Below are 110591 nucleotides of genomic sequence, written 5' to 3' on the forward strand. Positions count from 1 at the left end.
GGGCAGGCTCCACGGGCTCATGGCCGGCGCGGTGTTCGCCGGGAGGGTGGGGCTGAGGGGCGCCTGCCTGGCGAGAGCCGGCGACCTGCTCCTCCTCTCGAGGTGCCGCGGCGGCCGGGTGGAGGCGGAGATCTACTACCACGACGCGCCCGGGCTACGGCAGCTGGACTCCAGGCTCTGGAGCCTGGTGGGCGCCCGGAGGGCCTCGCTGGAGGCTGTCCACGGCGACCTAGTGTTCCCCGTGGAGGCGCACGTGGTGGAGGCCCCGGCCACCAGCCGGGTGGAGAGGTGGGTCAGGCTCCTGCTCCTCATCCCCCCGGCCGCGCCCCCACCGGCGCAGCCGCTCGCAAGCTACCCGGTCGAGGCCCTAGGCGTCGAGCCCTGCGCCGACGGGAGGCTCTTCTGCAGGGGCGGGGAGGGGGAGGCGGTGGCCGCTGACCTAGTGGTTTCAGGGGAGAGGCTCTCCTCCTGGCTCGAGGAGCTGGGGGCGGCACTAGCACCCGTGGCTGCGAGGAGCAGGCCGCTCGGCCTCAGCCTCTACGCCCACGCCCCCGTGCAGAGGGGGCGCTGAGGCCCGGGGCTGGACGCTGGGCTTAATTCAGCCGATCCCAGTACCCCCGGGTTGGAGGAGCAGAGGACCCCTTGTCAGGCCGACGGCCCGCCGGGTGCAGCAGCCTACCCGGGGCGGCTGCGCTGAAGGACGGGAGCAGCGTCGAGATCACCGAGCCCGAGCCCAGGGAGGCGCGCAGGCTCCTCCTAGGCCTCTTCACCAGACTGGGGCCCGAGACTGTGCTGCTCCGCTTCCTCCGCCCGATCAAGTGCTGGGACACAGTGGTGAGGGAGATCCTGGAGAACGCCCGCCTAATCCTACTGGGGCTCCAGGGGGGCGAGGCGGCGGCGAGCGCCGAGGCCTACGACACCGGTATACACGGGGTGGCTGAGCTGGGGATAGTGGTCAGGGACGATCTCCAGGGCAGGGGCCTGGGCACGACGATGACCGCGCTTGTGGCACTCTGCCTCCTGGAGAACGGCTACAAGGCCCTCGAGGCCTACTTCGATCCAGGCAACATACCCATGAGGAGGATAATGGTGGACAAGCTGGGCGGCCGCGTGATCGGCTACGGCCGCGACATGGTCTTCACGCGGCTTGACCTGGAGCCGAACCGGGAGAGGATACTCTCCGTACTCCGGCAGCGCTACAGGCCGGCCCGCGGGAGCCTGGGCTAGAGCCCGTGCTAGAGCTCGTATACGTAGACGCTCCTGGACCTCACCTCCAGCCTGGCCGCGTGGAGCGAGCCCCTGTCCCCCTCCGCGGGGTAGTCGAGGCTTAGGAGGGGCGCGTGGAGCCCCCGGAGCGTGTCGAGGAGCCTCTGCACCGCCCTGGGGAGGAGGTAGGCGTAGACGGCATCCACCCTCCGGGGCCTAAACACCGACAGGTCGCCCACCACGGTGTCCGCCAGGAGGCCCCGGAGCCTCCTGGCAGCATCCGCCGCGAGGTACTCGTCCAGCTCGAGGCACACCGTGTAGAACCCCATCTCAGCCGCCTTGGACGCCACCCCGCCGGCGCCGCAGCCCGGCTCGTAGTAGATGGGCTGCCGCTCCAGGCCCCGGGCCCGGAGCCTCCCCACAGCCATGGCGTGCAGGATGCGGAGAAGAGGCTCCACCATGTACTCCTGAGTTGGCACGTAGGGGGAGAGGCTTCCCCCCACGGCCTCAAGGGACTGGAACGCGTTGTAGAGTATCTCGATGGTCTTGCCCAGCTCCCTCTCATCGAGCCTAGGCTCCCGGCCGCCCAAAACCATGCCCCAGCCTCGGGCTGAGCGCCTCTAGCCGCTAACATGCACGCCGGCGAGCCTGCCCAGCGCGTCGCCGAACGCGTAGCTCCCTAGCGCGGTTGCCAGCAGCAGGCCGGCGCTCTCGACAAACTCGCGGAGGAACGGCTTATCCTCAACCACCGCGCTGTAGTAGGTGAAGCCGCCGCTCAGCAGCATAGCCATCGCCAGCGAGGCCGCGAACGCCAGGGCCATGCTGGCTGTCAGGAAGTAGGGGAGCGCCAGGAGCACCACCGAGAATATGTAGGATAGCCCTGTCACGAGAGCGCTGGCCGAGGGCCTCTCCTCCCCGCCGTGCTTCGCCTGCAGGTACGCCGCCCCCGCCATGGAGAGGGCCGCCGAGAACCCTACCACGAGGCCCGCAATGCCCGCCATCAGCGTGCTAGCGGTCGCGCCCAGGAAGCCGGCGTGCACGCCGGTGATCTCCACAATAGCATCGGCGAGGCCCAGGGCTATATAGCCCATATACTTCACCCTCAGGTCCTCTATGCCGCTCAACAGGGTCTTCTCATGCTCCTCTTCCTCCCTTATAATCTGCTCCAGAATCTCCCTAGCCTCGCCCCTCAACCGGTTCGCAAAACGGCGGTAATGCTCTATCGTAGACTTCTCGCCGCGCTCGAGCAGCCTAATCATGAACGAGGGGCCGAGAATCCTGTAGACCAGAGTGATCCACCCCAGCGAGGCCCGAGAAGGCTTGCACCCGTGGCCCAGAATACTGCTCCAGAACATGTAGTGTCTCCTCTCCTGCTCCGCCAGCCTCAGCAGCTGCTGCCTCCTCTCCAGGTCCCTCTCGGCAAGCCACCTGTAGATATGGTGGACCGTTATCTCCTCCCGGCAGAACCTCTCGGCAAGCCTACGGGCCTCCTCGTCCAGCACCCCTGTGGCGCCCACATCCATCCCCGGAGTATTACCTAGTTAGAATTAGAAACGGCATCCAATTAAAAATATGTCTGAACTCCCTGGCAAGCCGTAAGAATGAATACGGCCACGCCCGCGCGAAGCCCCCCAGGGGCCCGGCCATAGCGGCCGGGCAACACCCGGACTCATGTCGAACCCGGAAGTTAAGCCGGCCGCGCTGGGGGATGCTGTGGGGTCCGCGAGGCCCCGCAGCGCCCCCAAGCCGGGACCCCTCTCCTCGCTTCACTCCACATCCCCTCCCGGGTCCGAAAGGGGGCTCGGGCCCGGCTCCCGCCGATAAACAGTTTGTTGAACCGGCGGCAAGATCGCTGCCCAGCACGCAGGCCCCGTGGCGCGGCCCTGCCCCAGGTTTCTAGGGGGCTTGCAGAACCCCCTCCGGGGAGGGGGTTGAGGGGCCGGGTTGCGCGTCCCCCTATGGGTCGAGATGAGCGGCCGCCGCGTCCTAGTCGTCGGGGGCGGCGGCGTCGGGACCAGGAGGGCTCTCTGGTTCCGCAGGGCGGGCGCCATAGTGAGGGTAGTGGGGCTCCAGTTTAGCGGCGAGCTCGAGGACCGCGCCAGGAGCGACCCGGGCCTGGAGCTTATTAGGATGGATGCATCCGATGCCGAGGGGCTTCGCGGCCACGTGGAGTGGGCCGACATAGTCGTGGTGGCCACCGACAACCCCCGCGTGAACGAGACTGTGTGGAGGCTGGCCAGGAGCCTAAGGCGCTGGGTGAACGACGCTACCGACGCGGCGAGGACGGAGATCGTGGTGCCCTATACCCTGGACCTCTACGGAGGAGGGCTCCGCGTCGCGGTCACAACTGAGGGCCGCACCGGGGTGGCGGCGCGGCACGCCAGGGACAGGATAAGGGACTGCCTGGAGAGCGACGCGCGGCTCCAAGCCCTCTACGAGGCGATGTGGAGGGTCAAGCCGGTGCTTAAAACACTCATCCCGCGGGCCAAGGACCGCGTCCCGATCTACTACCGGGTGGAGGAGGACCCTGGCTTCAGGAGGGCCGTGGAGAGGGGCGACGTGGAGGCGGCGCTGCGCGAGGCATCCAGGGTGATAGCGGAGGAGGCGGAGAGACTGGGGATACGCGTGGATGCGGACACCGTGTATGCTATGCTGGAGAGGGTGGAGAAGCCCATAGAGCCGCTAGAGGGCTGACGGCCCGCCCAAGCAGCCTGCTCCGGGGCCCTTGGAGCCCCGATACCCCTCCAGCAGAGCGGGGGCCTGCCCCTAGCCGCTGCCGCACTTCATTTTCTCCACTACAACGTAGTGCCGGCCGCCCCTGGGATCCTCCCGGAAGTAGACCACGACCTCCGGCTTTACGCGGGAGCAGAGGTACTTCTTCATAGAGGGGTCCGCCAGCCACTGGGCACGGCGGCCGAGGGCCTCCAGGGCGCCCGCGATCGCCGCGAGAAGGGCTGCCCTGAGCGTCAGGGAGCCTGCCATCCTCTCCGCGCGCTCGCCCTCAGAGAGGAGCAGCATACACTGGTCCCAATCGCACTCGACGCTCCTGAATACCTGGAAGGGGTGGAGGAGGTTCCCGCCCTCCGGCTCGAGGAACACGCTGAGCCAGTGTTCGATCCTTACCCCGGTGGGCTCGAGGCCCAGGCTCTTCACGAACTCCTGGAAGCCGTGCCTGCTGCTGTTCTGCAGCATCCGCCCAACTAGTGCCACGCCCTGCCTCTCGCCGACCATGTTACCTATTACTCCGGGGAGGTCTTCTAGCACAAGCCTTTCAAGCATTGCCAGGAGGCTGCGTATTACGGCGTCCTTCACGCGCCGGTCCTCCGGGCTCGGCAGCCATCCGGCGGCCCGCTCCTCCACCTGGCCCAACGCTCCCTCCCCAGCCACCCACCAGTCACCAACGCGGTGCTCAGGATCAAGGCTAGGTTGAGGGAAGAGTGGAGGGTGGATGACTGGGTGTCTAGATCCTGGGGGAAGGTGGGAGAGTAATGGGATGAATTATAGTATTCTGTCGGATCCTAGTATCCGATGTTGTAGACGGGCTAGCTGCAGGGGTTCTTCTCGACTATGAGCCTGCAGGCCGGCGGCTCCACGGGCTCCATGTAGACTAGGAGGTCTGGAGGGTTCTCCCAGCAGGCGTGCCTCCGGGCTGAAGGCGTCGCGAGCCAGCGTACACGGTAGCCGAGGGCCTCGAGCACCCCGGCCACAGTGCCCACGATCACCGCCATTGTGCTGGGATGCTTCCTAGCCTCCTCGGCGTAGGGGCAGCCCCTGGCCTCCAGGATGCAGCGGTCCCTGCTGCAGCTGAGGCTTGTGAACACCTGGTAGGGGTGGCGCTGCTCCCGGCCCCCAGGCCTCACGAATATCTCGAGTATTCTGTCGGCGTCTATGCTGCCCGGCTTCACGCCCAGCTCCTTCATGAAGGCTGTGAAGCCCTCGCGAGCGCCGCGCTCGAGCAGCCTGGCTACAAGAAGGAATCCCTGCTCTCCTAGCAGGTTCTCCGCCTCCGCCGGGAGACTCTCAACCAGGATCCTGTTGCACATGACTGAGAGGCCGCGGGCCACGGCCTCAACGTTCTCTAGAAGATGCGCCAAGACCCCCACCAAGTATTTCCCTCAATTACCGGGTACTGTAGTTTAAATGTGTTCCCATTCTTTTTAACCTGTGTTTGCTCGGATGCTGCGCCGTCATGGGGCCGCGCTAGCTTGATAGAATAGCTGGCAGACGCCGAGGGTACGCTGAGCCGGGGGGCCAGGGGGTAGTGGTGGAGGGTGAGGGCCTTGGAGAGCGCTGGCGGGGCGCTGGAGGGGCTTGCCAAGCGTGTATGGGAGGCTGTGGAGGCCGAGAGGAGGGGGAAGCCGAAGCTGGCGGTGCCGGCCAAGGGCCTCCGGATACTAGTCGAGACGGTTAAGGCGGCGGAGGAGTTCAAGCCAAGCCAGCATGCCAAGCGTATCGTGTTCCGGAGGCACGGGATACTCGGGACCGGGCTGGACAGGCTGCTCACATCACTATTCTATGATACCATGAAGAGGATTGGGCTCTTGGACCGTGTGGCCGCCGAGCTGACCGGGGTGGAGTCGCCGCTCATCCTCGACCCGTGGCTCCGTGCAGCGCTCCGCGTCGCCGCCGACATAGTGCTCTTCCACCAGCCCGATAAGGCTACGCTGAACAGGCTCAAGTGGAGCGTGGCGGACTTCCTCTCCGCCAAGACCCACCCGTACGTAGGCATGTACTACTGGAGGCTTGTCGACCGCCTCGCCGAGTACCGGCCGCGGCCGCGCAGCGTCGAGGAGGCGCTGGAGTGGCTCTACCTCCTCCCAGCCTGGTTCATAAGGAGGATGAGGCAGCTGCTGGGCCCCGGGGAGGCCGAGGAGCTGTTCAAGGCGTTGAACGAGAAGCCGTTGATAAGCGTCAGGGTCAACACTCTGAAGGCCACCGTGGAGGAGGTTGTGGAGGAGCTTAGGAGGGAGGGCAAGGACCCCATTGTAAGCGAGCGCGTACCCGTCGTGGTGAAGTTCAAGGGGCCCTACGACTTCGACCGCAGCAGGCTCTACAGGGAGGGGAAGATAGTGATCCAGGAGGAGGCTAGCGCGGCAGCCTCGCTCATCCTAGACCCTAAGCCCGGGATGACTGTGGTCGACCTGGCCGCGGCACCCGGGGGCAAGACGAGCCACATGGCCGAGCTTATGAGGAACCGGGGCAGGATATACGCTTTCGATATAGACGAGAAGAGAATTGAGCGCATGAGGATGATCCTGCGCCGCATGGGCATAACGATAGTGAAGATATTCAGGATGGATGCCCGCAAGGCGCCCCGGGTGCTGGGCGGGGAGGTAGCCGACCGGGTCCTCCTAGACGCGCCCTGTACAAGCACCGGCACCATTGCTAAGAACCCGGAGCTCCGGTGGAGGATCCGGGAGGAAGGGCTAGGGGAGATAGTGAAGCTTCAGAGGGAGATGCTGGAGGCAGCGGCCAGGCTGGTGAAGCCGGGCGGCCGGCTCCTCTACACCACCTGCAGCCTCCTACCCGAGGAGAACGAGGAGAACATAAGATGGTTCCTCGAGAGGCACCAGGAGTTCAGGCTCGTGCCGCTCCAGGGGCCCTACGACCCCTCCCCGCTGCTGCCAGGCACCATGAGGGCGTGGCCCCACCGGCACGGGACCATAGGCTTCTTCTACGCCCTGCTCGAGAGGATTAGGAGCCGCTAGGCCCTAGGGCCCGCTGGTTTACGGGCTAAGACTATTCTCACTAGGGCGCTGTCCTAAGCCTGCCACCCGGTGCCTCGGGGGCAGTATAGTTTTTGATTGTTGTTGGAAAGTTTATATTGGTTGATGTTTAAATGTTATACATGAAAACCCTGGGGGGTGATGGGGGCAGTGCTCCAAGCCCCTCAGGGCATAAGATCTTGGATGGGAGCCCCGTGCCGTTGGGCTCGACAGCCACCCATGACCCCATAACTCTAAGGAAAGAGTTATGGGCGAGGTGGAACTCCCTAGATGCGAACATAAACCCATATAAAATTGGGATGAACATCTAGGGAGAAACGGTGGAGAAGGGCGCGTGGAGCGGGACGGCACTCAGCCTCGGGGCCGCCCTGATGGCGGCCGCCGGGTTCATGCTGGGCCTGAGCGGCTCGAGCCGGGCGGCTGGGCTCGCCGCCGGCATCGCTAGAGCGCTGATGGCGGGGCTGGGGTTCACCTCCTTAGCTGGGAGGGGTGAGCTGCCCGGCCTCGGCGCCTTCGCCGCCGGGCTGGCCGGGTTCCTGGGGGCGGCCGCCGGGCTGCTCGTGCTAGCAAGCGCCGTCACGGGCTCGGACCAGCCCCTGGGCCCCGCCGCCATGCTGCTCGTAGCCGCCTGGCTGTTGGGCTCGGCGGGGCTCCTTGTCCACGGCTACGGGGTGCTCGGCTCCCGGCGGGTCGTCGGCGGCCTCTACCTGGCCGCCGGCCTGCTGCTGCTGGCTACACCACTGCTCCACAGCCCGGCCCCCGGGCTGGCTTTGCTGGCCACGGCGGGTGCGGCGGCCTCTAGGCGCCGCGGCGGGGCGACGGGGGGCACGGGAGGCGACGGCTCCGAGGGGCGGAGGGGCTCCGGCCCCTCCTAGCTCCTCTCGGGCCGTGTCCTCCCAGCCGCTGGGCGGCGGGGCAGCTTAATGGCCTCGCCGAAGTACACTGCAATGTCCGGCTTATAAGGCGTCATAGAGCAGCTCCCTCATGGAATACGATGGCTCTATTAGCCGGTACACCTTGTACCCCCACAGCCTCCGCCACACTGCTGGCACGCAGAGTATCACCCCCTCCAGGATGGGTGTCTACGCGCTATGGGGGTGTAGGGGCAGTTGCCCCCAACCATGTACATCCTCTCGCTGCAGCTTATCAACTCGATACTGGAAGGAGTACTAGAGCCCGTGGCCAGGCGCTGGACGGATATTCGAAGCGACCCTCGAGCCCCAGGGCTCCCTAGGTCGATGCCGTGCTCCCACGCGAGCTCTCCGAAAACTCTCAACTCTCACGGGCTCTCCGGCGAGAACCCCTGGCTACCAGTTGACTGCGCAGTGCGGCCCAGCAATGTCCCCCGCCATTGAAACCGTGTCTTCCATTACTGGTTTCCAGGGCATCACTAGGTTACGCGGGAGCGCTCACCGCTCGGGGAGGGGGCCTCCACGATGGACGCCCTTTCCTGCCTGATTTATCGTGGGAATCCAAGAGCATAAATTTCTTAATAAGTTGACTTAATAGTTAACTGTGTAAGGTATGATATGTAGTATCTGCTGCCGGCGCCGCCGGGGCACCCAGCCATGCCCCTGCGCCGGCGCGCGGCCCTCACGCGCTTTTACTCCGGGCCAGGAGGGGTGCCGGCCCGGGAAGGGGCGCGGGAGGCTGGATCCCCTCTTGCTGCTTGCAGCCGTGGTTCCGCGTGGCAGGGTTGACGTTCTCCTGGAGGCCCTCCGGGGGCTTAGAGGGGGCGGGTTCCTCGTGATGGCCTACCGCGAGCGCGGCGGCCCCCGCGAGTGGAGGCTGAGGGTGTACGAGGGGGCCGGGGTCCGCGAGGCTCTCGACGCCGCCTCCTGGCTGGCCGGGGGCTCCCTTGGGGTCTACGCCCTCTGCGGGGGAGTCCACACGCTGATGGCGGGGTTCACGAAGGCTGGCTTCTACGCTAGGACGCTGGCCTGCAGCCTCCGGAGGCTCGGCCGGCAGCGGTGGTCACGGGGTCTCCCCCGGCCCCGGCTAGGAGCGTCCCGGAGGCGGTGCTCTACGCCTACGCTGCCCGCCTGGCCCGCGACGGAGCGGGCGCGGAGAGGCTGGCGGCTAAGATCGCTGAGAGGGCCGGCGGCGGGGCCGGGATGATTGTCTCGCTGGTGAGCAGAGGCCAGAGGGTGGCGCCGGCAGCGGTGGTGGCGGCGGGCGGGGGGCGGAGGCTCTGCAGCCTCTACCGGAGCGGCGCCGCCGTGGCCGCCGTGGCCGGCGCCGAGGGGCCGGGCTGGAGCTGCCGGGAGGGACTGGTGGCCGTCCTCTACCCCTCGGGCGGGGTGGCGCGGCTCGAGGCCAGGGGGATCGACCGTGTCCTCTACGGGTGAGCGCCTGGGGCCGGCGGGTGTTACTAGGCCAGGGGCTTCTAGGCTCCTCGGGCTCGGGTGAAGCATACGAGCCCGGGGTCGTGGCCGTGGATGCTAGCCGTGAGAGGCTGGCCGCTATACTCGAGGCCATCGTGTCCAGGGACGTGGTCTCGCCGGGGGACGTGGTGGTTAGGACCGGGCTGCCCCGCTACCTGGTGCTAGCGGCCTTCCAGTGCCTGGAGGCCCTCGGGGTCGTGGAGCCCGTGTTCGCCAAGGGTAGCTATAAGGCCTACACCGCCACCGTGTACGCGAGGAGGCTCCTCGAGGCACTTCGCTCGGGGGCTGAGAGGCCCCTGCTGGCAGCCGTCTCCACCCCGGCGGCGGGCGCTGTCTCCAGGCAGGAGGCCGAGGCCACCGCCTAGCCGTCCTAGAGGGGCCCCTTCCCTCCGGCCGTAGCCCCGCGCGCCTCCCGCGGCGCCGGGCCCCGCCAGCCATGGTTCTCGCCGCCTCCACCATGTAGAGGAAGCCCACCACCTCGAGCCTGCCCAGCGTCATGAGCGCCATGAGCACTGCCTTGGCGAGCCAGGGCGTGGAGGCCGAGGTCACTCCAACGCTTAGCCCTGTTGTGGCGAGCGCGCTGGCGGCCTCGAAGGCCGCGTCCGCTAGGCTGCAGCGGGGGAGTATGACCAACAGGGCAAGCGTGCCCGCCGCATGGGCCGCGGCGAAGAGCGTGGCCACGCTAACTATACTCCGGAGCTCGTCGTCGGTTATTATACTGCCTCCAACCCTGCGCACTGTTATCCTGTCCGCCCCATGGACGGTCTCCCTCACCGTCCAGGCTATGTTCTTGAAGAGCACTAGCAGCCTGTACTGCTTTATCCCGCCCGCCGTGGAGAACGCCGCGCCGCCCACCAGCATCAGTACTGTGAGGAAGGCTTTCCAGGCGATCGGGGCCTTGGATAGATCGCTTATCCCGAAGCCCGTGGTTGAGACCGCGGAGGCCACGTCGAAGGCTGCCTCGCGGAGCGGGGCGTAGGGGTGCCATCCCAGCCGCCCGAGTATCAGCGCCCCCAGCAGGGTTGAGGCGAAGGCTATCACTATGAGGGATGCGGTTTCCTCGCTGAGCCTCCTGGGCACCCCCCTGATGATCGCGTAGAGGTCGGCGAAGTTAGCGGCGCCCAGGAGCATCACCACCATCGTGGCCAGCTCCACGGCCACAGAGTGGTAGTGGGCTATGCTGTCGCTGTAGGGGCTGAAGCCGCCGGTCGCGATGCCTGTCATCGAGTGGTAGAGGGCGTCCGCGGGGCGCATGCCGGCGAGGTGGAGTAGTATCGCGCCGAGGAGCGTTAGGAACGCGTAGAGGCCCATGAGGGCTCTTATGCTCCTGGCTATACTGGGCTCGAGGCGCTCGAAGCGGCCCTCCGCAAACCCGACCAGGTGGGGCGGGAGCCCGCCGAGCCTGGCGAACACGAGGAACATGACCACTATGCCGAAGCCGCCGAGCCACTGCGTCACAGCCCGCCACCAGAGGATGCTCGGGGGCAGCTGCTCCATGGAGGGCACGTAGACGCCGAAGTCCTTGTCCACTCCCCCGGTGAAGATTGTGAGCCCGGTGGTGGTGTAGCCGCTTATCGACTCGAACCACGCGTCCACCAGGGGGACGCCCAGCGCGTAGGCGACGGGTATAGCTGATAGAAGGGGGGTTACGACCCAGCTGTAGCCGACGAGCACCAGGGCCTCCTCCTTGGAGAGGCTGCGGGAGGGCTTGAGGGCCAGCAGCCAGGCCGCGGCCACGGCAAGGTAGAGCACCGCCCACAGGCCGAGCACGGCAGAGTACTCGGTGTCGCCCTCGAGGAGGCCCGCCATGGAGGAGAGGAGGTGGGTGAGGCCAGCCATCGCCGCTGGGAGGATACTGTAGCGGAGGAGGGGGGACACTCTTACCCCGGGCTCCCTGCCCGCCTCCAGCCTCCCAACGGCCTGGCGCTTCACGGCTGCTACCCCACCGCCAGGCCCTGGGGACCCGGGATGCCAGGGTTATACCGGCTCCTGCACCCACTCGCCAGCCCTGCCGCCGTCGAGCAGCGCGTAGACCCTAGCCGGGGCGCCGCTTCCCCCGCTGAGGCGGAGAGGGGCCACTATCAGCGTCACCTTCTCGCCGTCGAGCCAGCGGGGTATCTCGAGGTTCTCGACTATCACGGCCCCGCTGGAGAGGAGGACCCGGTGCACCGGGTAAGGCGGCCCGTCGGGGCTCGGCGCGTCAACCCCCAGGCCCCCGAGGCCTAGGCGGGCCATCCACTCGGCGGCCTCCACTGACACGCTCCTGCAGCCGCGGCCTATGCGGAGGAGCAGGTACCAGCCGCGCCGGGGCAGGGGCAGGCGGCGGAGCCGGAGCCCCGCTATAATCTCGCGGCTCGAGACGGCCCCGCAGGCGTTGGAGAGGTCCATCGCCAGCGCCGGGGCTATGAGCCTGGAGGCCTCAACGCTGTCCACCGGGGCGCCGCCCTCCACCATGTGGGCCGGGGCGTCCACGTGGGTCCCGCTGTGCTCGCCCAGGCAGACCCTACGGTTGTAGAAGCCGTCCCTGGGTATCACAGCCACGGTCTCCACCATCACCGGAGGGTCGCCCGGGTAGACCGGGGTGCCGGGCCCCAGGGGCCTTGTTAGGTCCACCACACGGAGCGGCAAGCCCGTTTTCACCGCACAGCCTGCCCAGAGAGGCCCGGTGAGCGGGCGCTGGCCCCGCAGGCTGGTGCTAAGAGGCTTACCCCGGAGAGCCTCGACGGGCTGGTGCTGGTCTCCAATCCCGCGGTGGCGGGCAGCGGAGGCTACGTCCTCTACACCGTTGCCAGGGTCAGCCTGGAGACGGACAGCTACGAGTCCAGCATAGAGGCTGTGAAGCTGAGCGACGGCGAGAGGCTGGTGCTCCAGAGCGGGCCCCGCGACTCCTGCCCGGTGCCCGCGCCGGCCGGCAGCCGCTACGTCTTCACAAGGAGGGCTGAGGCCAGGAGGGGCCAGAAGCAGAGGCTCCCAGGCCTAGAGCTGAGGACTGCCAGCATCGAGGCCCCGGGCGCCAGCAGGCTCCTCGCCAGGGTGGATGGGCTGGTCTCCCTCTCCTGGAGCCCCAGCGGCGACCTAGCCGCTGCCGCCATCCCGGTGGGGAGGCCGGACGAGGACGTGAAGGAGGTCGAGACGCTCCCCGTCTGGTTCAACGGGAAGGGCTTCGTGTACAGGACGCGTGTGGAGCCATTCATACTCGACGCGGACTCCGGGGCTATGGAGAGGATGGAGCTGGGGCTGGACTGGCTGCAGGTCTCCGACGTGGCCTGGAGCCCGGACGGGAGGAGGATAGCGATCAGCGTTGCAACGGACATGCTCAAGCCATACCTCCTGGACGTCTACATATACGACGTGGAGAAGGGGGATGCTAGGAGGATAGCGAGCGGCCTCATGGGCTACGGCGAGCTCGCCTGGAGCCCCGACGGGAGGATGCTGGCCTATCTGGGCCACCGGGGTGAGAGGGGGTTCGCGAGCCACCAGAAGGTCTGGCTCCTCGACCCCGAGACGGGGAGGATGGAGTGCCTCACCTGCAGCCTCGACCGCAACGCCGCCAACACGGTTAACAGCGATGTCAGGTTCCAGAGCTGCTTAAAGCACCTCCAGTGGACCAGCCGCGGGATACTCTTCCAGGTGAGCGACGCGGGCAGGGTGCTCCTCTACCGCGTCCAGCCCGGGATGAGGCCGGAGCCCGTGCTCGACCCCGGGGAGGCAGTGGTCGACGAGTTCCACGCCGCCGGAGACGGCTCGGTCATAGCCTACACCCTTATGACGCCGGTGGAGCCCAAGGAGCTCTACGTGCTGCAGGGCGGCGGGCCGCGGAGGCTTACACGCTACGCCGAGGCCTGGAGGAGGCGCTACCGGCTCGCGAGGCCTACGGGCTTCAGCTTCCGCGCCAGCGACGGCGCGGTGGTGGAGGGCTGGGTGCTCCGGCCCCCCGAGGGCGTGGAGGCGAGGGGCTGGGTGCTCTACATCCACGGCGGCCCGAAAACCATGTGGGGCTACGGCTTCATGCACGAGTTCCATGTGCTTGCCTCAAACGGCTACACCGTCGTCTACATCAACCCCCGCGGGAGCGACGGCTACAGCGAGGAGTTCGCCGACATACGCTGCGGCTACGGCGAGCGGGACTACATGGACCTCATGGAGGCCGCCAGGTACGCTGTGGAGAGGCTGGGACTCCCCAGGGACAAGGCGGCGGTGATGGGAGGGAGCTACGGGGGCTTTATGACCAACTGGATAATAGGCCACACAGACTTCTTCAAGGCGGCGGTGACCATGAGGAGCATATCAAACTGGATAAGCATGTATGGCACCACCGACATAGGCTGGTTCTTCGTAGAGGACCAGCTCTGCTGCACCCCCTGGAGGAGCCCGGAGACCTGCTGGGAGAAGAGCCCCCTCAGATACGCTGACAGGGCCAGGACCCCGACGCTGATAATCCACTCGAGCGAGGACTACCGCTGCTGGCTCGACCAGGCCCTCCAGCTCTACACCGCGCTGAAGGTCCACGGCGTGGAGACGAAGCTCGCCATATTCCCCGGCGAGAACCACGACCTATCCCGCAGCGGAAAGCCTAGGCATAGGGTGAAGAGACTGCAGCTGATACTAGACTGGCTGGACCGCCACCTCGCGGGAGAGAAGCCGGGAGGAGCCGGGGCCGGCGGGGGCTAGCCCCCGCCCTCCCGGTAGTCCCCCAGCACCGCGCCTGTGTCAGCGTCCACCAGGAGTATCCTCTGGAGCCCCTGAGCCCGGAGGGCCTCCCTCGCAGCCTCCACTATCTTCGCCCAGGCGACGCTGCTTATGAACCGGCAAGTGCTGCAGCCCGGGTCGCTCTTCTTGTAGCCCAGCACGACCATTACGCTGTAGCCGTCGTAGCTGACGCGTATCCTCTCGACAAGGCCTCCAGACACTATGTCGACGTCGTAGCCTGGTATCATCACGCTCTGGAGCGCCTCCTCGGCGGCCCTAATCCTCTCGGCTAGCACGCCGGGCGCCCCGCCGGCGGCACCCCCGGCCCCGCTGGAGCCGGGGCGGCGGACCACCAGGCCGCGGAGGAGGCTCGAGAATAAACCCACTCTAGGCCCACCCTCGCCCCGGCCCATGGGGCCGGGGGTTAAGAGGGTTGCTCTGCCCCGCGGGGCTGCGGGTACGGGCTAGGGGCTAGATGTCTATGACGAACTGGACCCTCCAGCAGCCGTTCTCCTTAACTATCTCCATCATGGCGTAGGTCATGGCCTTCACTATGGTTCTGTGGAGGTGCTTATCGGGGTTGAACTTCTCCCCCCAGGCACGGGCCCTCAGCTGGTACTCCGCCTCATCTCCCTCGCCGACACGCTTTATCTCCTCAACCTTGAACCTGGAGAACACCAGGCCCTCGCTGTCGGTGTAGAAGAGCAGGTCCTCTATCCACCGGTAGAGCAGCTGGTATAGGTCCATGCCGCTCGTCTCCACCCGTCTCTCCACCCGGGGCTCGACCTTGCTGGTGTCCGTCACCACCTCGTAGACGCCCAGCGCCGCCTGCTCGAAGGCCTCCTCGAGGCTCCGGCCCCGCGCCACTATCAGCACGTCGGCGGTGTGGGGCGCGTGGGCGAAGCCGGGGCACGGGAGCTCGGCGAGCACCTTCCGCAGTTCCTTCTCGATATCCTCGTAGGGGCCTTCGCCCGCCGCCATACTCTCCCCAGGGGTGCCGAGGAGACAACAGCACTGAGGGTCTTAGATGGTTACCCGGGCTGGCCCCTGAGGAGAGGGACTCCGGAGGGCCTGGCCGCGGAAAACTGTGGAAGAGGGGGCAGGGCCTAGCCCTTAGTCACGGCTATGGGGCGTAGCCTGGCCACTATCTTGGCTATGCCTACCTTCTCGGCCACGAAGGCCACGCGGTCCACGTCCTTGTAGGCCTCGGGCATCTCCTCAACAACGGTGGCGCGGTTGCTGGCGCGTATAAGTATGCCCCTCTGCTCCAGCTCCTGGACGACCTGGTGGTAGCTCTTCGTCCTCTTCGCGGCTGCGCGGCTCATCCAGCGGCCGGCGCCGTGGGGTGCTGTGTACCAGGCCTTGACGCCCGTGGGCACGCCGGCTAGGATGTAGCTGGCGGTGCCCATGCTGCCGGGTATTAGGACGGGCTGGCCCACGCTCTGGTAGTCCTTAGGTATCTCGGGGTGGCCGGGTGGGAACGCCCTGGTGGCGCCCTTGCGGTGGATTATCATCTTCATCCTCTTCCCGTCCACCTCGTACTCCTCGAACTTGGCTATGTTATGCGCGACGTCGTAGACTATCCTCATGCCGAGCTGGTCGGGGTCGCGGTGGAACACGTTGCGGAAGCTCTCGCGGGTCCAGTAGGTGATGAGCTGCCGGTTGGTCCACGCGAAGTTGGCGGCGGCGGCCATAGCGCGTATGTAGTCCTGGGCCTCGCGGCTGCTGTAGGGTACGCTGGCCAGCTCGCGGTCCGGCGGCCTTATGCCATACTTCCTCATAGCCCGCTCCATTATCATGAGGTAGTCGCTGGCCACCTGGTGGCCCAGGCCCCTGCTGCCGGTGTGTATCATGACCACTACCTGGCCCTCATGCGTTATACCCATGGCCTTGGCCTTCTCCGGGTCGTATATCCTGTCCACCACCTGTACCTCTAGGAAGTGGTTGCCGCTGCCGAGGGTACCCAGCTGCTCGGCGCCACGTCTCTTAGCGCGCTCGCTCACCTTGCTGGAGTCCGCCAGGCCCCAGCTCCCCCTCTCCTCTATGTGCTCCGGGTCCTCTGCCCAGGCGTAGCCCCTCTTGACCGCCCACTGGACGCCCTCGTCCAGCACCTTGTTCAGCTCCTGCACGCTCACCTTGATCTTGCCGGTGCTGCCGAGCCCGCTGGGCACATTGCGGAACAGCTCGTCTATCAGCTCGCGCAGCTTGGGCTTGACCTCCTTGATGTCGAGGTCTGTCCTTATTACGCGCACGCCGCAGTTTATGTCGTAGCCGACGCCGCCGGGGCTTATCACGCCGTCCTCGTCTATCGACATAGCCGCGACGCCGCCTATCGGGAACCCGTAGCCCTGGTGGCCGTCGGGCATCACGATGCTGTACTTCTGTATCCCGTGGAGGCAGGCCACGTTAGCGGCCTGGACCAGGGTCAGGTCGCCCTTCATCTTCTCCAGGAGGAACTCGTCGGCGAAGATGAGCGCGGGAACCCTCATGCAGGGCTTGGCGCCCTTAGGTATCATCCACTCGTAGTCCCCGACCCTCTTGAGGGGCATCCTAGCGCTCATGCCTGTTTGCACCTCCTACCTGCCCGTCCTCGGCCGAGTAGACCCCAGAACCTCTTTCGGGGCTCAGCCCCGTATTATAGCGTGCGTCCCTCCCGGCAGCTCGGGGGCCCCCGGGGGGCCTCCAGAGGCCCCGGGGGGACAGAACCCCTGGAGGGGGCTGCGCGTTGCCCGGCCTGCCGAGCGGCTACGTGGATGCCGGCGAGAAGTGGTACCGGGTCCTCTCGCCCCGCCCCGTCTACGTCCTCGTGGCCGAGGCCCGTGGCAGGGTTAACCTGATGCCCGCATCCTGGGTCTCGCCCTTCAGCGAGGAGCCCCCGAGGATAGTGGCGGCGCTCGACAAGGAGGCCTATACTACCGAGCTAATACTCGAGTCCAGGCTCTTCACGGTCAACGTGGTCACCGTGGGCGAGGTGTACTTCGTCTACACGGCGGGCACAACCAGCGGGAGGAGGGTCGACAAGCTGAGGCTCCTGGGCGCCGAGGTCGTCCGCGACACTGTGACGGGGGCGCCCCGGCTGGCCAAGCCGAGGCCCATAGGGGTGGTGGAGGCCAGGGTGCACCGAGTGCTCAGCGACCTGGCGGAGGACGTGCACCTCGTGGTCGCCGACGTCGAGGCCGCCTACACCGACCCGGGGCTCTACAACCAGCGCTACGGCTGGGAGCTTGGGAAGGCGAGGATACTCCTACACAGCGCTGGCAGAGCCTTCACAACGGTCTGCGGGGTGTACACGCCGAGGAGGAGCAGGGGTAATGCCTAGGCGCAGGGGCGAGCTGGAGGAGGCTGTGGCCAGGTTCTTCCACACCCGGGCCAGGGGCTTCATAGTGGTGGCCGAGAGGGGGACGGCGACCGGGCTGAGGAGGATACCGCGGGAGCGGGTAGCCAGGGTCACGAGCAGCCACATAGTGCTTGATGACGGCACCGTTATACCGCTCCACCGCGTCGTGGCGCTCGAGGACGAGGCGGGGAGAACCATCTGGCGGCGCTACCGGCGGGCAAAGAGGGACTAGCCCCGGGCCCTCACCTCCCGGAGCGTCCTGTACACGGGGCCGCGGGGGGTGAGGATGCTCTGCTTCAGCCTCACGCTCTCCAGCACCACCTCCCCCGCCTCGACGTCAGCCATCTCCTGGAGAAGCTTAACCACCCTGTCCAGGTTCCTGGAGCCCTTCAGCCTCGCGAGGGTAACGTGCGGGACGAACTCCTCCCTCTCCGGCCTGAAGCCAAGCCTCCGAAGGCCCCGCTCTATCTCGCGGTAGAGCCTCTCCAGCTCCTCGGCACCCTCGGAGACGCCCACCCATATCACCCGGGGCCTGGCGACGCTGGGGAAGGCCCCGACGCCCCGGAGCCGGATCACCACCCGCCTGGGCGCAGCCTCCGCTATCACCTTCTCAATCTCATCGGCCATGCTCAACGGTATATTGCCGAGGAACCTGAGGGTTATATGCATATTCTGGTCCTCGACGGGCTTCATAGGGGCCCCGGTGGCGACGAAGGCGTCTCGTATCTGGACAAGCCTGGCGACAACCCCCGGCTCCTCGATATCAACCGCTATGAAGGCACGAACCCTCTCAACGCTCAAGGCCCGAGCCACGCCCCTCCCGGGGCCCCGAGAGAGCCGGGAAACCCTATAAACCCCGGGACCAGGGTATGGGGCCATCCTAACGGAGCGGCCGGGCACAGGCCCATGCGGGCCTAGACGGGAGCGGCGGTCGTCTAGCCTGGACTAGGACGCCGGCCCCCCAAGCCGGTGATCCCGGGTTCAAATCCCGGCCGCCGCACCAACCATCTTCCCCCGATCCTCCCCGCGTGCCCGCCAGGCAGTGCCTGGGGCCGTAGACGGGGCCTGTCGTCCACCGTGGTTATAATGCAGGGGCTCCCACCGCTCCCGGCTGCAGGCTTGATCTCCACGCCCAGCCTTCCGGCGGGCTCCCTGGCCTCCGGATCCACCAGGCCCGCCCAGCGTCACCAGTAGATCTCCGCTACGTCGCTCCCACTCACCCAGGGCTTGACCTCCACCAGTATGTGCCCCATCCCTGACCACCACTTCAGCCTCAACCACCGCCAGGCGGCCGTAGACTAGGCCCTCGCTGTCGAGGCCTCCACCTGGACACTCTCGCCGCGCCGGGAGCCCCTCCATGACATGCCTCATCGCCTCCCCGAATGACTCCTCGCTTATCACGCCGGGCCTATGCGCTATGGCTGCCGGCACGCTGCGCGTCTCGGCCATCTCCCTCTCGAGCCCCTCCTGCCTCTCCCCGAGCTCCAGGAAGCGCTCCTCCAGCCTCGCAAGCCTCTCCTCAAGCTTCTGCCGCATCTCGTATAGCTCTGCAAGCCTCTTCTCGAGCCTCGTTATCTTGTCCAGGATCTCCTTGTAGCCTAGCAGCCCCATTAGGGCGTAGCGGGGCTCCCTGCCCCTCGAGGGCTCTAAGGATCCTCCCTCCTCCCTACCGAGCACAGAGTCACCCGAGGCCCTCCTAGCCCGGAGGGCTGGCCGTCTCCTCATCGTAATAATCCTCTGGGCATCGCCGAGGCGGCTGGGGCGCCGTTTGGAGGGCTATGTCTCGCCTAGGGCCCGGGTGCTCGGGAGGCTTGGGCCCGGCGCGGTGGTGCTAGGCCCGAGCACTGTTGGCGAGGGGAGCCTGGTCGACGGCGGCGTGGTGATCGGGTACCCCGTCCGGCGGGGGCTCCGGGGCCTCCTCGGCAGGAGCGGCTCGGTAGGGTGGGGCGAGCTCGACGCAGCCAGCAGCGGGGCCAGGATTGGGAGGGGCTGCGTCATCCGCCGGGGCAGCGTGGTGTATGAGCGGGCCGTGCTCGGCGACGGGGTGGAGACGGGCCACAACGTGGTGGTGAGGGAGGACACCATCGTGGGCGAGGGGACGGTCATAGGGACCGGGGTGGTTGTGGATGGGAGGGCCAGGATAGGCCGGGGGGTGAGGATAGAGACAGGGGTCTACATCCCCCCGGGCACGGTTATAGGGGACAGGGTGTTCATCGGCCCCAGAGCCGTGTTCACCAACGACCGGTACCCTCCCTCGAGGAGGCTCGCCGGCGCGGTGGTTGAGGACGAGGCGGTGATCGGCGCCAACGCGACAATCCTCCCCGGGGTCCGGGTGGGCCGCCGGGCGGTGGTCGCCGCCGGGAGCGTGGTCACCAGGGACGTGCCGCCGGAGACCGTTGTGGCGGGGGTTCCGGCGAGGCCAGTGGCGTCGAGGGAGGAGTACGAGGAGAAGAGGAGGCGCTGGGAGGCCGGGGGCTAGCCACGGCCAAAAAGTATTACTATGCTCTATCATGCGGATACTGGGCGGAGGGCGGCGGACCATGTGCCTATGGGTCCCAGAGGTGACCGTTGTCAAGAGGGACGGGAGCAGGGAGCCCTTCATATACGAGAAGGTGGTTGTCTCCTGCCTCAAGGCGGGCGCGACCCTCGAGGCGGCCCGGAGGATAGCAACCAAGGTCCTAGCCAGGCTGATAGCCGAGGACCGGAAGGAGGTAGCAGCCAAGGAGCTCACACGCTGGATCCTGGGCATGCTCCGCGAGGAGAACGAGGAGTGGTACCGCAACTGGGTAGTCTTCGACCGCGCGGTGAAGAGGAGGAAGACGGAGGAGGAGCTCAAGCAGAGGGAGGAGAGAGGCTAGAGAGGGCGCCCAGGAGCCGGGCCACGCTACTGTTTTCCTCTCCCCCCGGGGGCCTGGCCCCCTGCACCCCCGATGCCCAGGGCCTCCTAGCCCCCGTCGAGCGGGACTACTCTACCCCTCCTCCGGTAGCCCTCAAGGTCCTCTGACCCTATGATGTGAAGCTCCACGGGGGCGTAGAGGGGTAGCCCCTGCCTCTCCGCCTCCTCTAGTATCCTCGCCCGGAGCTCCACTGCCTCCGTGTAGGAGGGCCTCCGGGGGAGGACCACTAGCACGTCTATGTCGCTGGCCACAGTGAGCCTGCCCTCCGCGGCGCCCCCAGCCAGGTAGAGGCGTGCCCCGGGCACGGTCTTCTCCACGGCCCTGCGGACCGCCTCGATGTAGCTTCTCCAGCCCGCCAGCAGCCTCAGCGGGGCCGGCCTAGCCCCGCGGCTCCTGGAAGACTCTCTCCTCGACACGACGGGCCAGCCCCACCACCTTCCTCGCAGCCTCTAGTATGGCTTCAGCCTGGCTGCGGGAGTACTCGAAGGGACCGTAGACTGCACGCACGCGGGCCTCCTCCAGCTCGGCTAGGATCCTCCGGCTGGAACGCACGAAGTCCTCCACCATGCCCGCCAGCTCGTCGAACCCGCTCCCGCGGAGGACGAGGGCTAGGGCGCCCAGTAGGCTCCGGATGCTGTGCCCCCTCCACTCCTCCCCGGTGAGCCTGTAGAGAAGGGCCTTGAGGTAGAGCTGGGCCGCGTACTCGGCGTTCAGCACGGCCAGGTCGTGCTCCCCCTCGGCCTGTAGCCTCTCGGCGTTCCGGAGCATCGCCTCCGCCCGCCTAGCTAGGAGCCTGGGGTACTCGCCGCTCAACCCCCTGCCCACCTCCGGGGACGCCGCTCCCCGGCCTCCCGGAGCACCTCCTCCACGGTCTCCGCTATCCAGCGGGCCTGGTCGACCGTGACCCCTGGGTGGACGGGGAGGCTTAGCACCTCCCTGGCCGCCCTCCGGGCCTCCGGGCAGCCCCTGGGGCAGTCTATGCCCAGCCTCCTGTAGAGGGGCTGGTCGGGTATCGCCCTGGGATAGTGCACCGCCGTTCCTATCCCCCTCCTCCTCAGCTCCTCTGCTAGCTCGTCCCTGCCGAGGGGGGCCTCGGGGGTGACGCGTACCACGTACTGGTGGTAGACGTGGCGGGCCCAGGGCATCTCTACCGGGGGCTCCACCCCCTCCACGCGGCTGAGTATGCCTGTCATTGTCCTGGCGTTCTCCCTCCTCCTCTCGTTCATCCACTCGAGCTTGCGGAGCTGGACCCTGCCTATAGCGGCCGCTATGCTCGTCATCCGGAGGTTGTAGCCCAGCTCCACGTGGAGGTACTTGGCCGCCTGGCCGTGGTCGCGGTGCATCCTAACCTTCTCCGCCACCCTCCTGTCATTAGTTGTCACCATGCCGCCCTCGCCGGTCGTCATGTTCTTGGTGGCATAGAAGCTGAATGCAGCCGCGTCGCCGAGGGAGCCGGTCCTCCTGCCAGCGTAGAGGGCCCCGTGGGCCTGCGCGGCGTCCTCTATGAGCACCAGGTGGTGGTCCTCGGCTATCTCTCGGAGAGGCCTCATGTCCGCCGGGTGGCCGTAGAGGTGGACTGCTATAATCGCCCTGGTCCTCGATGTGACCAGCTCCACAACCCTCTCGGGGTCCAGGTTGTAGGTAGCCGGGTCTATGTCGGCGAAGACCGGCCGGGCGCCCTGGTGCAGGATCGCGTTAGCGGTGGCCACGAAGCTGAACGGTGTGGTTATCACCTCATCCCCAGGGCCGACTCCGTACGCCCGGAGTATAAGGTCCAGCGCCGCGGTGCCGCTGGAAACGGCTACAGCATAGTCCACGCCGACGTACTCGGCGAACTCGCGCTCGAACTCCTCCACCTCCGGGCCGTGGGCCAGCACCCCGGAGCGGAGGACCCTGGCTACAGCCTCCAGCTCCTCCTCCCCGATGAAGGGCCTGGCCACCGGTATCAACACTGGAAGCCTCCGTCAAGGGTCATGGAGGCCTCCCCGAGGAGTTAAAGCCTCCGGCCCAGGGGCCCCGAGAACCCCCCGGGGGCTTGCAGAGGGGGAGTCGAGGGCCGCAAAACCAGGAGGATGGATCAGATAGGCCGCCTAGGGGCCAGGGGAGAGCGTCTCAAGCCTCCTGGCCCGCCGGCTCGCCGGGCTCCCCGGCCTCAAGCCACTCCTCCAGCTCCCGCTCCTGCCTCTCCAGCTCCTCGAGGTTCCCGGGCATCTTCCTGACCCTGAACACTCCTATCCTGTAGTCGTAGAACTCCTCGCTGCTCGGCGGCTCCACCACCGCGACCAGCTCCGCCTCCGCTCCGAGGTCCTCAAGCACGTAGCGGAAGTCGTCCACCCAGTCGTTTATCCCGCAGGTCTCGCAGAAGCTCCCCTCGAACACCACATAGGCCGTGTCGCCACGCACCTTCAACACCCTGGCCCTGGCCTCGGCGCCCCGGTACCTGTTGTACCGCCTCACAGCCAGGTCCAGGAGCCTCCGCAGCCGGTCCTCGAACCCCTTTTCCCTCGGCGCAGCCAGCACCATGGCCGAGAAGCCACCCCCGGGTGACAAGTAGTACACACTTTGAGAGCGCTGAGGACCGCCCCAGGGTTATAAGCATGCGTTCAAGCCCCCGGGGGCCAGCAGCACGATACTTATACAAGAATCATATAATACCCATGCTAGTGCTAGACTAAACAACCCGGGGACCCGGCGCTATGACCGAGCCCCAGGAGGCCAGGGCAGAGCTGGCCTCCACGGAGGAGGCGGGAGAAGGCCTCTACACAGCAAGGCTGCTCATAAGTTACAGGGGGAGACGCTACACGGTGGAAGCCAGGAGGCTCATCCGCCGCCCCGCAGCCGCGTCGGCAAGACAGCAGGGAGACTACCTACTCATAGAGCTCTACGACGACCAGGGCAAGCCAGTGGCAACATGCTGCATCCACCGGGGGCACCTGGAGAAAGGCTGCCTAGACTGCCCAAGCCTCCTAAACCCGCCACGAGAGAGCCAATAAACCCCACAGCAGGGCTAGACGCCAGAGAGACGCGGGAGCCGAGGAGAGCCCCTCCAGGCAAGGGGGCTCCCCCGGCCCCGCCCCGCCGACAGGGCCGCGTACACGGCCCAGGCGTGGGAGGACGCGGGGACCGGCAAGGCCGGCAAACCCCTCCCACCCCCTACTCGCCCCAGCCCACCGCCCGCGCAAGGCGTGGGGGGATGAGGCAAGGGCGAGGGACCAGGGGTACACGAGGAGGCGCCGTTACGGCAGCTGCGTGAGAGGCCCGTTTCTACATTGGGCTTACCTCTCGCCACGGAGACCTCCAGGTTGACTCCGTCGAGGGGCTTGGCGGCCTGTCTTCCCCCATGGCCTTCCTCGGGTGCCGCCAGGACTGCGCGGAGCTAGAGGTGTGTAGGGTAGCGGGGGAGATCCGGGCTGGGGGCCCCGGATCCCATTCACGCATAGGATCCCCGGCCTCTATTAGACCAAGCCTTCTCAGGTCATTGACGAGCAGCGGGTAAGAGGAAGCGGCTACGTACCTGGCATGCCTAGCTAATCCAGCCTCGTTCAAGGAGATCTTTAAGATCTCAACAGCTTCACTCCTTGGATAGCTCCCTGGCCGAGGCTTTAGCCGGCCTCAGCGCTGCCCTGCTCAAGACTTCCAGCAGCTCCCCGGCGTCAAGCCTCTTAAGCGGCCGCAGCAGGTACGGGTTATACCTCTGGCTCAAAACTCGTCAGCCCTTCCTGAGCAATCGTTGCTCCCAGCCCTCCAAGCCCCCGGAAGCATCAATATTAGCATCATCAATATTAGCATGAGGCCCAGGGGATTCCACCGGAAAAGCCTCATCAGGGAGGGCTAAAACCGGCGCCGCCCCGAAGAGCTGCCATGAGCCTTGGACGGCTCTCCAGCAGGCATAGATCCATAGATCGCTGTCCGGGGTGCTGTGCTGGTCTTGGATGCCCGTGTCAGGGGGGCCTTGGAGGGGTTTGCCGAGGCTGTGCGGGGATCGGGGTACCGGGGGCTCGTTGTGCTCCACTCCCGTAGCCCGGGTGGTGTTGCTGCCGAGGTTGTCGAGCTCCTGGGTGCCAGCGGCGGCTGCGTGGTTGTCGCCCCCCGCAGGCTCGTGCCGTCCTGCCCCGGTGGGTGCCGGTGCTTCTCGCCCGGCGGCTTCCGGCGGGCTCTCGGGCTTGGAGCCGGGCTGGTAGTTGTCGCCACTGATGGGCTTCTCCGCCCCAGCCTTGTAGCCGGCGTCTCGGGCATAGTCTCGGCGGGCGGGCTGCTCGTCGTCGCTGCTCCCCCGCTGGAGGAGTGGGACCCGGGGGTTGGGGGTGGAGGTTACCGCGGGTACCTCCTGTCCAGGCTGAGAGCTGCCCGTGTCCTCTTCTGGGCTGACGCCGACTCCGGAAGGGTCTACGCCCACCGCTCTCCCCGCGGCCGCGCCGGCGGCTGGGCCCGGGGCCCCGGGGGCTATCGTCCCCGGGGCCCGGTTCCCCGCGGGCTGCTGGAGCTGGCCGCCACGCCTGGCCAGGCCAGGGCGCTTGACGAGTTCTCCCTGTTCCTGGGCTCCCGGGCCCGCAGCTTCCTGGTGACGGGGGACCGTGGGAGGGGGAAGAGCTTCCTCCTGGGGCTCGCGGTGGCGCTGGCTGTGAGGCGCGGCGCGGTGGGCGAGGCTGCCGCGGTCGCGCCGGAGCCGTGGGCTCTCGAGAGCTTCTTCCGGGGCCTCGTGGAGGGCCTCGGGGCGCTCGGGGTCGGGTATCGTGTCCGCAGGCGCGGCGGGGACGTGGTGGCTGTGACGGGGCCCTGGTTCCGGGTGGCCTACTATCCACCGGGGGAGGCCCGGGCCGCGGGCATGCTCGTGGTAGATGAGGCTGCGGCGGTGGGGGCTGCGAGGCTGAGGAGGCTCTCCTGGAGGAGCGGGAGGACGCTGACGGCCACCACGGTGCACGGCTACGAGGGGAGCGGGATGGTGTTCGCCCACATGGTGGGGGAGATCCTACCCAGGCCCCTGGTGCGGGTCGAGCTTGCCGAGCCGGTCCGCTACCCGCCGGGGGACCCGCTGGAGGAGTGGGTCTACGAGACCTTCCTCCTCCGCGCCGAGCCCGGCGAGCCCCCGCCGCCCGAGAGGCTAGGCGGCGTCGCCTACGAGAGGCTCGACGCAGGGAGGCTCTCCCGCGACCCGGGGCTGCTCCGCAAGGCCTACGGGCTGCTGGCGCTAGCCCACTACCGTACCGAGCCCGACTACCTACTGGTCCTCCTCGAGCCCGGCGGCCACACGCTCCACATGCTCCGCGCCGGCGGCAGCCTGGTGGCCGTGGCCGACACCGCCACCGAGGAGCCGGGGGCCGGGGGCGGCGGGAGGCTGCTCCATAGCCTGCTCCGGCTCCACGCAGAGGGGGCCGCCGAGGCCCGGGCCGTGAGGGTTGTGAGGATAGCCGTCCACCCCAGTCTCCAGCGCCGGGGGCTCGGCTCCACGCTGCTCCGCCGTGTCGAGGAGTGGGCCCGGGGCCTGGGGGCGGACCTTGTGGGGGCTGTGTTCGCGCGCCACGACGTGCTGGGCTTCTGGCTCCGGGCGGGCTACACGCCGTTCTACGTGAGCCCCCGGTACAACAGGTTCACGGGGGAGAAGAACATCGCTGTGGCGAAGCCTCTCACGGGCCTGGGGGAGAGGCTTGTACTGGAGGCTGCTGGGGAGCTCCGGCTGAAGCTCCTCCTCTCCAGCCACAGCGTCTACAGGGACCTGGCGGCGGAGAAGATAGCGGCTATGCTGGAGAGGCTCCCCCGCGTGGAGCCCCCCGTCAGCCTGGCGAGGGGGCAGGCGAGGAGGCTCTGCCTCTACCTCCGCGGCGCACTGGAGGCCGAGCAAGCCATGGACGCGCTCTACCTGGCGGCCGTCATAGCCCTCTCCAGGCCCCGCGGGGTGGAGAGGCTGCGGGGCAGCCTCCTGGTGCTGGCGGTGGCTAGGCTGCTGCAGGGCAAGCCCCCCCGACGAGGCCGCGGAGGCGGCAGGGCTGGGCCTGGAGGAGCTGCCCGCCGCGCTCCGGGAGGCTGCGGGGCTGCTCGCCGGGGAGGCAGGGCTGGACTGCGGGGGCACCCAGCCCCGGGACGGCGGTGGAAAAGGGTGGAGGGGAGGAGGCCTCTAGGGGCCCGAGGGGCTAGTGCATGTAGTAGTAGCCCGGCAGCGCCAGGAACACCAGTATCGACACTACCAGCAGCACCGCGCCCAGCGTCGTCGTGATCCTGCCCCACTTGAGGCCTGCGATGAAGCCGCCGAAGGTGAAGGCTATAATGTCCAGCACGTACGCCACCGCCGCGTACTTCGTCGCGCCGAGCGGCAGGGCTGCAAGGGCTAGGATGAGGCCTATCACGAAGACCGTGGCTGCGAGAGCCCTCTCGCCCACCGGCCATCACCAGAAGCCGCACAATCCATACTGTTTAACCGCAGGCCCCTGAACTATTTCTCTCCTCCGCTCTGGGCCCGCTGGCCCCGAGGGGTGAGCAGTATAGGCCGGTGGAGCCTCCCGGAGGCCACCCCACGGGGCCCGTGAGGAGGCACCTCCACACCCCGGCGCGGCAGCCCCCTAGAGGGGAGGGGCTGTGGCGACTGGGCAAGGTGCCGAGGCCCCTGGTTTAATTGCCGGTTCGAGAGCCGTCTAGCCTCCCCGGGGGCCGCGCTGTGGAGCCCAGCGGCTGCAGCTACAGGCACGCGCTGGTGGGATTAGACCTATCCAGGGTATCGGATCTCCTCGTCTCCTGGCTCCCGAGCCTCCAGAGGGTGGGCACGAGAGTGCTCACCCTCGTCCACGCCATACCCCTGGAGGAGGTCGAGCACGTCGCCGCCGGCTACCCCGTGGACAGGCTGGAGGAGGAGTTGAGGCAGGAGGCCTTGGAGAGGCTTAAGGCCTACGCGGCCGAGCTGAGGAGCCGGGGCTTCGAGGTCGAAATCCTCAGGCCCGTGGCCGGTGTGCCCGCTGTGGTGCTGGCCGAGGAGGCGGCGAGGCTCGGCGCCGACTACATAGTGGTGGCCGAGCGGGGCCAGGGCTGGCTCCGCCGCATCCTCCTAGGCAGCACGAGCGAGGAGGTGGCCCAGATAGCCGACCGGAGCGTCCTGGTCTCCAAGCCCTACGTCAGGGCCGAGGGGGAGAGGAGCCTCCAGGCCCCCGGCGACCCCTGGGGCGGCCCCCTCCTCGCCGCCCTGGCCCTGGACGAGGGCGACGAGCCGGTCCTATGCAGGGCCGTGGAGGCCGCCTCGAGGACGGGGGCTAGGCTGGTCCTGCTCCACGTGCTCGAGGAGGGCGAGGACGAGGAGGAGGCCCGCAGGAGGCTCGAGGAGCTGGCCGAGAGGGCCCGCTCGCGGGGAGCGGGGGAGGTGGAGGCCATGGTAGCCAAGGGTAAGCCTTCGCGGGCGATACTAGGCGAGGCGGCCAGGCTGGACGCCAGCATCATATTCATAGGCGCCGGCGGCGAGAGGGGCAGGGAGCTGGGCACGACGGCTGAGGCCGTGCTCCGGCGCGCCAAAGTGCACGTGCTAGTCTGCAAGTAGGTAGCCCGGCGAGACCGCCACCCCCAGGCCCGCCAGCCTGGCGGCGCAGCGGCTGCAGTACCTGGGCTCCTTCGCGTCGACCTCCACTATGCTGTTGCTGAAGCTCATCACGCAGCGGGGTTGCTGCAGTGGCCGAGGCCCAGGGCGTGGCCTAGCTCGTGGAGCGCCTCCTTCAGCAGCCTCAGCCTGTAGAGGGCCTCGTCGGGCGCATGGCCGTAGAACTCGGGGCGGAGCCTGGCGGTGTAGACCACGGCCGCGCCGCCGCCGAGGACGGCCTGGCCGAAGACGAAGTTGAGCCCGGGGCTGTAGGCATCCGTCCGGGCGACGAGGAGCAGCAGGTCCGCCCCCGTGGCGCGGCGGAGCCTCACCGCCTCCTCGAGCAGGGCCTCGCTGAGGTACTGGCCCCGCCCCGGGTCGTAGGCCCCTGGGGGCAGGGGGACCTGCCTCTCGAGGACCCTGGCCGCAGCCCCCGTGTAGGCCTCGGAGAGCCTGGCGGCGAGCCACTCCAGGCTCTCCCACGGCTCCCCCGCGGCCCCTGCGACGAGTATCATGAGTCCCATGGAGGCGCCCCTCTGGCTACCTAGCCGCCCTCCAGGCGGCGTAGTGGAGGCCTATGGCTAGGAGGAAGAGCAGGAGCCCCACCACCGCTGCTGCTAGCTGGCGGCGCGTCAAGCCCGCCGCCCCAGGGCCCCTCTGGGAGGAGCCCTGGTTAAAGGGGGCCCCGGCGGCACCCGGGCCCTGGGGCAGGGTTATGGGCGTCTACCGGCTGCCGGGCTGGCTTCTCCGCGAGAAGCTCCTCGAGGGCGAGATAGACCCGGGCGAATACGTGGCGTCCGTCTACGAGAGGATTGAGAGACTTAACGGGAGGCTTAACGCATACATAACGGTGAGGCCCCGGGAGGAGGTGGAGAGGGAGGTTAGGAGCAGGCTGGAGGAGGCCAAGAGCAGGGGAGGCCTCCCCCTGGCGGGGCTCCTGGTAGCGGTCAAGGACAACATCCATGTCAGCGGGCTCCCGGTTACCTGCGGCTCCAGGATGCTCGAGAAGTACATAGCAGTCTACGACGCCACCGTGGTGGAGAGGCTGCGCGGGGCCGGGGCCGTGGTGGTGGGGAAGACCAACATGGACGAGTTCGCCATGGGCTCCACCGGGGAGACCAGCGCCTACGGCCCCGCGAGGAACCCCTGGAACCCTGACAGGGTGCCCGGGGGGAGCAGCAGTGGCACCGCCGTGGCGCTCGCAGCCGGCATGGCTACGCTGGGGCTCGGGAGCGACACCGGCGGGAGCATAAGGATGCCCGCGGCCTGGACGGGGGTTTACGGGCTGAAGCCGACCTACGGGCTGGTCTCCCGGTACGGCCTCGTCTCCTACGCCGACAGCCTCGAGCAGATAGGCCCGATGGCCAGGAACACCCGGGACCTCGCCGCGGTGCTCGAGGCGATAGCGGGGTTTGACCCGAGGGACTCCACCAGCCTCCGGACCAGGCCCCAGGGGCTGGTGGAGGCGGCTGAGAGGGGTCTACGGGAGGGCGCCCATGGGCTGCGGGTGGCGGTGCTCCAGGAGTTCATGGAGCACCCCGGTGTAGACGAGAGGGTGAAGGGCCTCGTAGAGAGGGCCGCCGGGCTGCTCCGGGATGCCGGGGCCGTGGTGGGGGAGGCCAGGCTGGGCAGGGAGGTGGCTGAGTACAGCCTCCCGGCCTACTACGTGATAGCCATGGCGGAGGCGAGCAGCAACCTGGCCCGCTACGACGGGGTCCGCTACGGGCCCCGGGAGCCGCCCAGGCCCTGGGAGGGCTGGAACACCTACTACTCGAGGATACGCGCCAGGTACCTCGGCGCCGAGGTCAAGCTACGCATAATGCTCGGCTCCTGGATGCTGAGCGCCGGCTACCGCGACCAGTACTACATACGCGCCCTCAGGCTCCGCCGGCTGGTCCGCGACCGGCTGCTCAGGCTGCTCGAGGACAACGATATCCTGCTCGCCCCCGCGGTTATAGCGCCCCCGCCCAGGCTGGGCGAGGTGGCGGACGACCCGGAGAAGATGTACGCCCTCGACCTGGCGACGGTGGTGGCAAACCTCTCCGGCGTGCCCGCTGCAGCCGCGCCGGCCGGCTGGGTGGAGGGGGTACCGCTCGGGGTACAGCTGATAGCTAAGCCTTTAGCCGAGGACAGGCTGTTGCAGGCGCTCGGGGCCCTGGAGGCCGCGAGCGGGCTCCACGACCTGGTGGCGGAGCCCGCCGGGTAGCACGAGCCCCCTGGCCCCTCTGCCCCTCCGGAGGGGAGATCTGATATAGGGGGAGCAGAGTGGGGCAGCCCGCCCCGGGGCGCCTCCCCGGGCCCCTCCCGAAGCACCCTGGTGGAGGGATCTTGGTGGCTAAGGAGCTGAATGGAGGCTCCAAGCCCAAGAGCTGGAGCCCCTCAACCCTGCTCGAGGCCCTACGCACAAGCTTCGACGACCTAGAGGCCTACGCGTACATAAACGGGGGTGACCTCGTACTCCGCTCGGAGTACGAGGTCCTCGTCATCCGTGTCCCGGGCAGCCTCGTCTACTGGGACCTCGAGGCCTACCTCTACAAGCTAGGTGCCCAGGTCTACGAGTGCAGGAGGGGCCTGGGCTTCATCCTACCCACGTCCTCGGGGCCCAGGCTGGTCTTCCACGCTAGGATGATACACCGGGAGAACGGCATGGCCTACATAGCTATAGAGCCGAGGGGCGTCGCCGCCCGGGGGGAGAGGCCCAGGCTCTGCTAGCTCCACCATCTCCTCTTTTCAAGGGAGGCGGGGCCGGCCCCGGGGCTCTAGGAGGACCCGCCCCTGCCACCCTCCCCGCGGTAGCGCTCGGCTATCCCGGCCAGTATCCTCGTCTTCTCGAGGGCGTACTCCAGGGGTATCAGGTCGAGCCAGGCGCTGGTTGTTATGAGCAGCTTCTCCGCCCCGGCAGCCTTCACGGCCCGGTCGAGCACATCCCTAGCCTTCTCGTAGCTGTCCGGGTATATGTCGCGGGCCTGCACCACTCCAGCCCCGAGGCCGTGGCCCCCGATGCCCTTTGCCTCTAGGAGCCCCAGGGCCTTGGAGGGGTTGTCTGCCATATCCAGCACTATGTAGTCTGCCCTCACGTCTAGGAGTTTCTCGTACACCTGGGGCTCCGGCACGTTGTAGGGTATAGCCAGCCTCGTGGCGGCGCCCTTGGAGGAGGCCTCCGAGAGTATCCTGGAGTCCAGCTCGGCCGCCAGGGCTGCGTCGTCCGGGCCAGCGTCCAGGTCCGCGAGGAAGGGCTCGTCCACCTGCACCACCGCGGCGCCTGCCTCGGCCGCCTTGGACGCCTCCCTCGCCAGTATCTCCGCTATAGCCTCTGCTAGCTCCTCCAGGCTCCTACCAGTATTGTTCCTGGAGAGCCTGGCGAAGGTCACGGGGCCGGGGAGGACCACCTTGAGCCCCGCGAAGCCGGGGAGGACCCTGCGGATCTGGATCACCCTGGGGGCCAACACGAGCCTCTTAGGGTCAGGCATGTCCGTGAAGACCGGGATCCTGTAGAAGAAGTTGTTGTCGAACCAGCGCAGGAGGCCATCAACCGCCACACCCCTCCACGCCTCGGCGAAGGGGCGGAGAGGGTCGTGCCAGTCCACCACCGGGTCAACGACCGTCCGGAGCCCGGCGCCCAGCTGAGCCCCAAGTATCATGACTGTGTCCTCCCAGGCCACGCGGAGAGCATCCATGAAGCCCTCCTCGGCCCTCTCCTCCAGCCTGCGCAGGGTCTTACGGAGCCTCTCGCTCCGGGGGTAGCCGCCCAGAACCTCAGCCTCCACAACCAGGGCCACGGCCACGCCACCCGAGACGCAGAAGCCCCCGGGGCCTGGAGGATTAGAAGCACTTCCCCAGAGCCACGGGAGAGGACACAGCCGGGCCCTCCAGCGCACGAAACCCACAGTGCCCCGGCTCCTGGCCGGCCCCCGGGGCCTGGGCGGGATGCTTGCCGCTATGGCTGGGGCGGTTTGCCGGTGCTGCTTCCGCCTGGTGGAGAGGCTGGGGTCTCCCCGGGGGCTGTGGCTCCTCTGTTAATCCTGGCTGCACCCTCTGTGGGCGGGGCTAGAGGGGGGTGTAGAGGAGCAGGAAGAAGATGGCTAGCAGCGCTATGCCGAAGGGTATTCCTATCCGGGCCCACTCCTTGGAGGTTATCCCAAGCCTGCCTGCGGCGACTATGTTGGGTATGTTTCCTGGTATCAGCATGCCGCCGGAGACTATTAGGCCTAGGAGCGCTGCCTTGATCTGGCTCAGGGTTAGGAAGGGCCCTATCTCCGCGGCAGTGAGGGTTGCGTTGTCCACCACCGCTGAGATCATGTTGACCCAGTAGAGGATGTAGGGGGGTATCCTGGTGAAGTACCACTTGACGAGGGGTGTGAAGCTGGTGCCCAGCAGCTCCAGCGCGGCCACGAAGATGTAGACGCGGACCGCGCGTATTATCACCGTGTAGAGGGTCTCCCCGTACACCACGCCGCCCACCATGCTCTCCCTGGCCTCCTCCCCGGCGCCCCTGGAGACCCGGAGCGCCGTGTAGGCCGCCACCGCGACCACCGCGGGGACTATGTAGGGGCCCAGGAGGCGGAGGAGGAAGTCGAAGCCCGCATGGTATGGCGGGACGGAGAGCTTGCTCACGGCTATGGTGGCCAGGGGCTCGCCCACCGGGGTCAGCGCGGCCCCCATGCCCAGGGCGAAGGCTGCCAGCACTGTGGCCTCCACCTTCCTCTCCCGGGGGAGGGGTACCGCGGCCATTATCTCTGCGAACACGACGGCAGCCACTATCACCGATATTATGCTACTGGTTAGGCCGAGCAGCGTTATCATAACGAAGAGGAATCCGCGGAGCCCCAGCCTCTGCAGCAGCCCGCCTATCCCACGGTATATGGGGTCGTGGTACCGCCAGAAGATGAGGCCGGCGATGAGCACGACCTGGGTTATCCCTATGGGCACCCCGTGGAGCATCACCGGGGTTAGGAGCGCCTTCTTAGCCAGATCCGCGAGCCCGCTCGCCGGGAGTATGCCTGCAGCGTAGATGGCTGCCACGGCTATTATACCCATTACCAGGAAGAATGGCTCCAGGTTCTCCTCAACCCTCTTGGAGACCATGGGCAGGGCTAGCACTGCCAGGAGTATCGAGACGAGGACGCCTACCACGCCCGCCACTGGCTCCTGGGGGATGTGGAGCACTACCTCCTCCACGGAAGACACCTTGACAGCCTTTCGGGTCCCCGGGCTCCTCGGCCTCAGAGTGGCTCTAACCTACGGCCAGGGCCTGGGGGTAGAAAAGCAGCTGGGGCCAGAGGGGCTCGGGGAGTGCAAGGGATCATCAGCCCCGCGGGCGGTCAGGAGGCTCAGGCGGTCCTCACTGCCGCCGCGCCCGAGGATGGCCCGCCGGGTGTTTTTGACTCCTACAGGCCGGGCCGGGGCAGCATCATTAGCGCCCCTCCGGCCCCTGGGGCAGCCCGGGGGGCTAGGGGCTGTGGCGGTGAGGGTGCGGATACTCGGCCAGGGGGAGAGGCTGGTGGAGCATCGTAGGGGCATGACCGTGGGGGATGTCTTGAGAGAGCTGGGGCTACTTAGCAACGAGTACGTGGTGGCCCGCAGGGGGAGGGTTGTGACTGAGGACGAGCACGTGGAGGACGGGGACGAGTTGATCCTGTACCCGGTGGTGTCTGGTGGCTAGGTGCAGCGTCTGCGGCAGGCGCGCGGTCTACGTTAACCGTGCGGCGGGCGTGGCCTTCTGCGAGCGCCACTTCCTAGAGTACTTTGACAGGAAGGTGCGGAGAACGATAAGGAGGTATAGGCTCTTCCGCCCCAGGGAGCACATAGTTGTAGCGGTCTCGGGCGGCAAGGACTCGATGGCACTCCTCCACTACCTCCGGGGGCTCGCCAGGAGGGTGCCGGGCTGGAGGGTTACGGCGCTCCTCGTGGACGAGGGTATAAGGGGCTACCGTGAGTACACTGTGAAGAGGCTCGTCGAGTACGCCGAGGAGCACGGGGTCGACTACCATATAGCCAGGTTCAAGGACTACATAGGATACACGCTCGACGAGATAGTGAGGAGGGGGAGGGAGAGGGGGCTCCCCTACCTGCCATGCACTTACTGCGGCGTCTTCCGCCGCTACATAATGAACAAGGCTGCCCGGGAGCTTGGGGGCACGGTGGTGGCCACGGCCCATAACCTGGACGACGTGGTGCAGACCTACTTGATGAACATTATCGGGAACGACTGGGAGAAGGTGGTTAGGCTCGGCCCGGTCTCAGGGCCGGCCAGCCACCCTAAGTTCGTCCGCAAGGTCAAGCCCTTCTACGAGGTTCTCGAGAAGGAGACAGCGCTCTACGCTGTGATCAACGGGCTCTACACGGGGTTCGAGGAGTGCCCCTACGCCAGGCTCAGCATACGCTGGAGCGTGAGGAGGATGATAAACGAGCTGGAGGAGAGGAGCCCGGGGGTCAAGTACTCGCTGCTGAGGAGCCTGGAGACGGCGATAAAGCTACTCCGCAGCCAGGGAGCCGGGGAGGCGGAGAGGCTCTACACCTGCGCCCTCTGCGGCGAGCCTTCAGCCCACCCGGTGTGCAGGGCGTGCCAGCTGAGGCTGCAGCTCGGCATAATGGAGGTTAGCAGGGAGAAGCTGGAGAGCCTGCCGCCCGAGGCCCGCAGGATGGTCGAGGAGTCGCTGCGGCTTGCGGAGAAGAGGAGGCCCGGCGGACGGGGAGACGGGGGTGGCGGGAGCGGTGGCCGGTAGCGGGGGCTGCTTCTACCGCCTCCCCCGCCTCATGGACGTGAACGTGGCCTCCCGCTATATCCGGGGGAGGAGGAAGCTGCTCATAGTCGGGAGGTGCATCGAGGCCGAGAAGCCCTGGGCCCTCGAGAGGTTCCCCGAGGAGGAGTACGTGAGGCTGAGCGTCTGCCTCGAGGACGACCACGTGAACATGGCGGGCTTCAAGCTGGCCGGCATACTCGGCCGCCTCGAGTTCGAGGAGGTGGCTGTGCTGACCACAGATGGGAGCATGCACTGCATCCAGCTCCACTTCATGGTGGAGGAGGTGTTCCGGCTCCTACGCCCCCGGGCCCGGAGGCGCCACTTCGTCGTGGAGGGCGGCCGCGTTGTAGAGGTGCCTCCGGAGGCCGTGAAGACCGCCCGCTACCTGTCGCGGGTCGCGCGGCTGCTCTCCCGGAGCCGCGGCGAGGGCTCCTAGGGGCCTCCCTGCCCCTCTCGGGGACCAGGACCACCAGGGCCCTGAGGATCTCCGGTATCTCGTGGACAAGGAGCCTGGCTATTCTCATAGCCTCCCGGTGGGCCTCGCCGAGCGTCATGTCTGGGGGCGCTTCCAGCCAGAGCTCCACCTCGCGGAAGGTGCCGTAGCTCTCGACGCGGAGCCTCCTTATACGCTGGTGCCTCGAGTAGCGGCGGAGCACCGCCTCAACCTTCGAGAATGTGGAGAGGTACTCGCTCCTAGGCACCACGCCCACCAGGTGCATTGCTGCCTCCCTGGCGGCGCCCAGGAGGCTGTAGGCGACGTAGACGCTCATAGCGGCCACAGCGGCCTTCTCGGGCAGGACTGTGCCAATCATGTTCGAGGCGACCACCGCCAGGCCGCCGGAGACCTCGAACACGGTGTCGAGACCGAGCTTCTTGGCTATCATCCTCACGGCCACCATGTCTATGCCGGCGCGGTCTAGGCTGCGCAGCGAGAGCCTCTCGAGGAGGTAGCTGGCAGCGCCGCTCGCCAGCGGGTAGGCCGCCAGGAGCAGCGGCGTGGGCCCCGAGCTATCGTGGAATAAGTTGCGGGTGGCTGCCGCGAGCGAGACCGCTAGGGACGCCAGGGCTGCCAGGAGGACGGCCAGCGACTCTATCCGGAGTATCTCGTAGCGGGCACGGTAGACGATAGTCCTTGAAGCCGCGACCTTGAAGGCCAGGGCGAGCCCGCCGAAGCTCATAGCCTCCACGAGCCATACAAAGGACTCCATAAGCACTACGCCGGAGGGCCTCCAAGTGTAGAGGGCCAGCCCTGCGGCCGAGAGCAGCAGCGAGGCCAGGGACACGGTATAGGCTGAGCGCAGCGCGGCGGTAGCAGTCAGTATCTTCCTGACAGCAATCCTCCTCGCCATCCCCACCACCCCTCCCCTATGGCCGCGGGAAGGCGAGGAGCCATGCAGGGCCCCGGAGGCGCCCCCTGGAGCTGCAGAACCGGTGGACGCTCAGTGACGACGCGGGTCGAGAGAGGCTCCCTCTTTAGCCTTGCCCTAGCACCTGCCCGGCCTGCACCCCTACAGGCCCCGAGGGGCTGCGTTGATTTATCCCGGCAGAGCCCCGAGAGCCCAGGCCCTAGGAAGGGGAGCAGGGAGGCTTCATGGAGGCGCCGTGCATCCTCGAGAACCCCCACACGCTGCCACCAGAGGAGGCTGCCAGGAGGCTCGGCGTGGACCCCTCCCGGGGCCTAAGCAGCGAGGAGGCTCGGGAGAGGCTGGAGCGCTGCGGCCCCAACGTGATCGAAGCCGGCAAGAAGAGGGGGTTTCTCGAGACATTCCTGGAGCAGTTTAAGAACATGTTCGTGGTCATGTTGCTTGTAGCCACCGCGTTCAGCTTCTACGTTGGCGAGACCGTCGACGCGCTGCTCATACTAGCCATAGTAGTGTTCATGGCAGTGATGGGCGCGGTGCAGGAGTACCGGGCGGAGAGGATCCTCGAGGCGCTGCGTAGGCTGGCCTCGCCCCGGGCTAGGGTGCTCCGCGACGGGAGAGTTGTGGCTGTGGACGCATCAGAGGTGGTGCCCGGCGACATAATAGTTGTGATGGAGGGTGACAGGGTGCCCGCCGACGCCAGGCTGCTGGAGGCTAAGAGCCTCTACGTGGACGAGTCAATGCTCACCGGGGAGAGCGTACCGGTCGCCAAGAGGGCTGACGTGACCCTGCCGGGTGACACAATAGAGCCCGAGCGCGTCAACATGCTCTACGCCGGCACCTTCATCGTGAGGGGGGCCGGGAGGGCCGTAGTCACGGCCACCGGGCGGAACACCTACATGGGCCGCATAGCCCGGATGGTGGCCGAGGCAGGGGAGGAGAGGACCCCGTTCCAGCTGGAGCTCGACAGGCTAGCGAAGAGGATAGCAGTGATGGTCACCGCCATAGCGGCGGCCGCCTTCACTGTGGGCTACCTCCTCCGCGAGGCGAGCCTCGTCAACCTGCTCCTTACCAGCATAGCCCTAGCCGTTGCCGCCGTGCCCGAGGGGCTCCCCGCCATAGTGGTCATAGCGTTCTCCATCGCAGCCTGGAACATGGCGCGGAGGAACGCTCTGGTGAGGCGCCTCGCAGCGGTGGAGGCGCTGGGGTCCGCCAGCGTGGTGGCCACGGATAAGACGGGCACGCTGACTATGAACGAGATGACGGTGAGGCAGCTACACACCCCCGACGGCGGAGTCTACACGGTGACAGGGGAGGGCTACAGCCTGGAGGGCGGCGTCTACGAGGGCGATAGGAGGGTCACAGTGGAGGACAGCCCCCTACTAAGGCTGGCGGCGCTGGTGGCAGCTCTCAACAACAACGCGGCCATAGAGGACGGGAGGGTCCACGGAGATCCTCTCGAGGCAGCGCTGCTCGTGCTGGCGCACAAGCTTGGCCTGGACCCGGGCGACGCCCGGAGAAGGTATAGGAGGCTCCGCGAGATAGGCTTCAGCAGCGAGAGGAAGCGGATGACAGTGGTGGTAGAGGGGCAGGAGGGCATACTGGTTCTCTCCAAGGGCGCGCCCGAGGTTATAATCGAGAGGTCGTCGAGCTACATGACCCGCGGGGGCTCGGTGAAGCCCCTGGGCGTGGAGGAGAGGAGGGAGCTGCTCCGCCGCGTAGAGGAGGTGGCGGCAAGGGGGTTCAGGCTGCTCGCGCTAGCCTACCGGAGGGGCGGCGCGGAAGACCTGGAGGCGGGCGAGGACGAGGTGGAGTCGAGGCTCACCCTGCTGGGCTTTGTAGCAGTCATAGACCCGCCTAGGCCCGAGGTGCCGGAGGCCGTCCGGAGGGCCCTGGAGGCCGGGATCCGGGTGGTGATGGTTACCGGCGACCACCCCTCGACGGCGAGGGCTGTGGCTGAGATGATAGGGCTCCCCAGGGGCAGGGTTGTCACTGGCCAGGAGCTGGAGAGAATGAGCGATGAGGAGCTGAGGGATATTGCAGAGGAGGTGGCCATCTTCGCGCGTGTCACGCCGGAGCACAAGGCGAGGATAGTGAAGGCCTACAAGGAGAGGGGCCACATAGTGGCTGTGACCGGGGACGGTGTGAACGACGCGCCCGCGCTGAAGCTCGCGGATATAGGGGTCGCGATGGGGAAGAGGGGTACCGAGGTGGCAAAGGAGGCGGCCGACATTATACTCCTCGACGACAACTTCGCAACCATAGTTGCGGCTGTGGAGGAGGGGAGGAGGAGCTTCGACAACGTGAAGCGTACAGTGCTCTACCTGCTCTCAGCCAACCTGGCGGAGGTTGCCACAGTCTTCTACGCTGCTGTGAGGGGGATAGGCGTGATATTCAACGCCGCCATGCTGCTCTGGCTCAACGTGGTGACAGATGGGTTCCCCGCCGCGGGCCTGGCCTTCGAGCGGGCCGAGCCAGACGCTATGAAGCGGCCGCCCCGGCGCCGGGGGCAGCCGATACTCGGGAAACCCCAGTTCACCTACCTGGCCCTGCTAGCCACCGTGGAGACGCTGCTGACGCTGGGGCTCTACCATCTCTACGCGCCACGGGGCCCCGGCTATGGCAGGGCCGCCGCCTTCCTGGGCCTCATGTACGCCGAGCTCGCCCAGAGCCTCGCGCTCCGGAGGCTCAACACCCCCATATCGCTGGGCATGCTGGCCTCCAACAAGCAGTGGCTCCTAGGCTACCTGGCCGGGGCCGTGCTCGCCGCGCTGGCTGTGACCGCGCTGGCAGGGCTCTTCCACGCCGCGGGCCTCGGCCTCGGGGATGTGGCTGCGATCTACCTGCTAGCCCACCTGGTAGTGCTGGGGTACGAGGAGTCCAGGAAGAGGCTGGGGCTCCACGTCTAGCCGCCCTTCTCCATCCTCACCCGCGCCTCCAGCAAGCCCTGGTCCGCTATGACGAAGTAGGTCCAGCCCTGGGATATAGGCACGCCCTTCGCCTTCTCTACCAGTATCTCCCCGACCGCCACCCCGGCCTTGAGTGCCTCGCTGTGGTAGCCCACGACTATGAACACGTCGACCATGTGCTCCAGCACCGCCGCTATATCGGCGTGGAGCTGGGTCGGCGTATGGAGCGTCGCAACCACGGGCACTCTGCGGCGCTTAGCCAGGGAGACACGGAGCATGTTCACGAAGTCGTAGACCACTGTCGGCTCGTAGTAGAGGAGGAAGGGGGTTCAGGCTGTCCAGCACCACGAGGCCCCGGCCTCTCATGGAGCCGGAGTCGACCAGCCTCTGGAGAGCCGCCGCGACCATGCGGGTGTCGAGGCTCGGGAGCCTCTCGCCTAGCAGGGGTATGCCCAGCTCCACGTTGCCCCCGGGCAAGGGGGGCTGCAGCCTCCAGGCTGGTTAGATGCGATCGCCCGGAAGAGATATTAGGAGGAGCACGGCGCCAGGCCCCCGGGGCTTCGTGGAGTGGTCTAAGGAGTATAGCCCCGCCTACACAGTCCTCAAGGTCCGCCTCGACCCCGGGGAGGAGCTCTGGAGCCAGCCCGGCGCAATGATGCTTATCCGGGGCAGCGTCGAGGTGGGCACCGAGAGCGGCGGCCTGGGCAGCGCGCTCCTCCGCAGGCTCGTGGGCGGGGAGAGCTTCTTCCTCAACCGGTTCCGCGCCGAGTCCCCCGCGGAGATCTGGCTGGTCCCGAACCTGCCCGGCGACATAGAGGCGCTGGAGCTGCGCGGCGACGAGTGGGTGGTGCAGGATACCAGCTACCTAGCCCACCACGGGGACCTGAAGGTCTCGGCCAGGTTCCGGGGCATCCGCGGCCTCGTCGCGGAGGGCGAGCTCTTCTGGCTCAGCGTCCGGGGCACCGGCACCCTCTGGGTGAACAGCTACGGCGCTATAGACAGGGTGGAGGTGCCGGCGGGCGAGAGGATTACGGTGGACAACTACCACTTCGTAGCCATGCCCGCCGACACGGAGTACAGGGTGAGGAAGCTGGGCGGCATGAAGACCCTATTCTTCGGCGGGGAGGGACTGGTGATAGAGGTTGAGGGGCCGGCGGTTCTCTACCTGCAGACCCGCACCCTGCCCCAGCTGGTGGCGGAGATCGCTAGGAGGCTACCTGGATCCAAGTAGAGGGGCCGAGGCCATGGGCGGGGTGTACTTCCAGAGGGAGATGGGCGAGGGCTCGACCAGGCCCGGCCGGTTCTCGCCCCGGCGGAGCCTCTCGAGAGCCCTCCGCAGGGGCTCGGCGTCGAAGCCTATGGTGGCGTGGAGCGCTGCCAGCCCCCTCCACCTGCCGAAGCGTCTTGAGATCTCATCCGCCGCGACCTGCTCCGGCACCTTGTAGGCCTCTGCCGCCAGCCGCCGGAGCCACCGGTCCATGGGGAGGGCTGAGTAGTCCCTGCACGCCAGCAGCCGGACGAGCGCGTAGGAGTAGGGGCCTATCCCATGTATCTCCCGGAGCCTCTCGAGGCTGCTGCAATCCAGCTCATGGGCCCTGCTCTGGGCTAGCCGGTGCACCGTGTGAGCCCGGTAGCCCAGCCTGGCCTCATGGAGCACCTCGAGGCTGAGGCTGCTGGGCCGAGGCGTCTCGAGGTAGACGCCGTGAGGTGTGCGGAGCCTCCTGGAGGCCAGGAGGTGGAGCCTGTAGAGCATACCCCAGCCCTGCTTGAACCCCGCGTTCTGCTGGCAGACCGCTACGAGGGATGCGTACCAGACGCTGGTGCTTCTCATCCTCATGCCCGGCATGGTTTCCACGACCCCGCCCGCCAGGGGGTCCCCGCGGGCTAGCCGCTGGTACTCGCCAAGGTCCTCGCCCATCCCCATGATCCACTGTATCCTGCTTATCTCCTCCTCCCAGCACTTCTCGCCCCTCTCCGCGTAGACCTCCAGGAGTATGCGGTCCCCCTCCTCCCTCATAACCGCCACCGAGCCGGTGCACAGCTCCACCTTCACCAGCTCGCCGTCGAACATCCAGCCGAAGCTGTAGACCCTGCCGGTGTCGCGCAGGCTGTAGCCCTCGGGCCTCTTAAGCTCCAGGGTATAAGCCTTCTCCAGGACCAGCGACGCGCTCTCCAACCCCGAGCTGCTCCCCACACGTTAACGAATACCGGTGGCAGCTGGCTTGCATAAAAACATCCAGGGACCCCCCGGGGCGGCGGGGAGTAGGGCTCTTTGGATAGGACGGCGCTCATGCTGGCCCTGGCTGGGCTGCTACCCGGATTAGAGCCACGCTACGCCTTCCCCCTCCTAGCCGTGAGGCTCGGCCTTCTCCCCGCCCTAGCTGTGGCGGCCGCCGAGACGTTGGCACTGGCCTTGGCGCTCCCCCTGGTGGCCGAGAGGGCCTGGCTACTGCTCGTTAGGTGGGGCGGGCGCCTAGGCATCGCGTCGAGGGTGACCGCGAGGATCGAGAGGGCCAGGGAGAAGGCACGGAGGCTGGTATCGAGGTACGGTGTCCCAGGCCTAGCCGTCTTCGTAGCCATACCGCTCCCCGTAACCGGCATCTACACCGGCGCCGTGGTTGCCGCGCTCCTAGGCGTGCCCAGGGCGAAGGCCGGCGTAGCGCTGGCCGCCGGGGGCATGGCGGCACTGCTGCTGGTCGCCCTCCCCGCGCTAGGGGCAGGCCACCTAGCCGGGTGAGCAGCCAGGAGGCCGGGGGCACGGAGGCCTTGGCGGGGGAGCCGCTCTCGGCCGTGAGGGTCAGGGGCGAGGGAGCCAGGGCGGTGCGCGAGAGCGGGGCGCTGATGGTCTACCGGAAGTGGGTGGAGGCGCCCCGGGGCCTCGCCCCAGGCAGCCTCGTGGTCGTAGAGGGCCCTGGAGGCGATGTGCTGGGCTGCGGCTTCTACGACACCGCGGGCCCTGTAGCGCTCCGGCTAATCGAGACCGGGGGCTGCAGCTACGGGGGCAGCGAGGAGGCAGTATACTCCCTGGTGGAGCGGGCCTACCGGGCGAGGAGGAGGCTGGGGCTCGCCGGGGACCCGGAGGCCGGGTACCGGCTGGTGCACAGCGACGGCGACATGATGCCCGGGCTGATAGTCGACGTGTATGGTGACCTCGCGGTATATCAGTCAAGCAGCATAGTCTGGGACATCCACGGGCCCCTAGTGGCCAGGGCCGTGGCCGAGGTGGCTGGCGCCCGGCACGTCTATGAGAAGAGCGCGCAGAGGACGAGGCGGGACATAGGCCTGCCGCCGAGGGAGGGGCTCCGGCTGGGCGAGAAGACGAGAGCGGTTATACGCGAGGGGGAGGCCCGCTTCATAGTCGACGCCAGGATCGGGCAGAAGACCGGGTTCTTCCTCGACCAGAGGCTCAACAGGCTGGACTTCGGTAGGCTCGCGGAGGGGAGGGTGCTTGACCTCTTCAGCTACACCGGGGGCTTCGGCATCCAGGCCCTGGTGAACGGGGCCGAGAGAGCTGTTTTCGTGGAGGAGGATGAGAGGGCGCTGAGGCTGCTCCGGGAGAACCTGGAGCTGAACCGGGTGGCCGACCGGGCTGAGGTGGTGTGGGATAACGCGTGGAGCTTCCTTCGCAGGGCGGCCGCGGAGGGCCAGAGGTACGACTCTATCTCCGTGGACCCGCCGGCCTTCATACCCCACCCCGGGGCGAAGCGCCAGGGAGTGAGGGCGTATGAGAGGCTCTACAGCCTCTCGGCCAGGCTCGCGGCCGAGGGCTCGCTGCTCGTGCTGAGCAGCTGCAGCACCCACCTAGGCCGCGGCGAGTTCATGGCGGTGGCTGCGAGGGCCCTGGCGAGGGCCGGCGCTGGGTACCGGCCTCTAGGCGGCGTCAGGGGTATGCCGCCCGACCACCCGGTGCGGCCCTCCTCGCCGCACCTGGAGTACCTGAAAACCCTCTTCGTGCTCCTGGGCTAGGCCAGCTCGTCCATATAGAGGTAGTGGCTCTCACTGGGCGTGTAGAGGCCCGGGGCCGGCTGCTCATCCTCCACGAGGGCGGCCGCCGAGAAGAGGGCTAGCGCGGCCAGCGCCGCCACCAGGGCTGCCGGGGGCACGGCTGGTCCCACAGGTATCCCACCCTATAGGGCTAGAAGAGTTTTACGCCGCGCAGCCCACGGGCACGAAGGGCTACACCCTATCTAGTATTCCCCGACGGAGAAGCCCGTGGGGCAGAAGAGTCGTGCCTATACCCCTTCCACGGGTAGCGGAGGAGGTGGGCATAGTCCTCAGTGGCGCCAGCGCCTCCATAGCGCCCATAGTCCTGCGCCGCGACCGCGAGCTGAGGGTGCTCGAGGAGGACTTGGTGCTCCTAGCCGACCCCCGGCTCGAGGGCTACTACATGCTCGGCGTTGTGCGCTGGATAACCAGGTACGAGCCCTTCCTGCGCCGCAGCGTCCACAACATGTACGTGGAGCACCCGGACGCCCTTGACACGGAGACGGTGATGCCGTTCTCCAACGCCTATGTGGAGATATACGCAGGCATATGCGATGGAGGCCCCGTCTGCAACGGGAGCCACAGGGCTGTGAACAACGTGTACGCGCCTACCCCGGGCAGCAAGGTGTTCAAGCTGACCGATGCCGAGCCCTTGACAAGCTACCTCACAGTCTCGGACCCCATAACCGTCGGGGTGCACCGCTACAGCAGGTGGCGTATCCCCCTGGACAGCGCGTGGCTCAACTACCATGTAGGCGTCTTCGGGGCGACCGGTACCGGGAAGAGCAGGCTGATCCTCCGCCTAATAAGAGAGATTGTTGGGAAGGGCTACAGACTGATAGTGTTCGACCACAGCGGGGTCGACTACACGCCCTACGCCGGCGAGCTAGGCGCCACGGTGGTGAAGTCCTCCGAGATAAGGATAGAGCCCCAGATATTTGCATCAATAATAGCAAGGCTCACGGGGGTCCAGCACCAGCAGCGTGACGCGGTGGAGATAGCGTCACTATGCTACGCTATGAAGGTCTATAGTGAGAACGGGGGAGGCGAGCGGTACCAGAGCGAGGAGTGCAGCGAGATCCTGGGCCAGGGGAGGAAGGGCCTGGCACGCTACACCAGAGGCCCCAGGGCGGACGAGGATGAGCGGAAGAGCGCCAGGGAAGAATTCCTAGAGTTGCTGAACAACGTGGTGCACCACCTCAACATGCGCGCCTCGAGCGCAGTGAAGCTCCGGCTCCTGGTCCGCCTCACCGTGCCGGAGAGGCTGTTCGAAGGCCTGCGGAGCCGGCTCCGGGAGCCCTCCGATATAGTCGACATGGCTCTCCGGGACCGCCTAGTCATAGTGGATATGAGCGACGAGCAGGACATAGAGGTTAAGAGGGGGATCGTAGCCTCAATAGCCGAGGCGGCGTGGGAGAAGATAGCCGGGGAGAGGAAGGAGGTAAACCTGGGCCTCGTCGTGGACGAGGCGCAGAACTATGCCTGCGAGTACTGCGGCGAGGCAGGCCGCTCCCTGGAGACTATAGCCAGGGAGGGGAGGAAGTGGCGCTACTTCGTCATAGTGGCTAGCCAGCGCGTGGCGAGGGACATAAGGCCCGGGGTTCGAAGCAACCTGGGCACAGTGTTCTTCTCGAAGCTCCAGTCGACGGGCGACCTGCAGGAGCTGGCGGGCTACCTAGACCTGGGCAGGGTCACCGAGGCGAGCCTGGCGATGCTGGGGCGCCGCGAGTTCTACGTGGCCGGGCTTATGAACCCGCTGAGGAGGCCCCTACTGCTCCACATCGACAGCGTGGGCGGGGAGGACTAGCCCCGGCGTCGCCGGGGCTCGTAGACGTATCTTTTCTCCGGGTTCGTGTGGCTTAGGAGTACCAGGGCCCTGGTGCCGCCCACCTCCTCCAGCATCTCCGCCAGGTGGCTTATTATCCTCCTCCTGAGCAGCTCGAGCATCCTCGACTCGAGCCTCGTGTACTCGTCCACCAGGTCTATCGGGTAGGGGAGCCCCGTGGCAGGGTTTGTCAGCGTGTTGAGCATCGAGAGCAGCTTCTTGAGCCCCAGGCCGCCGTAGTCTAGCACCTCGACGCGGACCGCCTGGAGCCCCGGGCGGGGCAGGGAGGGCTTGTAGAAGGCCACCGTTACTCTCCCGTACTCGCTGCGCAGGCCCAGCCTCTCCTCGACTATACTCCGGTATTTCCCCGGGTCTAGGCCCTTCTCGGCAGCCACTATCTCGGCGTACCGGGGGAGGATCTCCTGGAACTGGCCTGCCACTAGGTACTCGCCGCGGCTCAGGAGGAGGCTCATCAGCGCCTTGTCGTTTATGCTGAGGCGGCGGCCGAGCCGGGCGCCCAGGAGCCGGGAGTAGCTCCGCTTAACCACTCCCACCAGGGTCAGCCGGAGGCTCCTAGCTCTCTCCAGGAGCCTCGCGACCTGCTCGTCTAGCCTGACTAGCAGCCTGCTCCTGGCCACGGTCTTCTGGCTCTTGAAGAGGAGGGGGTAGGGCACCAGCTCGCCGTCGAAGAGTATGACGCGGGCGTTCATAGAGCCGTCCTCCACGTAGCCGAGCACACGGTGGGCAACCGCCTTCTCGACTAGCTTGGCGTAGAGTGGCAGGATGCGCTGAGTATCCTCGGTGTCGACAAACCGGGCCTGGGCGTATACGTCGTGGCGCCTCACGCCCCTCGCCGCGAGGCCGCCGAAGCTCACGTAGCCGGCTACCACGGCTATGAGGCGGCCGCCGACGAGTTCCACGCCGCCGTCAATGGGGAATGTTGAGTCTATAGCGACGCCCGGCTCCGGCTGGGCCTCGCCTAGCCGGCCGCGGGGCAGCGAGCCGAGCTGCCGCGAGAGCCCCTCGTCGCTCGTGTACTCCTCCCTGAAGCCCAGTATCTTGCTGGCTATCTTCTCCGCTATGTAGCGGCTGGTCTCCAGCAGCATCTGCACCGCTGGTGTAAGCTCTATCTCTTCCTCATCCTCCTCCGGCGCCGGGCCGCCCGGCAGGGGCCCCGGTGCTCCGCCGGGCCAAGCCATTGCTCCCACTCGTCCCCTCTACTAGGACTCACACCCCACGTACTACCTTGAATACCCGCCGGGGGCCCTGGCGCGGCCCGAGGGGCAGACGAGGGCATGGGGCCGGGTTGAGGCGCACGCTGCTCATAGCAGTGCTCCAGCTGGTGCACATAGCGAGCTGGGCGGCCTACTACGCCCTTACGAGGGAGCTGTACAGCGGGGAGCCCGGGTTCCTAGTGAGGCTTGCGGCCGCCGAGACGCTTCCCACTGCCGTGGGGCTGCTCGGCGGAGCGGTTGCGGAGAGGAGGGGCTACCGTACCGCCCTCGCCCTGGGGCTCCTAGAGGGCCTCTTCCTGGCATCCGCGGGGGTCTTCATCCATAGGCCCCTGCTGCTCTGGGCCAGCGCCCTACTGGCTAGCCTCTTCTGGTCCATGGCCGGCCCCCAGGTGCTGGGCTACTCCCTAACCATTACCCGCGGGAGCGGCTCCCGGCTAGGGGTTGTACTGGCGGGTGGCACGCTGGGCTGGAGCCTTGGGGGCTCGGTCGCCCCCCTGGCGGCCAGGGTTCTGGGCCCCGGCCGGGTGGTCGCGGCCGGGGGAGCGGCCGTTGTGCTCGTCTACCTGGTCCTTGCCCTGCTCTCGGGGGGCACCCGGCCTGCCCGCAGAAGCGGGGAGGATGCCTCGCGCTCAACGCTGGCAGCCATGATGCTGCTCTCCAGCCTCGTGTTCACCGGGACAGAGGTAATAGGCTCGGTATACATGGCTAAGCTGAGTGTGGAGGCCGGCAACCTGGGCTACGCCGCGGCCAACGCGGCTACAGGGCTTATGGCTGCCGCCGCGCGTCCCCTGGCAGGCAGGGTCGTCGATCGGGCTGGGAGCGGGCTGGTGCTGGCCGCGAGCCTGGCCGCCTACACCGTCTACACGCTCCTCCTCCACAGCCTCCACGGGCTCGGCTTCGTGGCCGTCTGGCTCATCCCGCTCTACCCGTTCCTGGACACCAGCCTCTACAAGCTGGCTGCAAGCCTCCTCGGAGACGCTATGGGCACCGCCGCCGTCATCTCGGGCTATAGCCTCGCAGGGGCAGTGCTCCTCGCCGCCTCCCAGAGGGGCCTGGGGGTCTGGGGCTACACGCTGCTGGCGGTCACGGCCTTCCAGCTAGCCCTTGCGCTGGCGGTCCTGCTGGCCGGGAGGGCTGGGGAGCTGAGGCTACTAGCCTCAGCCTTATTAAAGGGGGGTGGTGAGGGGAGGCCCGGGGAGCGATAGCGATGGCCAACCCGCGGGACCCTGAGGTCGCGAAGATAGTCTACCAGCGTGTGCTCAACAAACTAGTGTGCAGGAAGTGCGGCGCCCTCAACCCACCTGGCGCTAAGAAGTGCAGGCGCTGCAAGAGCAAGAACCTGAGGCCCAAGAGGCTGCTTGCGGGCATAAAGAAGGGCTAGCCGCCTGGTTTCTCCCCCTCGCCGCCTGGCTCCTCCCTGGTTCTCTCGAGCACCCTCCTCGCGCCCTCGACTACATAGAGTATTGCCTCCCTCAGCTTCCGCGCGTTATCAACATAGTCCCCGGGGAGATCATAGACTACCGTTATGAAGCCCTCGTAGTCCAGCGCATACTTGTACGTGGTGCTAGTGAAGTTCTCCTCGAGCAACACCCGGAGCCCCCTCCCTGGTGGGCTCCACGTCTAGCGGGGCCGCGACCCGGACTACGCCGGTATCCCCCTCATAGCTCACCACCACCCCTATCCTTTCGCCCTCCCTCGCAGTATACTCCAGGACCAGGCTGCCCTCAACCCTGCTATAGGAAAGGCCCAAGGCTCTAACGTAGACCTCTAGGTCCGACATGCTGCGTACCATGCTCACAACCCCGGGCTAGGTTATGGGCTCGGGCTGTAGCCCGCGGCTCCTCAGTATATTCTCCACCAGTCTCACTGCCTCGCTGAGGGTGCGCTCTAGGCTGGCCCGCACCGAGGCGCCCGCTGCCTGGGCGTGGCCGCCTCCCCCGCCGCCCAGGCTCCTCCCCAGGGGCTCCATTATGTCGCGGCCCAGCTGTATGCCGAGCTTCTCCACCACGCCTCGCTTGGCCCTACCCACTACCCTGGTCTCCGAGCCCCTCTCGGACACGATTATCACCATGTCAGCCCCGAGGTCGAGAATAGCGCGTGCGACGCTAGACTCGTAGGCGCCGACATGGGTGAAGGCCACTATGTAGTCGCCCGCCCTGACTGCATGCATCCTCTTGGCCCCCTTTATCCTGGCTATCCTCTCCGGCAGCTCCATGGGGGGCGACTGTAGGGCCTGTAGCACCCTCTCGAGGCTGGCTCCTGCCTCGAGCATCTCCGCCGACACCCTGAGCGTGCGGGCACTCGAGAGTATGAAGTGCCTGGTATCGTAGACTATCCCGGAGAGGAGCAGCTCCAGGTGCTCCCTGCCCAGCTCCACGCCGAGCACGTGGACGGCCATGAGGTATACTAGCTCGGAGGTTGCGCGGGCCGAGGGGTCGTGTATGGCCAGGGCTGCGCGCTCGACAAGCTTGTTGGAGGAATGATGGTCTATAACCACCAGCATCACGTTGAGAGCAAAGTTGGCCAGGTCCCCCAGCTGCTCCGGCGAGGCTGTATCAACCACTACGGCCATCGCCGACTCGTCAGGCGCTTCGTCCTCCACGTCGCCGGGCTCCTTGCCTAGTATGGCCTGGACCACCCGCTTGCTAGCCTGGCTAAGCCCCTCGGGGAGCACTAGCCGGGCGTCGTAGCCGTGGCGGCGGAGGATCTCGCGCACTACATAGGCTGAGGCGAAGGCGTCGGGGTCAGCGTTACGGTGGGCTGTAACCACTATAGGTGTGCCGGCGGAGCTAGCCAGCTCCAGCATCTTCCTCGTCTTCTCCTTCAGCTGCTCTAGAGCGTAGCTGCTCGTAGAGCCATCGCCCCGCCTCGTCAATAGCCTCAGCCACCACCTCGTCATAGGATAAGGGGGCTATCAGCCTACCCGTGACACGTACATCGATGTAGACCTTTAAGCTCCTCCCGTTAGGGCTGAGCTCGCCCTCAACTATGACGTCCATCTCGTCTAGCCGGCGGCGCAGCCTCCGCTCAAGAGCCTCAGCTATGACCCTCTCCACGCCGGAGAGGAGCCTCTCGAGCTCCTCGGGGCTCAGCGGCTTCTTCTCGAGCCCTACGCTGACCACACGGGCCATGACGGCCGATATCCCCTGGACCGGTGCGTGTTCACCGCTGAGGGGCCTGCCGGCATGCCTCCACGGCTCCACCCCGGGGGAGGCGCGGGCGGGGACGGGCTCTGCGGTGCTTAAAAACCCGGGGCTGTGGAGGGGCTAGCCGCCGGCGCCGCCCTGCTTGCCTAGGGTTAGGTGGGCCTGCATCTGTTTTATCTCCCCAGCGAGCTTGTCCAGCTGCTTCTTAAGCTCGCCCTCCTGCTTCTTTAGCTTCTGGAGCCTCAGCTCCAGTATCTCGAGCCTATCCTTCAGCTCCTGGATGAGCTTCTCTCTGTCCACGCGCACGAGTATACCGGCCTTCATGCGGTAGACAGGGGCGCCCTCGCCCGCTTCCTCGAGGAGCTTGAGCACCTTCTGGGTCTCAGCTATCTCGCTCTCCACCGCGACGCGCTCCTGGGCTATCCTAGTGTACTGGGCCTGGAGGCTCTGTAGCCGGGCGAGCTTGTTCTCGATCTCCGGTGGCAGCCGCTGGGCCACAGCTATCCACCTACCGCTTCAACCGCTTCAAGAGCTGCGGCGGCGAGGCTAAGATAAGCGTTTACTAGCGTCCTAGCGGAGGATAGGTCGCGCGCCTCCAGGCATATCTCGAGCACGCTGGGCCCCGCCCGCACCACCACCCTGCCCCGGCCAGGGTCCGGGGGGTTGCGGGCCTCCGTCTCCAGCGACCTAGCCAGGGCTTTGGCCAGCTTCTCCGAGAGCCCCCTCAGCCTTATGCAGCCTGACACCCGTGTCATAGTCCACGACCCCCGCTATGCGGAGTAGGGGGCCGCAGGCACGGCCCGTGCTGCAGCGGAACTCCACCTCCGCCAGGCTGCGGCTACCCTCCCTGACAACGGCTACCACGTCGAACCTGGCAAGCGCCTCCTCGTAGTCTAGCGCTACGCGGGCCAGGAATGCCCTGGAGAGCAGGTCCGCCAGGCTGTGGAGGGCCTGGCCGGCGGAGGGGGCTACGTGGACCCCGAGGCTACGGGCCCCGTAGGCCCTTTGAGCTCCTGGGGTCTCCCGGGAGAGGCGCACGCCGCGGAGCAGGATCCGCGCCATGAGCCGCAGCTCCATCTCCGGGGGCTCTAGGGGCTGGTAGACGTTAACAGTGCCCGGGTTGCCCTTCCAGACGGAGACCACTATGACCCTCTTAGCGCCTCTCGCAGCGGCCTCGTAGTAGAGGTCGCGGAGCGTGGCCTTCCCCCTGGTGAGCCTCTCAGCCCCTGGCAGCACCGACACCAGGTCCTTCACGAAGCTCCTCACACGCTGGGTAGGCCGGTGGGATGTTGTCACGAGTATGAGGCTCCTGCCGCCGGGAGGGGTACCGGTGCGCGCCACGACGCTCCCCTTAGGAGATGCCACCCGTGCTGGAGGGGCGGATGAACCCTGTAGAGCCGCTGCCCAGGAGCGGAGGCCCCGCTAAAGCCCCGGGAGGCCGGGTGCCACGGGGCGGCTAGTCCTCGCGTATAATCACCTTGGGGAAGGTCTTGCTCAGCCCCGTCCTGGGCACGTAAGCGCCGCCCGCCCAGACGGCGCCGCACTTGGTGCAGGTCCACACGCCCACGCTTATCCTCTTAACGTGCCCCCGGGTGCCGCAGAAGGGGCACACGTGGTCTGCATAGCGGCGCTCCATGACGTCCTTCCAGCGCTTCCTCAGCGTGGAGCCGTAGCGCGGGCCGAACCTCCCCGCGATGCCTACAGCACGCGTCCGCCTAGCCACTGCCCAGCCACCCACCATGCCGCTGGCAAGCCCAGGGTTATAAGACTATAGAGGAGCGCCTAGGCCGCCCCTACTCACTCCTCGTACTCTTCACCGCCCTCCCCGCTCTCCTCAGCAACCTCCTGGACCTCAACAGGCTCCTCATGCTCCCTGTGCACTGCCGGCTGCGGCCTGGCTTCCCCGCCGCCCTGCTCGCCTAGCTCCCTCTCTAGCTTGGAGCGGTAGGGGAGCACCATATCCTCCAGGGCCTTCTGGTAGACGGGGGCCTTGTTGAGAGCTATAGAGGTGGCCGTGAGCACCTCACGGTATGACAGGTCTCCCATGCCCGTCTTCTGCATGCCGGCTATCCTGCCGTCCTCGCTCACCGCCACCACGAGCCTTGTATCAGCCACCTGCTCCTCCTCATAGGTTGGGTCAACCAGCAGCTTCCCGGCGATCTTGGCAATGGTTACCGTGACCACCCTATGGTTTATGGGGACCAGGCCAGTGAACCTGCTGCGGTCCACACGGTATCCATCTTCGGTCTTCACCGCCGCCGGGAGCCTAGCGGAGAGAAGCGCGGCCATAGCGGCCAGCATTGATGCGTCGAACAGGTTACCGTCGTGGTTCAGCACATATATGTCTACGTAGAGCCTCCAGACATGCTTGCCGGGCTCCAACACGAGCTTGTCGAGAACCACCGCCTTTATCTCGCGGAGGCTCCGGTCCACAACACGAGCCAGCTCTATCGCATTCTCATCCGGCGGCCCCGGCTCGAAGGTCGGAGACGCCAGCGGCACGAACTCTGCATGGACCACCAGCACGCCCTCATTAGGCGTATCGGGGAACGGCGCCACTATATCGGTCTTAACACCGGCAAGCACCACTGTCTGCCCAAGCTTCACCAGCGCCGAGCCCTCTGCACGCTCCACGTAGCCGGGCACTATCTCTATCTTCCTTACCTCGTCCAGCTTACGGCCGTCGAGCCGGACGCCGCGGGAGAGAAGCGTCTCCATAGTGTAGCGCTTTAGCTTAGGCACCACCGGCTGCGCAGATGGGGTCACGCTCACTGCCCACCGCCCTCCTGGACCGCCTCGGCATACTTCCTACGGAGAGCCTCCTTCTGAAGCTTGTATATTGCATGGATGCCCTTACGGGCAAGCTCCATTGCCTTCACAAACTCCTCATGAGTGAGGACGCCATTGAGCTGGAGGAGCAGGACCTTATCCAGGTTGGGTGCCATGGCCACAGGCATGTCTGCCTCGGCGTAGTTGTCCTCTATCTCGTCTATATCCAGCACCAGCACCCCGTCAACCTTACCCACGGCGACACCGGCTACGAGATCACGCATAGCTATACCCGCGTCGGCGAGAGCGAGGCTGGCAGCCGTTATCGCAGCCGTCCTCGTGCCCCCGTCGGACTGGAGAACCTCCATGTAGACGTCTATAGCTGTGCGCGGGAACAGCTCCGTAATGACTACGGCCTCGAGCGCTTCGCGTATAACCTTGGAGAGCTCTACCTCCCTGCGGGTCGGCGCAGGTATCTTACGCTCCTCGGTAGAGAACGGCGCCATATGGTACCTGCAGCGGATAATAGCCCTGTCGGGAAGCGCCATGTGGCGCGGATGCGCCTCCCTCGGCCCGTAGACCGCTGCGAGCACGCGTGTGCCGCCATACTCCACCAGGGCGGAGCCGTCAGCATTGCCTAGCACGCCGACCTCCATCCTTATCGACCTCAGCTGCTCGGCCAGCCTGCCGTCATGCCGGACGGGCACCCGCTGCCCATCCCGCTCCTCCCAGCGTATGAGGACGGGTCTCTCGCCTCCACCACCAGCCATGGCCTATACACCCCTACGGGCTCTTTCACTGCGTATAAACTCCCGGACCCTCTCGGTCAGCCCGCTTGTATGGGCCTCCGCCTCAATCTTCTTTATAGAGAGAATAACTATCTCCTCCAGGTCCTTGTTAGGGCAGTTAACAAGTATACGGCCATTCTGGCCAACGACTATCTCGCAGCCAGACTCCCTCATAAGCATGTTTACCATTGAGCCCTTCCTGCCGATAACGCGGGGAATCCTGCTGGGCTTAATCTCAACAATGGAGCCCTCCACCACGCGGCCCAAGCCCTTCCCCTTAATGGTTAGGAGCGGGTCCCTGGCACGGTCAAAGGCCACAACCTTAGCCACTATATAGTCGCCGACATCGAGGTACCTCTCCAGGCTGTCCACGGCAGGGTTAAAAGGCCTATCTAGAACCTCCTGCACCGTCAAGATGCCCTTGTAGGGGGATGCTATGTCGACCTCCCAGTGGGTCAGCCCAATATCCTTGACCAGACCTATGACTATGTCGCCGGGCCTCGGTATATAGGCGCCCTCTAGCGGGATTATCCCTATCTTGTACTTCCCGTCCTCGAGCTGCTGCACAGACACCAAGCCGGCTATTGTGGCGTAGTAGGTGTTGCCCTCGCGCTCAATATATATGGAGTCTACTATCACATCATTTCCCTCAGCCAGTACGTCACCGGGCAAAACTATCGACTTGGGTTGAACATATATGCGCGCCACGCTACACCACGCTCACTACCTTGACATCAACGTTACCACGGGTGAGCTTGTTTAGCTTGTCCATAACCTCCTGCTGCAGCCCAGCCGGGATCTCCAGCTCGGCCACGAGGCTGCCGTCACTGCGCCAGTCCATATGTTTTACCTCTCCAAGCTTGGAGAGAGAGCCGGCCACACGGCCCGAGTACTCTGGAGGCACTACGATGCGCAGCAGCGCCTTGGCTATCTTGATCGGGATTATCCGGCTTATGGCGCGCACTATCTGCTGAGCCTGCTCCTCGACGCTCTTAAACGGGTCTACGCCGACCCTCGCCTGCTCCATAGCGGCTTCTATCCTAGCAGGGGGTATGGGGAGCTTCGTCTGCGGGTCAATGGCGTTGCGCGCGATGTAGTTTATGATCTGGCGGCGCTTAGCCTCTATGAGCCTCCTGCGCTGCTCCGCCGTGAGCTGCAGCTCGCCCCGCTTAACTATCTCCGCAGCTATCTTCACGACATCGTCTGTCCCGAAAACCTTGCGGAGAAGATCGGGGGAGGCTCGGAGGCCGCGGCGGAGATCGGTGTAGACGGCGTCGCTTATAACGAGCTCCTCAAGGTTTACCTGCCTACCCTGCTTATACTCGAAGGCTAGCTCAGGGTTTACGAGGACCTCAAAACGCTTGCCGCCGACTTCAAGCCTCGCGACGACTGGTTCGTGCTCGCCCTTGCTGCCCCGGCGCGTCATAGCGGCTAGGCACCGAGTTTTTCTAGGAACTTCTGGAGCTCCTCTTTAGACAGTTTTCTGAATTTCCGCGTCTTGGCCTCTACTACGCCGACCTCCAGGGTCTCGGTGGACGGCTTGCCCTCCATCACGGTTGTGACCGCCTTCATGCCGAGCAGTATCGCCTCCTCCAGGCTCATATCGTCGCGGTACTCCTTCTGGAGCACCTCCACTGCCTGGCTACCGCCCTGGCCCAGGCCGTGGGCCTTGTAGCTTATGTACTGGCCGCTCGGCTCGGCTACGTAGAGCTTGGGCCCGGCCTCGTCCACGCCGGCTATCATAAGTGTCACTCCGAAGGGGCGCACGCCGCCGTGCTGGGTGTAGACCTGCATCAGGTCGCACACCTGACGGGTCAGGTACTCGACGGGTATGGGCTCACCGTAGACGAACTTGTACTGGACGGCTAGCAGCCGGGCGTAGTCTATCAGCACGCGCCCGTCGCTCCCGAAGCCAACGAAGCCTGCGCCTATGTGCTCGTCGACCATGTACACCTTCTCCAGCTGCCCTATATCTATGAGGGGGCTTGTCTTCCTCTTCTCAGCAACTATCACCACGCCCTCCGCGGTCCTCACGCCCACCATCGTCCAGCCGCGCTTGGCAGCCTCCATAGCATATTCTACCTGGAAGAGGCGGCCGTCAGGCGAGAACATTGACGTGGAACGGTCGTATCCCATCATCGCTGGCGGCGCAGGGAAGGACATACCTGCATCGACCCTCCAGGCCCTTGGGGCAGCATGTCTACACATAAAAAGCCTTATCTGGCACGAAATAGCTGGCCGAGATACGCTTGGGCCGGTGAAGACGAGTCCGAAAACCGAGCAGCCTAGAGGCGCTGGCTGATGCGGAGTCTTCTCGCCCCAGAGGCCCCGCGCGGCGCTGTTTATACCCAGAGGGGCACGTTATCATACTCCCGGGCCTCTCGGGTGCCGCCGGGCCCCTGACTGCCCCGCAGGCCCTCTGGGGCCTCTGGGGTGAGGGGGCTCTGCGCGCCGGAACACCCATACCATGCAGCTCCTCACGCTCGGCCTAGGCCTCCAGCCGCGCGCAGGCCCTCCGGGGGCGGTGATGACCGCGTCCTTCGTGAAGAGCGCTGCGATGACCTTGAGGCCCCATTGCTGAGCATGGGCTGCGCGGGGGCCAGGGGGTATGGCTGGCAGGGGCTCCGGCGCCGCGGGCAGGGTGCTGCGTGCGCTGAGGAGGCTGGCCTCTAGGAGAGGCTGCGCTACGCTGGCGGAGCTGGCGGCGGAGACGAGGCTGGCCCCGAGCGAGGTTGAGGAGGCGCTGACGGAGCTTGAGGAGAGGAGGCTAGTAGTGGTGTCGGGGAGCCGTGTCTGCTACACGGGTGGCGGCTGGGAGGAGGCTGAGACGGGTAGGGAGCTGCGCAGGGTCCTGGAGGCACTGGCCTCCAGGAGGAGTATCATTGCCTCGGTGAGACGGGCTGTGCTTGGCCCGTTCCACGTGGTTATAGCCTCTAGGAGGGACGGTATAGTCTACGTCATCCTCCCCGTGGAGGGTAGAGAGCCGCCGGAGAGGCTGGTGGCCTGGGCGAGGAGGCTCGCGAGGCTGCTGCGCCGGGAGGCAGAGGAGGGCTGCCAGGATCTCCCCGGAATCGGGGTCGAACCGAGGCTCCTGGTGCCCGTGCTCGCCTCCGACTATGGGGCGCCGAGGATTATTGAGGGCGTGGCCTACAGGCCTGCAGCCAAGCTGCTGGAGCTGGCCGCGGAGCCGGAGACGCTCCTCTCGGACCCCATGGCCAGGTTCTACGAGTGCAGGCGCAGGGCTAGACGAGGGGAATCTCAATATATTGCCTAGTGCTCTGCTCCACCACGCTCTCAACCTTGGCGTACTCCTCTGCGAGCTTCCTGGGGCTGCCCCGGGTGGTGGCCGGGCCGCTGGCTAGGCGGCAGTACTCCCTCGTCCTGGACGCTTCCTCATAGACCCCTATCCGCCTCGTAAGATCCACTATCTCCTCCTTGTCCAGGCCGGCGAGGGGCCGGATAAGCGGGACCCGTAGGGGCCTGGCGCGGGCGAGGGCGCTGAGGTTCTTCAGCGTCTGGCTCGAGACCTGGCCCACGCTCTCCCCCGTGTAGAGGGCGTCGTACCCCAGCTCCAGGGCCATCTTCTCCGCGGCCACGTACATGGCTAGCCTGAGGACGAGCTGGGCGTAGCTACGCTCGACGAGGCCCGCTATAGCCCTGGTGACGGGGCGGAAGTCGATGGCGTAGAGCCTTGGCCGGTAGCCGTAGAGCCAGGAGCCGGCGAGCCGGTAGCCCACACGGAGCGCGTCGCCGAGCGAGGCGGGGCTGGCGAGCACATAGTGGAGCAGGTCCACCTCCGCGCCCCTCTTAGCGGCCATCCAGGCCGCCACGGGGGAGTCGAGGCCGCCGGAGAAGAGGGCGAGTACCCTCCCCTCAACACCCACGGGGAGGCCTCCGGGGCCCCTCCGCGTCTCCCGGTAGACGTAGGCTCTCCTGCCCCGGATCTCTACATGGACCTCCACTTCGGGGTTCTCCAGGTCTACGCCGGCGGAGAGCGGGTAGAGGGCGGCGCCTATCACCCTGGCAGCCTCGAGGCTTGTGAAGCCCTCAGCCCCGCTCCTCCTGGCGCGGACGGCGAACTTCTTCCCGCGCACCCAGTCCCCGGCTATCTCCCTGACACGCTCAGCCAAGTCCTCGAGCACCTTATACTCTACCACGTGAGCCACCGTAGCCCAATGGACCCCGAAGACCCTGGTAAGCGTATCCACAGCCTTCTCTAACTCTCCGTCGCTGCAGCCGGAGACGTAGAGGCGGGCGGCGTGTATCCACACCCTCCTACAGCCGACGCCGCTCCTGGAGAAGGCATCCAGTATGTTCCTTATGAGCCTCTGCTCGAACCTAGGCCTAGTCCTCTCGGACTTGAGGACTATCTCGCCTGAGACGCTGGCGAGAACAACCCTATCCTCCATGGCGCGGTCCCGGAGGCGGCCGGCTCCGACAAGGCAGGCTGTCCAGATTTAGACCATTAATAGTTAGGCCATTAATAGCCGCGGGGGCTAGCAGCTGCAGCCTGCACGCTGCTTAAGATGAACCCTCATTAAATCCATGTTGTATGCGTCTATTATTATCATGCGCCCCTTGCTGACCTCTCCCACACCGGTGATCAATTTCATAAGCTCGGTCACGGCTATTGAGCCGACGAGCGCGACCACGGGGCCCACTGCAGGTATCTTGGCCGGAGTCTTGAGGGAGGGGGGCAGGAGGCAGCGGAGGCAAGGGGTCTCGCCGGGGACAACAACTATGACCTGGCCCTGGAGCCCGTAGACCCCCGCGTGTACAAAGGGCTTACCTCTCCGGTAGGCGGCCCTATCGAGTATGAACCTTGCCTCCCAGTTGTCGAGGCCGTCTATAACGTAGTCGGCCTCGGAGACGAGTCCATCCACGTTGTCCTCGGTTATACGCTCGGATACAGCTACTATCTCGACATTGGGGTTGAAGCGTCTAAGCTTCTCGGCGGCGGCTATGGCCTTTGGCCTACCTAGGTCATCCACCGTGTAGAGCACCTGACGGTTGAGGTTGGACTCGTCCACCACATCGCCATCCACAAGGACTAGCTTCCCTACACCGAGCGCCGCCAGGTAGAGGGCCTCGAAGGAGCCCAGGCCGCCTACCCCAGCCACCAGCACGCTAGCCTTCTTCAACCTCTCCTGGCCCTCGACCCCGAATATCGGTATCTGCCGCTCGTAGCGGAGAAGCTCGGAGGGCGAAAGCGGTGAATTGCTCCTACCCTCGACGTCCACAGCGCATCTCTCCCCCAGAGCGATGCTTAGGGGCGTGCAGCTGGAGCCAGGAGCCTCACTACTGGGCACAAGTAATGGGGGTATTAAGGAGCGGCGCAGCCGGCTCACCCTACGTCGCAGCGGTCGGATCGTCGTGAGATCTTCATCCGGGTGGGCCGCTCTGTCTGGGACGGCGTCCTCATCCCGCAGCCCCTGCTGGCGGCGGGCAATCGCTAATTCTAGTTACGCCCGGTGGCCGGGGCAGGGCAAGGCTCTTGGCAGCGCTGCTGGAGCTTCTCGGGTCCGGGGAGCGGGTGGAGCTAGTGGTACAGCCGATAGCGTCTATCGAGAACCATGGGGTGCTGCCGCTGGGCTCGGACCTGCTGATAGCCAGGTGCGTGGCTGAGAGGCTGAGGCTCCCCCGGGGGGCGGCTGTAGCTCCTCCAATACCGTACTCGACGGCAATGGAGCATGAGGGGTTCCGCGTATCCCTATCGCCCGAGACATTCATACGCTACCTCGTCGAGGCTGGCTCCTCTATCCTCCAGGGCGCCCGCAGCCTCGTGTTCGCTGTGTTCCACGGAGGCGCCTTCCACGCCGCCTACCTGGCTGCCAGGGTGCTCCGGGGCCGCGGCCATGACGCCTACCTCTTCAACTTCTGGGATACAGTCTCCAGGGCCCTCGGCAGGGAGGCGTTGATCCACGCGGACTGTGTGGAAGCGAGCATCCTCCTAGCCTGTGGCCACTCCAAGGGCGTCAAGCCGGTAGAGGAGCTGGGGGAGGAGTGCCTCCGTAGCTCGCCTGGGTTCCAGCCCTGGGTGGCTAGGGACGTCCCCGGCATCTACCCGGCTGAGCCCGTCCCGGCCTCGAGGAGGCTTGGGGAGAGGCTGCTCGGAGAAGCGGTCACCCGGCTAGAAGAGCTTGTAGAATCGATACTGGGGCGCCGGAGAGCCTCTTCACCAGGGTGACCCGGAGCGAGCCGCTCCACTGGGCCTCGGGGAGCGCAGCCGCCAGGAGCCTGTCTGCGGGGGCGCCTTCCTCCACCGCCGCCGCCTCCAGGCCGAGGAGCCTAGCACAGTCCAGGGTGGCTGCCCGAAGGAGTGTCTCGGCCAGGGCCTCGGCGCTGCTTCTGCCGGGCGAGTGGGCGGCTATGTACGCGAACGCCATCTCCTCCGCAACCCTAGGGGGTACCCAGGCGGCGTTATCGGTGCCGAGCGCCACCATGGTCTCCCTGGCCAGGGCTGGGATGAGGCTTAGCGCCGGGAGCCGGCCCAGGTGGTACATGTTGGAACGGGGGCAGAAGACCAAGCCTATCCCGGCCCTGGCCAGCTCCGTCAGCTCCTCGGGGCTCAGGTAAGTGAGATGGATGGCTGCGGAGGGCCGGGTCTCGAGGACCAGCTCGTAGTCCCTGGAACGGTAGAGCTCAGGTGTCTCGGATACGTGCACGTGCACGTGGCCGCCTATGCGCCTCGCCTCGCCGGCGAGCTGTTTAAGCTCCCAGGGGGCGAGGTCGAGGGCCGTGTCCAGCCCGACGCCTCCCACCTCGCGGAGGAGCCGGCTGTAGGCCTCCAGGCTCTTCGACTCCGGCTGGGCCAGTATCCTGGCCGAGGAGCCGGGCGCGGACATTATCTTCCTGACCAGCTCTACGCCCCTCGCCCCCAGCTCGGCGTAGACGCCGGCGTACAGCGCCCCCTCCGATGCAGCGCGGGCGGCGACCGTGGAGGCCCTCTCAGCTATCTCCTCGTCGCCTAGGCTGGAAAGGAGCCGGTACTTCAGCCCCGTGGGCAGCTCCACCAGCTCGTTGAGAGGCAGCGTCTCCCCGGCCTCGGCTATAGAGGCGTCGAGTATGTGGAGATGAGCGTTGCAGAGCGCTGGGAGGACGACAACCCCCGGGAGCAGCCGTCTCGAGGGGCTGCAGCCCTTCCCCAGGCCTCTTACCACGCCCTCGTCGTCCAGGTCTATGCATGGCCTGCTCACTGGCTCGAGCTCGCCGCCGGCTAGGGCGGCCAGCACCTCCACCTGCACACTCTTACTCGATGTAGACCGTCTCCCCCTCGTACTGGGCCTCATCAAGCGCCCTAAGCCTCCTCACTAGCTTGACGGCGGCCTCCACTGAGCGGCGCGCATAGTCGTCGACGCGCTCAAGCGCCTGCATCCTGTTCATCCCGGGGCCGGAGATTCCGAGGGTGACAGGCTTCCCATACTTCTCCGCGAGGTCCATGAGCTTCCTGGCTATCTGATGCGCTATAACCTCGTCGTGCTTGGTGGCGCCGGTTATTATGGCGCCGAGGGCCACGACAGCGTCTACATCGTCCTTGCGAAGCAGCTTCTCAACCAGGAGGGGCATATCGTAGGCGCCCGGCGCCCTAGCCACATAGGTTACCGTGGCCCCGAGGAACTTGGCGTGGCTGAGCGCGCGCTGGAGCATAAGGTAGGTGACATCGTGGTTGAACTCGGACACCACTATAGCCAGCCTCACTCCCTCCCCCGCAGCCACTCTCAAGACACCTCGAGGCTAGGCGCTACGCCCGAGGATTTTAAGGAGGAGCCCAGGGGTTACCATGTTATCGGGCCTGCGTCTGGATAGCCCTGCCTCCTCCCCGTCCCGGCGCGCTCGGTGAGAACGTCGGGGCGGTAGAGGAGCAGGTAGAGGTTCTCCGCATGCTTCCGCGCCCGGTCAACGGCTATCCGGTATAGCTCCTCCTCGCTCTCGGCCTCGTCCTCGTGGACGGTTACATCTATTATATGCTTCTCGAGCTCGAGCTGGACAAGCTGCATGGCCAGGCTGTAGACCCCGTAGCTTATCTTATCGTTAAGCGTCCTGCCCACCCAGCCGAAAACCATGCCTGCATCACAGTCCTCCTTCTTCATCAGCCTCTTGATCTCTACTGGTATGTCCTTAATACCCGGCACGGTGCGGCGCACTATCCTGGCGCCCGGCATCAGGTTTAGGAGCACGTCTATAGCGTGCCTAGCCATGTCAACCCTGGCAAAGGTTGTATCTACAATACAGATCTTCACCAAGCCTCTCCACCAGGTCTATTATCTCGCTACCCTCGACCAGGGGGATCCCCTTTTCCCTGGCGAGTCTCCCTGCCTCCTCAACGCTGAGGACATCCCCCTTTGAAAGCATCTCCACCACTACGACTGAAGGCGTCATCCCAGCCAGCATTGCCAGGTGGAGGGAGAGCTCCGTATGCCCCCTTCTCTCGCGGAGCCTACGGCCCAGGAGTATGGGCACGTGGCCGGGCGCCACGAAGTTCTCCAGGAAGTAGCGGCGGGCCTCCCCCACCCTGCCATCCACAATCATCGAGAGCACCCGGTCCAGCTCCCTTATAGTGGTGGCTCGGTCGCGGTCCCGTATACCGGTCCTCGCGCGCACGCTGTTAACCCATATGGAGAAGGCTGGCTGGTCGCCGTACCCCAGGGTGCGGCTGGCCAGCGGCGCCAGCTCCGGTATACTTGCTATGATCTCGTAGCCGTAGCGCAGCCCGAGGAGCCTGCCGGCCTGGAGCGGCATGGCGTAGCAGATGAGGCCTCCCGCTAGCATCCGCATCTCGTAGATGTGGTCCACTGTAACCCTTGAGGCATGTATAACGTAGTCTACCTCGTTCTCGCGGGCCTCGTCATCGTGGACTAGCACTGGGAGGCCCCTGCGGAGAGCCTCGAGAGCCTCATCCAGGCTGCCCGCCAAGACCCTGCATGCACCCCGCGGAGAGCCTTCTAGGGCGCGTGGGCTCCCTGGAGTTAGCAGCGGCCCGGGCTCCTGAGCGCTGGCTTTTCCCCGGGCCCGATTATGTAGAGGCTGAGGTCCCTCCTACTCCTTATCACGGATAACGCGTGGGCGGCGCGGGCGAGCGCTTCCCTAGGCGACGCGGCGACGCCGACACCGAGCTTGTAGCCTCCGCCATCTATGAGCCTCTGGACAAGCTCCAGGGCTTCTTCAAGCTCCTCCGCTGGTGCAAAAACTACCAGGTTGTCGCCGCCCAGATAGCCCGGTATGTAGCCCCTGGGCAGAGCCTTCTCCACGAGCCGGGCGTGAAGCTTCGCAACCTCGGCGAACGGGGTTATGAAGCCCTTGCGGAGTCTCTCCGAGCTGACACCGTTCATGTCTATATGTATCGCTGCCACTTCCGAGCCGGGCTCCTCCGGCTCCCCGTCAAAGACTACACCCGGCTCGAGAGGGGGCATGCTCCAGCCGGGGCGGCTGGTGCTGGTAACCCTAATGGCCACGGGGACCGGGGACTCTCGGGACATGGCCTTGTATAGGCTCTCCACCGCCCTGAGGGGCACACCGTTCAGCAGCGCGATCATTATATCGTGGCTGGCCGGGATGACGTGGCCTCCATGCAGGGCTGCAGCCTCCACGGCGGCCCGGTATATGGCGGCCTGCCTCCCCTGGATGGCCCACTCTCTGTCATAGCCTAGGCTCTCGGTCCACTCCCTGTACCCTAGCAGCGCTATCACACCGACCAGCAGCGGCATTCCCGTTCACCACTCGTAGAGCTGCTCAGCCCTCGTTGTAAGCCCTCTAAGCTTCTGGGAGAGGCAGGGTTCTATGTAGGGCCCGGAGGCAGGGGGGCAGCAGGTAGACTCCACCCGGTAGGCTGCATGGACGCAGTTGCCGCAGGGGCATTTCTCCATGCATACTAGCCTCAGCCTGGGGGACTCGCTGGTTGTGGCGAAGCCCCGGGCCTCTGGATCGTCGACCACGCTCCTCCCCGCGGCGAATACGTAGGGGGTGTAGGTTACCCTAAGCTCGTCCACGAGGCCCTCCCTTAGCATGCTATAGTTGAGCACTCCCCCGCCCTCGACAAGCAGCCGGCGGACACCGTACACTGTCACAAGTATCCTCATGGCCTCCCCGAGGTCAATGACGCCGTCATCCCCGACTAGGTGGACGCGGGCCCCACGGGACTCTAGGCGCCTAATCTTCTCAGGGTCACGGGTGGCCGTGAACACTATGACCGGCGGCCCCGGCTCCCGGAGGAGGCGTAGATCCTCGTGGATCCGAAGCCGCCCGTCAACCACCACCCGGTAGTACCGGTCGCTGCGGGGCTCGAGCCTCTTCCTGAGAGAGGGGTTATCTAGCAGAACGGTGGACGCCCCCACCATCACCGCCTCGGCGGCGCCGCGGAGCAAGCGGAGCCTCGTCAAGTCGTAGCTGCAGCTCAGCATGCTGTAGCCTGTTGAGGATGCTATCCTCCCGTCGACGGTGGCTGTCGAGAATATAACCGTGTATGGCCGTGCACCCACAGCCCTCATACCTGCCTCCGCTTGTCAGCTGCAAGAGCCTGCTTAGCCCTCTTTATAGTGCCGCTAGTCCTCACGGGGATTATCACCGCGCGTCGGCCCCCAACGCGCCTCACGAGCCCGAGAGCGGCCAGCACCAGGTACTTGGTGTCATGAGATGCTCTGAGCACCCCGGCGGCTCTCTCGGGGTCGTAGTAGACTAGCTGGAGCCGCGAGAGGGCAACTGTTAGCTGGCCTGCCAGCCTCTCTACGGCCCTCTTCACCGCTTGCTCGACCTCCTCGGGCGAGGGGGGCTCATCGCCCTCGTAGACTATGTAGAAGGCTATGTAGCGGCGCCGCCTCTTCCTACGCAACCTCTCCAGGAACTCCTCGGCCTCCATGCTCTGGAGCGCGTAGCTGGCAGCCTTCAGCACCCTGTCCATCTCCCTGGATACAGCCTTCAGCCTCTCCTCAAGCATCCTATACCGGTCCTCAAGGCGCCTCCTCCAGAGGCTACACCATGCCGCGAGCCCTGCCACCAAGGCGGCGAGAGCCGCTGGAGCGGCGAGGGAGGGGTCCAAGGCCTACGCAGCCCCGCTGGCGTCGAGGCGCCTAGCCTTAGCGTTCACAACAGCGGCCGGGTATCCGGTTACCGCGAGCCTGGCCACAAGCTCTGGCAGCCCAAAGGCTGCCAGGAGAGCCTGCACCACGCGGGGGTGCCACATCTCCCACCGGGTCCTAGCACAGCTAGTGACGGTGAAGGGGGCCTCGTAGGCTGCGGCCCTCCTAGCTATGATCATGGAGCCGCGGAGCCCGCCGCGGGGGTCACCGCCATGGAGGAGGAGGTGGAGCTGGATCTCCACCGCTGCGCCTCCCTCGCGGAGGAGATGCGCCTGGCTCTTATCCATGTACCTGGCCATGCCCGGCGGCAGCACTACTAGGGCAATACGAGGATGCCTGGCCGCCAGCCGTGCCGCCTCAGCAGTCCTGGGCTTCACCGCCACAAGGTCAAAGCTCTGAGCAAGCCTCCTGACTAGGCCCACCGCCTTGCTCCAAGACTCGGCCTCTACCGTGGCGCGGGTGAGAGCCTCGATACCCTCCTCCCGGAAGATCCTGGCGTATTCCCTGGCGTGCTCAGGGTCCCCCGCCTCTACAGCGACGACCCTATACCCCATGACGCCTGCCATAGATGCCATCTCCGCCGCGTCTTTAGAGCTGCGCGGCCTTAGGCATAGGTCTATGTACTTCAAGCCTTAAGCCCCAGCTCCTCTAGGGCTTTGAGAGCCTTCTCTGGGCTCGGAGAGCCGCGGAGCGTTATCACCACGTGGACCACGTCGTCGCCGTCGTGGAGCCTCAGCTCGCCCAGGAAGGCGTCCTGCTTGCTGAACCTTAGGTAGAATTTCCCCTGCCTCTGGTCGTAGCGGTTCTCCAGCATCATTGCCAGTATTCTCCTGCTCTGCTCATCAAGCCTCCTGGCTAGGCCCCGGACAAACTCCTCCGCGTCCCTTCCCTCGATTCTCGCCACGATCCTTGTTATCGGGTTGTTGTAGTGGCCCTCCACTGTACGGGTCTCGAGCTTCACCCTGCCTCTGAGGCCTTCAGGAACAATATTGAGCACTGCCTGCTCAACTCTCTCCACATCCTCCGTGGCATGGGCATGGGCTGCTATCTCTACTCTGATAACCCTTGTAGGCATACCCATCTGCTTCTACGCCTCCAAGCGGCCAGGGCCCGTGGCTAGAGCGCTAAGCTGCCTGCCGGGATCCTCCAGGCACCAGCCCTGTAGGGGTAAAATCCCTCAGTAACCCGGGAGAGGCCGGCAGAGGGAAAGTGCGGGAGAGAGGCTAGCGCACGCAAAAACCTGCAGCAGCCCGCGTAGGAGGCTACTGGAGGTCGCCGCGGTGGTACTTCTCGCGTATCTCGTCGGGGGCAATGAGCCTGGCGCCGCGGTGGGCCTCGTGGCGCTTCTTGAGCCTGCGCTCCTTCTGCTTCTTCTTCCACTTGTACTTGTGGGTGCCGCGTAGCCCGCGTGTCTTCCGGAGCCCGCGCATCTTCTTGCCAGCACTGGTGAGGCCGCGGAAGGCGCGGCCACGGTGCTGCTTCTCACATATCCATCCCAGGTCCTTGTCCCTGCAGACGGCGGGGTGGCTACGGTCTACAAGTATGACCTCATACCACTTGTACTTGCCATCCTCCGCCACGTAGTAGCTATTGAGAACCTCCATGTTGGGATACTTCCTGGCCGCACGCTCCTCCGCGATGAGCCTCGTAGACTTGGCTGGGGCGTAACCGTAGACACCCATCCTCTTGGGGCGGCGGCCCTTATTGGGCCTAGGCCTGTTAAGCCCGCCCTTGCGGACGCGGACCCTGACCACTATGATGCCCTGCTTGGCCTTGTAGCCGAGGCTCCTTGCCCGGTCGAGCCTGGTAGGCTTCTCTATCCTTACCACGCTGGGCTGCCTGCGCCACTCCATTAGGCGGCGCCTCCATAGCTCGGCCAGCTCCGGTACCTCGTAGCGCTGCTTCCACGTCTCGCGGAGGTAGTGGTAGAGGCCGCGGGCCATCGCCTATCCCTTCCCGTCCTTAATAGCCCAGAGAGCGGCTAGGCCGTACACCCTGTTAAAAACACTACAGCCCCGCTGCCCTAGAGGGGGTGAGGACCTGCCCGCATGGCCGAGCCGGCCCGGGGGCGCCGGGGCCGGGGTGGCGAAAGGGTACGCCCCGTCCGACCCTTCCTAGCCCCTCTTGGCGGCCGCCGCCACGATCTTTATCACATCGTTATCCTGGAGCACGTAGTCCTCCCCTACACGGATCTTAGTCTTGACATTGATAGCGTAGAGGAATGTCCTCCCCAAGTCGGTGTGGATCATGTAAGCTAGCTCCCTGGCAGTGGTGCCGCGGGGGACGAGGTAGGCGTCGGGGAGTATTCTCCCACGGGAATCGCTATACTTGTTAGCATCCTCAACAGGGTACACGACAATCATGTCTAGCAGCTCCAGGAACGCCCTGTTTATAGCGTCCTGGACCCCGGTGGAGCCCCATTTGCGGAGAACCCTCTCCCGGATATACTCGAGCGCCTTGAGCTGCTTCTCCGAGAGCCTGGACTCGTCGACTATATGGAAATCGCTGTCGCCCGGAACATACTCTATGAGACCGGCGCGGGCGGCCCGGCGGAGAGCCAGCTCCGCCGCCGCGCTGGTAGGCACCACTATGTAGTCTCTCAGCTCGCTTCTCATCCTCCTTATGTTGTCCTCCGCCTCCGGTATATCAGCCTTGTTAGCCGCTATAAGCATTGGCTTAGACCTCCTCACAGCTGTTGCAAATCTGCGCAGGTCCTCCCTCGTCCAGGAGGTTAGCTTCTTCCCCTCAAGCCCGCTGGTCTTCAGGGCTTTCTCGACGTGGCTTCTCCCTATACTGAGGCCGCTCAACCTCTGAGCGAGCGCCTCTACAACGCTGACACCCGTGGTCGAGACCTTCATAGCGAAGCGGTCCCAGCCATCGAGTAGTATACCGTATATCCACTCGTCCAGCTCCCTCTCTAGCCAGCGCACCTCCTCGACGGGGTCGTAGGTGCCTGGAGGCACGGGGTTCCCTGCGGCATCGGTGGAGCCCGAAGCGTCTACCACAAGTATTATCGCGTCAGCCCTCCTTATCGCATCGAGGAACCTGTTGCCCAGGCCCTTGCCCTGGTGAGCCCCGGGGATGAGGCCTGGTATGTCTATGAGCTTTACCGGGATGAAGCGCCACCCGTTGATGCAATAGCCGGTGGCAGGCTCGCAGCGCGGCAGGCCGAGTTCTACGTGGACGCAGCGTTTCCTCACGTAGCCCACGCCTGTGCTCGGCTCTAGGGTGACGAAGGGCCTGTTGCCTATATCCACTGTGGCCAGCGTGGCGGCTGCGAAGAAGGTTGACTTGCCCACGTTTGTCTTCCCTACTATGCCCGCCTGCCTCTCCGGTGGAGGCATGGCCTCCCGCTGCACCCTCAGGGCGACGTGGCCGCTAGAGTCTAAATTGATGTTCCGGCTCCCCAGGGAGCCCTGAGAGGAGCAAACTGAGCCGGCGGCATAGATAGAGCTGCGGGGTAAATAGGGCTGGGGGTCTAGTAGTCGCCTACTATCTCCTCGTCGCTGAAGAACACTTTGTACTCGCGTTCGAAGGATTCCCTGCTATCGCTGGCATGGATCACGTTGGCTCCTATGTCGAGGGCGAAGTCCCCACGTATGGTGCCTGGCGGAGCCTTCCTGCCGTCGGTGGGCCCTATCATAAGCCTCACAACCTCAACAGCGCTGTCGCCCTCGAGTATCATAGCCACCACAGGGCCGCTTGTTATGAAGTCCACGAGCTCCTCGAAGAACGGCTTGCCCCTGTGTACCTCGTAGAGCTTCTCCGCCTCCTCCCTGGTGAGCCACTTCATCTTCAGCGCCTTTATCTTGAGGCCCTTCCTCTCGAACCTGGATATTATCTCCCCGACTAGGCCCCTCTTGACGCCGTCAGGCTTTATCATTACGAAGGTGCGCTCCACCGCCAAGGCTGGGCGCCTCCGCCAGCTGCCCTGCTCGTTCATGCAGGGTGGCGGTGGCCGCCAGGGGCTATAAGAAGGACGCTCCTAGCCCACGCAGCTCCTCCCCGGGGCCGGCCGTGACCGGCTGCATAGCTGTCCTTGGCACTGGACGCCTAGGCTCGGCTATCGCGAGAAGGCTCGCCTCCAGGGGCCACCGGCTGGTACTGTGGAACCGTACCCCCGGCAGGGCCCAGGCGCTGGCCGGGGAGATAGGGGCCCGGGTCGCGTCCTCCCCCAGGGAGGCCGCCGAGCAGTGCAGCTACGTGCACATAGTGGTCTCCGACGACGAGGCCTCGCTCCAGGTGCTAGCCGGGGAGAGGGGTGTGGCCAGCGGCCCCCTGGACGGGAGGATCGTGTATAACCACACCACCGTCACACCCGGGCACAGTCTCGCGGCGGAGAGCCTGGTCTCGAGGACCGGGGGCGTCTACGCCGAGGCGCCGGTGGCCGGCGGCCCCCGCAACGCGTTGGAGGGGAGGCTGGTTGTACTCTGCGGCTCCCGCTCCAGCGAGGCTTGCGGCGCGCCACACCTCCACGATCTCGGCGAGGTGGTGTACCTCGGGGAGCCTCCCCGGGCCTCGGCCGCCAAGCTCGCCTTCAACCTCTCCTTCCTCTCCATAGTGGCCGGGCTCGGCGAGGCCTTCGCCCTCGCAGAGGCCTACGGGGTGGGCGCGGAGGTCCTCGTCAGGGAGGTGCTCGGAAGGACCTGGCTGAAGACCATTATTGAGAGGTACGGGGAGAGACTCTGGCCCCGCGGCGAGGCCAGCTTCACCGCCAAGCTGGCCGGGAAGGATGCCAGGTACGCCTTCGAAGCTCTCTCCGCAGCAGGCCTGCCCGGCGGCGTAGCCGCGGCGGTTGCAGATCACTACGCGCTTATGGACATGATGGGCTACGGCGAGGAGGACTACCCGTCGATAGCGGGGTTCCTGGCCAGGCTGGCTAGAAGGGGGCAGGGCTAGCACGGCGCCTATACCCGGGCCCTGGGGCTGCACAGCGGTGCTAGGCCCATGGAGGCGGCAGGGCTAGCAGCGATAGCTGTGACCGTCGCCGCCTGGAGCCTGGCCCCGGTAATAGTGAGCAGGGCTGCCGCCAAGCTAGGCCACATCGACCCACTAGCCTTCAACGGGTGGCGCATGCTCATAGCAGCTGCGGCCACTATACCTCCCGCTTATATATACGAGCGTTTTCCCTTGAAGACGCCCTGGCTCGACCCCATGTTCGAGCTAGGCGTGTGGCTTGGAGGGGTAGTCGCCACAGTGCTGGGCGATAGCCTCTTCGTCTACAGCGTGAGCGGGGTAGGGGCTAGCGTAGCGATGCCCGTATCCTACCTCTTCGTCATATGGACCGGGGCTTACGACTACCTCCGGGGGGTCGCGGGGCCCCAGGTCCTGCTGGCGGCCGTGCTGGCCGTCGCAGGGGTGTGGATCGTCTCTACAAGCGAGGGCGGGAGGACGGGTGGCTCGAGGAACAGGCGGCTGGCAGCCCTTGCAGCCGCTGTGGCTACCTCGCTAGTCTGGGGCGGAAGCATGTACGCCTACCAGGTTGCCCTCTCGAGAGCTGGCTACCTCAGCGTGGCCAGCGCCCGCGCCGTGTTCACTACACTGGTCCTCCTGCCCCCCATGCTCTCCTGGCGCGGGGCCGGGAGGGTGGCGGGGGAGATCGTGCTGAGCTCTCTGCTAGGCTACGTGGTTGGCGCGCTAGCCTTCCTGGAGGCCTTGACGCTTATGCCGGCGAGCCTCGTCGCCCTAGGCATAGCTATGACGCCGGTGGCCAGCCAGGCTCTAGCAGCGCCTCTAGCCAGCGAGAGGGTGGAGAGGCGGCTGCTCCTGGGGGGAGCGCTCGTGGCCGCAGCCCTAGCGATAGCCGGCATGAAGTGACATGAACGGCGAGGAGCCCCGTCACGGGCGGGGAAAAACCCGGGATGGCTAGTGGCGGAGCCTAGTATAGCGCCTAGTCCACTTGAGCCGGCGGGGATCGCGGCCCATCCTCCAGAGCTTGAAGCACTTACTGCTGCAGAACCAGAACACAGTGCCATCATTCCTCACGTACATTAGGCCAGTGCCCGGCTCTATCTCGCGGCCACAGTATGTGCAGGTGTGGACGGCCGGCATGCCATTGAACACCTCCAGGGACCTGGGCTGGCTTGGCCCCTGCTTCTCATCTACTACCTCCTTCTCCTTCCTAGCCTCCTGGCCTCGCGCTCGGTCTCGCGGAGTATGACTATGTCGCCTAGCCTCACCGGGCCTAGCACGTTGCGGGTCAGCACGCGGCCCTTGTCACGGCCCTCGAGGACCCTCACGCGTACCTGTATTACCTCGCCGTGCACGCCGGTACGGCCTATGATCTGTATGACCTCCGCCGGGAATCCTATCTCCTCTATAATGTTGAAGTCCCTGCTCTTGTCACTGCGCTGGCTCAACCTGGGCTACCCCGCGGAGCCCCCGTGAGTGGATACCGGGCTATAAAACAAGATGCCCTCCTCCAAGGGGCCCGCGGCCTGGAGGGGCTGCGCAGTGGCGCGCGAGGCGGTGGAGGCCCTCCTCTCCAGAATCCCTCGTGCCGCCTCCAGCAGGCTGCTGGAAGGGGCTAGCCCTCACGCTATCCTAGCAGCGTTCTACGCCGCCAGGCTCTGCAGGCTGGAAGGCTGCAGTGAGGAGACAGCAGCTGCTGCAGCGCTGGCCTACAAGAAGGGGGCCGAAGAAGTGCTTAAGGCGGGTTTGCCACAGCACATAGCCCATCACGTCCGCGGGGCTGTCGAGGAGGCAGAGGAGGCTTACCTGCGCTCTCCTAGCTCGCAGTACGCAATGATCATCCTAGATGCGGACGCGCTTGCCCATATAGGCGCGTTCACTCTATTCAATATATCGACGGGATATGCAGCCTCTCTCGAAGCCCTGCTTCAGGCTGCTTTGGAGTCGCTGAGCTATGCCGTGGCGTCAGACTACATACTCTACACCCGCGCGGCCAAGAGGCTGGCCTCCAGCATGAAGCCCCACACCCTGGCCTACTTCAACTGGGTCGCCGAGGAACTCACCAGCCTCGGCATGAAGGCGAGAGTGAGAATAGAATCCACCATTGGGGGGACAGTGGCCTACCTGGATCTCGAGACCTGCCCCTGCGGCGGGGAGACGGTGAAGGATAAGGTCGTGAAGCCTCTGGCCAACTGCACAAAGTACATCATAGGGTTCAGCTGCAGCGGGTGCGGCTTCAGCGCCAGGGCCGAGACATGTATACCGGAGACCACCAGGGCCAGGTAGGGATGCGCCCTCTGCACCAGGGAGCTGCTGAGGGGCCTGGAGGAGAAAACCGCTGCAGGCTGCGGCCCGAGGGAGGGCCAGGGGGCTTAGCTGGCCTTGGCCTTCAGCTCGTTAACCGCCTTGATTATCTCGTCCACGAGGCTCTTGGCCTCACCAGGGTCTATTATGCAGGCGCTGGCGGCGGCAACCTCTATCCCAGCGGCCTCGCCCAGCCTCTTCTTGCTGGGAACGTAGATGTAGGGTATCTTCTTTTCCTCACAGAGGAGTGGGAGGTGTGCCACTATCTCCGGCGGGTCAACGTCCTCGGCTATCAGCACCAGCTTGGCTAGGCCGCGCTCGACACACTTGGTGGTCTCGTTGGTGCCCTTCTTTATCTTGCCGGTCTTCCTGGCTATCTCGAGAGCCTGGTAGGCTTTCTCGGCTAGCTCCTCGGGTACCTCGAACCTCACGTAGAAGGGCTTGCTCATGGCTCATCCTCCTCCCGTGCCGGTCGTCGCCGGCTCCGCTTCCAGGCCACCGCCTCGTCTCGGGTTTACAAAACTAGCGGGGATGCCGCAAGGGGGGCTACTCGTGGGCAAATATAGCTACTATTTTCCTTGCAGAGCCGTCCTCCGTCTCAAGCGCGTCGACGCGGGCAAAGCCCATGCGGACAAGCTGCACTACCTCCCCAGGCCTCAGCTCCGCCGCCGCTGCCTCGACGAGGCCGCGGCGCTGCACCAGGTCAAGCCCCTCGGGGACTAGCAGCTCCAGCTGGAGTGCAGCGTCTCCGGGAACCCACTGGATTATTGGAGCCTGGTGCTTCCTGGCCTCCTCGAGGCCCATGCTATGGAACCTGGCCACCACGCGGCTCTCCGATGCATCCACAACCTCGATGTTAAAGGCCTCCATCAGCCTCACTACTCTTCCCGGCTCCAGTAGACCTCGGTCGCTCCGCGACACATATATGGTCGTGGATGGACCCTTCACCAGTATCCTCCTCGATCCCAGCTTGCCGGATGGGTGGTAGGGTATCTCGAGCCAGCGCTCCTCCCAGGGTATATCATTTACAACGAGGGGCAGCGGGGGTATGGCCGCCATGATCCTGCGGGCTGCCGGGTCCACTATAGCCCGGTTGACGGCGGCTAGGTTAGCGTAGCTGATGCTCGCATCCGTGTACTTGACGCCTACGTCGAGTATAACCCTCCTTATGGCCTCGGCTGTTATGCCGCGCCTCCGGAGCCCCGCTATAGTGGCGAACCTGGGGTCGTCAAGACCGGCTCCTATACCCTGGTCGAGAAGCCTCTTAAGTGTAGACTTGCTCATTATGAAGCCTTCCAGCTTCAGCCTACCAAAGTGAATGACGTTCGGGTACTTCCAGCCCATGTAGCCGTATATGTATTTCTGCTTGATAGTGTTCTGCATATGCTCCTTGGCCCTCAGTATGTGAGTGACACCCATCATGTGGTCATCTACTGCCGCTGCCAGGTTGTAAGTGGGCCACACAACGTAGCGGTCCCCCACGAGGGGGTGAGGGTGGCGGCTAGTATCTATAATGCGGAGGGCTACCCAGTCTCTCACGCTGGGGTCTGGATGGCGTGGGTCCGTCTTAATCCTGACCACAGCCTCGCCCTCGGAGAGCCAGCCCTCCAGCATCCTGTCCCATAGCTCTAGGTTCTCCTCCGGCGCCCTCAGCCTGGGAGGATACTCCGCCAGCTTACCAGCGTCACGGTACCGGCGAAACTCCTCCGCGGGCCTATCATCGACGTAGGCGTGGCCCTTCTCAAGCAGCTGCCTGGCAACCTGGTAGTATATCGGGATGCGCAGGCTCTGTATGTATTCCTCGTCCCACCTGACGCCGAGCCACTTGAGATCCTGCTTTATGAGCTCGTAGGCCTCCGGGAGCGGTGTCTTGGTCCTTGGATCTGTATCCTCGAAGCGGAGAATCATCCTGCCCTTGTACATGACCTTGTACTCGTAGCTCAGTATTGCTGGTCTAGCGTTGCCCAAGTGTATTATGAAGTCCGGGTTAGGGGCGAAGCGTGTTACAACCTTACCCTCCTCGGCGCCGGGGAGCGGTGGCAGGCCCCTCTCCTGCTCTCTCGGCTTCGCAAGCCTCTCCTTAACCCAGCTATAGTGTTCCTCCAGCAGCCTTTTCTGCTCCTCGAGAGGCAGCTTATTTACCTCTGCAACTATCTCGCGGACTATGCCGGCTATCTCCCTAGCGTGAGCCCTCAAGTCGGGCCGTTCAGCCATAATCTTGCCCATTACCGGGCCTACTGCCGCTCTCCCCCCATGCTCTACCGCGTTGAGCAGCGCGTACGCCCTCGCCAGCTCGCGCACCTCGTCAGGATTGTACGTCAATCTCCTTCACCACCTCCTCGGGGGCTACCAGCACTATGTTCTTATCAGGCCCTGCCTCAGGGGAAGAGTAGATATAGACGACGACACCCTTCACGTGGCTGCGAATACGGCGTACCTCCAGCTTCCTAGTGGCTATGAAGCCCAGGGTGCTCTGCACACCGACCCTACTGCCCTCGCATACCTCGAGAACTACACGCATACCCTCCAAGGGTATAGGCTCCACGGGGCTGCCTGCCTCGACTAGCAGGCCTCTCCGGTACTCCCGGGGGAGCACCACTATGAAGCTCCTCCTGGACTTCTTGGCCACCAGGTCCACTATACTCTCCAGCTCCACGCCGTAGATGGCCTTGCCGAAGCACCTCTCGCCCTCCGGGCAGCCCCTGGAGCGCTGAGCTACACCGTTCCTCAGCACAAGGTAGTCGCTGGACTCGAGCCCCTCGATAAAGAGCTGGGGTATAAGGTAGGGGTACTTGTGGCAGCTATCGTCCCCCGGCACGCCGACACTACCTCGTTCTGGAGACGGCGAAGCTTGCGAGCTCCTCAAGCATCTCCCGGTACTCGTTTTGGGGGAGCACGCGGAGCGCTGATAGAGCTTGCTCGCTATAGCGGCTTGCTAGCTTCTCCGCATAGTCTATGGCGCCGCTCTCCCGTATGAGCCTGGCAGCCTCCTCCAGCTCCTTCCTCGTGGCCTCGTTGTTCCCGAGCACGGAGAAGAGCTTCTCCCTCGCCTCCCCCTCGAGGCGGGAGAGGGCATAGATTATGGGGAGGGTCTTCTTGCCCTTCCTTATATCGCTTCCAACGGGCTTACCCAGCTCTTTCTCGTCGCCTATAATGCCCAGTATATCGTCTCTTATCTGGAACGCTATGCCAAGACTCTTGCCGTAGCTCGCGAGGGAGGCGAGGATATCCTCGTTGTCTGTCGCCACAAGCCCGCCGAGGACCGCCGAGGCCTCGAAGAGGGCGCCAGTCTTCTTGTGTATCATCTTCAGGTAGTCCTCTATATCTACCTCCTCCTCTTCCTCAAACATTATGTCCATGGCCTGGCCCTCCGCTATCGTTGACGAGGCCCTGGCTAGCACCTGGACGGCTCTCGCCACTCGTTCGGCCGGGACCCCTCTGCCACGGGCGTCTATGAGCGTCTCGAAGGCCTTAGCGTAGAGGAGGTCGCCCGCAGTTATCGCTAGCGGCTCCCCCCACAGCTTGTGGACTGTGGGCACCCCGCGGCGGAACTCGTCCCGGTCCATTATATCGTCGTGGATGAGGGTAAAGTTATGCACTAGCTCTACCGAGGCTGCGAAGGGTAGAGCCTTCTCAGCCTCTTCCCCCAGAGCCTCGGCGACAGCCACCACTATTACTGGGCGTAGCCTCTTCCCGCCGGCTCGTATCAGGTGGAGTGCCGCGTTGTATAGGTCCTCCGGCTCGCCGTAGACCCGGGCGTATATGTAGCCGTCGACCAGGCTTGCTACCCTAGCTATGTAGTTTCTAAGCCTCTCGGACAGCTGGGGCAAGGCATTCGACCTCGCCTAGCATCCTCTAACCGGGGCCTCGCGGCAGCGGACTACACGGGGGAGCAGCCGCTGCCAGGCTTGTACAGTAGCCGGGTGCCATTAAGGTATAGCTGAACATCCACGCCCCGGGACTCGAGGATGCTGCGCAGCCCTGGTTTAAGGATGAGGCTCGTGCTGCGCAGCTCCTCTAGGCTGCGTGACCCGGTGAGGAACATGGCTGCGCGGATCTCGGCCACTATTCTTTCTAGGAGTGCCTTCACCCCCTGCTCGCCGCCCCGAGCGTAGGCGTTTATCACGGGGAGGGCTACGCCGGCCAGGTCGGCGCCGAGCGCTATGGCCTTGGCCGCGTCGAGCCCCGAGCGTATGCCCCCGCTAGCTATTATGCAGGCGTCGGGGGCGGCCCACCTGGCCTCCACCACTGCCTGCGCGGTGGGTATGCCGAAGCTGGAGAAGGACTCCGCCGCCTCAGCTAGGATCTCGTCACCCTTGGCCCGGGCGCGGTAGCTCTCCACCCTGACCCAGCTTGTGCCGCCTGCGCCCGAGACGTCTATTATCCTTACGCCGGCTGAGCGGAGGAGCATGGCAGCCTCCATGCCGATGCCGTGGCCCGTCTCCTTGACTATGACTGGCTTGTCCAGCTTCTCTACAAGCTCTCTTATCTTCTCCACCGCTCCCAGGTAGTCGGTATCGCCCTCCGGCTGGAAGGCCTCCTGAGCAGCGTTTAGGTGTATTGCTATAGCATCAGCGTCCAGCATCTCTATAGCCTTCCTGGCCTCTCCCACGCCATACCCCTTCACCAGCTGCGGCACACCTATGTTAGCCACTATCACCGCGGAGGGGGCGCACCTACGAGCTATGGAGAAGGTTTCCGCGAGACCCGGGTCCTCTATGGCGGCCCTCTGGCTCCCAACCCCCATGGCTAGGCCTAGCTCCTCAACCGCCCTGGCTATGGCGCAGTTGATCCGCGCAGCCGCGGCGTGGCCTCCGGTCATGCCCGTTACCATTAGCGGTGCTGAGAGCTTCTTACCCAGGAACCTTAAGCCCATGTCTATGCCGTCTAACGATGCCTCGGGTAGAGCCTTGTAGACTATCTCTACCTCCTCTAGCAGGGTGGTTACGCCGTGCTCTACAATGCTGTCTACCGTGACCCTTATATGGTCGAGCTTCCTGGGCGATGTAGCCGTCAACGACACCCCACCCGTGCACCAGCCCTTGAAGAGGCCTCGGGGCCCGCGGGGTGCTAGAGGATTATGCGTGTGCCTACACCGCGCCCAGTGAGGGCGCTGTAGATCCTGCCGGGGCGGAGCCCGTTCACCACGAGCACCTCGTGTAGCCCCGGGCAGCGGTTGGCCTTCACCGCCTTGATCTTCCTCCTAAGGCCGCCCGTTACATCCACCTTGTCCCCAGGCTCCCTCAGTGTCAGGCCCTCAAGCTCCTCCAGACGGGCCTCTTCGACAAGCCTTCCTCCAGGGTCCAGGATACCGTCTACATCAGTGACATATATCAGCTGTGGGCTGCCGAGGCGGCAGGCCATCTCCACAGCCAGCTCGTCGCCGGATACTATGCACCACCCCCCGCTGCAGGCGTATACGTCGCCGTACACGATAGGTGTTATGCCTACGGCCATGTCGCGCTCTATGCCGGCCCAGTTGCACCGGGGGACTAGGCCCTCGGGGCTGCAGAAGCTGTGAGGAGGGTAGATGAGCGGGTTAACCCCCTTGGAGGAGAGGATATCCGCTACCCCCATAGCAAGCTCAAGCATGTACATGGCTACCAGCGAGAGAGCCTCCGCCGCGGGGGCGCCGAGGTTTTGAGCATTATGGGCCGTGATGTGCCCATAACTGCCGCCGCCCAGGACTATCCCGAGGCGTGTCCCCTCGTCTAGCGCCCTTGCCACCTCCTCGGCCACGCGGTCTACCACTCGGTAGTTTAGCCTGAAGCTCTTCTTGTCGGTGAGCACGCTGCCGCCTATCTTTACAACACGAACTCCACTGGGTCGCCCACGCCGGCCCCCGGCCTGCATACCCCATATACCCTCTGAAGCGATGGAGTCCACTTGCACTCTGCCCTGGGTGTCTCTGCGCCGTAGAGGAGGTAGAATACAGCGTTATCCACGCGCTGCACCAGCCGGAAAACGTCTGTATCACCCTCCCGGAGCCTCTTAGCAGCCTCTACAACCGCTAGCCCGCTGAGCCTGGTGACAGCTGAGCCTATAGGATCCTCCAGGACCTCCTTAGCCTCCTCGCCTATATCCTCCTCCCCCACCAGCTCCAGTTCAAGCCTAGCCCCGGTTGAGAGCCCTAGCGGCTCCTCCCCTCTACGGTAAACAAGGCTCCTACCAGTCGTCAGCGCCTCCCGGAGCCCATCCAGGTAGTCGAGCAGCACCCCGGCCTCCTCGTCCACGCTGCTCGCCGACTCGAGCACCTCCCGCTGGTCTAGCTCGTAGCCGGCGGCCTCCGCCACGGCCTTGACGACCGCCAGGCTTGTAGCGGCGTAGACGGATGCAGCCGGGGGGTAGGAGAGGGGGCTCTCCACCTCCACAACTACCTTTAGCGGCTGCTCAAGCCTCGCCGAGAGGGTGTCCACAAAGGACTTGACTGCGAGCTCGTAGCGCCAGCCGAGCTGGAGCCCTCTGACAGAGGCGGAGGAAACCTCTGCCTCGTCGATGTCAACGTCTATGTAGACGAGGGGGTTGGGCGAAACCAGGATTATGTAGGGGTTCTCCCTCCCCGGCAGCGGGACGCCTGCGAAAACGAGCGCTAGCGGGAACTCGTACAAACCCTCCTGCCTCCCCCGCTCCCGGCAGCGACGCGTCCCCGGGAGGGCTAGTAAAGAGGACTAGTAAACCTGTATGGCGGCGTAGCCTACGACACTGCTCTTATCCCCGGCTACGTCGCCGCTGGTGGCGTAGCGGAGCAGCCTGGCCGTGCCGGCCCCCTTTCCACGGGCATAGTACAGCATAGCCATCACAGCGCCCGGGCCGCACATCGTTATATTATACTTCGTTATGGTCTCGTAGAGCTTCACGGGGTCGAGCTCGAGTATAGCATCTATAGCCAGCTTGTCCTTCGACGAGGCGACGTCGTGCGGCTCGTAGTGCGTGAAGTCGCTACTAGCCAGGACTACAATATCACGGCCAGTCTTCTCCACAGCCTCTAGTATCGCCCTTCCAAGGTCCTCAGAGACCCTGGGCGTCTGCTCATACACCACTATGGGCACTATGCGGAACCGGTTGCCGAAGAGGTACTGGAGGAAAGGCACCTGGACCTCGACGCTGTGCTCCTCGCGGTGCGCTAGCTCGTCGGGCGCAGCGTAGCTGCTAGCCTCTATTATGGCCCTGGCCAGCTCGGCGTCAACCTCTACCTCGCCAAGAGGAGTAACCCAGACGCCACCCGGATACACCGAGACTATCTCGCCGAGCCCCGTGTGGTTAGGCCCAATTATCACGTAGGTCTCGGCAGGACCCTCCAGAGCCAGCTGGTAGTAGGCATGCGCGGCCACAGGGCCGCTATACATGTAGCCTGCGTGAGGCACTACGAAGCCCTTGCTCACCGGCTTCCTCTCACTACTTACCTCGGGGAGTTTGCGCGGGCCTAGTGGGTGGCGGAAGGCCCACTCTATCTGGGCCTTCAGCGCCTTGGGGTCGGCCTCGTAGAATAGCCCCGCCACGGCGGGGAGCCTCTTTCCGCCTGCAACCCGGCTCGTGTAGGCGGCCATCACCGTCACCCCTCATAGAGGCTATGCGCGCCTAGAGGGGGTATCTGTGCAGCCCCTACGTTATGGTAGGGTTTTCGGGAGCTGGATAACTCTGCCGCAGAACAACGCTGAGCTTAGAGGGAAATAGATCTAGGCGCTGAGGGAGGGCAGGTGGGTAAGCCCTAGCGCCGGCGCACCTTGAACTCAAAGGCCTCCGGAGGCTCCGGCAGGTCCTGGCCGGGCTGGAGCTTACCCTGCTCCCTTAGTATCTCCCTGGCGAGTATCCAGTAGGTTAGAGCCAGGCTCCTCCTACCCTTGTTGTTAACCGGTATCACGAGGTCGATATTCTCGACTCTGTTATCGGTGTCGGCCAGAGCGACTACAGGTATACCCATCCTCGCCGCTTCGTCCACAGCCTGGCTGTCAGCGCGTGGATCGCTTACCACTATCACCTCAGGCTCTATGTACCACTCTAGGCTCGGGTTGGTAAAGGTGCCCGGAAGAATCCTCCCCGTGAGCGCCTTGCAGCCTATGTAGGTGCAGAACTTCTGCACCGGCCTCTGCCCGTACTGCCTCACAGAGACAGCCACTATCTTTGAGGGGTCAAAGCGCGCGAGGAACTTAGCAGCCACCCAGAGCCTCTCGTCGGTCTTCCTTATATCGAGTATGTAGAGGCCGTCGGGCCTAACGCGGTAGACGAACCTCCTCATGTATGCTGTGCAGATATGCGTGCCGATGTGCATGCCTGCTGAGAGGTAGCGCTCCAGCGGTACTAGCAGCTCGACTGTCCTACCAGTACCCTGCTGCCTGCCCGCCTCCTGGCTCATAACCACGCACCCGGCGGGGGTCCATCCGGAAGGAGCAATATAGGCGTGGCGGCTCGCCCCCTAAAGGAGCTAGAGCACACGCTTAAACCTGCGCACCTCGTATATGGCAGGCACATGGGTTAGCAGGGTCTTCCTGCAACAGTACCTCCTGACGCCAAGATCGTCTAGAACCTTGGTGGGATCCTCGCCAGCCTCAACCCGCTTACGGAACTCCTCCCAGTACTGGGCGAGCGGGGCTCCGCAGGTAAAACAGCGTATAGGGGTAATCATGGGGCGTCACCTGTAGCTCTTCTGCCAGCGCCTCCTCGCGCTCCTCCTCATGGGCTTCTCTGGCTCCGTCTGCCTCGGGTCGCCGGCCAGCATGGACCGGTCGTACTCCTCGTAGATCTTGCGCAGCTCCTCGCTCCCGGTATAGGCTACGAGCCCCCTTGCTATAGCCATGCGGACTGCGTCGGCCTGACTCATGTAACCGCCGCCACGAACTGTTACACGTATATCAACACTGTTGGCTATCTCCTCACCCGCAAGGAGCAGCGGCTCCATCATCTTCCAGCGGGCCATCTCTATAGGCCAAATCTCCACCGGGACCCCATTGACCCAGACCCTGCCCTTCCCAGGCTTGATCACGGCCCTAGCTATGCTGGTCTTCCTCTTGCCCGTCGATACGACTATACGTATTGGCTTCTCAGCCTGCAGGTGGGCGCCCAGGAGCCTCGGCGCCCGGGACTCGCTGCTCAAGGCCTAGGAGCCACCCCCTTCCATCCCAGCCTCTGGGCCAGCTCTCCTACTCGTATAAACTTGTGACCAAGCCTTCTCGCATCGGCGAAGGCGAACCTCACGAACTGCCTGCCCTTCAGCTCCTCCGGCACACCTATGTAGACGCGGAGACGGCGGGCAGCCTCACGCCCTTTCTGCTTGCTCCTAGGCAGCATCCCGAGCACAGCCTTGCGCACTATCGCTATCGGGCTCCGCGGCCTATGGGGAGCCCACTTGTAGGGGTTGACGTGGACCTTTATCTCCCACCAGAGCTTGTAGCTGCGTATAACCATGAGCGGGTCGCCGCTTACAACCGCCTTCTCAGCGTTGACTATGTAGACGCGGTAGCCTTCCAGCAGCCTCTTCGCGGCCTCTGCAGCCAGCCTACCGAGTATCTGGTTGGCAGCATCTATGTAGAGCACCCTCTCCGGGGGCTTGGGCGCAGCCACCCTAACCGCCATTGTGGAGTCCCCTCGCAGCCCTTCGACAGGCCGGGAACATAAATAGGCTATACTATGATTCTTACCCGGCTGCCTCGGGGGTTCTCCTCGAGCAGCTGGAGTATGTGCAGAACCCTGCCGCCGGCGGCGCGTATCTTCTCCACAGCCTGGCTGCTGAAGCCTAGGGCTGCCACGGTCACGGGATGATCTATGCTGCCGGCGCCCAGAACCTTCCCTGGAACCACTACTACGTCACCAGCCTTGGTATAGCGGTTTATCTTGCTTATGTTGACCTCTACACGGAGGCGACGGGGCCTGTCAATAAGCTCCGCCACATACCTCCATATGGGCGCGTTATTCCGGTGGGCGGCGCTCCTCAGCGCACGTATAGTCTTTCTTACCAGTATGTTTGTCGGTCCGGTCCTCTTCACGGCCTGCACCGGCGTTCACCCGTGCTAGCTCCTCTCCCGGCGTAGCCGCGCTATCTCTGAGAGCAGATTTTCAGCCTTCCTCGCAATGGCATCTGCTGCCTCGCGAAGGATCTCCTCGGGCTCGAGCGCACCCGTAGACTCTATCTTTAGGAGGAATGTATTCTCGTCGAAGCGCAGCTGTACGGCTTCCCCACACTTCTTGGTGGCGCACCAGTAGAGGGCAGAAGCGTTTATATCATCGACTATCCTTATCTCGCCCTTACCGGTCTTCCTCATCTGCTCCACTATCTGGGGGTAGGCAGCCTCTATACACTCGAGGCACTCATTGCTAGCCTTCTCCAAATCGAAGACCAGCACCGGCAGGTACTTATGCGCAGCCACGCTCACCGGCATCCACTTCGCATGCTCCTTGCCATAGCCTAGTCTAGCATAGGCCTGGAGCCTGAGCCTCTGGTCAGGCGCCATCACAACTATGGGCATGTTGTCGTAGACCGGCTTCACGCCTGGATCGCTGGTCTCCAGGTCTCCACTGTATACTATCCGCTCCTCCTTGGGGCCCGTCTCGGCCTCCAGGCGGAGAACCACGTAGCAGTCGGGGTCGCCCAGCTTGGCGTCCCTGCACTCCTCGGGCCGCTTGTACTTCTGCAGGGCCTCGCTGCTCGTGAGAGGTATGAGTCCGAGCCGGTGCGCTATCATCTCGTCATATAGCACAGTATTGTTGTCAAACACCTCTACAATGTCGACAGCCATCACGGGTACCTCGGTGAAGCATGCACGCCTTATAGCATTGATTAGGGGGAGCGGCGCGTCTCTAACCATAACCCTAAGCCGGTTACCCGCCTTCTCCAGCACACATACCTCCATGGTCTTTACCTCTCGTAGCAGCCCGGAGCACGGCGCCGATGGAGCCGGGGAGAGAAAACCGCCCCAGGCCCTAAAGCGGGACAGGCTCGCGAGGGCTCTCCGAGCCAGAATAACACGGAAAGGGGAGATGGGGGTGCCGCGTTCTTAGACGCGGCGGCCTCTCCTGCCTCCAGGCCTACGGGTGGTGTCGTGAGGTATTGGGGTCACATCCTCTATCCTGCCTATGATGAAGCCTGCCCTGGCGAGCGCTCGTATGGCGGCCTGCGCCCCAGGCCCAGGCGTCTTTGGCCCGTGGCCCCCGGGGGCACGCACCTTTATGTGGAGCGCCGCTATGCCCTTCTCCATCGCCTGCTGCGCAGCCCTGCTGGCGGCCAGCATTGCGGCGTAGGGGCTCGGCTTCTCCCTGTCAGCCTTTACCACCATGCCACCACTGGCCCTGGCTACTGTCTCCGCCCCGGTGAGGTCCGTGATGTGTATTATCGTGTTGTTGTAGCTGGAGTATATGTGTGCAACACCCCACTTTATCTCACGAGCTGAGAACGCCATTCCAGAACCACCCTCCACCGCCGCTGGCTATATCCACGGCTATTCGGAGCCAGGGGCCTCCTCTGATTGAGCGCCCTCCTCCGCAGCCCGCTTGGCGAGGGGGCTGGTAGGTGTGTAGCTTATAAGCTCCTCCTCGTCTCTCTTGACGAGGTAGCCAGGGCTCCTTATCCTACGGCCTGCTATGGCTATGTGGCCATGTACTATAAGCTGGCGCGCCTCATGTATTGAGCGTGCGAGCCCCTTCTTATATACTATGGTCTGGAGCCTCCTCTCGAGGAAGTGCTCCGCCGTAAGTCCGAGCACGTCGTCAAGCGTAGCGTTCTCAGGCAGCACGCCCAGCTCGTGGAGGCGGGATAGGAGGGCCTTCTCCTCCTTCTCGCGAACCTCCGGCGGCAGGGCCAGAAGACCGCGTGCGCGGTGCCTGAAGTACCTAGCTAGCGTCTCTAGCTTCCACAGCTCCCTCTTGTTACGGAGCCCATACTTGCCCATCAGCTCTATCTCGCGGACCAGGCGCTCCTTGATCCAGGGGTGTTTAGGCCCCATCCACTTCTTACGCGGCTTCTTCGGGTCACCCATCGCCACCACCCCGAGTTTAACACTACTTGCGCCTCTTCACGCCAACGGTCATGCCTATGCGGCCGGTGGTAGCGGTCCTCTGGCCGCGCACCTTGAGGCCGAGGGCGTGGCGTATACCCCTCCAGCTTCTAATCCTCTTCTCACGCTCTATATCCCTCCTCACATAGTATATTAGATCAGCGCCTACTAAGTGTAGATCCTTGCCTGTCTCGTAGTCCTTACGGCGGTTCAGCATCCAGGAAGGTATACCCACCGCGGTGGGATTGGCTATAGCGTTCTCTATCCTCTCTATCTCCGCGTCTGTGAGGAAGCCTATCCTCTTGTTCGGATCTATGCCCAGGAGCCGGCAGAGAGCGAGGGCAAAGTTAACACCAACACCCTTGATCAACGAGAGCCCATAAACAGTCTTAATATCGCCCGGTATGTCCGTGCCGGCTATTCTAACAATGTACCTATACTGCTGCTCGCTCAGGCCAGCTCACCTCAGTCCACGCGATACCTGCTCCCCAGGCGCCCCGGCCAGAGTGAGCCCCTCTATAAGTAGCACTGCCCTGGGACCCCGAGGGGCAGGCAAGAGGCTTGCAAGAAGCCTCAGCCGCCACGGTACCACGTCAACGCCCCTCCTCGAGGGGCTCGCATGGGCAAGTCCTCATCACCGGGCCTCTCTAGACGCTGGGAAGCGAGAAGCAGAGGGGAGCATGCGGACCGGGCGGCACCGATGGTGCCGCCGCGGGGATTCGAACCCCGGACCGCCCGGTCTTCAGCCGGGCGCTCTCCCGCTGAGCTACGGCGGCACCATGTCTAGGGGGCACGCCGCCAGGGACTCTTAAGGCTAACCACTAATGGTTCAAGCGAGGAGGGTCTCAGCTTTTCCGGCTCTCTTCATCCCCGTCTTCGGGGGTCAAGAGACCCTCTTCTCAGCACAGGCCCCCGGCATCAAGGGATATAATCCGCCGGCCTTTTAGGGACAACATCGGCATGGAGCGCGGCGGTCGTCTAGCCTGGACTAGGACGCCGGCCTTCCAAGCCGGCGATCCCGGGTTCAAATCCCGGCCGCCGCACCAACCCTCAAAGCCGCAGCCGTAACCCTGGCTTCAACCGTATTATGGCGCAGATGCCCGCCACGGCCTGGTTTACAGCTGTTCCCTGACGCCGTTCCTGCGTTACTCCATAATATACGTTGCCTAATCACGCTATCCTGATCCCTATCACGCTGCGACACCGGAATCAAGCGGATGTAATTGTTCGCCTCGGCCAGGATGTATCGATACTACGTTGATGCCCGGCCCGGTCTTCATCCTGCTTCTTCTGTTTCCTTGTGAGCTTAGCATATATCCGCATACATAATTCTACATGTTCTATAACTCTTTATACTTTTACAACTGGAGTAATTAGTTTTAAATACTTCTACCGAGAGTACGTCGGGAGCCGGTGCGAGGTGACTTGTCAGCACTAGCTAGAGTCGACTATGAGAGGTACAAGAGGGCGTTTATGCTAGCGACGCTGGTCTTCTTCCTGGTATGGCTGGCAATAGCCTTCGGCCTACATCTGCCTGCTAAGAGCCTCTACGCGCCCCCAGGTAGCCCTGCAAGGATCAATGGCGCGCCGCTGAACTGGTGGATGATACAGGTAAGCATAGCGCTTGGCGTTGTCCTAGCCTTCGCCTATGCTTTTACCATAAACAAGCTCGACGAGAAGTATGGTATAGAGGCCTAGGGGGTGGGCGTGGATGGATGTACTCGCGGTATCCTTCCTAACGGCCACCATAATAGCTTATATCCTAATAGCTTATAGGGCCCGCGCCACTAGCACGGAGGAGTTCTACGTAGCGGCCCGCAGGGTCTCGCCGCTCCGCAACGGCATGGCTACTGCCGCTGACTGGATGAGCGGTGCTAGCTTCATATCAATGGCGGGCGCCGTGGCTATTCTAGGCTACGATGCCAGCGTCTTCCTGATAGGCTGGAGCCTTAGCTACGTGCTGCTTGCCATGCTTGTGGCACCGTTCCTGCGCAGCTACGGCAAGTACACCATACCGGACTTCTTCGAGGACCGCTACTACAGTAAGACTGCCAGGCTATTCGCTGTCATAATGCTCTACGTAGTGTCGCTGACCTACCTGACCGGCCAGCTGCTGGGCGTAGGTATAGTGCTGTCCAGGGCCTTCGGAGTCGACGCCACCATAATGACTCTGATAGCGCCTCTGCTAGTGATACTCTACAGCAGCCTCGGCGGAATGAAGAGCATTACCTGGACCCAGGTGGCGCAGTACATCGTGCTGATAACTGCCTACTGGATCCCGATAGTGCTCATAAGCCACCTATGGCATCCAATACCCCATATAGCCTACGGGCAGCACGTGGAGAAGGTTGACGAGATAGTCGAGCAGCTAAAGGGGCATGCATGGACCGAGCCGTTCTGGCGCCCCTATGCCAGCGGTACTGGGCAGCTCAACTGGGTGCTCAGCACACTGGCGCTGATGCTTGGCACCATGGGGCTGCCGCACGTGCTGATGAGGTTCTACACTGTGCCCAGCGTGAGGGATGCACGTAAGAGCGTGGCTTGGAGCCTGCTATTCATCAGCCTGCTATACCTCACAGCCCCGGTGTACGCCGCGCTGGCGGGTGAGAAGGAGTACCAGCTGACCGCGCTGGTTAAGAGCATGGATGGCCAGCCGTTTGATGCTGTGAAGCAGAAGCTTATGAGCATCAGCTGGGTTAGGAAGTGGATGGAGGCTGGGCTAATAAAGCTTGTAGATGAGAATGGTGATGGCGTGTTCGAGTACGGTAAGGACGTGTTCAGCATCCATAAGGACATAGCTGTGCTAGGCCTACCCGACATGTACGGCCTAGGGCCCGTAATAGCCTCGATAATACTGGTGGGCGGTATCTCCGCCGCGCTATCCACGGCTGACGGTCTGATACTGGCCATGACCACTGCTGCCACGCGTGACATCTACAAGTCGATAATCAACCCGAGGGCTAGCGAGAAGAAGGAGCTGATGATAGCAAGGATATCAATGGTGAGCATAGCGTTCATATCTGGCCTGCTAGCGTACCTGATGGCTGCCAACCCCGTGATAAAGGCCTATATAGCCAAGACTGTGGCATGGGCCTTCGCCTTCGCTGCCTCAACGCTGACTCCCGCGATGCTGCTGGGCCTGCACTGGAAGAGGGCCACCAAGGAGGGTGCTATCGCCGGCATGCTTGCGGGGCTGATAGTTGCTGTGCCGTACGTCGTGGGCGTGTCGCTGGGCTACATGAGTCCCGTAAGCATAGCGGGCCAGAAGATAGGCACTATAGCATGGGGCGTTATCGGCTTCCTAGTAAACTTGATAGTGAACATAGTGGTGTCGCTGGCCACCAGTGAGCCTCCGAGGCAGGTGCAGGAGCTGGTGGAGCGCATACGCGTACCGGTCCGTACAGAGAGCGCTGCCACCGTTGCTGCTAGGGGTGCCACCGATGAGGAGGCGCGTGCCGCGTGATCTCCTAGTTTTTTTGCACTCTAAGGTGTTTCCCCACTCTCCTCCCAGCCTTCTCGAGAACATGCTTGCCTGTAGCCGTGTCATGCTTCTCCGTGAGGGCGAGGAGGCGCGGGAGCCTGGGCTCTACATAGTTTATAGCGGCCTGCTATCTGTTGGGCAGCAGGAGTTTGAGCCGGGTGACTACGTTGTCTCGGAGGGTGGTGTAAAGGCTGTACGAGAGTCCGTGGTGATTTACGCCGATACCGAATGTGCTCGCGCGGTTCTTGCTCTCAGCGATGAGGAGTCGTGTTCGGTTAGTGACCTTGTGTATCGCAGCCCGGTGACGGTTAGCCCCGAGACTCCGGTAGTTGAAGCGGTCGGCATAATGCACCGTGAGGGTGTCTCCTCGATAGTCGTTGTTGATGGTGAGCGGAGGCCTTTGGGCATATTCACTGATACTGATCTTCGCCGGCTGGTTGCGCTTCACATGGATTTATCGAGGCCCGTGTCCGAGTATATGACGCCTAACCCGCTCTCCGTGAGGACCTCAGCTACATGCATGGAGGCTGCCTATCTCATGATGCGGAGGTATGTGAAGCACCTAGTCGTGGTTGACGATGATGGCAGGGTGAAGGGGGTCGTCAGTGTACGTGATATAGCCTACGCGGAGGCCCTAGGGCCCCTCTATATGCTCCGGCGCATACGTAGCGCCTCCAGCGTGGAGGAGCTCGCCGAGCGGTATCACGAGCTTGTCCGTGTACTCCGCCGGGAGGCTCGCCGCCTCCGCCCGGGAGAAGGCAGGGAGGCTGCGCATCTCGTGCGTATGGCGAGCCTAGCCCTTAGAGGCGTTATGGAGAAGGCTGCTGATCTAGCAGCTAGGAGGCTTGGCATCGGACAGAGTGGAGTTGCCTACCTTACTCTAGGCAGTAATGGGAGGCTTGAGCAGTTTCTCGCGAGCGATAGGGATACCATGCTGGTCTACTGGGGCCTAGGGGAGGGCCGTGCACGTGCATTTGCCGAGGAGGTGGAGTCTATCCTCGATAAGGCGGGCTTCCCCGGCTGTAGGCAGGGCTATACTGCTCGGCGCCTCCTATACTCTGGAGACGCCCTGGCCGAGGCTATAGGCTCTATGGCTGCTAACCCCCGGGATGAAAACCTCGTCATGCTCAGCATGATGTATGACGCCGCGAACGTCTGGGGAAGGGAGGGTGCGGCCGAGTGGGTTCGAAGGAGTATAGCCGAGAGCCTCCGGGGATCCAGCAGCTACATCCTGGAAGTGCTCCCCGCTTATAGGCCCAGGCTGGGGCTGGCTGGCAGGCTTCCACGCGAGCTAGACCTCAAGGCTCACGGGCTCGCGCCAGTGGTCTACGCGGTCAAGGCGTTCGCCATGGCTGAGGGGGTTTGGAAGCCGGTTAACACGCTTGATAGGCTACGTGAACTGGCAGCTATTGGCGTGGTTCCGGGGGACCTGGCGGCCGACGTGGCTGAGGCATACGAGCTACTGCTCTCCTTTACCTTGTGGATCCAGGCGGTCCATGGCGGGACTAGGGTAGAGACGGGCGAGCTGAGCGGCCTGGAGCGCTCGATTCTCCGCTCCGTCCTACGCACAGTCCAGCGGTTTGTGGACTATGCCAGGAGCCGGGGTATGGGGCCGTGAGGGGCCGGGGCTACGCCGCGGTTGATGTAGAGGCCACCTGCCTCGACCCTAATAACTGCAGGCTGGTCTCGGTGGCAGTGGTGCCTTTCGACGGCCATACTCTGGACCTCTCGGGGGTCGTGTACTACTCCGAGCCGCCTCGCACCGTTGGCGCCTCGGCGCTGGTGCATGGGGTCACGGGCTCCTGCCGCGCCGAAGGCTGGTTTGAGGACGTGCTTAGGGCGGTGAGGGGCAGAGTCCTAGTGGTATACGGGCGTCATGACGTAGAGTTCCTGGCTGCCGAGGCCAGGCGTAGGAGAGTTGGCGCCGAAGAGCTCTGCTACGTCGACGTGCTCTCGTGGCTGCTGAGCGTACCGAGTATTAGGGGCAGGGCAGTGGAGGCGGGGCGTCTCACCCTTGAGGATGCGCTCTCTGCAACGCTTGGCCTGCACATGCCCCCACGGAGATTCCACGATCCTGTGAGCGACGCTGTACACGCCGCGCTGCTATTCATACATCTTAGGAGGGAGTTTGGGAGGCCGCCCGTCCGGTGCATGCCGAGGGCCAGGAGGCCTAGGCTGCGCTGGCTATTCAAAATGCTCGGCCGGGGCTCCTAGGCAGTTTCGCTGAAGCGTATCCCGGGCCCACGCCGCGCACGCGGAGGTTCTGACGGGCGTCTATTGCAGGCGCTGGAGCAGATCCGCAGGCTGCTCAGCCGGGCCAGCATCCTAGAAGTGGCCGGGGTCCGGGAGCAGTTTGTAGACTACATGGACGTGTTCTACAAGCGCCTGCTAGGCGCGGGCGGCCGCTACGTTTTCGAGTGCCGCTCGGGCTCATGCAGCTCGAGGATAGAGCTGCCGGCACGCGAGTACCAGGCCGCGGTCACGGCTCCAGGGCTTCTGCTAAGCGAGCCGGGAAGCCAGAAGGGGGATGAGGGGTACACACTGCTACCGCCTCCCCGCGGCAATGAAATACTCTGGTGCAATGGGTACCCCGGAGGGGCGGAGGCTGGAGGCCTGGTCCTAGGCTACTGTGCCGGCTCCCCCCTGGTGCTTGACGAGGAGGCTCTCCTGCGCCACGTGCTCGTTGTGGGGGCGACGGGCTCCGGTAAGAGCCACACCGCTGCAAGGATAGCTGCATGCAGCAGCAGGATAGGCTTCAAGCCGGTTATACTCGACTGGCATGGAGAGTACGAGCAGCTACTCCGGGAGCAGGGCGTAGATGAATACAACGTTTTCTCCCACCCCAGGCTGCCCCCCGTGGCCTTCACGAGCCCCAGCATCCCCCTCGAGTCCTCCATCTCAGTGCTGGAAAGCGTGCTGGAGCTTAGCCCCTTCCAGTCGAGCATACTGGCCGCGTTCCTAGCCCTGGCAGCCAGCCAGAGCGTTAACACGGCTAAAGGACTACTCGACGCCCTAACCAGCCAGCTCGAGCCAGGTGTCATTGAGGAGATCCAGGGTATTCTTGAATCGGGGAACACTGTGCACGAGCTGCTACGGGCCATATCCTCTGTAGTAGCCAGGAAACGGGATGAAATGACGAAGGCAGAGAGGGAGATATGGCTAGCCCTCCTGAGGAGATTAAACCTGATAACAACCAGCGGGTATGCAGACCTATTCACGATAAGGGGCACAAGGAGGTTTGAAGCCATAGCGAATCTCAAGGACCCAATGCCGACAGTAATCCGGCTCGACTCTATACGCTCAACACGCATAAGGAAGATGTACGCCATATATCTTCTCCAAATGCTCTACACCCTCGCCACCTCTGGACAGCCAGCCAGGATCCTCATAGTTGTGGAGGAGGCTCACAATCTGCTAAACAACAATGTAGTCCCCGAGCTGCTAGCTGAAACACGCAAATACGGTATAGGCTTCGTAATGGTTGTCCACACCCCACGCCTGCTCCCCGAGCTGAGCGAGGCTAACTTCAATACGATAGTGGCACATAGAATAGTCTCGGTAAACGATAGGCTTCTCGTTGCACGTGCAATAGGCCTTGAGGACGACTCGCTGCTCTCAAGCCTGGAAGAAGGTACCGCGATAGTGAGGAAGCATGGAGCCCCGACGCCCGTACCAGTTGAGGTGGACGTGCAGGCTCCCTGTACCCACTAACTGGTGCGGGGGGTGGGATTTGAACCCACGCAGGCCTACGCCAGCGGGTCTTAAGCCCGCCCCCTTTGACCTGGCTCGGGCACCCCCGCGCCCAGCAAGCTCCGTGTAGCGAATACTATGTCAACAGGATGTGCCAGATATTCTTTGTTAATGTTAGTCAACGAGGATACCGCTCATAGCAACCGAGGATCGCGAAAAACAATGCGTAATGGCTTGGGCGCTTAGAGTGAGGAGGCACGGGATCCAGCGCTACTCCTCGCCTTCAAGCTCCTCCTGGAGTAGCTCCTGAAGCACCTCCTTGTACTCATCACGCTCCTGCTCCCACTCCTCAAGCGACTTGGGGGGCTTGCGCTTGGCCTCGCTCACCTTTAATGTTGTTATAGTGCGCTCCTCCTTCGGGGTAGCGCCGACTATGGTATAGTCCCTCAGCTGGCTGCTCTCCACGGTCATAATATAGCCGCACCTTGTACAGCGTAGCACCACCTTGCCATCTTCACGCTTAACTGGTATCATTAGTCCGCCACAGCGGGGACAGAATTGCATAGCTTTACCTCCATCCACCGCTCTACATTAACAAGACCTTGCCGGCGCTGCCTCACAACATAAGCTCTCTATATATGCTTATCCGTCCCCCGGAACTGTTCAGGGGAAAAGCTTGACCACTACCCCCTCTATTATTACCGCCTCATGCTCCTCAACCACCCTCAGCGCCTCATGTAGCCGCGCATCGCTGGAAGAATATATAGTGAGCAAGGGGTCGCCCTTCTTCACCCTATACCCCGTCTTAACATGAAGCCTTATGCCAGCCGACTTGTCATCCGGCGCGCCGGCAGCCCTAGCCGCGAGAGTTATGGCAACATTATCTATCGTCGACACCACCCCGTCCCGCGGCGCCCTTAGCGTTATCTGCTTACGCCCCAGGCGTATGTCCTCAGGCTTAATGTCGGGGTCGCCCTGCTGAATATCTAGTATCTCTCTAAATTTCCTGTAGGCTGCCCCGCTTCTAAGCGATTCACATGCCAGGCTATAGCCGCCGCCACGTGGGGCCACGCCGCCCAGCTCAAGCACAAGACCGGCCAGGCTGCACGCCTTTTCCACAAGGCTCAGGGGGCCATCACCCTTGATGAGGGTTTCAAGCGCTTCACGAGCCTCCAGGGCTGGGCCGACGCCATAGCCTATAGGCTCGTTGCCGTAGGTTATTGCTACCCTCATGTTTATCCCGAGCCTGCCCGCCTGCGAGAGGAACAGGGAGGCCATGGACGTGGCGTCCTTCTCGTTCTCGACCTTGGCTCCACGGCCCACAGGTATGTCTATAACAAGCCTTGAAACGCTCATGGCAAGCTTCTTGGCCAAGATGCTGGCAACCATCTGTGTTGGAGGGTCTATGCCGAGTCTCCTCTCAACCCGTATGAATATGTCGTCGGCGGGCGCGAGGTTGAGGGCACCGCCCCACACTATGAGCCCGCGAGCCTTGAGGGCCATTTCATGTATCTCTTCTGGGGTGAATGTCACCCTTGCAAGCACTTCCATTGTATCCGCTGTGCCGGCTGGGCTTGTTATGGCTCGGCTGCTCGTCTTGGGTATGAGCAGCCCTCGGGAAGCCACTATAGGCACCACTAGGAGCGCAACCTTGCTATTGCCCGGGACGCCGCCTATGCTGTGCTCATCGTACACGGGCTCGCCGAAGGCTACGACATCGCCGGTGTCAACCATTGCCCGTATTAGGTAGACGAGCTCATCCTCGGTAATCCTGTAATGCATCTGGCTCACTAGGAACGCTGCTATCTGCGCGTCATCGTAGAGCCCGGCCACAATGTCGCCTATGAGCTGCTTGTAGTCATTTGCATCGAGGCGCTTACCTTCAAGTCTACGCTCGAAGGCATCAAAGCTGGCAGGGAACTCGAGGGGGTATATCTCAGCGGCTCTGCACTCGCCCAGCCTCTCGAGAGCCTGGCGGGTAAGCGCCAGTGAGCCGGGCTCAACCCGGGTACTATGGAGCGCTACCACACCAAGGCTCCGGCCACCGCACACCACAACTGCGCGGGAGCCTGCGGGGATACCCAGGTTCTCAGCATCCTTAGGGTTGAGGAGAGCAGCGGAATCACCAATATCTATGTCGGCCTCTTCTACGTGGAAACCACCATTACGGCTAGCCATAGCAGGCCACCAGTAGAGTCTGAAGAGACGCCGCATTCCAGGGGACACGAGCCCAGGGTTAGATACGCTTAGGCAGGTACCAGTGGCCGCAGATGCAGCTTCAATGCTAACAGTTAGCTCTTAAGCGGCATTGGTGCACGGGCACGCGTCGGCGGAGCCTCCGCCATGTGCAAGAAACCGTTATTGATAATATTCACGCTACACGGGTCAGCACTGAGGCTGAAGGCCCACTATCATCCGAAGGGCTGTATGAGGGCTAGGCAGAGCCACGTAGATCTTCCATGCAGCATAGAGCCGCTCTGCAGCCTGGCAGCCAAACGGGGAATGAAGCTCGCCTGCCGGAGCCTAGAGGGCTGCATAACAGTAATGGAGCCGGTGACCGGGATCGAGGCGAGACTCTGCAGCCAGAGTGGCAGCCTAGCCTGCTCTAGGCAAGTCTACGTAATGAGGACCAGGGGCGGCAGCCTCTACATAGGGCCCGTGGTGTACAATGGAGGGTAGGTAGGGGTGGTGCGGGGGGTGGGATTTGAACCCACGCAGGCCTACGCCAGCGGGTCCTCAGCCCGCCCCCTTTGACCTGGCTCGGGCACCCCCGCGCCCAGCAGGCCCTCCCGGGGGATGGACAGAGCCCCCCGGGAGGTTTTGAAGCTTAAGTGTGGCGCCGGGGGCGGGATTTGAACCCGCGCGCCCCTCCACGGGGCAGTGGGTCTCCCGGAGCCTTGGGCAGCCGGAAAGGGATACATGCAGGTCTCGAGCCCACCGCCTTGGACCGCTCGGCCACCCCGGCGCCCAGGTGACCGGATAGCCTTAACATCGGACTGGGGGCTTTTACACTTGCTTCCCCCGGGCATAAGCCCACGCAAAAACCCAGCACAGCCTATACAGGAACATAGACGGGGTTACTATCGGTGGCTACGTCGGTGTAGCGTTCAAGGCTGTCACGTATGGGTTTTGGCAAAGTGAACATCCACTCGTGTGTAGCGCCATCGTAGAAGCGTAGAGTCCCCCTAATCCTCTCCCGGATCAGCCTGTCCACATCTGCGGCCCGGAGAGCCGCAGGATCAACGGCGTCGGAGGCTGCCACAAAGCCCCAGAGCCCATTATAGCTTCTCACATAGGTAACATAAGGCCTTACAATACGGAACACCGAGGCCATGGTGTTCCTTACAGTGGCGTAGACCCTTGGAGTGAGCACCGGCGAGGATGCCTGAGTCACCACTATCCCGCCGGGCTCCAGGACGCCGGCGACGAGCTTATAGAACTCAAGCGTGTAGAGGAGAGCCGCCGGTCCTCCCTCCATGGGGTCCACCAGATCAAGTATAACTGCGTCGAACCGCTCACTAGTCTCAGAGAGGAACTTGCGTCCATCCTCTAGCACTAGCTCCAGCCTCTCATCGTCGAAAGCTCCCTGGTGCCACTCGGGCAGATGCTTCTTAGCAAGCTCCACAAGCTCCTTGTCTATATCAACCATGGTTACGTGCTCCACACAGCTGTGCCTCAGCACCTCTCTGACAGTGGCGCCCTCTCCACCACCAATTACCAGAACCCGCCGGGGGCAGGGATGAGACAGCAGCGTCGGGTGTACCAGGGCTTCATGGTACCAGTGCTCGTCAAACAAGCTACTCTGCACCTTGCCGTCGAGGACAAGGGCCTTCCCTATGCCTGCAAGCTCAGCTATAAGGTATTCCTGGAACCTCGTAGATCCTGCAGCGTATATCTTCTTCACACTACGTATACACGCCTCTCCTTCATCCGTCCACTCGGCCACTATCCTCCAGGGAAGCTTATGCGCCAAGACGCCGCCCCCAAAGCCTCGCCTTTCTTAAAGCTCTGGAGCCCTCCCCTAAGCCCAAGAGGGGGAGTGCGTCTTGAGGGGGAGTAAAAGCATGGTGGAGAAGCAGCTATGAAGCGCAGGACAGGACGCACCAGAATGAGCGCAAGGAGCCTCTGAGAGGAGGCTGGAGAGTGGTGGGCCCGCGGGGATTTGAACCCCGGACCTCCGCCGTGTAAGGGCGGCGTCCTAACCAGGCTAGACGACGGGCCCGCCCGCGGGCCTCCATGCACCAAGGATGGCATGATCCTAACTCGTGGTTATAAGCTCTACGCCGGCTCCCCAGGATGAGGGTGAGGAAGCATAACTCGTCCAAGGGCTCTCATAGCTCAATTTTAAGCGCCAGCCCTAATGCCTTGAGGGAAAGCGGTGATGACGTTCGCTAGGGGCGAGCGCAGGCGATGAGCGTGTATGGCGGAGGCTGAAGAATCTCGTTAGCTTCATCCTACAGGTGGGTCTCAGCCCAGGCTCCCGCGGAGGACGCCTGCACGGGCTATGGCCTTCTCCGCAGCCTCCTTAAGCCCAAGCCTTATAGCGCGCTCAGCGCTCTTGAGGGCTTCCACATACTCCTCGGTGGGTTCCGGCGGGTCGCCTCCGACAATGCTCTTGGCCATCTCAACATCCTGCTCAAGGAGGCTAAAGGCTTTAGGATCCTTTATGAAGCTAGCTGCCACCTCAGGCACGTAGAACCTTAGATCATATTTTATGTCTTGCTTTAGCAGCGGCAGTGCATGGAGTAGATGCTCGACAGCATCGCTACCAAGCTCCTTCTCTACGCGTCTAAGCCCTCGGCCAAACCCTATGAGTGACGGGGGTATACCCATTGTGTATAGGCTAGCAGCGTAGGATATGGCTCTTGGGAGCTTGAGGCTCCTAGGAGGCTTCATGGAGAGAAGCTCCCGGTCCGCCGCGAATGCCGGGCTGGCCTCAATGCTCCGTGGATACTCTCCGTGGGAGAGCCTAGCCCTTCTACGGGGGACAAAGCTGGCTATATAGGGTATTATGTCGACTATACGCAGCACTAGGCGTAGGTACTCCGCGGTGAACACCTTGGCTATGCTTATTAGCAGCCTCTCCTCCTCCTGGCTAAGCAGCCTAGGCTGCGCGTGAAGATTACGGTGCAGCTCATCCACCACCTTCTCTACGGCCTTCGGCCCCTGGTCGTAGCGGAGGCCAGACTGGATGGTTACAGTCGAGTAGCCGGCATACTGCTTGACGAACTCTCTAACACTCCAGGGCGAAAGATGGCCGCGGAAAGGAAGCGCGCCAACACCCATTATAGGGTGTACACGTGTATTCTCCTTCTCGGCCCAGCGGTGGAGACGGGAGAGGGCATAGACCATAGCTATACTGGAGGCCACGTGGCCGTAAGCTAGCGCGGTGTCCGACTTGCCTAGGAGGACGCGGTAGTGGCTGTAGTGCAGTCCTAGGTAGGTTAGCAGCGCGTTCTTCATGCCCTCTAGTATCTTATCGACATGCAGGAGTGACTCCATGTCCTCAACGAGCGGTATAACCTCTATGTGGCCGGTCTTTACGCCGAGCTCCTCCTCTGCGAGCCTCTGAATCTTGAATATCCTGCGCTGAAGCACATAAACCTCATAGCCACTAGAACACATAGGAGTTATTATATACTTGACTGCCTGGCTGCCCGTCCTGACTATCGACCTCTTGTTGGCTGTTAGAACGCCCCAGAGCACCATTACCTGGCGCTCCGGGTCCTCAAGCCTCTCCGAGGGTATCCTAGGCGTTATGAGGAAGTCCTCCCCGGGCTGCAGCCCATAGCGGAGGGTCTCCTCAACAACCCACGCTACCTGGTGATAAGGCGTGAGCTTCCCCTCATAATCTATCATCTTCTCATCCAGCCCTAGGCCTCCACGATCCCTAGGGAGCAGGTCGCGCAGAGCCTCTTCGACCTCCTCCTCCGCGGTAAACCCTCTGCTTGCGGAGTCTGGATGCTGGGTAGCCATTGCTAGAGGCACTGGGTACCCTAGCACAGCCTCACTACCCCCAGCATCCCGGGGGGAAAACCCACATTTAAGCTACTCTCCTAGAGCTAGGGCTCCCCGAGGCATAGGGGAGTGACACTAGCAAGGAAGGGCCTCGAGGTGCCGGGGGGTCATGCATGCACGGAGGCGTGAGGGTTAGAGCATATTCCAGCAGCGCCAACCTGGGCCCGGGCTTCGACAGCCTAGCGATAGCCCATACGGCGTTCTACGACGAGGTGGAGGCTCGCCTCACCCCGGGGAGGGGGCAGGTGGTTGTAGAGTCCGTCTATGGCCCCTACGCCCATGGAGCTGGCAGAGCCGAAACCGCCCGCAGAGCGGTAGAGGAGCTGCTAAGACTCGCCAAGAGGAGCATTGAAGGCCACAGCATAGTTCTCCGCATCTACAAGGGTGTGCCTCCTGGCCGGGGACTTGGGAGCAGCGGCGCCTCCGCAGCAGCGGCGGTAAAGGCTGTCCAGATACTCCTAGACCTCAAGGTTCCTGACAGCATTCTCGTCGAGGCTGCCGGCCGGGGGGAAGCGGCTGCCGCCGGTGAGCCGCACTACGATAACGTGGCTGCAAGCCTACTAGGTGGCCTTGCCATAGCAGCGCTTGACAAGAACGGTAGGCTTCATGTTACCAGCATAGACGTGGACGCTTGGATGACCCTCATAATACCTAGGGCCGAGGTAGGCTCCGCAAAGACAAGGTTCATGCGCCAGGTACTCCCCAGGGAGATGGAGCTAGATAGGGCAGCCAGGAACTGGGGTAGACTGGCGCTGCTGGTTGCTGCGGCGGCACGAGGAGACCTCAGAACCTTCGGCGCGATGATGATGCAGGACGAGATAATAGAGCCCGCCAGGTCCAGGTTCATACCATGCTACGACGTCATAAAGAATGCTGCCCTCGATGCAGGAGCTCTCGGTGTCACAATAAGCGGCGCCGGGCCCTCCATGATAGCGCTCACCGAGACTCGGGACAAGGCACTCAGGGTAGCAGACAGCGTGCTTAAGAATTGTAAGTGCTGCGATATAGAGGAGGTGAAGGTTGCGAGAACGGCTGGACCGGCCAGCGCGATAAGGTAGAGGGGAGAGGAGCAGGGATGAAGCGCTACAAGGCTACCAGAGCTATACACGGGGTCCATGAAGGACCCATCACCGCAGAGGACGTAGTTCCGCCTATAAACATCTCCGTGGTATACCGGTTTATCGAGGCAGCAACCAGCCCCGATGAGGAGATAAAGTACGGGCGCGAGAATAATCCAACCACAATGCGTCTCGAGTCGACGCTCGCCGAGGTAGAGTCGGGAGAATGGTGCCTTGCATTCAACACTGGCATGGCAGCCATAGCCACGCTTATTCTCAGCTTAGCGGGCCCGAGAAGGAGGATTGTCGCGAGCAGGCTTCTCTATGGCTCGACGAGAACGCTTCTCGAGAAGCTTACAACAGTGGGTAAGGACTTTGAACTTGCCTACGCAGGGCCACCATGGGACGAGCTGCTCGCCGCCATGAAACCCGGAGATATAGTGCTTGTAGAGACTATAGGCAATCCCACCCTCCGAGTGCCACCCCTACGAGAGATGGCAAAGGAGTGCATTAACAGGGAGTGCACGCTCGTGGTCGACAACACATTCGCGACCCCCGTTATCTACAGGCCGCTGGAGGATGGCGCGAGCATTGTTGTTGAAAGCCTAACCAAGTACATAGCCGGTCATAACGATGTGCTGGGCGGCGCCATCTGCGGCCGCGAGCCAGGCCTCCGCAAACGCGTCTGGGAATGGAGGAAGCTCATGGGGACCATACTCCAGCCTCTAGACGCCTACCTGGCCGCCAGAGGGCTCAAGACGCTCCACCTACGTGTTAGATACTCCTCCGAATCAGCTATGACTATAGCAAAATGGCTTCGGGAGAGGCCCGAGGTGGCCAAAGTCTACTACCCAGGCCTCCCCGAGCACCCCGACCACGGCACCGCGGAGCAGCTATTCAACGGCCTCTACGGCGGTGTCGTATCCTTCGAGCTGAAGGGCGGGGCCCAGGCCGCCAAAAGGTTCCTCCAGGCGCTGAAGACGGTAACGCCGTCCCCGAGCCTGGGCGGCGCCGAGAGCCTCGCAGCCTACCCCTATGAGAGCAGCCACCGGGACCTCAGCGAGGAGGAGAAGAGGAGGCTAGGCATAACCCCCGGCCTCATAAGGCTCAGCGTGGGGCTAGAGGACCCGGAGGACATAATCTCTGACCTAGAATCAGCACTTATGAAGGCACGGGGCTAGGCTGGAAGCGCGACCGCTACCTGTATCAGAGGCCCGGGGGCTGGAGGGCCCTGGGGCTAGGGCAATGACGCCAGGTAGGCCTCTAGTGCTTCTCTCACTCCTCTTCCTCACTATGGCTACCATAGTAGCCCCCGTCGCGGGATCCACAGCCCCCGGGTACAAGTGGATTAACACTGTTGTAGTTAATGTACCCGGTGTTGTAGAGACGCCGGAAGGCTACAAGGGGGCTATGTCGCGGCTTATAGTCACCGTGGCCTGGCCGGGTAGCGGTATAGTCTACTTCTCCGCTAACCCGCTGACCGAGCTGGACACACAAGCAGCCGCCCGCATGGCGGCTCTCGTAGCCTCTATACTGGCTGGGGTTAACTACTACTCCTACGACTACTTCATAAGGCTCGAGTCCAACGCGACAACCATTGGCGGGCCTAGCGCTAGCGGGGCCATGACAGTCGCGATAATAGCCGCGCTGAGGGGCAAGAGGATACCGGAGAACTTCTCGATGACGGGTATGGTAGACCCCGATGCCACCCTCGGCCCCGTGGGCGGTGTACCCGAGAAGCTTGAGGCCGCTGCCAAGGCTGGTGTGAAAGTCTTCGTCATACCCGCCGGGCAGCGCTACAGCATAGACCTTAACACCGGGGATAGAGTGGACGTAGTTGCCCTTGGCAGGCAGCTTGGGGTCAAAGTAGTAGAGGCGGGCACCATAGCAGAGGCGTACGAGGCCGCCACTGGGGATAAGCTCTATACCCCGAAACAGCTCAACCTTAATTACCCTGCATGGCTGGCGGAGTCTCTTAAGAGGAGCATAGAGGTATACCGGGAAGCCGCCTCCACCAATCTGACCTGCGCCGAGGAGCTGCTGGCAAAACTGCCAGGTTCTATAGCAGACCAGCTCCACGGCATAATAGATGATGCCGGCCACAGCGTTAACGTGGGCCGAAGCCTCGATGCGGCAGGCAAGCTGTACGCTGCAGCCTCGAGATACTTTGCAGCCGCGATAGAGGCTACCTATGCTTGCGGTATAGCTAAGGCCTTCTCCAGCGACCAGCCGGCGACGACGATAATCGAAGAAGCTAGGAGCTACATAGACGCTGCCAGCGCCATGCTCGGCGACGCATACAAGCTGATGCATAGATTCCTGGAGGGGAAGAGAGACATCAGCGATGTAGAGCTGCAGCTGCTCACAGCCTCCGCTTCGAGGCTTTCCGATGCAAATGAGAGCTTAGAGGAAGCTGCCTCACTGCTGAAGACGGCGAGCAAGTCCTCCGGGCTTGCAGCGGCAAGCATTCTTGACAAAGCACTGCAGGAGGCTATCTACAGCTACTACCGCTCAATGACTGCAAGCCAGTGGCTCGAGCTAGCCCTAGCTGCGCCCAGCGGAAAGCCGATAAACATAGATACCTTGCCCAGGGTAGTGGATACCTACACCTACTTTGCCGAGTCAGCATTAAGCTACCTGCAGACCCTCGGAGTGGACGTGAGCGACGTAGCTGAAAGGGTGGCGGAGGCCAAGCAGCTCGCGGCCCAGGCGGCAGAAACCGGGGATAGGGTACAGCTTCTCCAGGCACTAGCCTACTCGGTGCAAGGGCTAGCCCAGGTCGACGGGAAGCTCCACCAGGTGTTCAACACCGGGATATCGGTGCTCGATGCATCCAGGAAGAGCCTAGACATACTGGTCGAGAAGCTGCTGGGCCTCGGGCTCACCCCACTCCTCCCAATGATGTACCGAGAGTACGCTGAGACCCTCGTCGACGTCGGAGGCAAGCTCGATCTCTACGTGCAGGCCTCAAGCTATGCACTGCTCCTGGCCATCATAGGAGGAAGCCGCACGGGGGCAAAGCCGCCAGCCGCAGCCGGGGCCACTACGGGAGGAGTGGGTGGGGCAGCAACCACCGTTACCATAACACATACGGTTACGGCGAAGGAAACGGTTACAGTAACCAAACCCAAATACTATACGCGCACAACGGTAAGCACCACCACGTTAACTAAGACGCTGGAAAAAACCACAACATTAACCATTAAAAGCACGACAGCAGGGGTTGCAGCAAACAATACACCTACACGGAGAGGCGCGGGCCTAGGCACGCCGGCAGCCTGCGTGGCCTTTGCCGGGATAGCGCTTGCTCTAGGCGCCCTGCTGGGGAGAGTGCTGAGAGGCTAAGAGAGCCAGGGCACATCCTCCGGCTTTCTAACCCTTACCACCGGCTCCACATCCACGCCCATAGTAGCGAGTATCGAGGCAAGACCTTTGCTCAGCTTCCCATGGTCTACCTGTGGTATCCTGCGTATCGCCGCCGGATGGGATCTCCTCGGAACCCATATGGTGAGTTCTAGAGCCACTTTCTTGCCGGCCTTCCTCGCCGCCATGCCCGCCACAGTGTAGCCGGCAATGTCGGCTAACAGCCGTGCCGCTCTGGCCAGGGACGTGTCAAGCTCTAACGCGCTGCGGAACAGCTCCTCCGGCTCAGCGCCCAGGTAGGAGGATAGACTGAGAGAGAGCAGTGCGGCATACTCGGGAAAGGGGTCGTCGATATCGCGGCTCCTGGAGAGCTCGCTGGCAGTACCGCTTCTCACAGCGAGCGAGTAGGCCTCGAGAACACTGCGCTGGGGCAGTGTCTCAAGCCCGCAGCCCGTCGTCCTGACGACCTCCGACTCGGCTGCGAGGTACGGCCTCACACCCATCTTCGCGACGAGCCAGGCGGCCGCCACAGTGGAGCTCCTCCCACAGCCTCGGAGACAGTGGACGAGCGCAGGCTCCTCAATGGACTCTATGATGTAGGACAACTCTACCAGTGTAGGCGCGTTATACTCGCCTATAGGCCGCCAGACGAACTTCACGCCACCCATGCCCTGAAGCAGCCGGGGGTCGTAGCCCCCGCTGAAAGCGTGCTCGGATGGAGACGCTAGAGAGACTACTGTACGGAACTTGGACAGCACCTCCTCTAGGTCGTCTGGCCTCGGCATAGGGGATACTGCTAGCCTGCCTTCAACCACCCAGCGGGGCTTCAAGCCCTCTGCGGGAGTGAAGTGCTCCATCCATGCAGGCACCCCCAGGGGGTAGGAGCGGCGCTCCCGGCGGGGCTAGTCCTCCAGGCCCCCATGCACGGTCGCGAATGGTATGTATCTCACACTGCATCCCTTTAGAGAGGAGAGCTCGGAATGCATCTCGGCTATCCTCTCCGAGGGCCCCTTAACAACTACTATCTCAATACAGTGGCTGTTAAGGTGTATGTGAGTTGTGGTCATAACTATATCCTTATACTTGTCTAGTAGGGAAGCCACCATGCCGGCATCGAAGCTGCTAACTATTATCATTACACCACTGCATACATGGTCGTTGAGATAGTGGCGGTACTCGTTTAGGAACGATATGAGAGCCTTCTCTACTAGCTTAGACCGGTCTACCCTCATCTTCATGGCGAGGGAGTCAAGCTCGTCGGCCACCGCCCTGGGGAGTGAGACGCCGAAACGCCTCCTTCCGGACAACGAGATCACCTCACCGTGCCAGCAGTACAAGCCCTATGTAGATGGTGAGCATGACTAGCCCCGTGGCGCCGGCGGGCGATATTCCTAATAACAGGCTTAGGGCGAGCCCCAGCCCTGCCGCGGTTACCGAGGAGACCACGGATAATAGTATTGCATCGCGCGCGCTACGGGCAGACATCGCAGCCGCTGCGCCAGGTAGGAGCATTAGGACATGCTCGAGCACGAAGCCTACAACCCGGACCATAACGCTCACTACCAGGCCCATTACGGTGAAGAATGCTAGGTCGTAGAGCCAGATTGGGATGCCGGATATCCTGGCCAAATCCCTTTCTATTCCTATGAGTATTTGCTCCCGGTAGCTTAGAGCCGCCAGGACCAGCACGAGGAGAGCCACTATAACGGTCATCCAGGCCTCAAAGGGAGTCACGAGCAGAGGGTCGCCAAACACTACCGCTGTGATCTCTGCGCCGCTGCTCACAGCCTCAGCATAGTAGACCAGTACTACGCTAAGCGACGCCGAGAACGATACAAGCACCGAGGTAGCCACATCGGGGTCAAAACCCCTAAATATCATATAGCCTGCCACGTATATCAACACTACTGCCAATGGAGTTGCAACAACGTAAGCCCTCGCGTTGAGGTCCCCGGCAAGTAGGACGGCGCCTATAGCAGCCAGTAGGGCCGAGTGGGGACTAGCACCCGCCAGGAAGAAGAGGCGGCGGGCAGCTATAAGGCCGCTCATAAGCCCAAAGGCCAGCCCAGCCGCAAGCACCGAGACCGCCGGGTAAACTGACACAGCCTGCCAGTAGCCATATAGGGAGAAGCCTGCAATAGAAAGGACCAATGCTATAAGGACGGCTCTATGCCTCCCCTTCACCGCTGACACGCACCCCCATGAAGCGCTCGGCTAGCTCTCCTGGATCGCGCTAGACAGCTTCTCCACATCCGTCACAACAGCTCTCAGCTTATTGACCATAGTCCCCGGGCCGAAGGGCGATGGCACACGGAGTACTGGGACATTATGCTTCTCTGCTAGTTCGAGAAGCTTCTCGTCTGCAGGAGTTGCAGGCTCACCATTGAACACAGCTATTACCGCAAGCTTAGCCTTACCCTCCTTCATCAGCTTCTCTACCTCCTCTATATCCTTTGGCGTGACTTGGACACCCGCATCCTTCTTAAGCAGCTTAACCACACGTATTCCCATCCAGCTTACCGCATACTGCGTGTAGGGAAGCGATGCAACCGCGGTAGCGTTTAGCTTAGGAATACTAGACATTAGAGCTTTTATCTGCTCCTCTATCCACGCGGCCTTCTCTAGATAGTGTTTCCTGCAGCTTGGCCTCAACGCTGAAAGCTTCTCAGCAACAGCCTTTACGAACACAATGTAGTTGCCTGGATCGTATATTATCATGTGGGGATTCCTCTTCCCGGTATCCGGGTTGATGAGAAACCTCATACCAGGTATATTGGGGACCTCTAGCAGCTTACTGCTCTCAACGATGTCCCTGAGCTTAAGCTCGAATGGTGCATGAGCTAGTGAGATGACGAGGTCTGCCTTCTTTACATGACTTATATCCTCCGGTGTGAGCTGGTACTCATGTGGATCAATAGCCGATGATGCTATCGGATAGACGCTGTCGTCGCTGCAGAGCAGCTGCTCTACGTCATACTTTAGGTTGGGGAACGTTACAGCTACTAGCAGGCCTTTACCGCCTCCTGTTACGGTGGTGCTCCCTAACGCAGTGGACACCGTCGTGGCCGTGGGGGCGGCCTTCCCGGTGGTTGCAGCGGGGGAGCTTCCACCACTGCTCATCATATATGCTGCTACGGCTACAGCTACTATTACGGCTACTAACGCTATCGCCATGACAGCCCTAGAGGTCATTGCATGCTGCCCGGATCCGCCTCCTCATGCACAGTACTTATAATGTTTACCCAGCTAGTGTGCACAACAGGGGCCTGTGTTGGAGCGCTGCAGCAGGGCAGAGATAGACATACACTCGCTCCAGGTAGGTTATGGGTCCGAGACTGTGCTCACAGTTGACCACCTGCACTTAGAGGGGCCAGCCCTGGTGCAGGTGCTAGGCCCTAACGGGGCCGGCAAAACCACCCTCCTCAAATCAATCCTCGGGCTGGCACCCCTAAGAAGCGGCCAGGTACTAGTATGCGGCCGAGATGTAACCGCCAGGCCTAGCAAGGCGGGGCGGTTTATAGGCTACGTGCCGCAGATAGTAACGACGGCTACACACTTCCCCGTAACCCCCTGGGAGCTTGTAGAGTATGAGATACATGCCCGGCGCCGCCTCCTGCAGAGGAGAGGCTGGAGAGAGACGCAGGCCCTAATCGAGGACTCTCTAAAGGCCGTCGGCCTGCCCCCGGAGGCATGGCATAAGCCGCTCCGCAGCCTGAGCGGGGGCCAGCGCCAGCGGGCCTTCATAGCCAGGGCCCTGGTGTATGAGCCGCCAATACTGCTGATGGACGAGCCGCTCTCAGCCGTGGATCCTAAGGGGAAACGGGACCTGGCCAACCTCATAGCATCGCTTGCAAAGAGCCGTCTCGTCGTCCTGACCAGCCATGACCCCATTATGTTTCTCAAGTATACAGACATGATAATACTTGTTAATCGTAGGGTAGTGGCCGTTGGTCCTCCCGAGATCGTGCTAAGGGAGGACATTCTCAGGGAAGTGTATGGCGAGTCTATACTATACGTCAAGGAACATGTACACATAAGCGACGAGCATAGGGTAGTCAGCTACAAGCACTGATTTCACCCCGCCCGGTACTACACAGCCCTCCATGCAGAGGATGCTGTGTTGAAGCCCCGATGTAGCCCAGACCTCGTGCCGAGGGATAACCTGCTCCGGCGAGCCCTGGAGACTTCTCTAAGAGCTGTAAGGGAGGCCTACCCTTCTCTCGACGAGAGGATCGAGGAGATAGTGCTCGCAAGGAGGTTCATTCTCGTACGTCTCCGGGGGCCTGGAGTGGGGCTAGCCTTTGTAGGCGACTACGAGCCTCCCCCCGAGGAGCTTGTACTCAGGGAGGTACGGGTATCCGAGCTGGTACGCTATGCCTGGGGCCACCCTACTCTGACGGGGCTGGCCCTGGCTGCAGTCAACGCAGCCACGGACGCTCTAGTCAAGGACTCTCCTAGTCTACCCGGCCTAGTTAAAGGCGGGGACGTGGTCGAGATAGTTAATCCGGGCCCCGGCGAGCTGGTAGCACTTGTGGGCTATATTGAGGGCATTGCACGCCGGCTGGCCGAGAGAGGAGCCCGTGTAGTAGTATACGAGGACAACCCCACCCATAGGGCGCTTGCTCGTAGAGACGGGTTTAAAGTAAATCCTGGAAGCCAGCTTCTCCTCGACGCGGATGACTTCGATATAGTTCTTGCAAGCGGGGCTAGCCTGGTGGAGCCACGCATAGGCCTAGTACTCCAGGCGGCTAAGAGGGCCCGTCTACGCGGCTTCGTAGGCCCTACGTCAAGCTTCCACGCTGCTGGGGCCGAAGCTCTCGGGGTAGACTTCGTGGCGGGAGTCAGCGTCCCAAGGCATAATGAGGACGTCGTAGTTAAGCTTGTAAAAGCCGGGTACGGGTTTAGGCGCGTATCAAGCCATGTTACCAAGTGGGTCTGGCTGAGCAGGCAGAGCTACTAGAGCTATAAGGCCCTCAAGGAGTAGAGCGCCTACCGGCCGCGTAGTACGCTATATATTATTTTCTCTAGCTCCCCCCTCTCCACCTCGCTTATTGGCGGCCTTTTACCCGGCGTGCAGCCCTCTATCCTCCCTCTGCTGCAGTACATCGCCTCGCTCAGCTGTCCTCTGAGCTCGACAGGAGGGAGTATCGCCACGGCTCGCAGGTCGCCTTTCCTCACATCCTTTATGTTTGTAACCACGGTGTAGGTGAACACGCCCCGTGCACGTGTGATGTAGAGGTTGTCGGCGTTGGGGTGCTTTGCCACGCTTAGCACTTCAACACATTCTATGTCAACAGCGTGTAGGGGGTCGTTATCGTCTCCGAGGCTGAGCCTTGCGGGAAGCCCGTAGAGCATCCTAATGGCGTACTTTACGTCGGCCATTACCCGCCTGGCCCTCTGGTCTAGCTGGGCTCTCTCAAGCCACTCTCGCGGCAGTAGTATGGAGGCTAGCTGCCGTGAAATCTCCTGGAGTTTCCTGGCTTCCTCGCTGCGGGCGAGCATCGTCGGCGGCATGAAGCTGTACTTCATCTGCATTAGGATAGAGCGCGCCTGGGCGTGTAGCTCCTGGGCCTTCTTCCAGTTTACGGGCAGGGGCAGCTTCTTGGACTTTATTATGGACTCCAGCATTCCGAGCGCGTGCTCGGCCATGAGTATCCGGTAGTCGCTCCGTGTATCGCTCAAGAGGACTGCACCCCTGGGGCTTGGTGCTACTCCTCGACCGCGGCTAGCTTCTCGAGCGCCATTCTCATCTGGGCGTAGACGAGGGGCTTCTTCTCCGCTATCTTTCTGGCAAGCTCCTCCACGTTCTTGGAGAAGCTGTAGAGGCCGTAGGGCGTGTAGAAGACGTCGCTACAGTGCCACATGTGAGGCTTTATAGCGCCCTCCGCAACGGTCTTGGCGTAGACCCAGTCGTAGTAGCTCGCGGCCGCTATCAGCATGCCGTCCTCGTCGCTGCAGTAGAGGAGGATGCATTCGCTAGACTCCTCTACCTCCACGACCTTCCTGCATACCCCGGTTTTCTTCAGCGTGTCGGCAAGCTGCTCGCGCGGCACCAGCCACCCCGGGGGGAGCGGGAGGGGCGAGCTGGGGACCTAATATCCTGGCCTCATACGTGCTAGTATGCGTGGAGGCTGCACCTGGCCAGTCCATGGCTGCAGAGCCGGAGTGCAGCCTCTAGCCGCTCCCTGCCCTGCCGGTACACCTCGAGCAGGTCTAGCACGTCGCGCTCCACCAGCTCTATGAGCAGCTCCTCCTCCTGGGGTGTTAGCCCCAGCCGCTCCCTGCCGGCAGCTATAGCCTCCATAGCCTTTCTCATGCTCGAAGCGGCCACGCCCACGCCGGCCGCCGATGCAATGCTTGAGGACAGCTTCTCCAGTAAGCGCCTTGTAGCGCTTAGCCTCTCGTAGGCTTTCCGTATCCTCGCTGCAACCGCCACGAGGTCCTCCAGCCCGCTCAGATTCATGAGGTCGGAGGCGCTATCATATGCTGACAAGATGCTCCCGATCACCCGGGAGAGCCAGCGGCAGAGCGGCGTCTCCGCGCCCATGCCCTCACGGCATATGTTGAGGGCCTCTGAGAGATCGCTCATACTGGAGCCAAGGGCTTCGAACAGCTGGGCCACCTCGGTAAGCCTGGCCGCCACCGCCTCAAGGTGCTCTAGAGCGGCCTCGAAGCTCTCAGCCTCTACCAGCTTTGACGCCAGCAGTACCACATCATGGATCTTCGCCAGCTCCCTAGCCTCGAGGCTACGGCCTGCATTATAGATGCTGAGTAGCTGCCTGCTAACGTCCTCCCAGCGGGTGGCTATGCGTCTAGCATTATATGCTACGTCGTTAAAGGTTGTAGCGCCTGCCCTAAGGAGAGAGCGGGTAACGGGAGCCAGCGGGCCGCTGGCATTAACCACAGCCACTACTGCCTTGACGGCATCCGGGGGAGGGCACTCCTCCACCTCGACATGGGCCTCCGCCACCGCTCTGGCTAGGGCCTGGAGGGCCTGCCTGCATACCGTTGAGGCCTCGAGGCGTGCCTTGTCGTAGCTCGATGCAGCCACGTAGTCCCTGACCGTCTTGAGCCTCGCGGCTATCTCGTAGCGCAGGGTCTCGGGCAGTGCCGTGAGGGCTGCCCTAGCCGTCTCCAGGCTTGCCTCTATACCGTGGAGCGCCTCTTCCATCGACTTCTTGGAGCTGAGGGCTGCCTCGTACTCCTCTACGAGGCTTTCAAGCGCCCATACCATAGGTATCACCCTGCTAGGGCTTCTTCTCTAGCCTCCTGGCCGGCGTAGCTAGCCTGGGTATAATCAGAAATTATCGAGTCAATTAGGCTTATTATCTTGTTCTTGAGGTCCTCTATCCCAGGGCCCTCCTGCTCGGAGAGAGTTCTCAGCCTCCCCACGAGGCTGACAGCCTTCGCCAGGTAGTCCATTGCCTCGGATAGGCTCTTAACGTTAGAGAGGTCGCTGGCTACCGCTTCCTCCGCTCTTCTGCGCAGCGCCTCCGGCAGAGCTGCCAGCTCGGCCTCAAGCCTCTCGTAGACCCTGCCGAGGGAGGCCAGCTCCTCGACAAGCCTTGAGGCTGCCGGGATAAACGGCGCCATGACCAGCCGTGCCAGCGCCTGCGCAGGGCCGCTGCTCCCTACCTCTTCCATGAGCGAGGCTGCTTCTTCAGCAAGCCTAGCCGCCTCGGCGAGCACACCGTGCCTCGGCAGGCGGCGGGAATAGGCTAGCAGCTTCTCGGCCAGCTCCGCCAGGTCCTCCGGGTTCTCCTCCGGCCGGTAGCTCTCGATGCCGAGCAGCAGTGCGACAATGCGTGGAGCCCGTATACCCTTGATGCCGGTGCTGCAGGATCCGGCTACGCCGGCTACAGCAGTGTACCCATTCTTCTCGAGCAGCGAGTAGATCCCCTCAACCTCGCTGAATACCTTGGCCGGGCTTGCCTGCCTCGGGGGAGCGGGGCCACCTAGGAGCTTAGCTATCCTCTCGCCCAGGCTCCATGCCCGCTGCTGGAGCCTCGCCGCCTCCTCGACCATCCTCCTCGCTGGCTCGACCCCCACAGAGCCTATGAGCGCTGCAAGGGCGTATGCCGTCTCGCCGTACTCGCGCTCCACGAGCCTAGCCCTAGCCTCTATGCTGGCTAGGCCGCGGCTGCCCCTAGATGCAAGCACCTCTATCAAGAGGCTACGCAGAAGATCGGCGTAGAGATTCACAGCCCGCCGGTCGTTGCCAGACAGGTTCTCGGGCAGGCAGCCCGATGTAGACACCGAGAGGCCGTAGAGCAGAGAGTAAATGAAGAGGCTCAGCCTTGGCCCCGCCTCGGCTACTAGGCCGCCGGAGAGATCGGCTACCGCCTCGAGGAGTCTAGGCAGCTTAGCCTCCCTGCGCTCCCGCCTTGTGTCTACTACGAGTACCGCCAGCCGCTCGCCGGAGAGCATCCTGCAGGCTATGCTCCGGGCTTGAGACTGGGCCAGCCGGAGAGGGAGCACCGCCAGCTTCATGCCATGCTTCCCGATCATGCTCTCCAGGCCTAAAACCTCGGACAGCTTAGCGCTATAGTCTAGCAGCTCGCTGAGGGACAGCGTTTCAACGACCTCTGCTACCTGGCTCGGCCCTACCCTCCTGGCGCATCCCACCAGAGGCGAGCTGCTGGCCACGGGGTAGATGCGGGCCACCATACCTGGCTTGAGCGCCGCCGCTGGCTCGTCGAGCCTCTCCAGCGGCGGGCTTAGGAGGTCGGGGCTCAGCGCCTCTATGAGCTGAGCCGCGTGGGGGTCGTCACTGTAGATCTCCCTGGCCACGTCGGCCGCCAGGGAGAACAGCTCGCGGAGCGACTGGGGCTCGTAGATCATGAGGCCGCCGCGGCTCCAGGCCTGCGCCACATGCTCCAGCGCGGACACCGCGTGTTCTACTGAGGAGGCCTGGAAGCCCTTCGCGCGCGCGTAACGGGTAATCCAGCTCTCCGCCTCAGAGAGGAGATCCTCCACCCTCACAGCCGTCCTCGAGTACACCACGGCCAGGCTGGCCTCGGGCAGCACCTCGCGGCCCAGCATCTTCTCGAGGAGCGAGAGCGGGACGGGGCCTACAAGGGCCGCGAGAAGCGGTACCAGCGCCTTATCCTCGACAAGCCTCCGGACCTCCCTGTAGCCCGTCTTGTCAAAGAGCGGCACCCCCTCGACTATCTCTCGGGAGAGGGCCTCCTCGCCTAGAAGCAGACTCTCCACCTTCTCGGGGCCACTCCGGAGCGCGCTAGCCAGCTTAGCGGCCACGGTGTCTACCAGCATCCGCGCCCAGGCTATACGCCCCTTAGAGGCCCACCAGACCGTGTTGGCCAGTAAGTCCGTGGCCTCGCCCAGGCTGTCGCCGAGCTTCTCCCTGACCATCCTCTCTATAACCTGCTTGGGGAGCAGGGGGAGTGTGAAGACGCGGCTGCGCCAGGCCACGGGGCCAAAGACGGCCTCCTTGAGGGTTGAGGAGGGGCCGAAGGCGAGCACGAGGTATACACTAGTGCTACGGGTCCTTATCGCCTCGGCGACGCCGCGGAAGGGGGAGGTCTCATACTCCACCACTCCGCGTAGGAGGTCGTAGCTCTCCTCCACCTCGTCCACGAGGAGTACCGTTACACCGTCTCCTCTGCCCAGCTTCTCTCTAGCATACTCCTCCAGAACTCTAGGCAGCTCCGACTCATGGACGCTGCCATGCCGCTCTATGATATACTCGACTATGTCTGATAGCTCGACCCTCAGCGCTCTGGTCCCTATTCTCCCAGCGTACCACTCCAGGTGGCGGAGCAGCGTAGTCTTCCCGGAGCCGTAGGGAGCCACTATAACCGGCATCCAGTACTCGTCGGCGTCGCCTCTCACATAGCTGGCCAGGAGACCCTCGAGAGCAGCCCTTATCCTACGGTGCTCCTCGCTTAGATCACACCAGCCCGTCTCAAGGCAGCTGGTCTCCATCCAGAGGGTCCCTTAGCGAGGTATAGTCCTAGCCGCCAAGCCGGAGTAGTAAAAACCCTCAGACACATAGGGACTTGTAACGCTGGATGTGATGACCCCGCGCCTACGGAGCCCTGCACCGAGGCAGCGCCGGGCTGTGAAGAGGGTCTTGAGTGCTGATTCCCCCTAGCCGGGTGGAGCGCCGGGAGAAGCACAGCCCGTTGGCCCTATGCCT

At 63.8% G+C, this 110591-nt stretch carries 126 protein-coding genes, 7 tRNA genes, 1 rRNA gene and 1 pseudogene (1 of these 135 only partly in view); 46 read left to right on the forward strand and 89 right to left on the reverse strand.

Translation table 11 applies throughout. The features are described from left to right. Positions 1-571, forward strand: partial view of a hypothetical protein gene (locus ACZ42Y_RS01250; protein WP_168371195.1) — the 3' portion only. Its footprint begins 65 nt before the window's first position; 571 of the gene's 636 nt are visible here — the last part of the coding sequence; the start codon falls outside the window, past its left edge; the stop codon is at positions 569-571. 71 nt (positions 572-642) lie between these two features. After that, positions 643-1227 (forward strand): GNAT family N-acetyltransferase, encoded by a 585-nt coding sequence (locus ACZ42Y_RS01255; protein WP_464735534.1) that lies wholly within the window; start codon positions 643-645, stop codon positions 1225-1227. An 8-nt stretch (positions 1228-1235) separates the two neighbouring features. Here ACZ42Y_RS01255 and ACZ42Y_RS01260 read toward each other — a convergent pair whose 3' ends face one another. Next, on the reverse strand, positions 1236-1796 hold the full coding sequence (locus ACZ42Y_RS01260; RefSeq protein WP_058370160.1) for a methyltransferase domain-containing protein: 561 nt from the start codon (positions 1794-1796) through the stop codon (positions 1236-1238). Positions 1797-1826: 30 nt separating this feature from the next. Further along, entirely contained in the window at positions 1827-2729 is a 903-nt protein-coding gene (locus tag ACZ42Y_RS01265) for a VIT1/CCC1 transporter family protein (RefSeq protein WP_058370159.1), read from the reverse strand. A gap of 112 nt (positions 2730-2841) precedes the next feature. Between ACZ42Y_RS01265 and rrf the strand changes: the two genes are divergently transcribed. Both rrf and ACZ42Y_RS01275 read left to right on the forward strand, forming a co-directional pair. Then, a 5S ribosomal RNA gene (gene rrf, locus ACZ42Y_RS01270) occupies positions 2842-2961 on the forward strand. 189 nt (positions 2962-3150) lie between these two features. After that, positions 3151-3900, forward strand: a complete 750-nt coding sequence (locus ACZ42Y_RS01275; RefSeq protein ID WP_058370158.1) for a precorrin-2 dehydrogenase/sirohydrochlorin ferrochelatase family protein — start codon at positions 3151-3153, stop codon at positions 3898-3900. Between the two features lie 72 nt (positions 3901-3972). Here ACZ42Y_RS01275 and ACZ42Y_RS01280 read toward each other — a convergent pair whose 3' ends face one another. Both ACZ42Y_RS01280 and ACZ42Y_RS01285 read right to left on the reverse strand, forming a co-directional pair. Continuing rightward, positions 3973-4575: a hypothetical protein gene (locus ACZ42Y_RS01280; protein ID WP_058370157.1), complete on the reverse strand. Its 603-nt coding sequence runs from the start codon at positions 4573-4575 to the stop codon at positions 3973-3975. A 173-nt stretch (positions 4576-4748) separates the two neighbouring features. Next, positions 4749-5300, reverse strand: a complete 552-nt coding sequence (locus ACZ42Y_RS01285; protein ID WP_464735535.1) for a hypothetical protein — start codon at positions 5298-5300, stop codon at positions 4749-4751. Between the two features lie 240 nt (positions 5301-5540). On the opposite strand from ACZ42Y_RS01285, the gene ACZ42Y_RS01290 reads away from it, so the two are divergent. The 4 genes from ACZ42Y_RS01290 to ACZ42Y_RS01305 all read left to right on the forward strand — a co-directional run bounded on the left by ACZ42Y_RS01290 (position 5541) and on the right by ACZ42Y_RS01305 (position 9280). After that, complete coding sequence (locus tag ACZ42Y_RS01290) at positions 5541-6914, forward strand: RsmB/NOP family class I SAM-dependent RNA methyltransferase (protein ID WP_058371320.1); 1374 nt, start codon at positions 5541-5543, stop codon at positions 6912-6914. Positions 6915-7252: 338 nt separating this feature from the next. Continuing rightward, positions 7253-7807, forward strand: a complete 555-nt coding sequence (locus ACZ42Y_RS01295; protein WP_058370155.1) for a hypothetical protein — start codon at positions 7253-7255, stop codon at positions 7805-7807. A gap of 787 nt (positions 7808-8594) precedes the next feature. Beyond that, positions 8595-9050 (forward strand): hypothetical protein, encoded by a 456-nt coding sequence (locus tag ACZ42Y_RS01300; RefSeq protein ID WP_058370154.1) that lies wholly within the window; start codon positions 8595-8597, stop codon positions 9048-9050. Positions 9051-9079: 29 nt separating this feature from the next. Continuing rightward, positions 9080-9280: a hypothetical protein gene (locus ACZ42Y_RS01305; RefSeq protein WP_464735536.1), complete on the forward strand. Its 201-nt coding sequence runs from the start codon at positions 9080-9082 to the stop codon at positions 9278-9280. Positions 9281-9448: 168 nt separating this feature from the next. Here the strand turns inward: ACZ42Y_RS01305 and ACZ42Y_RS01310 are convergent, their stop codons facing one another. Both ACZ42Y_RS01310 and ACZ42Y_RS01315 read right to left on the reverse strand, forming a co-directional pair. Further along, the gene (locus tag ACZ42Y_RS01310) at positions 9449-11248 is read right to left on the reverse strand and encodes a TrkH family potassium uptake protein (protein WP_464735537.1); all 1800 of its coding nucleotides are present in this window, start codon (positions 11246-11248) and stop codon (positions 9449-9451) included. Between the two features lie 45 nt (positions 11249-11293). Continuing rightward, the gene (locus ACZ42Y_RS01315; protein WP_058370151.1) at positions 11294-11944 is read right to left on the reverse strand and encodes a cyclase family protein; all 651 of its coding nucleotides are present in this window, start codon (positions 11942-11944) and stop codon (positions 11294-11296) included. Between the two features lie 123 nt (positions 11945-12067). Here ACZ42Y_RS01315 and ACZ42Y_RS01320 point away from each other — a divergent pair, with 123 nt between their 5' ends. Further along, positions 12068-13987, forward strand: coding sequence for a S9 family peptidase (locus ACZ42Y_RS01320; RefSeq protein WP_201783064.1), 1920 nt, complete (start codon positions 12068-12070; stop codon positions 13985-13987). On the opposite strand, the gene ACZ42Y_RS01325 is transcribed toward ACZ42Y_RS01320, so the two are convergent. The 3 genes from ACZ42Y_RS01325 to ACZ42Y_RS01335 form a co-directional block, all read right to left on the reverse strand. After that, positions 13984-14391 (reverse strand): hypothetical protein, encoded by a 408-nt coding sequence (locus ACZ42Y_RS01325; protein ID WP_464735538.1) that lies wholly within the window; start codon positions 14389-14391, stop codon positions 13984-13986. The two genes, ACZ42Y_RS01320 and ACZ42Y_RS01325, sit on opposite strands and share 4 nt — an antisense overlap. A gap of 85 nt (positions 14392-14476) precedes the next feature. Further along, complete coding sequence (locus ACZ42Y_RS01330) at positions 14477-14986, reverse strand: archease (protein ID WP_083494403.1); 510 nt, start codon at positions 14984-14986, stop codon at positions 14477-14479. Between the two features lie 125 nt (positions 14987-15111). Next, positions 15112-16566 carry an RtcB family protein gene (locus ACZ42Y_RS01335; protein ID WP_058370148.1) on the reverse strand — a complete coding sequence of 485 codons (1455 nt, stop codon included), beginning with the start codon at positions 16564-16566 and terminating at the stop codon, positions 15112-15114. A gap of 164 nt (positions 16567-16730) precedes the next feature. Here ACZ42Y_RS01335 and ACZ42Y_RS01340 point away from each other — a divergent pair, with 164 nt between their 5' ends. Both ACZ42Y_RS01340 and ACZ42Y_RS01345 read left to right on the forward strand, forming a co-directional pair. Next, complete coding sequence (locus ACZ42Y_RS01340) at positions 16731-17324, forward strand: flavin reductase family protein (protein WP_058370147.1); 594 nt, start codon at positions 16731-16733, stop codon at positions 17322-17324. Continuing rightward, positions 17317-17574 carry a DUF504 domain-containing protein gene (locus tag ACZ42Y_RS01345; protein ID WP_058370146.1) on the forward strand — a complete coding sequence of 86 codons (258 nt, stop codon included), beginning with the start codon at positions 17317-17319 and terminating at the stop codon, positions 17572-17574. The genes ACZ42Y_RS01340 and ACZ42Y_RS01345 overlap by 8 nt, the downstream gene beginning before the upstream one ends. Here ACZ42Y_RS01345 and thpR read toward each other — a convergent pair. Further along, on the reverse strand, positions 17571-18143 hold the full coding sequence (gene thpR / locus ACZ42Y_RS01350; RefSeq protein WP_058370145.1) for an RNA 2',3'-cyclic phosphodiesterase: 573 nt from the start codon (positions 18141-18143) through the stop codon (positions 17571-17573). The two genes, ACZ42Y_RS01345 and thpR, sit on opposite strands and share 4 nt — an antisense overlap. A 123-nt stretch (positions 18144-18266) precedes the next feature. Between thpR and ACZ42Y_RS01355 the strand changes: the two genes are divergently transcribed. Next, positions 18267-18345, forward strand: a tRNA-Gly gene (locus ACZ42Y_RS01355). Here the strand turns inward: ACZ42Y_RS01355 and ACZ42Y_RS01360 are convergent. Next, positions 18324-19019 carry a DUF3782 domain-containing protein gene (locus tag ACZ42Y_RS01360; RefSeq protein WP_168371193.1) on the reverse strand — a complete coding sequence of 232 codons (696 nt, stop codon included), beginning with the start codon at positions 19017-19019 and terminating at the stop codon, positions 18324-18326. The genes ACZ42Y_RS01355 and ACZ42Y_RS01360 overlap by 22 nt on opposite strands. Before the next feature lie 91 nt (positions 19020-19110). Here ACZ42Y_RS01360 and ACZ42Y_RS01365 point away from each other — a divergent pair, with 91 nt between their 5' ends. Both ACZ42Y_RS01365 and ACZ42Y_RS01370 read left to right on the forward strand, forming a co-directional pair. Then, on the forward strand, positions 19111-19821 hold the full coding sequence (locus tag ACZ42Y_RS01365; protein WP_058370144.1) for a DapH/DapD/GlmU-related protein: 711 nt from the start codon (positions 19111-19113) through the stop codon (positions 19819-19821). Positions 19822-19882: 61 nt separating this feature from the next. Then, positions 19883-20200, forward strand: coding sequence for an ATP cone domain-containing protein (locus ACZ42Y_RS01370; protein ID WP_058370143.1), 318 nt, complete (start codon positions 19883-19885; stop codon positions 20198-20200). A gap of 86 nt (positions 20201-20286) precedes the next feature. Here ACZ42Y_RS01370 and ACZ42Y_RS01375 read toward each other — a convergent pair whose 3' ends face one another. From ACZ42Y_RS01375 to ACZ42Y_RS01390, 4 genes are all read right to left on the reverse strand, one after another. After that, on the reverse strand, positions 20287-20655 hold the full coding sequence (locus ACZ42Y_RS01375) for a nucleotidyltransferase domain-containing protein (protein ID WP_236698081.1): 369 nt from the start codon (positions 20653-20655) through the stop codon (positions 20287-20289). After that, positions 20618-21052, reverse strand: coding sequence for a HEPN domain-containing protein (locus ACZ42Y_RS01380; RefSeq protein WP_058370142.1), 435 nt, complete (start codon positions 21050-21052; stop codon positions 20618-20620). The genes ACZ42Y_RS01375 and ACZ42Y_RS01380 overlap by 38 nt, the downstream gene beginning before the upstream one ends. Beyond that, positions 21049-22188 (reverse strand): DegT/DnrJ/EryC1/StrS family aminotransferase, encoded by a 1140-nt coding sequence (locus tag ACZ42Y_RS01385; protein WP_058370141.1) that lies wholly within the window; start codon positions 22186-22188, stop codon positions 21049-21051. The genes ACZ42Y_RS01380 and ACZ42Y_RS01385 overlap by 4 nt, the downstream gene beginning before the upstream one ends. 163 nt (positions 22189-22351) lie before the next feature. After that, on the reverse strand, positions 22352-22789 hold the full coding sequence (locus ACZ42Y_RS01390; RefSeq protein ID WP_201783062.1) for a hypothetical protein: 438 nt from the start codon (positions 22787-22789) through the stop codon (positions 22352-22354). Between the two features lie 146 nt (positions 22790-22935). Between ACZ42Y_RS01390 and ACZ42Y_RS01395 the strand changes: the two genes are divergently transcribed. Further along, positions 22936-23232 carry a hypothetical protein gene (locus ACZ42Y_RS01395; RefSeq protein ID WP_058370140.1) on the forward strand — a complete coding sequence of 99 codons (297 nt, stop codon included), beginning with the start codon at positions 22936-22938 and terminating at the stop codon, positions 23230-23232. Between the two features lie 578 nt (positions 23233-23810). On the opposite strand, the gene ACZ42Y_RS01400 is transcribed toward ACZ42Y_RS01395, so the two are convergent. Further along, a complete protein-coding gene (locus tag ACZ42Y_RS01400; protein ID WP_269082794.1) occupies positions 23811-23942 on the reverse strand; it encodes a hypothetical protein in 132 nt (43 codons plus the stop codon). Positions 23943-24167: 225 nt separating this feature from the next. Between ACZ42Y_RS01400 and ACZ42Y_RS01405 the strand changes: the two genes are divergently transcribed. Continuing rightward, entirely contained in the window at positions 24168-26450 is a 2283-nt protein-coding gene (locus tag ACZ42Y_RS01405; RefSeq protein WP_464735539.1) for a GNAT family N-acetyltransferase, read from the forward strand. Here the strand turns inward: ACZ42Y_RS01405 and ACZ42Y_RS01410 are convergent. Beyond that, the gene (locus ACZ42Y_RS01410) at positions 26368-26613 is read right to left on the reverse strand and encodes a hypothetical protein (protein WP_058370138.1); all 246 of its coding nucleotides are present in this window, start codon (positions 26611-26613) and stop codon (positions 26368-26370) included. The genes ACZ42Y_RS01405 and ACZ42Y_RS01410 overlap by 83 nt on opposite strands. A gap of 275 nt (positions 26614-26888) precedes the next feature. Between ACZ42Y_RS01410 and ACZ42Y_RS01415 the strand changes: the two genes are divergently transcribed. Beyond that, positions 26889-27755: a universal stress protein gene (locus ACZ42Y_RS01415; RefSeq protein ID WP_464735540.1), complete on the forward strand. Its 867-nt coding sequence runs from the start codon at positions 26889-26891 to the stop codon at positions 27753-27755. Here the strand turns inward: ACZ42Y_RS01415 and ACZ42Y_RS01420 are convergent. Both ACZ42Y_RS01420 and ACZ42Y_RS01425 read right to left on the reverse strand, forming a co-directional pair. After that, entirely contained in the window at positions 27741-27863 is a 123-nt protein-coding gene (locus ACZ42Y_RS01420; RefSeq protein ID WP_464735768.1) for a hypothetical protein, read from the reverse strand. The two genes, ACZ42Y_RS01415 and ACZ42Y_RS01420, sit on opposite strands and share 15 nt — an antisense overlap. After that, a complete protein-coding gene (locus ACZ42Y_RS01425) occupies positions 27863-28315 on the reverse strand; it encodes an archaemetzincin family Zn-dependent metalloprotease (RefSeq protein ID WP_464735541.1) in 453 nt (150 codons plus the stop codon). The genes ACZ42Y_RS01420 and ACZ42Y_RS01425 overlap by 1 nt, the downstream gene beginning before the upstream one ends. Before the next feature lie 191 nt (positions 28316-28506). Between ACZ42Y_RS01425 and gatA the strand changes: the two genes are divergently transcribed. Continuing rightward, positions 28507-29997 carry an Asp-tRNA(Asn)/Glu-tRNA(Gln) amidotransferase subunit GatA gene (gatA, locus tag ACZ42Y_RS01430; RefSeq protein WP_464735542.1) on the forward strand — a complete coding sequence of 497 codons (1491 nt, stop codon included), beginning with the start codon at positions 28507-28509 and terminating at the stop codon, positions 29995-29997. A gap of 125 nt (positions 29998-30122) precedes the next feature. Continuing rightward, positions 30123-30503, forward strand: coding sequence for a hypothetical protein (locus tag ACZ42Y_RS01435; RefSeq protein WP_168371192.1), 381 nt, complete (start codon positions 30123-30125; stop codon positions 30501-30503). Between the two features lie 47 nt (positions 30504-30550). On the opposite strand, the gene ACZ42Y_RS01440 is transcribed toward ACZ42Y_RS01435, so the two are convergent. Then, the gene (locus tag ACZ42Y_RS01440) at positions 30551-31576 is read right to left on the reverse strand and encodes a uroporphyrinogen decarboxylase/cobalamine-independent methonine synthase family protein (RefSeq protein ID WP_058370133.1); all 1026 of its coding nucleotides are present in this window, start codon (positions 31574-31576) and stop codon (positions 30551-30553) included. 262 nt (positions 31577-31838) lie between these two features. Beyond that, a complete protein-coding gene (locus ACZ42Y_RS01445; protein WP_464735543.1) occupies positions 31839-32969 on the reverse strand; it encodes a DUF1646 family protein in 1131 nt (376 codons plus the stop codon). A 280-nt stretch (positions 32970-33249) separates the two neighbouring features. Between ACZ42Y_RS01445 and ACZ42Y_RS01450 the strand changes: the two genes are divergently transcribed. From ACZ42Y_RS01450 to ACZ42Y_RS01460, 3 genes are read left to right on the forward strand one after another with little or no spacing between them, the layout of a single operon-like run. Then, positions 33250-33453, forward strand: coding sequence for a MoaD/ThiS family protein (locus ACZ42Y_RS01450; protein ID WP_058371317.1), 204 nt, complete (start codon positions 33250-33252; stop codon positions 33451-33453). Beyond that, a complete protein-coding gene (locus ACZ42Y_RS01455; protein WP_058370131.1) occupies positions 33446-34516 on the forward strand; it encodes a TIGR00269 family protein in 1071 nt (356 codons plus the stop codon). The genes ACZ42Y_RS01450 and ACZ42Y_RS01455 overlap by 8 nt, the downstream gene beginning before the upstream one ends. Then, positions 34506-34970: a 4Fe-4S ferredoxin gene (locus ACZ42Y_RS01460; RefSeq protein WP_236698077.1), complete on the forward strand. Its 465-nt coding sequence runs from the start codon at positions 34506-34508 to the stop codon at positions 34968-34970. Before ACZ42Y_RS01455 ends, ACZ42Y_RS01460 begins: the two co-directional genes overlap by 11 nt. Positions 34971-35025: 55 nt before the next feature. Here the strand turns inward: ACZ42Y_RS01460 and ACZ42Y_RS01465 are convergent. Further along, positions 35026-35883, reverse strand: a pseudogene (locus ACZ42Y_RS01465) (cation efflux transmembrane domain-containing protein); the annotation flags it as partial. A gap of 242 nt (positions 35884-36125) precedes the next feature. Here ACZ42Y_RS01465 and ACZ42Y_RS01470 point away from each other — a divergent pair. Continuing rightward, positions 36126-38804: a cation-translocating P-type ATPase gene (locus ACZ42Y_RS01470; protein WP_058370128.1), complete on the forward strand. Its 2679-nt coding sequence runs from the start codon at positions 36126-36128 to the stop codon at positions 38802-38804. Here ACZ42Y_RS01470 and ACZ42Y_RS01475 read toward each other — a convergent pair. Beyond that, positions 38801-39103 carry a hypothetical protein gene (locus ACZ42Y_RS01475; RefSeq protein WP_058370127.1) on the reverse strand — a complete coding sequence of 101 codons (303 nt, stop codon included), beginning with the start codon at positions 39101-39103 and terminating at the stop codon, positions 38801-38803. The genes ACZ42Y_RS01470 and ACZ42Y_RS01475 overlap by 4 nt on opposite strands. Positions 39104-39309: 206 nt before the next feature. Between ACZ42Y_RS01475 and ACZ42Y_RS01480 the strand changes: the two genes are divergently transcribed. After that, on the forward strand, positions 39310-40035 hold the full coding sequence (locus tag ACZ42Y_RS01480; protein WP_464735544.1) for a TIGR00266 family protein: 726 nt from the start codon (positions 39310-39312) through the stop codon (positions 40033-40035). On the opposite strand, the gene ACZ42Y_RS01485 is transcribed toward ACZ42Y_RS01480, so the two are convergent. Beyond that, positions 40018-40980 (reverse strand): DNA glycosylase family protein, encoded by a 963-nt coding sequence (locus ACZ42Y_RS01485; RefSeq protein ID WP_464735545.1) that lies wholly within the window; start codon positions 40978-40980, stop codon positions 40018-40020. The genes ACZ42Y_RS01480 and ACZ42Y_RS01485 overlap by 18 nt on opposite strands. A 96-nt stretch (positions 40981-41076) precedes the next feature. Between ACZ42Y_RS01485 and ACZ42Y_RS01490 the strand changes: the two genes are divergently transcribed. Both ACZ42Y_RS01490 and ACZ42Y_RS01495 read left to right on the forward strand, forming a co-directional pair. Continuing rightward, positions 41077-41541: a small multi-drug export protein gene (locus ACZ42Y_RS01490; protein WP_058370125.1), complete on the forward strand. Its 465-nt coding sequence runs from the start codon at positions 41077-41079 to the stop codon at positions 41539-41541. Between the two features lie 29 nt (positions 41542-41570). After that, positions 41571-42770 (forward strand): class I SAM-dependent rRNA methyltransferase, encoded by a 1200-nt coding sequence (locus ACZ42Y_RS01495; protein ID WP_236698074.1) that lies wholly within the window; start codon positions 41571-41573, stop codon positions 42768-42770. On the opposite strand, the gene ACZ42Y_RS01500 is transcribed toward ACZ42Y_RS01495, so the two are convergent. Next, a complete protein-coding gene (locus ACZ42Y_RS01500; RefSeq protein ID WP_464735546.1) occupies positions 42767-42919 on the reverse strand; it encodes a hypothetical protein in 153 nt (50 codons plus the stop codon). The genes ACZ42Y_RS01495 and ACZ42Y_RS01500 overlap by 4 nt on opposite strands. Positions 42920-43032: 113 nt before the next feature. On the opposite strand from ACZ42Y_RS01500, the gene ACZ42Y_RS01505 reads away from it, so the two are divergent. Then, positions 43033-44595, forward strand: coding sequence for an ATP-binding protein (locus ACZ42Y_RS01505; RefSeq protein ID WP_058370124.1), 1563 nt, complete (start codon positions 43033-43035; stop codon positions 44593-44595). On the opposite strand, the gene ACZ42Y_RS01510 is transcribed toward ACZ42Y_RS01505, so the two are convergent. Continuing rightward, a complete protein-coding gene (locus tag ACZ42Y_RS01510) occupies positions 44592-45812 on the reverse strand; it encodes a DNA double-strand break repair nuclease NurA (RefSeq protein WP_058370123.1) in 1221 nt (406 codons plus the stop codon). The two genes, ACZ42Y_RS01505 and ACZ42Y_RS01510, sit on opposite strands and share 4 nt — an antisense overlap. 107 nt (positions 45813-45919) lie before the next feature. Between ACZ42Y_RS01510 and ACZ42Y_RS01515 the strand changes: the two genes are divergently transcribed. Both ACZ42Y_RS01515 and ACZ42Y_RS01520 read left to right on the forward strand, forming a co-directional pair. After that, complete coding sequence (locus ACZ42Y_RS01515; RefSeq protein ID WP_464735547.1) at positions 45920-47053, forward strand: hypothetical protein; 1134 nt, start codon at positions 45920-45922, stop codon at positions 47051-47053. Between the two features lie 2 nt (positions 47054-47055). Next, positions 47056-47229 carry a 50S ribosomal protein L40e gene (locus ACZ42Y_RS01520; RefSeq protein WP_058370121.1) on the forward strand — a complete coding sequence of 58 codons (174 nt, stop codon included), beginning with the start codon at positions 47056-47058 and terminating at the stop codon, positions 47227-47229. Here the strand turns inward: ACZ42Y_RS01520 and ACZ42Y_RS01525 are convergent. The 13 genes from ACZ42Y_RS01525 to psmA all read right to left on the reverse strand — a co-directional run bounded on the left by ACZ42Y_RS01525 (position 47226) and on the right by psmA (position 54714). After that, on the reverse strand, positions 47226-47435 hold the full coding sequence (locus ACZ42Y_RS01525) for a hypothetical protein (protein WP_058370120.1): 210 nt from the start codon (positions 47433-47435) through the stop codon (positions 47226-47228). The genes ACZ42Y_RS01520 and ACZ42Y_RS01525 overlap by 4 nt on opposite strands. Further along, positions 47413-47640 (reverse strand): hypothetical protein, encoded by a 228-nt coding sequence (locus ACZ42Y_RS01530; protein ID WP_058370119.1) that lies wholly within the window; start codon positions 47638-47640, stop codon positions 47413-47415. The genes ACZ42Y_RS01525 and ACZ42Y_RS01530 overlap by 23 nt, the downstream gene beginning before the upstream one ends. 15 nt (positions 47641-47655) lie before the next feature. Further along, positions 47656-48723, reverse strand: a complete 1068-nt coding sequence (locus tag ACZ42Y_RS01535; RefSeq protein ID WP_058370118.1) for a DHH family phosphoesterase — start codon at positions 48721-48723, stop codon at positions 47656-47658. Further along, on the reverse strand, positions 48638-48979 hold the full coding sequence (locus ACZ42Y_RS01540) for a hypothetical protein (protein WP_058370117.1): 342 nt from the start codon (positions 48977-48979) through the stop codon (positions 48638-48640). Before ACZ42Y_RS01540 ends, ACZ42Y_RS01535 begins: the two co-directional genes overlap by 86 nt. 135 nt (positions 48980-49114) lie before the next feature. Then, positions 49115-49492 carry a prefoldin subunit beta gene (locus ACZ42Y_RS01545; protein ID WP_058370116.1) on the reverse strand — a complete coding sequence of 126 codons (378 nt, stop codon included), beginning with the start codon at positions 49490-49492 and terminating at the stop codon, positions 49115-49117. 2 nt (positions 49493-49494) lie between these two features. Then, positions 49495-49740, reverse strand: coding sequence for a KEOPS complex subunit Pcc1 (locus ACZ42Y_RS01550; RefSeq protein ID WP_058370115.1), 246 nt, complete (start codon positions 49738-49740; stop codon positions 49495-49497). Continuing rightward, positions 49682-50335: a Brix domain-containing protein gene (locus tag ACZ42Y_RS01555; RefSeq protein ID WP_236698072.1), complete on the reverse strand. Its 654-nt coding sequence runs from the start codon at positions 50333-50335 to the stop codon at positions 49682-49684. The genes ACZ42Y_RS01550 and ACZ42Y_RS01555 overlap by 59 nt, the downstream gene beginning before the upstream one ends. A 115-nt stretch (positions 50336-50450) precedes the next feature. Further along, positions 50451-50717 (reverse strand): 50S ribosomal protein L37ae, encoded by a 267-nt coding sequence (locus ACZ42Y_RS01560; RefSeq protein ID WP_058371313.1) that lies wholly within the window; start codon positions 50715-50717, stop codon positions 50451-50453. A gap of 74 nt (positions 50718-50791) precedes the next feature. Beyond that, positions 50792-51739: an exosome complex protein Rrp42 gene (gene rrp42 / locus ACZ42Y_RS01565; RefSeq protein ID WP_464735548.1), complete on the reverse strand. Its 948-nt coding sequence runs from the start codon at positions 51737-51739 to the stop codon at positions 50792-50794. Between the two features lie 23 nt (positions 51740-51762). Next, positions 51763-52533: an exosome complex exonuclease Rrp41 gene (gene rrp41 / locus ACZ42Y_RS01570; protein ID WP_058370113.1), complete on the reverse strand. Its 771-nt coding sequence runs from the start codon at positions 52531-52533 to the stop codon at positions 51763-51765. 3 nt (positions 52534-52536) lie between these two features. After that, a complete protein-coding gene (gene rrp4 / locus ACZ42Y_RS01575) occupies positions 52537-53223 on the reverse strand; it encodes an exosome complex RNA-binding protein Rrp4 (protein WP_236698070.1) in 687 nt (228 codons plus the stop codon). Positions 53224-53260: 37 nt separating this feature from the next. Continuing rightward, a complete protein-coding gene (locus ACZ42Y_RS01580) occupies positions 53261-53977 on the reverse strand; it encodes a ribosome assembly factor SBDS (protein ID WP_058370111.1) in 717 nt (238 codons plus the stop codon). 5 nt (positions 53978-53982) lie between these two features. Then, the gene (gene psmA, locus ACZ42Y_RS01585) at positions 53983-54714 is read right to left on the reverse strand and encodes an archaeal proteasome endopeptidase complex subunit alpha (RefSeq protein WP_058370110.1); all 732 of its coding nucleotides are present in this window, start codon (positions 54712-54714) and stop codon (positions 53983-53985) included. A 445-nt stretch (positions 54715-55159) separates the two neighbouring features. Between psmA and ACZ42Y_RS01590 the strand changes: the two genes are divergently transcribed. Then, positions 55160-55825, forward strand: a complete 666-nt coding sequence (locus tag ACZ42Y_RS01590) for a helix-turn-helix domain-containing protein (protein ID WP_464735549.1) — start codon at positions 55160-55162, stop codon at positions 55823-55825. Here ACZ42Y_RS01590 and ACZ42Y_RS01595 read toward each other — a convergent pair. Then, entirely contained in the window at positions 55794-56960 is a 1167-nt protein-coding gene (locus ACZ42Y_RS01595) for a tRNA sulfurtransferase (protein WP_058370108.1), read from the reverse strand. The genes ACZ42Y_RS01590 and ACZ42Y_RS01595 overlap by 32 nt on opposite strands. An 87-nt stretch (positions 56961-57047) precedes the next feature. Further along, positions 57048-57791 (reverse strand): HesA/MoeB/ThiF family protein, encoded by a 744-nt coding sequence (locus tag ACZ42Y_RS01600; RefSeq protein ID WP_464735550.1) that lies wholly within the window; start codon positions 57789-57791, stop codon positions 57048-57050. Positions 57792-58045: 254 nt separating this feature from the next. On the opposite strand from ACZ42Y_RS01600, the gene ACZ42Y_RS01605 reads away from it, so the two are divergent. Next, positions 58046-58738, forward strand: coding sequence for a creatininase family protein (locus ACZ42Y_RS01605; protein WP_464735551.1), 693 nt, complete (start codon positions 58046-58048; stop codon positions 58736-58738). Here the strand turns inward: ACZ42Y_RS01605 and ACZ42Y_RS01610 are convergent. The 12 genes from ACZ42Y_RS01610 to ndk all read right to left on the reverse strand — a co-directional run bounded on the left by ACZ42Y_RS01610 (position 58674) and on the right by ndk (position 67530). After that, positions 58674-59840 carry an amidohydrolase family protein gene (locus tag ACZ42Y_RS01610; protein ID WP_083494394.1) on the reverse strand — a complete coding sequence of 389 codons (1167 nt, stop codon included), beginning with the start codon at positions 59838-59840 and terminating at the stop codon, positions 58674-58676. The genes ACZ42Y_RS01605 and ACZ42Y_RS01610 overlap by 65 nt on opposite strands. Continuing rightward, a complete protein-coding gene (gene ribH / locus ACZ42Y_RS01615) occupies positions 59800-60267 on the reverse strand; it encodes a 6,7-dimethyl-8-ribityllumazine synthase (protein ID WP_083494577.1) in 468 nt (155 codons plus the stop codon). Before ribH ends, ACZ42Y_RS01610 begins: the two co-directional genes overlap by 41 nt. Before the next feature lie 59 nt (positions 60268-60326). Then, positions 60327-60794, reverse strand: coding sequence for a riboflavin synthase (gene ribC, locus ACZ42Y_RS01620; protein WP_058370105.1), 468 nt, complete (start codon positions 60792-60794; stop codon positions 60327-60329). Beyond that, positions 60751-61464: a 3,4-dihydroxy-2-butanone-4-phosphate synthase gene (locus tag ACZ42Y_RS01625; RefSeq protein WP_168371187.1), complete on the reverse strand. Its 714-nt coding sequence runs from the start codon at positions 61462-61464 to the stop codon at positions 60751-60753. The genes ribC and ACZ42Y_RS01625 overlap by 44 nt, the downstream gene beginning before the upstream one ends. 53 nt (positions 61465-61517) lie before the next feature. Beyond that, complete coding sequence (locus tag ACZ42Y_RS01630) at positions 61518-62255, reverse strand: GTP cyclohydrolase IIa (protein ID WP_058370104.1); 738 nt, start codon at positions 62253-62255, stop codon at positions 61518-61520. Positions 62256-62261: 6 nt separating this feature from the next. Then, positions 62262-63035, reverse strand: coding sequence for a dihydrofolate reductase family protein (locus tag ACZ42Y_RS01635; protein ID WP_058370103.1), 774 nt, complete (start codon positions 63033-63035; stop codon positions 62262-62264). Next, on the reverse strand, positions 63032-63583 hold the full coding sequence (locus tag ACZ42Y_RS01640; protein WP_058370102.1) for an Rpp14/Pop5 family protein: 552 nt from the start codon (positions 63581-63583) through the stop codon (positions 63032-63034). The genes ACZ42Y_RS01635 and ACZ42Y_RS01640 overlap by 4 nt, the downstream gene beginning before the upstream one ends. Before the next feature lie 3 nt (positions 63584-63586). Then, entirely contained in the window at positions 63587-64252 is a 666-nt protein-coding gene (locus ACZ42Y_RS01645; RefSeq protein WP_058370101.1) for an RNase P subunit p30 family protein, read from the reverse strand. Then, positions 64249-64698: an RNA-binding domain-containing protein gene (locus tag ACZ42Y_RS01650; RefSeq protein ID WP_070807796.1), complete on the reverse strand. Its 450-nt coding sequence runs from the start codon at positions 64696-64698 to the stop codon at positions 64249-64251. Before ACZ42Y_RS01650 ends, ACZ42Y_RS01645 begins: the two co-directional genes overlap by 4 nt. Positions 64699-64885: 187 nt before the next feature. Then, positions 64886-65566, reverse strand: a complete 681-nt coding sequence (locus tag ACZ42Y_RS01655; protein WP_058370099.1) for a 50S ribosomal protein L15e — start codon at positions 65564-65566, stop codon at positions 64886-64888. A gap of 171 nt (positions 65567-65737) precedes the next feature. Then, a complete protein-coding gene (locus tag ACZ42Y_RS01660) occupies positions 65738-66967 on the reverse strand; it encodes a redox-regulated ATPase YchF (protein WP_058370098.1) in 1230 nt (409 codons plus the stop codon). Between the two features lie 134 nt (positions 66968-67101). Continuing rightward, positions 67102-67530 carry a nucleoside-diphosphate kinase gene (gene ndk, locus ACZ42Y_RS01665; RefSeq protein WP_058370097.1) on the reverse strand — a complete coding sequence of 143 codons (429 nt, stop codon included), beginning with the start codon at positions 67528-67530 and terminating at the stop codon, positions 67102-67104. Positions 67531-67640: 110 nt separating this feature from the next. Here ndk and ACZ42Y_RS01670 point away from each other — a divergent pair, with 110 nt between their 5' ends. Both ACZ42Y_RS01670 and ACZ42Y_RS01675 read left to right on the forward strand, forming a co-directional pair. Then, on the forward strand, positions 67641-68522 hold the full coding sequence (locus ACZ42Y_RS01670) for an NAD(P)-dependent oxidoreductase (RefSeq protein ID WP_168371186.1): 882 nt from the start codon (positions 67641-67643) through the stop codon (positions 68520-68522). 48 nt (positions 68523-68570) lie between these two features. Next, on the forward strand, positions 68571-69440 hold the full coding sequence (locus ACZ42Y_RS01675; protein ID WP_058370095.1) for an EamA family transporter: 870 nt from the start codon (positions 68571-68573) through the stop codon (positions 69438-69440). Positions 69441-69488: 48 nt separating this feature from the next. Here ACZ42Y_RS01675 and ACZ42Y_RS01680 read toward each other — a convergent pair whose 3' ends face one another. Both ACZ42Y_RS01680 and ACZ42Y_RS01685 read right to left on the reverse strand, forming a co-directional pair. After that, positions 69489-69674 (reverse strand): 50S ribosomal protein L24e, encoded by a 186-nt coding sequence (locus ACZ42Y_RS01680; protein WP_058370094.1) that lies wholly within the window; start codon positions 69672-69674, stop codon positions 69489-69491. A gap of 53 nt (positions 69675-69727) precedes the next feature. Then, positions 69728-69982, reverse strand: a complete 255-nt coding sequence (locus ACZ42Y_RS01685; RefSeq protein ID WP_058370093.1) for a 30S ribosomal protein S28e — start codon at positions 69980-69982, stop codon at positions 69728-69730. Positions 69983-70076: 94 nt separating this feature from the next. Here ACZ42Y_RS01685 and ACZ42Y_RS01690 point away from each other — a divergent pair, with 94 nt between their 5' ends. Further along, positions 70077-70820: a hypothetical protein gene (locus tag ACZ42Y_RS01690; protein WP_464735552.1), complete on the forward strand. Its 744-nt coding sequence runs from the start codon at positions 70077-70079 to the stop codon at positions 70818-70820. An 86-nt stretch (positions 70821-70906) separates the two neighbouring features. On the opposite strand, the gene rpl7ae is transcribed toward ACZ42Y_RS01690, so the two are convergent. From rpl7ae to ACZ42Y_RS01780, 18 genes are all read right to left on the reverse strand, one after another. Beyond that, a complete protein-coding gene (gene rpl7ae, locus ACZ42Y_RS01695; RefSeq protein ID WP_058370091.1) occupies positions 70907-71287 on the reverse strand; it encodes a 50S ribosomal protein L7Ae in 381 nt (126 codons plus the stop codon). A 97-nt stretch (positions 71288-71384) separates the two neighbouring features. After that, a complete protein-coding gene (locus ACZ42Y_RS01700; RefSeq protein WP_236698066.1) occupies positions 71385-73160 on the reverse strand; it encodes a glutamate--tRNA ligase in 1776 nt (591 codons plus the stop codon). After that, a complete protein-coding gene (locus tag ACZ42Y_RS01705) occupies positions 73144-73656 on the reverse strand; it encodes a DUF2118 domain-containing protein (RefSeq protein ID WP_058370090.1) in 513 nt (170 codons plus the stop codon). The genes ACZ42Y_RS01700 and ACZ42Y_RS01705 overlap by 17 nt, the downstream gene beginning before the upstream one ends. Positions 73657-73663: 7 nt before the next feature. Beyond that, positions 73664-74668 (reverse strand): polyprenyl synthetase family protein, encoded by a 1005-nt coding sequence (locus ACZ42Y_RS01710; RefSeq protein WP_464735553.1) that lies wholly within the window; start codon positions 74666-74668, stop codon positions 73664-73666. A 50-nt stretch (positions 74669-74718) separates the two neighbouring features. Beyond that, positions 74719-75855 (reverse strand): type 2 isopentenyl-diphosphate Delta-isomerase, encoded by a 1137-nt coding sequence (gene fni / locus ACZ42Y_RS01715; protein WP_464735554.1) that lies wholly within the window; start codon positions 75853-75855, stop codon positions 74719-74721. Positions 75856-75908: 53 nt separating this feature from the next. Further along, positions 75909-76691, reverse strand: a complete 783-nt coding sequence (locus ACZ42Y_RS01720) for an isopentenyl phosphate kinase (RefSeq protein WP_083494392.1) — start codon at positions 76689-76691, stop codon at positions 75909-75911. Further along, entirely contained in the window at positions 76643-77446 is an 804-nt protein-coding gene (locus ACZ42Y_RS01725) for a hypothetical protein (RefSeq protein WP_058370086.1), read from the reverse strand. Before ACZ42Y_RS01725 ends, ACZ42Y_RS01720 begins: the two co-directional genes overlap by 49 nt. Positions 77447-77506: 60 nt before the next feature. Then, positions 77507-78385, reverse strand: coding sequence for an AmmeMemoRadiSam system protein B (gene amrB / locus ACZ42Y_RS01730; protein WP_058370085.1), 879 nt, complete (start codon positions 78383-78385; stop codon positions 77507-77509). 161 nt (positions 78386-78546) lie between these two features. Then, complete coding sequence (gene rpsB, locus ACZ42Y_RS01735) at positions 78547-79191, reverse strand: 30S ribosomal protein S2 (protein WP_058370084.1); 645 nt, start codon at positions 79189-79191, stop codon at positions 78547-78549. Between the two features lie 69 nt (positions 79192-79260). Further along, positions 79261-79461 carry a DNA-directed RNA polymerase subunit N gene (locus ACZ42Y_RS01740; RefSeq protein WP_058370083.1) on the reverse strand — a complete coding sequence of 67 codons (201 nt, stop codon included), beginning with the start codon at positions 79459-79461 and terminating at the stop codon, positions 79261-79263. Between the two features lie 6 nt (positions 79462-79467). Next, a complete protein-coding gene (locus ACZ42Y_RS01745; RefSeq protein ID WP_058371308.1) occupies positions 79468-79887 on the reverse strand; it encodes a 30S ribosomal protein S9 in 420 nt (139 codons plus the stop codon). 38 nt (positions 79888-79925) lie between these two features. Then, on the reverse strand, positions 79926-80408 hold the full coding sequence (locus ACZ42Y_RS01750; RefSeq protein WP_058370082.1) for a 50S ribosomal protein L13: 483 nt from the start codon (positions 80406-80408) through the stop codon (positions 79926-79928). Between the two features lie 47 nt (positions 80409-80455). Beyond that, on the reverse strand, positions 80456-80818 hold the full coding sequence (locus ACZ42Y_RS01755; protein ID WP_058371307.1) for a 50S ribosomal protein L18e: 363 nt from the start codon (positions 80816-80818) through the stop codon (positions 80456-80458). Between the two features lie 24 nt (positions 80819-80842). Next, positions 80843-81682, reverse strand: coding sequence for a DNA-directed RNA polymerase subunit D (locus tag ACZ42Y_RS01760; protein WP_058370081.1), 840 nt, complete (start codon positions 81680-81682; stop codon positions 80843-80845). A gap of 144 nt (positions 81683-81826) precedes the next feature. After that, entirely contained in the window at positions 81827-82228 is a 402-nt protein-coding gene (locus ACZ42Y_RS01765) for a 30S ribosomal protein S11 (RefSeq protein ID WP_058370080.1), read from the reverse strand. A 39-nt stretch (positions 82229-82267) separates the two neighbouring features. Further along, positions 82268-82804, reverse strand: a complete 537-nt coding sequence (locus ACZ42Y_RS01770) for a 30S ribosomal protein S4 (protein WP_058370079.1) — start codon at positions 82802-82804, stop codon at positions 82268-82270. Positions 82805-82826: 22 nt separating this feature from the next. Further along, positions 82827-83276, reverse strand: a complete 450-nt coding sequence (locus tag ACZ42Y_RS01775) for a 30S ribosomal protein S13 (RefSeq protein ID WP_464735769.1) — start codon at positions 83274-83276, stop codon at positions 82827-82829. Positions 83277-83523: 247 nt separating this feature from the next. Beyond that, a tRNA-Phe gene (locus ACZ42Y_RS01780) sits at positions 83524-83598 on the reverse strand. Positions 83599-83789: 191 nt separating this feature from the next. Between ACZ42Y_RS01780 and ACZ42Y_RS01785 the strand changes: the two genes are divergently transcribed. The 6 genes from ACZ42Y_RS01785 (at position 83790) to ACZ42Y_RS01810 (ending at position 90014) form a co-directional block, all read left to right on the forward strand. After that, a tRNA-Gly gene (locus ACZ42Y_RS01785) sits at positions 83790-83868 on the forward strand. Between the two features lie 367 nt (positions 83869-84235). Beyond that, positions 84236-84520, forward strand: coding sequence for a DUF4212 domain-containing protein (locus ACZ42Y_RS01790; RefSeq protein ID WP_464735555.1), 285 nt, complete (start codon positions 84236-84238; stop codon positions 84518-84520). Between the two features lie 13 nt (positions 84521-84533). Then, positions 84534-86285 carry a sodium:solute symporter family protein gene (locus tag ACZ42Y_RS01795; RefSeq protein ID WP_464735556.1) on the forward strand — a complete coding sequence of 584 codons (1752 nt, stop codon included), beginning with the start codon at positions 84534-84536 and terminating at the stop codon, positions 86283-86285. After that, positions 86263-87921, forward strand: coding sequence for a CBS domain-containing protein (locus ACZ42Y_RS01800; protein ID WP_083494391.1), 1659 nt, complete (start codon positions 86263-86265; stop codon positions 87919-87921). The genes ACZ42Y_RS01795 and ACZ42Y_RS01800 overlap by 23 nt, the downstream gene beginning before the upstream one ends. Then, on the forward strand, positions 87918-88517 hold the full coding sequence (locus ACZ42Y_RS01805) for a 3'-5' exonuclease (RefSeq protein ID WP_058370073.1): 600 nt from the start codon (positions 87918-87920) through the stop codon (positions 88515-88517). Before ACZ42Y_RS01800 ends, ACZ42Y_RS01805 begins: the two co-directional genes overlap by 4 nt. Positions 88518-88580: 63 nt before the next feature. Then, positions 88581-90014 (forward strand): ATP-binding protein, encoded by a 1434-nt coding sequence (locus tag ACZ42Y_RS01810; RefSeq protein WP_058370072.1) that lies wholly within the window; start codon positions 88581-88583, stop codon positions 90012-90014. 1 nt (position 90015) lies between these two features. On the opposite strand, the gene ACZ42Y_RS01815 is transcribed toward ACZ42Y_RS01810, so the two are convergent. The 3 genes from ACZ42Y_RS01815 to ACZ42Y_RS01825 all read right to left on the reverse strand — a co-directional run bounded on the left by ACZ42Y_RS01815 (position 90016) and on the right by ACZ42Y_RS01825 (position 92207). Further along, positions 90016-90103 (reverse strand) — tRNA-Leu (locus tag ACZ42Y_RS01815). A 160-nt stretch (positions 90104-90263) separates the two neighbouring features. Continuing rightward, positions 90264-90557 carry an RNA polymerase gene (locus ACZ42Y_RS01820; protein ID WP_464735557.1) on the reverse strand — a complete coding sequence of 98 codons (294 nt, stop codon included), beginning with the start codon at positions 90555-90557 and terminating at the stop codon, positions 90264-90266. A gap of 99 nt (positions 90558-90656) precedes the next feature. Next, entirely contained in the window at positions 90657-92207 is a 1551-nt protein-coding gene (locus ACZ42Y_RS01825; protein WP_236698063.1) for an AMP phosphorylase, read from the reverse strand. Between the two features lie 213 nt (positions 92208-92420). Here ACZ42Y_RS01825 and ACZ42Y_RS01830 point away from each other — a divergent pair, with 213 nt between their 5' ends. Continuing rightward, complete coding sequence (locus ACZ42Y_RS01830; RefSeq protein WP_464735558.1) at positions 92421-92672, forward strand: hypothetical protein; 252 nt, start codon at positions 92421-92423, stop codon at positions 92670-92672. A 7-nt stretch (positions 92673-92679) separates the two neighbouring features. On the opposite strand, the gene ACZ42Y_RS01835 is transcribed toward ACZ42Y_RS01830, so the two are convergent. The 5 genes from ACZ42Y_RS01835 to ppcA form a co-directional block, all read right to left on the reverse strand. After that, a tRNA-Leu gene (locus tag ACZ42Y_RS01835) sits at positions 92680-92767 on the reverse strand. Between the two features lie 60 nt (positions 92768-92827). Further along, a tRNA-Ser gene (locus ACZ42Y_RS01840) sits at positions 92828-92958 on the reverse strand. Positions 92959-93048: 90 nt separating this feature from the next. After that, on the reverse strand, positions 93049-93966 hold the full coding sequence (speE, locus tag ACZ42Y_RS01845) for a polyamine aminopropyltransferase (protein WP_083494390.1): 918 nt from the start codon (positions 93964-93966) through the stop codon (positions 93049-93051). A gap of 171 nt (positions 93967-94137) precedes the next feature. Then, positions 94138-94215 (reverse strand) — tRNA-Val (locus ACZ42Y_RS01850). Positions 94216-94460: 245 nt separating this feature from the next. Continuing rightward, positions 94461-95969: a phosphoenolpyruvate carboxylase gene (ppcA, locus tag ACZ42Y_RS01855; protein WP_464735559.1), complete on the reverse strand. Its 1509-nt coding sequence runs from the start codon at positions 95967-95969 to the stop codon at positions 94461-94463. 155 nt (positions 95970-96124) lie between these two features. Between ppcA and ACZ42Y_RS01860 the strand changes: the two genes are divergently transcribed. From ACZ42Y_RS01860 to ACZ42Y_RS01870, 3 genes are all read left to right on the forward strand, one after another. Further along, complete coding sequence (locus ACZ42Y_RS01860) at positions 96125-97069, forward strand: homoserine kinase (RefSeq protein ID WP_464735560.1); 945 nt, start codon at positions 96125-96127, stop codon at positions 97067-97069. Between the two features lie 17 nt (positions 97070-97086). Then, the gene (locus ACZ42Y_RS01865) at positions 97087-98250 is read left to right on the forward strand and encodes a trans-sulfuration enzyme family protein (RefSeq protein WP_058370066.1); all 1164 of its coding nucleotides are present in this window, start codon (positions 97087-97089) and stop codon (positions 98248-98250) included. Between the two features lie 64 nt (positions 98251-98314). Then, positions 98315-100414 carry a S16 family serine protease gene (locus ACZ42Y_RS01870; protein ID WP_058370065.1) on the forward strand — a complete coding sequence of 700 codons (2100 nt, stop codon included), beginning with the start codon at positions 98315-98317 and terminating at the stop codon, positions 100412-100414. Here the strand turns inward: ACZ42Y_RS01870 and ACZ42Y_RS01875 are convergent. From ACZ42Y_RS01875 to ACZ42Y_RS01890, 4 genes are read right to left on the reverse strand one after another with little or no spacing between them, the layout of a single operon-like run. Further along, complete coding sequence (locus ACZ42Y_RS01875; protein ID WP_058370064.1) at positions 100411-101289, reverse strand: protein-tyrosine phosphatase family protein; 879 nt, start codon at positions 101287-101289, stop codon at positions 100411-100413. The genes ACZ42Y_RS01870 and ACZ42Y_RS01875 overlap by 4 nt on opposite strands. Before the next feature lie 45 nt (positions 101290-101334). Further along, positions 101335-101739, reverse strand: coding sequence for a CopG family ribbon-helix-helix protein (locus tag ACZ42Y_RS01880; protein ID WP_058370063.1), 405 nt, complete (start codon positions 101737-101739; stop codon positions 101335-101337). A gap of 10 nt (positions 101740-101749) precedes the next feature. Next, positions 101750-102616, reverse strand: a complete 867-nt coding sequence (locus ACZ42Y_RS01885) for a metal ABC transporter permease (protein WP_058370062.1) — start codon at positions 102614-102616, stop codon at positions 101750-101752. A gap of 30 nt (positions 102617-102646) precedes the next feature. Further along, positions 102647-103624 carry a metal ABC transporter substrate-binding protein gene (locus ACZ42Y_RS01890; RefSeq protein WP_058370061.1) on the reverse strand — a complete coding sequence of 326 codons (978 nt, stop codon included), beginning with the start codon at positions 103622-103624 and terminating at the stop codon, positions 102647-102649. A gap of 79 nt (positions 103625-103703) precedes the next feature. On the opposite strand from ACZ42Y_RS01890, the gene ACZ42Y_RS01895 reads away from it, so the two are divergent. Further along, positions 103704-104504, forward strand: coding sequence for a metal ABC transporter ATP-binding protein (locus ACZ42Y_RS01895; RefSeq protein ID WP_070807795.1), 801 nt, complete (start codon positions 103704-103706; stop codon positions 104502-104504). 48 nt (positions 104505-104552) lie between these two features. Beyond that, positions 104553-105392 carry a Rossmann-like domain-containing protein gene (locus tag ACZ42Y_RS01900; protein ID WP_168371183.1) on the forward strand — a complete coding sequence of 280 codons (840 nt, stop codon included), beginning with the start codon at positions 104553-104555 and terminating at the stop codon, positions 105390-105392. A gap of 29 nt (positions 105393-105421) precedes the next feature. Here the strand turns inward: ACZ42Y_RS01900 and ACZ42Y_RS01905 are convergent, their stop codons facing one another. From ACZ42Y_RS01905 to ACZ42Y_RS01920, 4 genes are all read right to left on the reverse strand, one after another. After that, entirely contained in the window at positions 105422-106114 is a 693-nt protein-coding gene (locus tag ACZ42Y_RS01905; RefSeq protein WP_058370058.1) for an RNA-binding protein, read from the reverse strand. 26 nt (positions 106115-106140) lie between these two features. Continuing rightward, complete coding sequence (locus ACZ42Y_RS01910) at positions 106141-106485, reverse strand: hypothetical protein (RefSeq protein WP_058370057.1); 345 nt, start codon at positions 106483-106485, stop codon at positions 106141-106143. 62 nt (positions 106486-106547) lie between these two features. Beyond that, entirely contained in the window at positions 106548-107666 is a 1119-nt protein-coding gene (locus tag ACZ42Y_RS01915; RefSeq protein WP_058370056.1) for a hypothetical protein, read from the reverse strand. 5 nt (positions 107667-107671) lie between these two features. Further along, positions 107672-110377, reverse strand: coding sequence for an ATP-binding protein (locus ACZ42Y_RS01920; RefSeq protein WP_058370055.1), 2706 nt, complete (start codon positions 110375-110377; stop codon positions 107672-107674). Between the last annotated feature and the right edge of the window lie 214 nt (positions 110378-110591).

The sequence above is a fragment of the Pyrodictium brockii genome, assembly GCF_055379715.1.

Coding starts and splice junctions, on each gene's coding strand:
- ppcA (WP_464735559.1), bottom strand. CDS start 95,969: ATGGCTACCCAGCATCCAGACTCCGCAAGCAGAGGGTTTACCGCGGAG.
- amrB (WP_058370085.1), bottom strand. CDS start 78,385: ATGGCCGCCTACACGAGCCGGGTTGCAGGCGGAAAGAGGCTCCCCGCC.
- ACZ42Y_RS01860 (WP_464735560.1), top strand. CDS start 96,125: ATGCACGGAGGCGTGAGGGTTAGAGCATATTCCAGCAGCGCCAACCTG.
- ACZ42Y_RS01580 (WP_058370111.1), bottom strand. CDS start 53,977: ATGACGCGCCGGGGCAGCAAGGGCGAGCACGAACCAGTCGTCGCGAGG.
- ACZ42Y_RS01590 (WP_464735549.1), top strand. CDS start 55,160: ATGGCTGGCAGGGGCTCCGGCGCCGCGGGCAGGGTGCTGCGTGCGCTG.
- ACZ42Y_RS01820 (WP_464735557.1), bottom strand. CDS start 90,557: ATGCAATTCTGTCCCCGCTGTGGCGGACTAATGATACCAGTTAAGCGT.
- ACZ42Y_RS01800 (WP_083494391.1), top strand. CDS start 86,263: ATGAGGAGGCGCGTGCCGCGTGATCTCCTAGTTTTTTTGCACTCTAAG.
- ACZ42Y_RS01865 (WP_058370066.1), top strand. CDS start 97,087: ATGAAGCGCTACAAGGCTACCAGAGCTATACACGGGGTCCATGAAGGA.
- ACZ42Y_RS01760 (WP_058370081.1), bottom strand. CDS start 81,682: ATGGAGGTATGTGTGCTGGAGAAGGCGGGTAACCGGCTTAGGGTTATG.
- ACZ42Y_RS01520 (WP_058370121.1), top strand. CDS start 47,056: ATGGCCAACCCGCGGGACCCTGAGGTCGCGAAGATAGTCTACCAGCGT.
- ACZ42Y_RS01510 (WP_058370123.1), bottom strand. CDS start 45,812: ATGGCTTGGCCCGGCGGAGCACCGGGGCCCCTGCCGGGCGGCCCGGCG.
- ACZ42Y_RS01720 (WP_083494392.1), bottom strand. CDS start 76,691: ATGCAGGCCGGGGGCCGGCGTGGGCGACCCAGTGGAGTTCGTGTTGTA.
- ACZ42Y_RS01335 (WP_058370148.1), bottom strand. CDS start 16,566: ATGAGCGCTAGGATGCCCCTCAAGAGGGTCGGGGACTACGAGTGGATG.
- ACZ42Y_RS01875 (WP_058370064.1), bottom strand. CDS start 101,289: ATGGAGCACTTCACTCCCGCAGAGGGCTTGAAGCCCCGCTGGGTGGTT.
- ACZ42Y_RS01770 (WP_058370079.1), bottom strand. CDS start 82,804: ATGGGTGACCCGAAGAAGCCGCGTAAGAAGTGGATGGGGCCTAAACAC.
- ACZ42Y_RS01610 (WP_083494394.1), bottom strand. CDS start 59,840: ATGAGGCCCAGTACGAGGGGGAGACGGTCTACATCGAGTAAGAGTGTG.
- ACZ42Y_RS01480 (WP_464735544.1), top strand. CDS start 39,310: ATGCGATCGCCCGGAAGAGATATTAGGAGGAGCACGGCGCCAGGCCCC.
- gatA (WP_464735542.1), top strand. CDS start 28,507: ATGGGCGTCTACCGGCTGCCGGGCTGGCTTCTCCGCGAGAAGCTCCTC.
- ACZ42Y_RS01655 (WP_058370099.1), bottom strand. CDS start 65,566: ATGGCCCGCGGCCTCTACCACTACCTCCGCGAGACGTGGAAGCAGCGC.
- ACZ42Y_RS01750 (WP_058370082.1), bottom strand. CDS start 80,408: ATGGCGGTTAGGGTGGCTGCGCCCAAGCCCCCGGAGAGGGTGCTCTAC.
- ACZ42Y_RS01540 (WP_058370117.1), bottom strand. CDS start 48,979: ATGGCCCGTGTGGTCAGCGTAGGGCTCGAGAAGAAGCCGCTGAGCCCC.
- ACZ42Y_RS01795 (WP_464735556.1), top strand. CDS start 84,534: ATGGATGTACTCGCGGTATCCTTCCTAACGGCCACCATAATAGCTTAT.
- ACZ42Y_RS01680 (WP_058370094.1), bottom strand. CDS start 69,674: ATGCCGGCCGTCCACACCTGCACATACTGTGGCCGCGAGATAGAGCCG.
- ACZ42Y_RS01330 (WP_083494403.1), bottom strand. CDS start 14,986: ATGGCGGCGGGCGAAGGCCCCTACGAGGATATCGAGAAGGAACTGCGG.
- ACZ42Y_RS01830 (WP_464735558.1), top strand. CDS start 92,421: ATGAGGGCTAGGCAGAGCCACGTAGATCTTCCATGCAGCATAGAGCCG.
- ACZ42Y_RS01420 (WP_464735768.1), bottom strand. CDS start 27,863: ATGAGCTTCAGCAACAGCATAGTGGAGGTCGACGCGAAGGAGCCCAGG.
- rpl7ae (WP_058370091.1), bottom strand. CDS start 71,287: ATGAGCAAGCCCTTCTACGTGAGGTTCGAGGTACCCGAGGAGCTAGCC.
- ACZ42Y_RS01395 (WP_058370140.1), top strand. CDS start 22,936: ATGACCGAGCCCCAGGAGGCCAGGGCAGAGCTGGCCTCCACGGAGGAG.
- ACZ42Y_RS01870 (WP_058370065.1), top strand. CDS start 98,315: ATGACGCCAGGTAGGCCTCTAGTGCTTCTCTCACTCCTCTTCCTCACT.
- ACZ42Y_RS01920 (WP_058370055.1), bottom strand. CDS start 110,377: ATGGAGACCAGCTGCCTTGAGACGGGCTGGTGTGATCTAAGCGAGGAG.
- ACZ42Y_RS01425 (WP_464735541.1), bottom strand. CDS start 28,315: ATGGGACTCATGATACTCGTCGCAGGGGCCGCGGGGGAGCCGTGGGAG.
- ACZ42Y_RS01470 (WP_058370128.1), top strand. CDS start 36,126: ATGGAGGCGCCGTGCATCCTCGAGAACCCCCACACGCTGCCACCAGAG.
- ACZ42Y_RS01635 (WP_058370103.1), bottom strand. CDS start 63,035: ATGAGGGCTGTGGGTGCACGGCCATACACGGTTATATTCTCGACAGCC.
- ACZ42Y_RS01595 (WP_058370108.1), bottom strand. CDS start 56,960: ATGGAGGATAGGGTTGTTCTCGCCAGCGTCTCAGGCGAGATAGTCCTC.
- ACZ42Y_RS01825 (WP_236698063.1), bottom strand. CDS start 92,207: ATGCGGCGTCTCTTCAGACTCTACTGGTGGCCTGCTATGGCTAGCCGT.
- ACZ42Y_RS01530 (WP_058370119.1), bottom strand. CDS start 47,640: ATGGTACGCAGCATGTCGGACCTAGAGGTCTACGTTAGAGCCTTGGGC.
- ACZ42Y_RS01915 (WP_058370056.1), bottom strand. CDS start 107,666: ATGGTATGGGCGCTTGAAAGCCTCGTAGAGGAGTACGAGGCAGCCCTC.
- rrp41 (WP_058370113.1), bottom strand. CDS start 52,533: ATGGCTGGTGGTGGAGGCGAGAGACCCGTCCTCATACGCTGGGAGGAG.
- ACZ42Y_RS01630 (WP_058370104.1), bottom strand. CDS start 62,255: ATGCCGCTGCTGGTCGGTGTGATAGCGCTGCTAGGGTACAGGGAGTGG.
- ACZ42Y_RS01890 (WP_058370061.1), bottom strand. CDS start 103,624: ATGACCTCTAGGGCTGTCATGGCGATAGCGTTAGTAGCCGTAATAGTA.
- ACZ42Y_RS01660 (WP_058370098.1), bottom strand. CDS start 66,967: ATGCCTCCACCGGAGAGGCAGGCGGGCATAGTAGGGAAGACAAACGTG.
- ACZ42Y_RS01650 (WP_070807796.1), bottom strand. CDS start 64,698: ATGCCTACAAGGGTTATCAGAGTAGAGATAGCAGCCCATGCCCATGCC.
- ACZ42Y_RS01370 (WP_058370143.1), top strand. CDS start 19,883: ATGTGCCTATGGGTCCCAGAGGTGACCGTTGTCAAGAGGGACGGGAGC.
- ACZ42Y_RS01765 (WP_058370080.1), bottom strand. CDS start 82,228: ATGGCGTTCTCAGCTCGTGAGATAAAGTGGGGTGTTGCACACATATAC.
- ACZ42Y_RS01675 (WP_058370095.1), top strand. CDS start 68,571: ATGGAGGCGGCAGGGCTAGCAGCGATAGCTGTGACCGTCGCCGCCTGG.
- ACZ42Y_RS01740 (WP_058370083.1), bottom strand. CDS start 79,461: ATGATTACCCCTATACGCTGTTTTACCTGCGGAGCCCCGCTCGCCCAG.
- ACZ42Y_RS01265 (WP_058370159.1), bottom strand. CDS start 2,729: ATGGATGTGGGCGCCACAGGGGTGCTGGACGAGGAGGCCCGTAGGCTT.
- ACZ42Y_RS01345 (WP_058370146.1), top strand. CDS start 17,317: ATGCCTAGGCGCAGGGGCGAGCTGGAGGAGGCTGTGGCCAGGTTCTTC.
- rpsB (WP_058370084.1), bottom strand. CDS start 79,191: ATGAGCCAGGAGGCGGGCAGGCAGCAGGGTACTGGTAGGACAGTCGAG.
- psmA (WP_058370110.1), bottom strand. CDS start 54,714: ATGTCCTTCCCTGCGCCGCCAGCGATGATGGGATACGACCGTTCCACG.